General features: G+C 64.6%; 102 protein-coding genes and 1 tRNA gene (1 of these 103 running past the window's edge). 55 read left to right on the forward strand and 48 right to left on the reverse strand.

Annotated features, from left to right (window positions below; genetic code table 11):
- The coding region (locus tag AC1DVS_RS20005; RefSeq protein WP_478025730.1) for a hypothetical protein at window positions 1–229 on the reverse strand (229 nt) is incomplete at its 3' end.
- A 14-nt stretch (window positions 230–243) separates the two neighbouring features.
- On the opposite strand from AC1DVS_RS20005, the gene AC1DVS_RS20010 reads away from it, so the two are divergent.
- From AC1DVS_RS20010 to AC1DVS_RS20050, 9 genes are all read left to right on the forward strand, one after another.
- A complete protein-coding gene (locus AC1DVS_RS20010; RefSeq protein ID WP_478025732.1) occupies window positions 244–843 on the forward strand; it encodes a DUF4142 domain-containing protein in 600 nt (199 codons plus the stop codon).
- Window positions 844–1,221: 378 nt separating this feature from the next.
- Window positions 1,222–2,433, forward strand: a complete 1,212-nt coding sequence (locus AC1DVS_RS20015) for a CoA transferase (RefSeq protein ID WP_478025733.1) — start codon at window positions 1,222–1,224, stop codon at window positions 2,431–2,433.
- A complete protein-coding gene (locus tag AC1DVS_RS20020) occupies window positions 2,430–3,263 on the forward strand; it encodes an HTD2 family dehydratase (protein WP_478025735.1) in 834 nt (277 codons plus the stop codon). Before AC1DVS_RS20015 ends, AC1DVS_RS20020 begins: the two co-directional genes overlap by 4 nt.
- Before the next feature lie 14 nt (window positions 3,264–3,277).
- A complete protein-coding gene (locus AC1DVS_RS20025) occupies window positions 3,278–4,489 on the forward strand; it encodes an acetyl-CoA C-acetyltransferase (protein WP_478025736.1) in 1,212 nt (403 codons plus the stop codon).
- 100 nt (window positions 4,490–4,589) lie between these two features.
- Window positions 4,590–4,979: a c-type cytochrome gene (locus tag AC1DVS_RS20030; RefSeq protein WP_478025738.1), complete on the forward strand. Its 390-nt coding sequence runs from the start codon at window positions 4,590–4,592 to the stop codon at window positions 4,977–4,979.
- A gap of 23 nt (window positions 4,980–5,002) precedes the next feature.
- Complete coding sequence (locus AC1DVS_RS20035; RefSeq protein ID WP_478025739.1) at window positions 5,003–6,247, forward strand: CaiB/BaiF CoA transferase family protein; 1,245 nt, start codon at window positions 5,003–5,005, stop codon at window positions 6,245–6,247.
- The gene (locus AC1DVS_RS20040) at window positions 6,248–7,918 is read left to right on the forward strand and encodes an acyl-CoA dehydrogenase family protein (RefSeq protein ID WP_478025740.1); all 1,671 of its coding nucleotides are present in this window, start codon (window positions 6,248–6,250) and stop codon (window positions 7,916–7,918) included.
- A 184-nt stretch (window positions 7,919–8,102) separates the two neighbouring features.
- Complete coding sequence (locus tag AC1DVS_RS20045) at window positions 8,103–9,602, forward strand: L,D-transpeptidase family protein (RefSeq protein WP_478025742.1); 1,500 nt, start codon at window positions 8,103–8,105, stop codon at window positions 9,600–9,602.
- On the forward strand, window positions 9,599–9,913 hold the full coding sequence (locus tag AC1DVS_RS20050) for a hypothetical protein (protein WP_478025743.1): 315 nt from the start codon (window positions 9,599–9,601) through the stop codon (window positions 9,911–9,913). Before AC1DVS_RS20045 ends, AC1DVS_RS20050 begins: the two co-directional genes overlap by 4 nt.
- 8 nt (window positions 9,914–9,921) lie before the next feature.
- Here the strand turns inward: AC1DVS_RS20050 and AC1DVS_RS20055 are convergent, their stop codons facing one another.
- A complete protein-coding gene (locus AC1DVS_RS20055) occupies window positions 9,922–11,565 on the reverse strand; it encodes a GH35 family beta-galactosidase (RefSeq protein ID WP_478025744.1) in 1,644 nt (547 codons plus the stop codon).
- A 264-nt stretch (window positions 11,566–11,829) separates the two neighbouring features.
- Between AC1DVS_RS20055 and AC1DVS_RS20060 the strand changes: the two genes are divergently transcribed.
- Window positions 11,830–13,698 carry a putative bifunctional diguanylate cyclase/phosphodiesterase gene (locus AC1DVS_RS20060; protein ID WP_478025746.1) on the forward strand — a complete coding sequence of 623 codons (1,869 nt, stop codon included), beginning with the start codon at window positions 11,830–11,832 and terminating at the stop codon, window positions 13,696–13,698.
- A 16-nt stretch (window positions 13,699–13,714) separates the two neighbouring features.
- Here AC1DVS_RS20060 and AC1DVS_RS20065 read toward each other — a convergent pair whose 3' ends face one another.
- Window positions 13,715–14,473: an SDR family NAD(P)-dependent oxidoreductase gene (locus AC1DVS_RS20065; RefSeq protein WP_478025747.1), complete on the reverse strand. Its 759-nt coding sequence runs from the start codon at window positions 14,471–14,473 to the stop codon at window positions 13,715–13,717.
- A 30-nt stretch (window positions 14,474–14,503) separates the two neighbouring features.
- Complete coding sequence (locus tag AC1DVS_RS20070; RefSeq protein WP_478025748.1) at window positions 14,504–15,271, reverse strand: SDR family oxidoreductase; 768 nt, start codon at window positions 15,269–15,271, stop codon at window positions 14,504–14,506.
- 180 nt (window positions 15,272–15,451) lie between these two features.
- Between AC1DVS_RS20070 and yghU the strand changes: the two genes are divergently transcribed.
- From yghU to AC1DVS_RS20100, 6 genes are all read left to right on the forward strand, one after another.
- A complete protein-coding gene (yghU, locus tag AC1DVS_RS20075) occupies window positions 15,452–16,330 on the forward strand; it encodes a glutathione-dependent disulfide-bond oxidoreductase (protein ID WP_478025750.1) in 879 nt (292 codons plus the stop codon).
- A gap of 92 nt (window positions 16,331–16,422) precedes the next feature.
- Window positions 16,423–17,757, forward strand: coding sequence for an AAA family ATPase (locus AC1DVS_RS20080; RefSeq protein WP_478025752.1), 1,335 nt, complete (start codon window positions 16,423–16,425; stop codon window positions 17,755–17,757).
- Between the two features lie 41 nt (window positions 17,758–17,798).
- Window positions 17,799–18,230 (forward strand): hypothetical protein, encoded by a 432-nt coding sequence (locus tag AC1DVS_RS20085; RefSeq protein WP_478025754.1) that lies wholly within the window; start codon window positions 17,799–17,801, stop codon window positions 18,228–18,230.
- Window positions 18,227–20,197 carry a hypothetical protein gene (locus AC1DVS_RS20090; protein ID WP_478025756.1) on the forward strand — a complete coding sequence of 657 codons (1,971 nt, stop codon included), beginning with the start codon at window positions 18,227–18,229 and terminating at the stop codon, window positions 20,195–20,197. Before AC1DVS_RS20085 ends, AC1DVS_RS20090 begins: the two co-directional genes overlap by 4 nt.
- Window positions 20,190–23,159, forward strand: coding sequence for a hypothetical protein (locus AC1DVS_RS20095; protein ID WP_478025758.1), 2,970 nt, complete (start codon window positions 20,190–20,192; stop codon window positions 23,157–23,159). Before AC1DVS_RS20090 ends, AC1DVS_RS20095 begins: the two co-directional genes overlap by 8 nt.
- Before the next feature lie 159 nt (window positions 23,160–23,318).
- Window positions 23,319–24,776: a PQQ-dependent sugar dehydrogenase gene (locus AC1DVS_RS20100; RefSeq protein WP_478025760.1), complete on the forward strand. Its 1,458-nt coding sequence runs from the start codon at window positions 23,319–23,321 to the stop codon at window positions 24,774–24,776.
- A 45-nt stretch (window positions 24,777–24,821) separates the two neighbouring features.
- On the opposite strand, the gene AC1DVS_RS20105 is transcribed toward AC1DVS_RS20100, so the two are convergent.
- Window positions 24,822–26,000, reverse strand: coding sequence for an acyl-CoA dehydrogenase family protein (locus tag AC1DVS_RS20105; protein ID WP_478025761.1), 1,179 nt, complete (start codon window positions 25,998–26,000; stop codon window positions 24,822–24,824).
- Between the two features lie 52 nt (window positions 26,001–26,052).
- Window positions 26,053–27,369, reverse strand: coding sequence for an NAD(P)/FAD-dependent oxidoreductase (locus tag AC1DVS_RS20110; RefSeq protein ID WP_478025763.1), 1,317 nt, complete (start codon window positions 27,367–27,369; stop codon window positions 26,053–26,055).
- A 216-nt stretch (window positions 27,370–27,585) separates the two neighbouring features.
- Between AC1DVS_RS20110 and AC1DVS_RS20115 the strand changes: the two genes are divergently transcribed.
- The 3 genes from AC1DVS_RS20115 to AC1DVS_RS20125 all read left to right on the forward strand — a co-directional run bounded on the left by AC1DVS_RS20115 (window position 27,586) and on the right by AC1DVS_RS20125 (window position 30,013).
- Window positions 27,586–27,963, forward strand: a complete 378-nt coding sequence (locus AC1DVS_RS20115; protein WP_478025765.1) for a hypothetical protein — start codon at window positions 27,586–27,588, stop codon at window positions 27,961–27,963.
- A gap of 221 nt (window positions 27,964–28,184) precedes the next feature.
- Complete coding sequence (gene galE / locus AC1DVS_RS20120) at window positions 28,185–29,180, forward strand: UDP-glucose 4-epimerase GalE (RefSeq protein ID WP_478026124.1); 996 nt, start codon at window positions 28,185–28,187, stop codon at window positions 29,178–29,180.
- A 71-nt stretch (window positions 29,181–29,251) separates the two neighbouring features.
- A complete protein-coding gene (locus tag AC1DVS_RS20125) occupies window positions 29,252–30,013 on the forward strand; it encodes a hypothetical protein (protein ID WP_478025767.1) in 762 nt (253 codons plus the stop codon).
- Between the two features lie 310 nt (window positions 30,014–30,323).
- Here AC1DVS_RS20125 and AC1DVS_RS20130 read toward each other — a convergent pair whose 3' ends face one another.
- Window positions 30,324–30,749 carry a hypothetical protein gene (locus AC1DVS_RS20130; protein WP_478025769.1) on the reverse strand — a complete coding sequence of 142 codons (426 nt, stop codon included), beginning with the start codon at window positions 30,747–30,749 and terminating at the stop codon, window positions 30,324–30,326.
- Between the two features lie 191 nt (window positions 30,750–30,940).
- Between AC1DVS_RS20130 and AC1DVS_RS20135 the strand changes: the two genes are divergently transcribed.
- Genes AC1DVS_RS20135 through AC1DVS_RS20145 form a run of 3 tightly spaced genes read left to right on the forward strand, consistent with a single transcriptional unit; the run spans window position 30,941 to window position 32,449 of the window.
- On the forward strand, window positions 30,941–31,150 hold the full coding sequence (locus tag AC1DVS_RS20135) for a helix-turn-helix transcriptional regulator (protein ID WP_478025770.1): 210 nt from the start codon (window positions 30,941–30,943) through the stop codon (window positions 31,148–31,150).
- Window positions 31,122–31,553 (forward strand): hypothetical protein, encoded by a 432-nt coding sequence (locus AC1DVS_RS20140; protein WP_478025772.1) that lies wholly within the window; start codon window positions 31,122–31,124, stop codon window positions 31,551–31,553. Before AC1DVS_RS20135 ends, AC1DVS_RS20140 begins: the two co-directional genes overlap by 29 nt.
- 29 nt (window positions 31,554–31,582) lie before the next feature.
- Window positions 31,583–32,449: a TraB/GumN family protein gene (locus tag AC1DVS_RS20145; protein WP_478025773.1), complete on the forward strand. Its 867-nt coding sequence runs from the start codon at window positions 31,583–31,585 to the stop codon at window positions 32,447–32,449.
- Between the two features lie 13 nt (window positions 32,450–32,462).
- On the opposite strand, the gene AC1DVS_RS20150 is transcribed toward AC1DVS_RS20145, so the two are convergent.
- Together AC1DVS_RS20150 and AC1DVS_RS20155 are read right to left on the reverse strand one after the other, a co-directional pair.
- Entirely contained in the window at window positions 32,463–33,449 is a 987-nt protein-coding gene (locus tag AC1DVS_RS20150) for a hypothetical protein (RefSeq protein WP_478025775.1), read from the reverse strand.
- Window positions 33,450–33,626: 177 nt separating this feature from the next.
- Window positions 33,627–33,749: a tail fiber protein gene (locus AC1DVS_RS20155; RefSeq protein WP_478025776.1), complete on the reverse strand. Its 123-nt coding sequence runs from the start codon at window positions 33,747–33,749 to the stop codon at window positions 33,627–33,629.
- Between the two features lie 100 nt (window positions 33,750–33,849).
- Between AC1DVS_RS20155 and AC1DVS_RS20160 the strand changes: the two genes are divergently transcribed.
- A complete protein-coding gene (locus AC1DVS_RS20160; protein WP_478025778.1) occupies window positions 33,850–34,692 on the forward strand; it encodes a glycine zipper domain-containing protein in 843 nt (280 codons plus the stop codon).
- A 49-nt stretch (window positions 34,693–34,741) separates the two neighbouring features.
- Here AC1DVS_RS20160 and AC1DVS_RS20165 read toward each other — a convergent pair whose 3' ends face one another.
- The 4 genes from AC1DVS_RS20165 to AC1DVS_RS20180 form a co-directional block, all read right to left on the reverse strand.
- On the reverse strand, window positions 34,742–35,908 hold the full coding sequence (locus AC1DVS_RS20165; protein ID WP_478025779.1) for an aminotransferase class I/II-fold pyridoxal phosphate-dependent enzyme: 1,167 nt from the start codon (window positions 35,906–35,908) through the stop codon (window positions 34,742–34,744).
- A gap of 80 nt (window positions 35,909–35,988) precedes the next feature.
- Window positions 35,989–36,210, reverse strand: a complete 222-nt coding sequence (gene nrtS / locus AC1DVS_RS20170; protein WP_478025781.1) for a nitrate/nitrite transporter NrtS — start codon at window positions 36,208–36,210, stop codon at window positions 35,989–35,991.
- Between the two features lie 106 nt (window positions 36,211–36,316).
- Window positions 36,317–36,745, reverse strand: coding sequence for a hypothetical protein (locus tag AC1DVS_RS20175; protein ID WP_478025783.1), 429 nt, complete (start codon window positions 36,743–36,745; stop codon window positions 36,317–36,319).
- Window positions 36,746–37,007: 262 nt separating this feature from the next.
- Window positions 37,008–38,402, reverse strand: coding sequence for a metal-dependent hydrolase family protein (locus AC1DVS_RS20180; protein WP_478025785.1), 1,395 nt, complete (start codon window positions 38,400–38,402; stop codon window positions 37,008–37,010).
- 47 nt (window positions 38,403–38,449) lie between these two features.
- Between AC1DVS_RS20180 and AC1DVS_RS20185 the strand changes: the two genes are divergently transcribed.
- From AC1DVS_RS20185 to AC1DVS_RS20195, 3 genes are all read left to right on the forward strand, one after another.
- On the forward strand, window positions 38,450–40,633 hold the full coding sequence (locus AC1DVS_RS20185; protein ID WP_478025787.1) for a penicillin acylase family protein: 2,184 nt from the start codon (window positions 38,450–38,452) through the stop codon (window positions 40,631–40,633).
- Window positions 40,634–40,669: 36 nt separating this feature from the next.
- Window positions 40,670–42,343, forward strand: coding sequence for a hypothetical protein (locus AC1DVS_RS20190; RefSeq protein WP_478025789.1), 1,674 nt, complete (start codon window positions 40,670–40,672; stop codon window positions 42,341–42,343).
- Window positions 42,344–42,482: 139 nt separating this feature from the next.
- On the forward strand, window positions 42,483–43,340 hold the full coding sequence (locus tag AC1DVS_RS20195; RefSeq protein ID WP_478025791.1) for a hypothetical protein: 858 nt from the start codon (window positions 42,483–42,485) through the stop codon (window positions 43,338–43,340).
- An 82-nt stretch (window positions 43,341–43,422) separates the two neighbouring features.
- Here the strand turns inward: AC1DVS_RS20195 and AC1DVS_RS20200 are convergent, their stop codons facing one another.
- From AC1DVS_RS20200 to AC1DVS_RS20220, 5 genes are all read right to left on the reverse strand, one after another.
- On the reverse strand, window positions 43,423–44,217 hold the full coding sequence (locus AC1DVS_RS20200) for an HvfC/BufC family peptide modification chaperone (protein ID WP_478025793.1): 795 nt from the start codon (window positions 44,215–44,217) through the stop codon (window positions 43,423–43,425).
- Window positions 44,214–45,140 (reverse strand): MNIO family bufferin maturase, encoded by a 927-nt coding sequence (bufB, locus tag AC1DVS_RS20205; protein WP_478026126.1) that lies wholly within the window; start codon window positions 45,138–45,140, stop codon window positions 44,214–44,216. Before bufB ends, AC1DVS_RS20200 begins: the two co-directional genes overlap by 4 nt.
- Window positions 45,141–45,147: 7 nt before the next feature.
- The gene (locus AC1DVS_RS20210) at window positions 45,148–45,693 is read right to left on the reverse strand and encodes a hypothetical protein (RefSeq protein ID WP_478025795.1); all 546 of its coding nucleotides are present in this window, start codon (window positions 45,691–45,693) and stop codon (window positions 45,148–45,150) included.
- A 165-nt stretch (window positions 45,694–45,858) separates the two neighbouring features.
- Window positions 45,859–47,499, reverse strand: a complete 1,641-nt coding sequence (locus tag AC1DVS_RS20215; RefSeq protein WP_478025797.1) for a ferritin-like domain-containing protein — start codon at window positions 47,497–47,499, stop codon at window positions 45,859–45,861.
- Between the two features lie 176 nt (window positions 47,500–47,675).
- Window positions 47,676–49,073, reverse strand: a complete 1,398-nt coding sequence (locus AC1DVS_RS20220) for an MFS transporter (protein WP_478025799.1) — start codon at window positions 49,071–49,073, stop codon at window positions 47,676–47,678.
- Between the two features lie 296 nt (window positions 49,074–49,369).
- On the opposite strand from AC1DVS_RS20220, the gene AC1DVS_RS20225 reads away from it, so the two are divergent.
- Complete coding sequence (locus AC1DVS_RS20225) at window positions 49,370–49,837, forward strand: hypothetical protein (RefSeq protein WP_478025801.1); 468 nt, start codon at window positions 49,370–49,372, stop codon at window positions 49,835–49,837.
- Between the two features lie 293 nt (window positions 49,838–50,130).
- On the opposite strand, the gene AC1DVS_RS20230 is transcribed toward AC1DVS_RS20225, so the two are convergent.
- The 3 genes from AC1DVS_RS20230 to AC1DVS_RS20240 are packed head-to-tail and all read right to left on the reverse strand — an operon-like array spanning window position 50,131 to window position 51,147.
- On the reverse strand, window positions 50,131–50,382 hold the full coding sequence (locus tag AC1DVS_RS20230) for a hypothetical protein (protein WP_478025803.1): 252 nt from the start codon (window positions 50,380–50,382) through the stop codon (window positions 50,131–50,133).
- Window positions 50,379–50,927: an RNA polymerase sigma factor gene (locus AC1DVS_RS20235; protein WP_478025805.1), complete on the reverse strand. Its 549-nt coding sequence runs from the start codon at window positions 50,925–50,927 to the stop codon at window positions 50,379–50,381. Before AC1DVS_RS20235 ends, AC1DVS_RS20230 begins: the two co-directional genes overlap by 4 nt.
- Window positions 50,928–50,934: 7 nt before the next feature.
- Entirely contained in the window at window positions 50,935–51,147 is a 213-nt protein-coding gene (locus AC1DVS_RS20240; protein WP_478025807.1) for a YgaP family membrane protein, read from the reverse strand.
- Window positions 51,148–51,353: 206 nt separating this feature from the next.
- Here AC1DVS_RS20240 and AC1DVS_RS20245 point away from each other — a divergent pair, with 206 nt between their 5' ends.
- A complete protein-coding gene (locus tag AC1DVS_RS20245) occupies window positions 51,354–51,743 on the forward strand; it encodes a hypothetical protein (RefSeq protein ID WP_478025809.1) in 390 nt (129 codons plus the stop codon).
- A 195-nt stretch (window positions 51,744–51,938) separates the two neighbouring features.
- On the opposite strand, the gene AC1DVS_RS20250 is transcribed toward AC1DVS_RS20245, so the two are convergent.
- The 5 genes from AC1DVS_RS20250 to AC1DVS_RS20270 form a co-directional block, all read right to left on the reverse strand.
- Window positions 51,939–53,330: a pyridoxal phosphate-dependent decarboxylase family protein gene (locus AC1DVS_RS20250; RefSeq protein ID WP_478025811.1), complete on the reverse strand. Its 1,392-nt coding sequence runs from the start codon at window positions 53,328–53,330 to the stop codon at window positions 51,939–51,941.
- Complete coding sequence (locus AC1DVS_RS20255) at window positions 53,327–54,562, reverse strand: NAD(P)/FAD-dependent oxidoreductase (protein ID WP_478025813.1); 1,236 nt, start codon at window positions 54,560–54,562, stop codon at window positions 53,327–53,329. Before AC1DVS_RS20255 ends, AC1DVS_RS20250 begins: the two co-directional genes overlap by 4 nt.
- An 87-nt stretch (window positions 54,563–54,649) precedes the next feature.
- Window positions 54,650–55,930 (reverse strand): sugar MFS transporter, encoded by a 1,281-nt coding sequence (locus AC1DVS_RS20260; protein ID WP_478025815.1) that lies wholly within the window; start codon window positions 55,928–55,930, stop codon window positions 54,650–54,652.
- A 31-nt stretch (window positions 55,931–55,961) separates the two neighbouring features.
- Window positions 55,962–58,502 (reverse strand): glycoside hydrolase family 3 protein, encoded by a 2,541-nt coding sequence (locus AC1DVS_RS20265; RefSeq protein ID WP_478025816.1) that lies wholly within the window; start codon window positions 58,500–58,502, stop codon window positions 55,962–55,964.
- Between the two features lie 88 nt (window positions 58,503–58,590).
- On the reverse strand, window positions 58,591–59,613 hold the full coding sequence (locus tag AC1DVS_RS20270) for a LacI family DNA-binding transcriptional regulator (protein ID WP_478025818.1): 1,023 nt from the start codon (window positions 59,611–59,613) through the stop codon (window positions 58,591–58,593).
- A gap of 230 nt (window positions 59,614–59,843) precedes the next feature.
- Here AC1DVS_RS20270 and AC1DVS_RS20275 point away from each other — a divergent pair, with 230 nt between their 5' ends.
- The gene (locus AC1DVS_RS20275) at window positions 59,844–61,208 is read left to right on the forward strand and encodes a glycoside hydrolase family 47 protein (RefSeq protein ID WP_478025819.1); all 1,365 of its coding nucleotides are present in this window, start codon (window positions 59,844–59,846) and stop codon (window positions 61,206–61,208) included.
- Window positions 61,209–61,340: 132 nt separating this feature from the next.
- Here AC1DVS_RS20275 and AC1DVS_RS20280 read toward each other — a convergent pair whose 3' ends face one another.
- On the reverse strand, window positions 61,341–61,901 hold the full coding sequence (locus AC1DVS_RS20280; protein WP_478025821.1) for a sugar O-acetyltransferase: 561 nt from the start codon (window positions 61,899–61,901) through the stop codon (window positions 61,341–61,343).
- A 104-nt stretch (window positions 61,902–62,005) separates the two neighbouring features.
- Between AC1DVS_RS20280 and AC1DVS_RS20285 the strand changes: the two genes are divergently transcribed.
- Window positions 62,006–62,788, forward strand: coding sequence for an alpha/beta fold hydrolase (locus AC1DVS_RS20285; RefSeq protein ID WP_478025823.1), 783 nt, complete (start codon window positions 62,006–62,008; stop codon window positions 62,786–62,788).
- Window positions 62,789–62,993: 205 nt separating this feature from the next.
- On the opposite strand, the gene AC1DVS_RS20290 is transcribed toward AC1DVS_RS20285, so the two are convergent.
- Window positions 62,994–64,373 (reverse strand): DUF2867 domain-containing protein, encoded by a 1,380-nt coding sequence (locus AC1DVS_RS20290; RefSeq protein ID WP_478025824.1) that lies wholly within the window; start codon window positions 64,371–64,373, stop codon window positions 62,994–62,996.
- A gap of 121 nt (window positions 64,374–64,494) precedes the next feature.
- Window positions 64,495–65,196 (reverse strand): TetR/AcrR family transcriptional regulator, encoded by a 702-nt coding sequence (locus AC1DVS_RS20295; RefSeq protein ID WP_478025826.1) that lies wholly within the window; start codon window positions 65,194–65,196, stop codon window positions 64,495–64,497.
- Window positions 65,197–65,285: 89 nt separating this feature from the next.
- Between AC1DVS_RS20295 and AC1DVS_RS20300 the strand changes: the two genes are divergently transcribed.
- From AC1DVS_RS20300 to mdlC, 4 genes are all read left to right on the forward strand, one after another.
- A complete protein-coding gene (locus AC1DVS_RS20300; RefSeq protein ID WP_478025828.1) occupies window positions 65,286–66,506 on the forward strand; it encodes an MFS transporter in 1,221 nt (406 codons plus the stop codon).
- A gap of 53 nt (window positions 66,507–66,559) precedes the next feature.
- The gene (locus tag AC1DVS_RS20305) at window positions 66,560–68,926 is read left to right on the forward strand and encodes a TonB-dependent receptor (protein ID WP_478025830.1); all 2,367 of its coding nucleotides are present in this window, start codon (window positions 66,560–66,562) and stop codon (window positions 68,924–68,926) included.
- Window positions 68,927–69,002: 76 nt separating this feature from the next.
- The gene (locus AC1DVS_RS20310) at window positions 69,003–70,058 is read left to right on the forward strand and encodes an amidohydrolase family protein (RefSeq protein ID WP_478025832.1); all 1,056 of its coding nucleotides are present in this window, start codon (window positions 69,003–69,005) and stop codon (window positions 70,056–70,058) included.
- 14 nt (window positions 70,059–70,072) lie between these two features.
- Window positions 70,073–71,626 (forward strand): benzoylformate decarboxylase, encoded by a 1,554-nt coding sequence (gene mdlC, locus AC1DVS_RS20315; RefSeq protein WP_478025834.1) that lies wholly within the window; start codon window positions 70,073–70,075, stop codon window positions 71,624–71,626.
- Window positions 71,627–71,670: 44 nt separating this feature from the next.
- Here the strand turns inward: mdlC and AC1DVS_RS20320 are convergent, their stop codons facing one another.
- Window positions 71,671–72,354 carry a hypothetical protein gene (locus tag AC1DVS_RS20320; RefSeq protein WP_478025836.1) on the reverse strand — a complete coding sequence of 228 codons (684 nt, stop codon included), beginning with the start codon at window positions 72,352–72,354 and terminating at the stop codon, window positions 71,671–71,673.
- A 594-nt stretch (window positions 72,355–72,948) separates the two neighbouring features.
- Here AC1DVS_RS20320 and AC1DVS_RS20325 point away from each other — a divergent pair.
- Both AC1DVS_RS20325 and AC1DVS_RS20330 read left to right on the forward strand, forming a co-directional pair.
- Window positions 72,949–75,291, forward strand: coding sequence for a GH92 family glycosyl hydrolase (locus AC1DVS_RS20325; RefSeq protein ID WP_478025838.1), 2,343 nt, complete (start codon window positions 72,949–72,951; stop codon window positions 75,289–75,291).
- A complete protein-coding gene (locus AC1DVS_RS20330) occupies window positions 75,288–76,520 on the forward strand; it encodes a nucleotidyltransferase domain-containing protein (protein WP_478025839.1) in 1,233 nt (410 codons plus the stop codon). Before AC1DVS_RS20325 ends, AC1DVS_RS20330 begins: the two co-directional genes overlap by 4 nt.
- Here AC1DVS_RS20330 and AC1DVS_RS20335 read toward each other — a convergent pair.
- Window positions 76,489–78,210, reverse strand: a complete 1,722-nt coding sequence (locus AC1DVS_RS20335; RefSeq protein ID WP_478025841.1) for an ATP-binding cassette domain-containing protein — start codon at window positions 78,208–78,210, stop codon at window positions 76,489–76,491. The two genes, AC1DVS_RS20330 and AC1DVS_RS20335, sit on opposite strands and share 32 nt — an antisense overlap.
- A 122-nt stretch (window positions 78,211–78,332) precedes the next feature.
- Here AC1DVS_RS20335 and AC1DVS_RS20340 point away from each other — a divergent pair, with 122 nt between their 5' ends.
- Window positions 78,333–79,163, forward strand: a complete 831-nt coding sequence (locus AC1DVS_RS20340; protein WP_478025842.1) for an HpcH/HpaI aldolase/citrate lyase family protein — start codon at window positions 78,333–78,335, stop codon at window positions 79,161–79,163.
- A 23-nt stretch (window positions 79,164–79,186) separates the two neighbouring features.
- Here AC1DVS_RS20340 and AC1DVS_RS20345 read toward each other — a convergent pair whose 3' ends face one another.
- On the reverse strand, window positions 79,187–80,524 hold the full coding sequence (locus AC1DVS_RS20345; protein WP_478025844.1) for an Nramp family divalent metal transporter: 1,338 nt from the start codon (window positions 80,522–80,524) through the stop codon (window positions 79,187–79,189).
- Between the two features lie 43 nt (window positions 80,525–80,567).
- Window positions 80,568–81,440 (reverse strand): S-methyl-5'-thioadenosine phosphorylase, encoded by an 873-nt coding sequence (locus AC1DVS_RS20350; protein ID WP_478025846.1) that lies wholly within the window; start codon window positions 81,438–81,440, stop codon window positions 80,568–80,570.
- 76 nt (window positions 81,441–81,516) lie between these two features.
- On the opposite strand from AC1DVS_RS20350, the gene AC1DVS_RS20355 reads away from it, so the two are divergent.
- Window positions 81,517–81,939 (forward strand): DUF2147 domain-containing protein, encoded by a 423-nt coding sequence (locus tag AC1DVS_RS20355; protein WP_478025848.1) that lies wholly within the window; start codon window positions 81,517–81,519, stop codon window positions 81,937–81,939.
- Between the two features lie 10 nt (window positions 81,940–81,949).
- Here AC1DVS_RS20355 and AC1DVS_RS20360 read toward each other — a convergent pair whose 3' ends face one another.
- Entirely contained in the window at window positions 81,950–82,297 is a 348-nt protein-coding gene (locus AC1DVS_RS20360) for a hypothetical protein (protein WP_478025850.1), read from the reverse strand.
- Between the two features lies 1 nt (window position 82,298).
- Window positions 82,299–82,922, reverse strand: a complete 624-nt coding sequence (locus tag AC1DVS_RS20365; RefSeq protein ID WP_478025852.1) for a DNA-3-methyladenine glycosylase family protein — start codon at window positions 82,920–82,922, stop codon at window positions 82,299–82,301.
- 66 nt (window positions 82,923–82,988) lie between these two features.
- On the opposite strand from AC1DVS_RS20365, the gene AC1DVS_RS20370 reads away from it, so the two are divergent.
- Window positions 82,989–83,306: a 2Fe-2S iron-sulfur cluster-binding protein gene (locus AC1DVS_RS20370; RefSeq protein ID WP_478025853.1), complete on the forward strand. Its 318-nt coding sequence runs from the start codon at window positions 82,989–82,991 to the stop codon at window positions 83,304–83,306.
- Window positions 83,307–83,429: 123 nt separating this feature from the next.
- Here AC1DVS_RS20370 and AC1DVS_RS20375 read toward each other — a convergent pair whose 3' ends face one another.
- The 3 genes from AC1DVS_RS20375 to AC1DVS_RS20385 are packed head-to-tail and all read right to left on the reverse strand — an operon-like array spanning window position 83,430 to window position 86,551.
- The gene (locus AC1DVS_RS20375) at window positions 83,430–84,179 is read right to left on the reverse strand and encodes a hypothetical protein (protein ID WP_478025855.1); all 750 of its coding nucleotides are present in this window, start codon (window positions 84,177–84,179) and stop codon (window positions 83,430–83,432) included.
- 15 nt (window positions 84,180–84,194) lie between these two features.
- A complete protein-coding gene (gene rlmB / locus AC1DVS_RS20380; protein ID WP_478025857.1) occupies window positions 84,195–84,941 on the reverse strand; it encodes a 23S rRNA (guanosine(2251)-2'-O)-methyltransferase RlmB in 747 nt (248 codons plus the stop codon).
- Window positions 84,941–86,551, reverse strand: coding sequence for a M20/M25/M40 family metallo-hydrolase (locus AC1DVS_RS20385; RefSeq protein ID WP_478025858.1), 1,611 nt, complete (start codon window positions 86,549–86,551; stop codon window positions 84,941–84,943). The genes rlmB and AC1DVS_RS20385 overlap by 1 nt, the downstream gene beginning before the upstream one ends.
- Before the next feature lie 136 nt (window positions 86,552–86,687).
- Here AC1DVS_RS20385 and AC1DVS_RS20390 point away from each other — a divergent pair.
- A tRNA-Tyr gene (locus tag AC1DVS_RS20390) sits at window positions 86,688–86,774 on the forward strand.
- Between the two features lie 98 nt (window positions 86,775–86,872).
- Here the strand turns inward: AC1DVS_RS20390 and AC1DVS_RS20395 are convergent.
- Entirely contained in the window at window positions 86,873–89,599 is a 2,727-nt protein-coding gene (locus tag AC1DVS_RS20395; protein ID WP_478025860.1) for a glycoside hydrolase family 2 TIM barrel-domain containing protein, read from the reverse strand.
- A 304-nt stretch (window positions 89,600–89,903) separates the two neighbouring features.
- Here AC1DVS_RS20395 and AC1DVS_RS20400 point away from each other — a divergent pair, with 304 nt between their 5' ends.
- Both AC1DVS_RS20400 and AC1DVS_RS20405 read left to right on the forward strand, forming a co-directional pair.
- A complete protein-coding gene (locus AC1DVS_RS20400; protein WP_478025861.1) occupies window positions 89,904–92,270 on the forward strand; it encodes a TonB-dependent receptor in 2,367 nt (788 codons plus the stop codon).
- 62 nt (window positions 92,271–92,332) lie between these two features.
- A complete protein-coding gene (locus tag AC1DVS_RS20405; RefSeq protein ID WP_478025863.1) occupies window positions 92,333–94,549 on the forward strand; it encodes a glycoside hydrolase family 3 C-terminal domain-containing protein in 2,217 nt (738 codons plus the stop codon).
- Between the two features lie 324 nt (window positions 94,550–94,873).
- Here AC1DVS_RS20405 and AC1DVS_RS20410 read toward each other — a convergent pair whose 3' ends face one another.
- From AC1DVS_RS20410 to AC1DVS_RS20420, 3 genes are read right to left on the reverse strand one after another with little or no spacing between them, the layout of a single operon-like run.
- Complete coding sequence (locus tag AC1DVS_RS20410; RefSeq protein ID WP_478025864.1) at window positions 94,874–96,085, reverse strand: HupE/UreJ family protein; 1,212 nt, start codon at window positions 96,083–96,085, stop codon at window positions 94,874–94,876.
- On the reverse strand, window positions 96,082–96,981 hold the full coding sequence (locus AC1DVS_RS20415; protein ID WP_478025866.1) for a peptidylprolyl isomerase: 900 nt from the start codon (window positions 96,979–96,981) through the stop codon (window positions 96,082–96,084). Before AC1DVS_RS20415 ends, AC1DVS_RS20410 begins: the two co-directional genes overlap by 4 nt.
- Complete coding sequence (locus AC1DVS_RS20420; protein WP_478025868.1) at window positions 96,978–97,751, reverse strand: c-type cytochrome; 774 nt, start codon at window positions 97,749–97,751, stop codon at window positions 96,978–96,980. The genes AC1DVS_RS20415 and AC1DVS_RS20420 overlap by 4 nt, the downstream gene beginning before the upstream one ends.
- A gap of 156 nt (window positions 97,752–97,907) precedes the next feature.
- Between AC1DVS_RS20420 and AC1DVS_RS20425 the strand changes: the two genes are divergently transcribed.
- The 6 genes from AC1DVS_RS20425 to AC1DVS_RS20450 all read left to right on the forward strand — a co-directional run bounded on the left by AC1DVS_RS20425 (window position 97,908) and on the right by AC1DVS_RS20450 (window position 103,815).
- Window positions 97,908–99,152, forward strand: coding sequence for a helix-turn-helix domain-containing protein (locus AC1DVS_RS20425; protein WP_478025869.1), 1,245 nt, complete (start codon window positions 97,908–97,910; stop codon window positions 99,150–99,152).
- A gap of 73 nt (window positions 99,153–99,225) precedes the next feature.
- Window positions 99,226–99,924 (forward strand): HupE/UreJ family protein, encoded by a 699-nt coding sequence (locus AC1DVS_RS20430; protein ID WP_478025871.1) that lies wholly within the window; start codon window positions 99,226–99,228, stop codon window positions 99,922–99,924.
- The gene (locus AC1DVS_RS20435; RefSeq protein ID WP_478025872.1) at window positions 99,921–100,496 is read left to right on the forward strand and encodes a hypothetical protein; all 576 of its coding nucleotides are present in this window, start codon (window positions 99,921–99,923) and stop codon (window positions 100,494–100,496) included. Before AC1DVS_RS20430 ends, AC1DVS_RS20435 begins: the two co-directional genes overlap by 4 nt.
- Window positions 100,493–100,966 (forward strand): hypothetical protein, encoded by a 474-nt coding sequence (locus tag AC1DVS_RS20440; protein WP_478025874.1) that lies wholly within the window; start codon window positions 100,493–100,495, stop codon window positions 100,964–100,966. The genes AC1DVS_RS20435 and AC1DVS_RS20440 overlap by 4 nt, the downstream gene beginning before the upstream one ends.
- A 188-nt stretch (window positions 100,967–101,154) precedes the next feature.
- On the forward strand, window positions 101,155–103,200 hold the full coding sequence (locus AC1DVS_RS20445; RefSeq protein WP_478025875.1) for a TonB-dependent receptor: 2,046 nt from the start codon (window positions 101,155–101,157) through the stop codon (window positions 103,198–103,200).
- Between the two features lie 135 nt (window positions 103,201–103,335).
- Complete coding sequence (locus tag AC1DVS_RS20450; protein ID WP_478025876.1) at window positions 103,336–103,815, forward strand: PilZ domain-containing protein; 480 nt, start codon at window positions 103,336–103,338, stop codon at window positions 103,813–103,815.
- Here the strand turns inward: AC1DVS_RS20450 and AC1DVS_RS20455 are convergent.
- A complete protein-coding gene (locus AC1DVS_RS20455) occupies window positions 103,795–104,412 on the reverse strand; it encodes an aspartyl/asparaginyl beta-hydroxylase domain-containing protein (protein ID WP_478025878.1) in 618 nt (205 codons plus the stop codon). The two genes, AC1DVS_RS20450 and AC1DVS_RS20455, sit on opposite strands and share 21 nt — an antisense overlap.
- 102 nt (window positions 104,413–104,514) lie before the next feature.
- On the opposite strand from AC1DVS_RS20455, the gene AC1DVS_RS20460 reads away from it, so the two are divergent.
- From AC1DVS_RS20460 to AC1DVS_RS20485, 6 genes are all read left to right on the forward strand, one after another.
- A complete protein-coding gene (locus AC1DVS_RS20460; protein ID WP_478025880.1) occupies window positions 104,515–105,726 on the forward strand; it encodes a hypothetical protein in 1,212 nt (403 codons plus the stop codon).
- Complete coding sequence (locus AC1DVS_RS20465; protein WP_478025882.1) at window positions 105,723–107,633, forward strand: asparagine synthase-related protein; 1,911 nt, start codon at window positions 105,723–105,725, stop codon at window positions 107,631–107,633. Before AC1DVS_RS20460 ends, AC1DVS_RS20465 begins: the two co-directional genes overlap by 4 nt.
- Window positions 107,634–108,234: 601 nt before the next feature.
- Complete coding sequence (locus tag AC1DVS_RS20470; RefSeq protein WP_478025883.1) at window positions 108,235–108,744, forward strand: phage tail protein; 510 nt, start codon at window positions 108,235–108,237, stop codon at window positions 108,742–108,744.
- A 36-nt stretch (window positions 108,745–108,780) separates the two neighbouring features.
- A complete protein-coding gene (locus AC1DVS_RS20475) occupies window positions 108,781–109,332 on the forward strand; it encodes a phage tail protein (protein WP_478025885.1) in 552 nt (183 codons plus the stop codon).
- 19 nt (window positions 109,333–109,351) lie between these two features.
- Window positions 109,352–109,891 (forward strand): phage tail protein, encoded by a 540-nt coding sequence (locus AC1DVS_RS20480; RefSeq protein ID WP_478025886.1) that lies wholly within the window; start codon window positions 109,352–109,354, stop codon window positions 109,889–109,891.
- 23 nt (window positions 109,892–109,914) lie between these two features.
- Window positions 109,915–110,451 carry an N-acetyltransferase family protein gene (locus AC1DVS_RS20485; RefSeq protein WP_478025888.1) on the forward strand — a complete coding sequence of 179 codons (537 nt, stop codon included), beginning with the start codon at window positions 109,915–109,917 and terminating at the stop codon, window positions 110,449–110,451.
- On the opposite strand, the gene AC1DVS_RS20490 is transcribed toward AC1DVS_RS20485, so the two are convergent.
- The 5 genes from AC1DVS_RS20490 to AC1DVS_RS20510 form a co-directional block, all read right to left on the reverse strand.
- Window positions 110,444–110,743 carry a DUF6916 family protein gene (locus AC1DVS_RS20490; RefSeq protein ID WP_478025890.1) on the reverse strand — a complete coding sequence of 100 codons (300 nt, stop codon included), beginning with the start codon at window positions 110,741–110,743 and terminating at the stop codon, window positions 110,444–110,446. The genes AC1DVS_RS20485 and AC1DVS_RS20490 overlap by 8 nt on opposite strands.
- 140 nt (window positions 110,744–110,883) lie before the next feature.
- Window positions 110,884–111,360 (reverse strand): lasso peptide biosynthesis B2 protein, encoded by a 477-nt coding sequence (locus AC1DVS_RS20495; protein ID WP_478025892.1) that lies wholly within the window; start codon window positions 111,358–111,360, stop codon window positions 110,884–110,886.
- Window positions 111,332–111,595 (reverse strand): PqqD family protein, encoded by a 264-nt coding sequence (locus AC1DVS_RS20500; protein WP_478025894.1) that lies wholly within the window; start codon window positions 111,593–111,595, stop codon window positions 111,332–111,334. Before AC1DVS_RS20500 ends, AC1DVS_RS20495 begins: the two co-directional genes overlap by 29 nt.
- Window positions 111,592–112,503, reverse strand: coding sequence for a sulfotransferase domain-containing protein (locus tag AC1DVS_RS20505; protein WP_478025896.1), 912 nt, complete (start codon window positions 112,501–112,503; stop codon window positions 111,592–111,594). Before AC1DVS_RS20505 ends, AC1DVS_RS20500 begins: the two co-directional genes overlap by 4 nt.
- Window positions 112,500–113,426: an HPr kinase/phosphorylase gene (locus AC1DVS_RS20510; protein WP_478025898.1), complete on the reverse strand. Its 927-nt coding sequence runs from the start codon at window positions 113,424–113,426 to the stop codon at window positions 112,500–112,502. The genes AC1DVS_RS20505 and AC1DVS_RS20510 overlap by 4 nt, the downstream gene beginning before the upstream one ends.
- A 153-nt stretch (window positions 113,427–113,579) precedes the next feature.
- Between AC1DVS_RS20510 and AC1DVS_RS20515 the strand changes: the two genes are divergently transcribed.
- Window positions 113,580–113,795, forward strand: the 5' portion of a protein-coding gene (locus tag AC1DVS_RS20515; protein WP_478025900.1) for an aminotransferase. 927 nt of this gene lie beyond the right edge of the window; only the first 216 of its 1,143 coding nucleotides appear in the window; the start codon lies at window positions 113,580–113,582; its stop codon lies off the right edge, out of view.

A 113,795-nucleotide genomic window follows, 5' to 3' on the forward strand; every position in this document is an offset into this window, starting at 1 on the left:
GTGCAGCCTGGGCGGCGGCCGGATGGTGGAAGATCTTGTCCATGATGCTGCCGAAAATGCCCATATGCTCGTCTCCCGATGGAGTGTCCGCGTCCGGTCTGGATGCGCCGCCTGTAGAACGGAGGGCGATCCTAAAAGGTCCGCACCGCTTTGGGTATTGCTGCTCGATGCGCGGAACGTTCTTCCGGGGCTGGCGGTTGATGCGCGCAGCGCTGACATGCGCGACCAACAGGAGACGGAAATATGCGGTACGGAACCATCGCGCTGTTGTCGGCGACGGCGCTGGCGCTCGCTGGATGCGGGCACAAGGATGAGACGACCACCACAACCACGAACAGCGTCACGGCGGACACCAGCGGCACCATCGTCGCCGACAATGCCATGCTCGACAACAGCGTCACGGTGGCCCCCGCCGTGAGCGGCGGCCAGGCCTTTGCCAACACCGCTGCCGCCAGCGACGCATTCGAGATCGCGGAGTCGCAACTCGCGGCCGCCAACGGGCAGTCGGCCGCGATCAAGTCATTCGCCAAGAAGATGATCGAAGCCCATACCGGCTCGACCGCCAAGCTGAAGACGATCGCCTCCGGCCTCACCCCGGCGATCACCCCCGATGCGACCCTCACCCCCGATCAGCAATCGAAGCTCGACGCTCTCAAGTCGAAGACCGGCGCTGATTTCGATACGGCCTATGCCGCCGATCAGGTCGTCGCCCATCAGGCCACGCTGGTCGCGTTGCGTACCTATTCGACAAGCGGCGACGTGCCCGAACTCAAGACCTTCGCGACCGGCCTGGTCCCGACCGTGACGGCGCATCTCAACATGGCCAAGGGCCTCAAGCCCTGATCGGTTCCGGCGGGGCGGCGCATCGCCGCCCCGCCGTCCTTCCTGCAAGCGATGCTACGCGGCCGAATCGGTCATATATTGACGGGCGCGAGACCAGAAGCGTACACCATTGCCTGACCCAGCCACCCGGCAACCGACTCGATAAAACGGTGGCGGAGATGGATGATGCATGGCTTTCACGTCTCGCGAGAGAAGTGCGACCGCGGTCTCTTTATCTATATCGCCAGTGGCGTGTCGCTGGTCGTTGTGCTCCTGATCGTCGATCTGCTTCGCCTGACCTATTGACGCTGGTTGGGCCGAGCCTGATTCACCGCCTGCCCTTTTCGGTCTATCCACTGGTGATCGGGCACAGGCTCATGGGCTGGCGGGGGTGACTCAATGTATGATCTGCTCGCCGGGCTCCGCATCGTCGAGGGCTCGGCGTTTATCGCCGGCCCCTCCTGCGGTCTGCACCTCGCCCAGATGGGCGCCGAGGTGATCCGCTTCGACGCGATCGGTGGCGGACCCGACTATCACCGCTGGCCGCTCGCCCCGGGCTCGGGTGCGAGCCTGTACTGGGAGGGGCTGAACAAGGGCAAGAAGTCGATCGCGATCGATCTCGCTTTACCCGAAGGCCGCGAGCTCGCCGTGGCGATTGCGACAGCGCCCGGCGAGAACGCCGGATTGTTCCTCACCAACTACCCGGTCAAAGGCTTTCTCTCGCACGAGGCACTCAAAGCGCGGCGCGATGACATCATCACCGTCCGGGTGATGGGTTGGGCGGATGGCTCGCCCGGCGTCGATTACACGATCAACGCCGCTATCGGCGTGCCGATGATGACCGGACCCGTTGATGATCAGCGCCCGGTCAATCACGTCCTCCCCGCCTGGGATCTGCTCGGCGGCGCCTACGCCGCCTTCGCAATGACCTCCGCGCTGCTGCGGCGACGAGCGAGCGGGGAGGGCGCCGAGATCCGCGTACCGTTGTCCGATCTCGCCGCGACGAGCCTCAGCCATATCGGCCAGGTCGCCGAGGTGCTGACGGGCGGAGACCGGCCGCGCTTGGGCAACGATCTGTTCGGCGCCTTCGGCCGCGATTTCGTCTGTGCCGATGGTGCAAGGCTGATCGTCGTCGCAATCACGCCGCGACAATGGGCGGGTCTGGTCCACGCCCTTGACCTCGCCGCCCCGGTCGCTGCGCTGGAGGCGGAGCTTGGGGTCGCGTTCAAGCATGACGAGGGCGCGCGTTTCACCCATCGCCAGCGCCTCTTTCCTGTGTTCGAGGCGGCCTTCGCTCGCCGCACCGTTGCCGACCTGCAGCCCCTGTTCGAAGCCGGCGGAGTCACCTGGGGGCGCTATCAGGGCCTGCACGAGGCGGTGACGAGCGACGCCCGGCTCTTCACTGAAAACCCGCAATTCCAGACCATCGCTCATCCGAGCGGCCTGACCTATCCCGCCGCCGGCAGCGCCGCGACGCTGGGTGACGAGATGCGTGGCGTGGTAGCCGCGGCGCCGCGGCTCGGCCAGCATACCGACGAGGTGCTGGCGACCATACTTGGCCTTGATAGCGGCGCGATCGCACGGCTGCACGACAAGGGGCTGGTGGCATGACGCTGGACAGCGCCGCGATCACCCACTGGCAAACCTGGATCGGCCGCAGCGAAACGCGGACCGAGATTATCGAGGTTGAAAGCCTGCGCCGCTATGCGGCCGCGCTCGGCGAGAACCTCGATATCGAGACGGCACTTCCCTCGCTCGCGCATTGGGCCTGTTTCCTACCGGTAGTGGCTCGCGATCAGATCGGCCCCGACGGCCATCCGAAGCGCGGCGGCTTCCTCCCACCCGTCACGCTGCCCCGTCGGATGTTCGCAGCGGCCGACATGACCTTCGACGCGCCGTTGTTGCCCGGCCGGGAAGCGACCCGGACGTCGCGCATCGCCGGCCTCACCCACAAGGCCGGACGTAGCGGTGAGCTCGTCCTTGTCGAGGTCGAGCACGAGATCGAGCAGGCTGGGCAGGTACGGGTGCGCGAGCGGCAGACCATCGTCTACCGCGATGCAGGTGCGCCAATCCCGGCGGTCACGCCAATCGAACGAGGCGATGTCCCCGGCGCAATCACCTGGGCACCCGGTACCGTCGACCTATTCCGATTCTCCGCCATCACCTTCAACAGCCATCGCATCCATTATGACGCGGCTTATGCGACCGGCGAAGAAGGGTATCCCGGCCTCGTCGTGCAGGGTCCGTTCACCGCTGCTCGGCTGTTCAGCCTCGGCACTCAGCAAGGAGGCTCGATCCGCCAATTCAGCTTCCGAGCCCTGGCACCTTTGTTCGTCGACCAGTCCGTCACCTTGGTTCAAGGCGAAAGCAGTGTCTCGGCAATCCGCTGCGACGGGGTGACAGCCATGGCCGCAACCTTCACATGTCAGAATCAGACATGAAGACAGGATTCCCCATGCGCAGAGCCGCCATCGTCGCCCCGATCCGTACACCCGTCGGCAAGTTCCTCGGTGCGCTCGCCTCGATCCAGGCAGGCGATCTTGGCGCAATCGTGATCAAGGCGCTGATCGAGCGCACTGGGGTCGATCCCGAGCGGATCGACGATGTCGTCTTCGCGCAAGGCTATGGCAATGGCGAGGCGCCGTGCATCGGCCGCTGGTCGGCGCTCGCCGCCGGCCTGCCGATCTCGGTCCCCGGCACCCAGCTCGACCGGCGCTGCGGCAGCGGTCTTCAGGCGGTGATCGATGCGGCGATGCGTATCCAGACCGGGGCTGCCGATATAGTCATCGCCGGCGGGGTCGAGAGCATGTCGAACGTCGAATATTATTCGATCGACCATCGCATGGGCGCGCGGATGGGATCGACCACGCTGCATGATCGGCTGACGCGCGGCCGGGTGATGTCCCAGCCGATCGCCCGTTTCGGCGAGATCAGCGGCATGATCGAGACCGCGAACAACCTCGCCGCTGACTATAACATCAGCCGCGAGGCGTGCGATGCCTATGCCGCGTCGAGCCACCAGCGCGCGACCAGGGCTTGGGCCGAGGGCAAGTTCGACGACGAGCTCGTGCCGGTCGCGGTCCCACAGAAGCGCGGCGATCCGGTGATCTTCGCCCGCGACGAAGGCATCCGTGCCGACGCCACCGCTGAATCCCTCGGTCAGCTCAAGCCGATCGAAAAGGGCGGGGTGGTCACCGCCGGCAATGCCAGCCAGCAGAACGACGCGGCTGCCGCCTGCCTCGTCGTCGCGGAGGACAAGCTCGAGGAACTGGGGCTCGAGCCGCTCGCCTGGTTCCACAGCTGGGCCGCGGCCGGCTGTGAGCCCTCGCGGATGGGGATCGGGCCGGTTCCAGCGGTCGAGCGTTTGTTCGCGCGGAACGGGCTTGGCTGGAGTGATATCGATTTGGTCGAGCTCAACGAAGCCTTCGCGCCGCAGGTGCTGGCCTGCCTAAAGGGCTGGGGCTGGAGCGATGATGATTCCCGGCGCGACATATTGAACGTCAACGGCTCGGGCATCTCGTTAGGACACCCGATCGGCGCCACCGGCGGCCGTATCCTCGCCAACCTCGTCCGCGAGCTGAAGCGGCGAGACGGCCGCTATGGCCTCGAGACGATGTGCATCGGCGGCGGCCAGGGCCTTGCCGCGATTTTCGAGCGGGCGGCCTGAGATGTCATTCAGGGGCCAGCAAGTCACACTCGCCTTATACGCGCGGACCGGGCAGATTGGCCTTGGAATCGCGGGATCATATATGGTCGAGAGGAAAAAGATGAGTGTTTCGAAACCCATAGTCGCCACATCGCTGGTATTGATCGGCCTTGTCGCCTCGACGGCCGTGGCCGGTGCGCCGGCGGGCGACGCAGTGAAGGGCAAGGCGGTGTTCGCGCGCTGCGCGATTTGCCATGATCTTAACCCCGGCGTTCAGAAGATGGGCCCGAACCTCCACGGCCTGTTCGGCCGCAAGGCGGGGACGGTCGCAGGCTTCAACTATTCGCCGGCCATGAAATCGGCGAAGATCACCTGGTCGGCAGCGACGCTCGACAGCTATGTGACGAGTCCGGCGAAGCTGGTCCCGGGCAACAAGATGGGCTTTGCCGGGCTGGCCGCGCCGGCTGACCGCGCCAATCTGATCGCCTATCTGCAGAGCGCTACCAAATAGCCGCCGAGCAGCCTCTCGGTGAGATGAGCCTCGGTCCGCTCGCCGGCGTGAGGGTGCTCGATCTCTCGCGCGTACTCGCGGGCCCCTGGTCGACTCAGATCCTCGCCGACTTCGGCGCTGACGTGATCAAGATCGAGATACCGGGCAAGGGCGACGACACCCGTGCCTGGGGCCCACCTTATCTGCGCGGCGCGGATGGCGAGGACGAGATCGGCGAAAGCGCTTATTATCTCTCGTGCAACCGCAACAAGCGCTCGGCCGCGATCAACCTGGCCGATCCAGCCGGCGCCGCGCTCATTCGCGAACTGGCGGCCAAGGCCGATATCCTGGTCGAGAATTTCAAGGTCGGCGGGCTCGCGAAATACGGCCTCGACTATCCCGTCCTCGCCGCGATCAACCCGCGTCTGGTCTATTGCTCGATCACTGGCTTCGGCCAGACCGGCCCTTATGCGATGCGCGGCGGCTATGATTTCGTCGCGCAAGGCATGGGCGGTTTCATGAGCATCACCGGCGAAGAGGATGGCGGTCCGCTCCGCGCCGGCGTCGCCATGGCCGATCTCTCGACCGGCATGTACGCGACCGTCAGCATCCTCGCCGCGCTCCGTCATGCCGAACGCACGGGTATCGGCCAGCAAATCGATATCTCGCTGCTCGACACGCAGATCGCGATGCTCGCCAACCAGGCGATGAATTGGCTGGTTGGCGGGGTCGTGCCCGGCCGGCTCGGCAACCGCCATCCGACTGTCGTGCCCTACAAGACCTTCGCCGTCGCCGACGGCACGATCATCATCGCCGTCGGCAATGACGGCCAGTTCCGGCAGCTCTGCAAGGAACTCGGCGTACCCGAGCTCGGCACCGATCCCCGCTTCGTCACCAGCCGCGCGCGGCTGATCAACCGCGACGCAATCGAGGCAATCGTCCAGGATCTCGTCAAGGATCTGGACGGACACGCGCTGATCGACCGCCTCGCCGCCTGCGGCGTGCCCGCCGGGCCGGTGAACACGATCAAGGAGGTGTTCGAGGATCCGTTCGTCGAGGCCCGCAGCACGGTCCATCACTTTATCCGTGAGGACGGGGTGGAAATCCCGACGGTCGCGTTCCCAGGCAAGCTCTCCGCCACCCCCGCCACGTACCGCCACGAGCCGCCACGGGTCGGCGAGCACAGCCGGGAGATAGTGTCCGACTGGCTCGACATCGACGCAGACCGCCTCGCTGAACTGGAGCGCCAGGGCGTCATCGCGCAACGCGTACGGCCGGACGAAGGTTGAATGTCGCACCGGCTGGCCCTCCCGCGCCTGACAGCATTGCTCACCGGGGCGGCTGACAATGCCCAGGCGTTCGTCGCCGCTGTCCGGCCTGCGGTCCGCGCTCGCATCGCCGGTGCCGACGGCAAGCCCGATCGCGCGCTCGCCGATCTCGAACAGCATGTTGTCCATGGTTTTGGCTGGTTCGCCACCTATGCGGTGCTGATGCGTGAGGTTGCCGATTGGGCGGCGAAGCTTGAGGCCAGGGGCGCCCTCAGCGAGGTCGACGCATTGCTCGCCCAATTGCTCCTCGCCGAATATGGTGCGCAGCTGGTGGGCGGCATCCCGATGAACCAAGGGGAAACGATCCGCCCATCGGAACTGACCGACGATGCGGCGGTCCTGACACTGCTGGATGCCCTGCCGCTCCGCCACCTGATCCGCAAAGGCGGCTCCCAGGCGGTGAAGACGGCGATTGCGGGCCATCTCGTCGCCGCCCGTGGCAAGCCGACGCTCGAGAATTGCGGCCTCGATGGCATGTTCGAGATGATCCGCGATCAGTTCTTCGCTTTCTCGCAAGCGCAGGTCGCGCCCTTTGCCCAGGAATGGCACCTTGCCGACCAGCTCATCCCGCTCTCGCTGATCGCCGAACTGGGCGCGCTCGGCGTGTTCGGCATGACCATCCCTGAGCAGCATGGCGGTCTCGGCATGGGCAAGACGGCGATGTGCGTCGTCTCCGAGGAGTTGTCGCGCGGTTGGATCGGTGTCGGCTCGCTTGCGACCCGTTCCGAGATCGCTGCCGAATTGATCCTGACCAGCGGCACCGAGGAGCAAAAGGCGCACTGGCTGCCCAGGCTGGCCAGTGCCGAGATCCTCCCGACCGCTGTTTTCACGGAGCCCGATACTGGTTCCGATCTCGGCGCGCTCCGCACCCGCGCAACGCTCATGGACGGCGAATACCATATCTATGGCAACAAGAGCTGGATCACGCACGCCGCGCGCGCAGACATGATGACCCTGTTGGTTCGTACGGACCCCGCGACGTCTGATCACCAGGGCCTGTCGATGCTGATCGCGCCAAAGCAGCGTGGCACCGTCGCTGATCCCTTCCCGAACCCCGGCATGAGCGGCGGCGAGATCGGCGTGATCGGCTATCGCGGCATGAAGGAATATGAACTCGGCTTCGATGATTTCCGGGTCGCGCCCGAAAATCTGCTCGGCGGCGTCGAGGGCGAGGGTTTCAGGCAGTTGATGGCGACCTTCGAGAGCGCTCGTATCCAGACCGCTGCGCGCGCGGTCGGCGTCGCCCAGGCTGCGCTTGATATCGGCCTCGGCTACGCGCTCGATCGCTATCAGTTCGGCCGGTCGATCTTCGAATTCCCCCGCGTCGCCAACAAGCTGGCGATGATGGCCGCCGAGATCATGGGCGCGCGCCAGCTCACCTATTTCGCCGCGCGCCGCAAGGACGAGGGAGAGCGCTGCGATGTCGAAGCCGGCATGGCCAAGCTGATCGCCTCCCGCGTCGCCTGGGCTGCGGCGGACAATGCGCTGCAGATCCATGGCGGCAACGGCTTTGCCACGGAATATCCGGTCAGCCGTCTCCTCGCTGACGCGCGCATCTTCAACATCTTCGAAGGCGCCGGCGAGATTCAGGCCCAGGTTATCGCGCGGCGATTGCTCGACGACGGGAGCTGAGGGCAGGGCGGAGTGTCGCATCGCGCGAATATTTTCTCTTTTTGTTCCATCGACACATCGTGTATCGAGCGAATCAACTGGGGCCTTTTTCCATCAGCCGAGACTGGCTTTCCTTCACTCGTTCAGTTTAGGGCGAGAATCGACGTGCCAGACGGGCGGCAACGCCGGTGACAACAGGACGGATATGACGCGAGACTTCGAAGACGCTGGAAACCGCAAGCTGAGGGCCTCAGCCTGGCTGGCTGCGCTCGTGCTCGCCCCGGCGCTGGTCGCGGCGCCGCTCAATGCCATGCAGAACGTCGCGCCGCCTCAGGTGTCGCCGACCTTGCCTCCCGCTCCCCCCGTAGCACCGATCCCGATACCAGTCCTGTCTCCCGCCCAGGCGGGGCAGTTGCGGATGATGCTCGATGATAACGCAACGGAACAGGGGCTGCGTTCGGTCTCGCCCCCACCGACCGCGCCGCTCGACAATGCCGCCCTCGTCCGCGCTGCGCTCGATCACGCCCGCGCGGTCCATGCCGGGCGCCTTGCCGCTGCCGATTTCGACCATAATTGGGGTATGAAGCCTCAGGCTTACGATCCGCTTCCCGGCTTCGCAGACGCCGTAAGGCGCGATCGCCTCGCCGCCTGGATCGCGGCGCTGCCGCCGCCCTATGCCGGCTATGACGGCCTGGTGAAGGGCCTCGAAAACTACCGCGCAATCGCGGCCGCAGGCGGCTGGGCAAAGCTCGACCCCGGCCCCGATCTCACCCTCGGCGCGACTGGGCCTCGCGTGCTCGCCTTGCGCCAGCGCCTCGCAGTCGAGGACAAGAGCGTCGTTCCCACCGGCGACACGTTCGATGCGGATCTCCAGGCGGCAGTGCAGCGCGCTCAGCGCCGCTACGGGCTCAATCCGGCCGGCGTGGTTTCCAGCAAGACGCTTGCCGCGCTCAACGTGCCCGCCGCTGATCGGGTGCGCCAGATCATGGCCAATCTCGAGCGCTGGCGCTGGCTCCCTGAGGAGCTCCCGCGCGACCGCATCCAAGTCAACATCGCCGCTGCGGTGCTGACGGTGTTCGATGGCGACACACCCGTCATGTCGATGCGCGGCGTCACCGGTCGCCCGGGCCATGAGACGCCGATGCTGTCCTCGGTCATCCGCAGCATCGTGCTCAATCCGCCCTGGAACGTGCCGCCCTCGATCGCGGCTGCCGAGCTGTTCCCCAAGGAAAAGAAGAGCCCCGGCTATTTCAAGCGCAATGGCTTCAAGCTGATTGACGGTCGCCTGCAGCAGGAGGCCGGCACCCAGAGTGCGCTTGGCCGCTACAAATTCGATTTTGACAATAACTATTCAGTCTATCTCCACGACACGCCGTCGCGCGCCAAGTTCGCCAGCTTCGATCGCCTCGCAAGCCATGGCTGCGTCCGCCTCGAAAAGCCCGCCGATCTGGCTGAGCTGCTGCTCAAGGGCGATCCGGTCTGGACGCCCGAGAAGATCGCGGCGGTGGTGGCGACCAAGAACACGCAGCGCATCAGCCTGTCGCGGCCGGTGTCGGTCTATCTGCTGTACTGGACGGCCTTTGCCAGTGCCAATGGCCAGATGAATTTCCGCGACGATCCCTATGGCTGGGATCGCACTTTGGCCGCCAAGATCGAAGCCCGGTCGGCGCACCCGACCATTACGCTGGGGGATGTCCTGTCATGACGAAGACGATGCTGGTTCGCGGAGCGGTGGTTTTGCTGGCGCTGACGGCGCTTGCCGGGTGCGACAAGTCGACACCCGATCAACCCGTTGCAAGCGAGAATAGCGCAGTGCCCGAAACCAATGTGACGGAAGGGACCAACACCGCCGCGCCGGCTGCCCCGACGCAGTCGGTGACGACCAACGCCACGGAAGCCGTAGCGCGCGAAGCCCCGCTCCCGCCCGACGAACAGACTCAGGACGATGCCGACGCGACCGGCATGACCTCGCGCGTGAATCGCGGCGAGGCACCGGCGAACAGCAGCGCTCCCTAATCCGAAGCTCACCGATACCGGTAAAGCTTCACCCGCTGGATCTGGAAAGCGCCCGGTGCGAGTCGGATGTGCCGGCCCTGATGGGTCTGGTCGCCGTTGAGCAACCGCCCTGGCACCCATTTGCCGGTCGCATCGAAGGTCCCTTCCCAAGCGCTGTCGATCCCCGCGAGCGGTGGCCCATCGCCGACTGGTGCCATGGTGACGGTGATGCCCTGGCCGGCGATCAGATATTCTTCGGGCCCGATCTGGACGATGATGCCGCCATAGCTCGCCATGTCGGGGTTCGGCTTGGGCAGCTGGATATCAGCAAACGCAACGGTGAAGCGGTAATCGCCGATCCTCTCGGTCACCGGCGCATAGAGCACCGTCTCGTCATACAGCGCCCGCGGCTTGAACGCAGACATGCGGCCGGTGCCCTGCGCGGCGAGGATGTAGGGGCTCATCTGCGCCAGCACGCCATAGCCGTCGGCGAGCGCACTCGGCTTCTTGTCGTCGACTGATTCAATCGAGAACGGCCCGAAGCCGATCGCGTCGAGCTTGCCGAAGGCGTAATAGGCGTTGGCCGGAACCTCCGGTTTCTCAGCGCCATTCGCCTCGGGCACGAAGAGCGGATTGTCGGCGCGCTTATAACGCGTGGCGAGATCGACGAAGTTCGGGAAATAAATGTCCGGCGCCAGCAGGTCGAGCGTCGGTGCGCCCGCCTTCCAGACGTCAAGCAGGTGCGGGAGCGGGCCGCCGCTCGGATATTCGCCCGGTGCCCGGCCAGGCCGGTTGAGCGCGACGTTCACATAGAGCGGCAAGGGGTAGCGCGCCTTGCCGGCCGCCGCGAGGCCATCGGCAAACCGCGCATAATGCCATGCGGTGAAGATCTCCGCCGTCGCATCGCCTTCGCCGAACAGATCAGTCCAGCCGCCTGATGTCTTAGCGCCATGATCCTCCCAGCGCTGGCGGAGCTCGGGCTCGAGCGTTGCATGGTGCTCGGTCATGTAGCGGATCAGCGCCTCCGGCACCGGCTCCCGGAATGCCGCGGAGGCGAGCGGGCCATAGTCTCGCGCGACCGGCAGCATGCCGATCTCATTCTCCACCTGAGTCATCAGCACGGTGTTCCGCGCACCATCCACCTCGGCGAGGTGCTGCATCAACGCCGCGAACGCCCGCTGATCTGCCTTAAGCGTCTCGGGCGCGAAGGCGGAGAGGATCTCGACCCCCTGTCCGTTCGGCAGCTGCGCACGCGGGAACCGCTCCTGGTCGCGCTTCACCCAGGCTGGCGCATAGGTCGACATGCTGTTCTTCCACGCGCCGAACCAGAGCAGCACCAGCTTCAGGTCATTGGCACGCGCATCACGCAGCAGCGCATCGACCGAGGACCAGTCATAGCGTCCTTCCTGCGGCTCGATCAGCTCCCAGGACACCGGTGTCAGCACCGTATTGAGGTGCATCGCCTTCAGCTTGGCCCAGTGCGGTGCCATATAGGCGGCGCTCGACGCGGTCGAATTGCCCAGCTCGCCAGCGATCAGCAGCATCGGCTTGCCCTGGACGCTCAGCTGAGTCGCGCTGCCGTGCTTCACCAGCCTGGGGGCCTCCGCTTGTACCGGTGCGCATGCGATCACGGCCGCCGTAGCAAGCCAATAGCGGATTAGGGCCTTCATCATCCTCTCGCTCTCTCCAGATCTTGGGCGCCCCGGCATAGCCCCCACTTTTCGATATGTCAGCGCCGTCGCGTCTCGATGCGGCGGAAAGACTCCGCGTGTTTCCGCCTCGAAACGATATATGTCCGCGCGTCGGCCTCAAGCTTTCTTAAGAGTGTCAATTTAGCGTGGCCGGGTATGAAAACCGCCTTGTTCTTGCCCCACCGGCTCTCGCCGGAGCTAAAGAGAGATCTGGAGGCGGAGCAATTCCAAATTCTGAAGACCCAGGTGCCGCTCCTCTACGGCGTGCTTACGGTCAATACCTTCATTCTCGCCTTTTCGATTCATGGCATGGTTTCGGCTGCGCTTTCGATGATTGCCCCGGGAGGGTTTCTCGCGCTGATTCTCGTGCGCGCGGTCGTATGGCTTCTCCGCCGCCGCCAGCATCCCGGTGAAGCTCAGATCAGCCGCTATCTCGTCAACACCACCATGTTGGCGGGCATGGTCGCCCTCGGGCTCGGCATCTGGAGCATCCTGTTGCTCAGCTCGTCTGCGGGTGACCGGCCGTTCGTGCCGATGTTCATCACCTTCGGTTCGATCGCCTGCACTTTCTGCCTGGCGAGCCTGCCGCGGGCCGCCTTCGCCACGATCCTCTTCTCGGCCACGCCGGTGATCACCTGCCTGCTCCTGGCGCCCGATCGCGAACGTTTCACCACCGGCCTCAACCTGTTACTGATCTTCGGGCTGATCCTGCTGCTGATCGTCCATCACTATCGCTATCTTGTCGACCGCGTAGTCCTGCACTCGAAGGTCCGGGCGCTGGCCTATACCGATCATCTGACCGAGCTGCCCAACCGCGCCCTGTTCGCCGAGCGGCTTGAGACTGCGTTGAGGGAAGCGGCGGCATCGCGGCGCATTGTCGGGCTGATCGTCCTTGATGTCGATCACTTCAAGACAGTCAACGACTGCATGGGCCATGCCGCTGGCGACGCGTTGCTGAAGGAGATCGGGGTCCGGCTGTGCCGCAACACGCCGCCGCCGGCGACGGTCGCACGAATCGGCGGGGACGAGTTTGCGATCATCGTACCAGGCCTGACCGTCGCGGAAGCCAATGAGGCCAAAGTCCGTGCCGCCTTGCACGGCCTTGATCTGCCCGTTCCATTCGCTGGCCGGATGATAGACACGCATGTCAGCGCCGGCGTGGCCGTGTGGCCGCGCGACGGCGACGATGCGGCCGAAGTGCTGAAAAGCGCCGATCTCGCTTTATATGTCGCCAAGGCGGCTGGCGGCGGCAGGATCCGAGGCTTCCGCCCGGTAATGCGTGAAGCGGCCAGGTGTCAGGCCACGATGTTGTCGGAGGCGCGCAGCGCGCTTAGCGAAGACCGTATTCTCCCTTATTATCAACCCAAGATCAGGCTGATGACGGGCGAGGTCGTTGGGTTCGAGGCGCTGCTGCGCTGGTATCATCCGGACGAGGGGTTGCAACATCCGCGGTCGATAAACGCAGCGCTGAACGACAGGGATCTCGCCGCCGATCTGACGGACCGGATGATGGACAGCGTATTTTCCGATATGCGTAACTGGCTGCAGGCGGGCATTCCCTTCGGCAAGATCGCGATCAACGGTGCGCCCCCGGACTTCCGGCACGGGGAACTTGCTGACCGGATGCTGGAACGGCTCGAACGCTTCGGCGTCCCGCCCGAGCGGCTGGAGCTCGAAGTCACCGAATCGGTGTTCATCGGGCAGCGGGCGGAGCGGGTTCAGAAGACGCTCACCACATTGAGCCAGGCGGGCGTAACGATTGCGCTCGACGATTTCGGCACCGGCTATGCCTCGCTGACCCATCTCAAGCAGTTCCCGGTCGATGTCCTGAAGATCGACCGCTCCTTCGTCTCGCGGCTGACCGACGACCGCGATGAGGATGAGGATGCGGTGATCGTCGGCGCTGTCCTCAATCTTGCGCACAGCCTGGGCATGATGACGGTCGCCGAAGGGATCGAAACACCTGCGCAGCGCAATTACCTGCGCCGCAGGGGCTGCGATTTCGGCCAGGGCTATCTGTTCAGCCCCGCGGTGGCCGCGAGCGACGTGCCGGCTTTGACCGGCCGGCGGTTCCTGCGCGATCCCGATCCCGAGGAGTTCCGCGCCCAGGCCTGACTGCAGCTGTGAGGGCTCAGTAATCCGGCCAAACCGCCTGCGAGAATACGCCGCCATCGACAAGAAGCGTCTGGCCCGAGACGAAGCTGGATTCCGGCCCGGCCAGCCAAACGACCGCCGCTGCCACATCCGCGACCGTGCCAACGCGGCGCAGCGGCGTCAGCGGCGACCATTGGCCGGCATAGTCGCTGGTTTCGGCGCGGGTTCGCTCGGTCTCGATCGCGCCCGGCGCGACGCAGTTGACGCGGATGCCGTGCGGCCCGAGCTCCAGTGCTGCGACCTTCGTAAACTGCTCGATGCCGCCCTTGGACGCAGTGTAATCAACCAGCCTGGGGAAAGCGAGGCGGTTGCACCCCGATCCCAGGTTGACGATCGCACCCCCGGTTCCCGCCGCCACCATCCGCCGCGCCGCCGCCTGGGTATTGAGGAAGCACCCCTTCAGATTGGTGCGGATCACCCGGTCCCAATCCTCCTCGGCCAGATCAAGCAGGGGTGACCATGTCTGTACGCCGGCATTGTTGACCAGTACGTCGGGCGAACCGCCCCAATCGCCCACCGCTGTATAGAAGGCGTCGACATCCGCCTTGATGCCGACATCCGATTGCAGCGCGAGCGCGCGCCGGCCGATTGCCTCCACCTCGGCGACCAGGCTCTCGGCCCTGTCCGCGCCAGTGATATAGTTGAACGCCACATCCCAGCCGAGCCGGGCGAGCGCCAACACCATCTCGCGCCCTAGGCCGTCATTGCCTCCGGTGACCACTGCCGATTTTGTCATTCCGTCCCTTTGCCGCTGTCCTGTCGCGTATCAGATCACCGTCGTAACGCCGCCATCGACATACAGCGTCTGGCCGTTGACGAAATCGGAGGCGGCGGACGCGAGGAACACCGCCGCGCCCTGCAGCTCCTCGAGGCGTCCCCACCGGCCCGCTGGGGTCCGCTGTTTCAACCAGGCGTCGAACGCGGGGTCATCCGCCAGCACGCGGTTCAGCTCCGTCTGAAAATATCCCGGGCCGATCGCATTGATCTGGAGACCGAACTTCGCCCAGTCAGCGCACATCCCGCGAGTCAGATTTCTCACCGCGCCCTTCGAAGCGGCATACGGGGCGATAGTCGCACGCGCGAGTTCGGACTGGACACTGCCGATGTTGATGATCTTGCCGCGCCCGCGCGCAATCATGTGCCGGGCCACCGCCTGGCCAACATAGAAGACGCCGTCGAGATTGGTCGCCATCAGCTCGCGCCAGTCGTCATGATCGAAATCCTCGAGCGCGCGCCGCCGCTGGATCCCCGCGTTGTTGACGAGGATATCGATCGCGGTCCCGCCCTCCTCGATTCCGTCGATCGCAGCCCGCGCCGCTGCCCCATCGGTGACGTCGAAGGCGGCGGTTGAGACAGTCGCACCCGTCGCGCGCAATTGATCGGCCGCCGGCTCGAGCTTGGCTTCGCTGCGACCGTTAAGGACGATGGCCGCGCCCGCCGCGGCAAGGCCCGTGGCGATGGACAGCCCGATGCCCTGGCCTGCGCCGGTCACAAGCGCCGTGCGGCCAGTCAGATCGAACAGCGATGACGACATTCCACTCTCCAGACATGTTTGGTGTCGGAGCTTAGCGATGGAAATGCGGGGCAGCTATCGAGGAGTTGGCCCTTTGTAGGCAAGCACAGCCGATCAGTTCGGTATCGCCGCCGACCAGCCCTAGCAAAAGCCAGGGCGAGATCGCATTTAACCGGAACTGCCCATCATCCGGAGCCAGACATGTCCGATACGCCCGAATACACCCCACCGAAAATCTGGACCTGGGACAAGGAGAATGGCGGGCAGTTCGCCAACATCAATCGTCCGATCGCCGGCCCGACCCATGACAAGGAACTCCCGGTCGGCCGCCACCCGCTGCAGCTCTATTCGCTGGCAACACCCAACGGCGTGAAGGTCACGGTGATGCTCGAGGAGCTGCTCGCGCTCGGCCACACAGGTGCCGAATATGATGCCTGGCTGATCCGTATCCAGCAGGGCGACCAGTTCGGCAGCGGCTTTGTCGCAGTGAACCCCAATTCGAAAATCCCCGCCTTGATGGACCGCAGCGGCCCCGAGCCGATCCGCATCTTCGAATCCGGCGCGATCTTGATGCATCTCGCAGAGAAATTCGGCGCTTTCCTCCCGGCTGACGGTCCCGCCCGCGCTGAATGCCTGTCCTGGCTGTTCTGGCAGATGGGCAGCGCACCCTATCTCGGTGGTGGTTTCGGCCATTTCTATGCCTATGCGCCGATCAAGATCGAATATGCCATTGATCGCTTTTCGATGGAGGTGAAGCGCCTGTTCGACGTGCTCGACCGCCGCCTTGCCGAGAGCGAATATCTCGCCGGCCCCGATTACACGATTGCTGATATCGCCGCGTGGCCCTGGTATGGCAGCCTCGCCAAGGGGTTCGCCTATAATGACGCGGCCGAGTTCCTGCAGATGCAGGAATACAGGAACGTCCAGCGCTGGGTCGACCTGATCGCCGAACGCCCGGCGGTAAAGCGCGGCCGCATGGTCAACCGGGTCATCGGCGATCCGGCCAGCCAGCTGCACGAACGCCACGACGCGAGCGATTTCCTGACCAAGACCCAGGACAAGCTTCAACCGGCCGAGTGAGCCGTAATTTCTGTTTTCGCCGCAATGGCATTGCTTGTAATTCGGATGTCGGCGACAGTCGCGCGGCAAATGGGCGGGCGACTGATTTTTTCATGCAAGATCTGACTGAAGACCGAATGGAGACGGCGGAAGCCGTCGCGGCATTGAACGCGCATATCGACAGGCTGAGCGACCAGTTCGTTGCGCGTAGAGCCCTGCTTGAGCTGGTCATGCTTGGGCTGATCGTCCGCGAGCATGTCCTGCTGATCGGGCCGCCGGGCACCGGCAAGTCGGCGGCGGTGCAGGCCGTCGCGGGAGCGATCGACGCGACCACGTTCGAATATCTGCTCGGCCGATTCACTGAGCCGTCCGAACTGTTCGGCGCGCTCGACCTTAACGCGCTCAAGGAGGGGCGGGTCGAACCGGTCACCGCTGGCATGCTGCCCCAGGCCGATGTCGCCTTCCTCGACGAAATCTTCCTCGGTTCGACCGCGATCCTCAATTCGCTGCTGAAAATTCTCAACGAACGCACCTATCGTCGTGGCCGCTACAGCATGACCACGCCGCTGATCTCCTGCGTCGCCGCATCCAACGCGCTGCCCGATGATCCGGCACTCGCCGCCTTCGCCGACCGCTTCCTGCTCACCATGTTTGTCGATCCGGTTGGTGAGAAGGAACTGCCTGATCTGCTTCGGACCGGCTGGCGGATGAACATCAGCGAGGCGGACCCGATCCCGCCGGTCGGCAAGCCGATGATCGCCGGCCTGCACCGCGCCGCACTCGCCATCGACATGGGGCCGATTGGCGAGACCTATGCCCATATCGTGCGCAAGCTCCGCCTGATCGGTGTGACCATGTCGGATCGCAAGATCGTCAAGGCGCAGAAGCTGATCGCCGCCGCCGCCCTGCTGCGCGGCGCGGATACGGCCGGCCCGGAGGATCTGTGGCCGATCACCTATCTGGTGCAGGACAAGGCCCAGCAGGCGGAGGCGAGCGAAGTGCTCCATGCCGAGCTGAAGGACAGCTTCAATCCGGTGCTGACGGACAGCGTCACCCGCGCGACCTATGGCCCCACGGCGCACGCCGCGCATCTGACTGAGCAGGCGACCCGCTTGCTCGAAACCCGTCCTGTGCTCAACACCGATCGCCTTTACGAAATCTGGCTGGTGCGGCTTGAGACCATGCTGACGCGGATCGACGCTGCCTTTGCCGGCGATGCGCTGCCGCAACAGCTCCGTATCCTTCGCGCCAGTATCAAAAGCGTGCTGGATGCGCCGCACGCGGTCGAAACCGCGGCTGCGACGCCCGAGGAACCGACACCGCCCGCCGTCGAGACGCAGCCCGCGGTGCAAGCTGAGCCCCAGCCCGCGCGTATGTCGATCACCGTCAGCGGCGCCCCGTCGAGCCTGCGGCCATGGGGCGGAAAGCCGCCCGGCGGCGCTGACTGATGCACTGGCGCCGCACAGCGCCAGTGCAGGAGGTTGGCGCCTTGATCGCATTCGGACCTGGCGTGATCGATCGTACTCTGGGGAGCCTGGCGCGCAAGTCGGCGCTGTTCCGGGATCTGCGGATCGATCATGGCGAAGGCTGGATCGCGATTTTCGCAGCACCGCTGGCGGACGAGTCAGGCACTTCCGATCGCATCCTGCCGAGCGTGGAAGGCACTGCACTATATGAAGACGCGCCGGGATGGTGGCTGCCGGTTGGCGTGGAACTCGGCGCGCCTGGTCACGTGCAGCCGGCTTTGCGGCAGGCGCTCGCCGATCAGCACCGCATATGTAGCCCGCTGATCGTCGTGCCGCGTATCGAGGAGGCGAAGGATCGGACGGACCAGGCCGATATCTACGCAATCCTCAATCCGCTGCCGTTCGCCGCATATCGGCTTCCCCCGCAATATTCCGACGCACTGACGCCGCCATGACCGAAGGAACGAAAGCCGCAGACGCTGCGGCGGCCGCCCTGCCTGCGGCCTATGCCTTGTTCCTGCCGGTGCTCGAGCAATTGTCGGCGCCGCTCGGGCAGCTGATCCGCGGCCAGCTCGTACAGTTCGAACGACTGCTTGGCGGCTTCGACGAGGCAGATCTCCACGCCCAGGGCGATTTCGAGGGGCTGGGCAGTCTCACAACGCACGGCGACATCGCGCATATCGTCCAGAGCGAGCTGCTGCTCCGCACCGAGGCGCCGCTGGAGTTCCTGCGGCGGCTGGCCGAGTCCGAAACCCTGTATCACGAGAAGGAATATTCGGACCCCGGCGTGAAATCGCTTTACCGGCTGACGATCTCGGTCGGGCCCGGGCTGCTGGGGCATGGCCGCGTCCTGGCGCTGGCGGCGCTGTTCTTCATGGCGCGTCTGGCAGCGGCGCGAGGCGCGGCATTCCACTGGTGCTACCTGCCACGGGCGGACGGTGCGGTGTGGTTCGACGCTTTGTCCGTCAACACGATCAAGCGCTTCCTGCGTGCCGCCAGCTATAGCGAGGCGACCGTCGACGATGTGACCGCAGCTCACGAGTTATGGGAGAAGCTGGCGCCGGTGGCACCGGGGCATGCCGGACCTCGCCATATCGACTGGGTGATCGGCGCGGCCGACCGGCTGCCGGCGTCGCTCTCGATGCGAGCCGTCAGCCATGTCGGCCGTGCCCTTGGCTTCGCATTGTTGCCGCCCGTGGCCGATGCGCCGCGTGCCGCGGAGATTTCGGTGCGCCGCAATGGCCGCGAGGTGCGGCGCGCCATTATCGACTTCCCTTCCGAGACTCTGTGCCTGTCGGCGATCAATTCGCCCTTCGCACCGGCGAGGGCGGCACAAGGAGCGGCCAGCACCGGTGCGGGGCCACGACCGGTCGGCTGGGAGCCCCTCTATCTCGTCGTGCCGCACGAGTCGGTGAAGCTGCTGCGCGTGCGCGACGGCATCCTGATCCTGATCTCAGGCAAGAGGTTGGAAATTGGCGAGACATATTTCGTGCGGCTGGCGCCCGGCGTGCGATTGGCCGGCATCCGTCTCAAATCGATCAGAACCCTGTCGGTGCTGCTGCAATCCGACTGCTCCGGCAAAGAGAGACTGATTCACACCGCAGTCCATCTGTCGGCGGAGATGGCGCCGGTCGGTTCGCGCAACGTGCGCGCCGCGGATGCGATCACCAACCATCTGTTCAAGGGCCAGCATCCTTATGCCATTCCCTTGCTCTTTGATGGCATAGGGGCGACATTTTATTCGACTCACGGGCGCGAATTCGCCTTTGATTTCGCCGATCACGGTCGCGAAGCGGGGTTTCGGGTTGCTCATGATCGGCCACCGATCCTGCATGCCAATGGCGTGCACCGTGTCGTCAGGGTGAAAACCGACGACGCGGTGTTCTACAAGATCCTCAAAACCAGCAACGCCGTCATCAGCCAGTATCGCGAGAATGATGTGCCGATCGATCCCGATTGCCTGTTCGGGATGGCCTATTCGGGATCGCACTCCAGCCTTGCCTATAGCACCAGACCCAATGTCTGGACCGTGGCGGGAAATGAGGTGAGCCCCTGCTTTGACACGGCGCCCTTTGAAACGCCTCTGATGGCCAAGATGCGGGACGATACCATCGTCGCGTCGATCTGGTCCGACGCCCGTCGTGGCGGCGATGGCACCCTGTGCAATGTCGATATCCGCGGTGGGGAGATCACGGCACGGCACACGGTGGCCAGAATGGAGGATATGGCGGCCATCGTCGAGCTTCAGGTCACGCATAACGGCATCTGGGCGGTAGCAGCGGACGACGCTGGTGATCCAGCGCAACTGCTGTGCTTCCATCGCAAGAATCGCAACACACCGCCCCAATGCACCCGCTTCGATCTCGATGCGCTGATTGAGAGAGCGGTCGACATTGATCCCGATGGGGTGATGAATGGCTGATCGCAGCTTCGTCGCCGCGCGTAGCAAGCAGGCGATCGGCCGAGCCTTTCCGGACAGTCCGACGCTGTTGCCGGCACCGATGTGTGACGGCCTGGCATTTGTCGGACAGACCTCCCCCGATCTGTTCCGCCTGCGCGGGCTGCGCGACCACGTCATTGGCCTGTGGCATGGGGCTTTGGGTGATCGGGCCGACCTCGATCTGCTGATTGTTGCCTTTGACCGACCGGTTCCCGTTGATACAGCCGCCTGGCCGGCCGCGCTGCCGCTGGCGGCATCAGCGGCCGGCATGCTGGTCAGCTATGTCGATCTGCCGCGTCCTTCCCTCAGGGGCGTTGCGGCCGCGCCGGGCACTGTGCCCCGGCAGATCGATCTTTGGTGGGGCGGGCAACCGTACCGCATCACCATCGACACGCTCGTCCCAATACCGATCGCGCTATTGTGGGATGCGCCGATGGTGATCGTGCATCGGTCGACAGTGGTGGTCGCGCAGGTCGCAGACAACGGACCGGGCTCTGCGCGCGATGGCACCGCGCGCGTCTCCCGCGCTCGCGTCCCGGCCGTGGCGGAAGGCGCGGAGCCGTTTGGTGAAACCGAGGCCGCGCTCCGCGCGCTCGAGGAGCGGACCAGGCTTGGCGCGATCTTCAAACAGGCATTGGGCAAGCTGTTTGGTGGCCGATCGCTGGGCGAGAGTGAAGGCGGGGGCGGAAAAGCGGGCGCTGGCTCTGGCGAGGCACCGCCGCGCGAACCTGGCGTGCTGGAGAATCTGGCTGGTTGGGTCCGCTGGCACACGCCGCTAGGCAAAGGGCTCATCGAGCGATTTGGCGATCGCATGAAGCTCGTTGAAAAGCTGCTCTCGTCGGGCGATGTCGACAGTGCGCTGAAGCTCGCGCTGAAGCTCGGCAATGCCGATGGCGCGGAAGGGAAGCGAACTTTATTCCCGACGCGTCTTCCGGATATGAGGGCGACGCTGGACTTCAACATCGGCTTTGGTGGCGCGCTGATGCCGATCCTTGGGGATGCCAGCTTTCACTCCCTCAGAACGCGATATGCCGAACTGGCCAAGTCGCTTGAGCGCGGCGGCGATTATCGGCGCGCGGCCTATATCCATGCGCAATTGCTCAGCGATCACCGCGCCGCCGTGCTGACGCTTGAAAAGGGCGAGTTGTACACGGAAGCAGCCCGGCTCGCGTTCGATGCAAAACTCGAGCCGGCGTTGTATATCCGCCTGTTTTACAAGGCGGGTGCCCATGATACCGCATTGGCGCTGGCCCGGCGCAGTGGCTGTTTCGGACAGTTGGCTGAGGAAAGTCGGGTCGCGAATCCGGAATTCCATGCCTATGTGGTGAGGGCCTGGACGGACATGCTGATAGCGACAGGGCAACCGCTCCGCGCGCTGCAGATCACGGATAGCATGGCGGTCCTCGCCGAGCCCGATCCTCAGCTGATCGCGATGCGTGCATCGTGGCTCCGTACTGCTCTGGAGGCGTATGGACGCGATGACGTGCCGATCGAGGCTATTGTACGGTGCCTCCTCACGGCGAGCTGGACGGTGGCCGATATCGCGCCCGACGGGCTCGATGATTTTCCGGTGATGGCCCCGGTCCAGGGATCAGGACCGTTCCCAGCCCAGCTCGAGCGGATCCAGGCGCTGATTCGACACGAGGGTGAGAATCCCCGGCAAGAGATGATCGCGTTTCTCTCCACGATGGTCCGTATGTCCAATCGCGAAGCGCTCGAACAGGCTGCGTTCTGGCGTGGCCCCGCGCAGATCATCATCGAGGTGTTTGCACGGTCGCTCCTGGAAAGCGCCTCCGCCGGGCTGTCGCAGTCCGACCAGCAGGCGCTGACTACATTGCTCAAGGCGGCGGACCTGCATGTTTTCGCCACCGATCTCGGCAAGCTTCGCAAGTTGCATGTCGCGCCGGTGGTACCGCAGGAAAACTGGAAGCTCCCGCCACCAGCGACGCGATCGTCCGCAATCCGGCAGGCCTGCCTGCTACACAACGGCACGATGATGATATGGCGCGAGAACAGCCTGTTGCAGCTGCTCGATCGCCATGGCCGCGCGCTTTGGCAAGGCAGTGTCGGGGACGTCACTGCGCTTGTCGCGATCGGCAGCAGTCCGAACGTAATGATCGTCCAGCAACAGGGCGGCGCGAGCCTGTTGACCCGCTTCGCCAGCCACAGGCGCAGCTTCCAAACAATCGGGCTGGTCGATCTGGCGGCGCACCATGACGTCACGTCGGAGGGGCAATGGCTGGTGCAGATCGGCGGCGAGATCGGCGCGCTGGACCTGGTGAAATTATGCGCCGATGCACCGGAGATCGAGTTCCTCTGGTCCTGCGCGTTGACTGGAAAGGTGCGCGCGCTGGCCTTTCTGCACGACAGCGCTGCGCCGCGCTGGCTGACCTGCAATCTGCAACCGGGCCGGGTCGGTGTGCTGGAGATGTGGACGTTGAGCCAGACCCGCCAACTGGAAACCAGGATCGGGCAGCCGAATTCGCCGGCCAAGGAGGGCGGCGACATGCAGCCGGGGGACTGGTTCTGGACACAGACCTATGTTCACAGGCTGACCGACACGCATGCACCTCACGTCACGATGCCGTTTGTGGCCTGGACCGATAGTGCGGAACGCGAGATCGCGCGCAAAATGGAGCTCAGACAGGGCGCCCCGCGTGCGTTCGACACCGTACAGAGCTGTGATTTCGGGCGCGCCTATGTCTCACTCGGCCTTGCCGGCCCCGACGCGGAGGGTGTGGCGATGAAGACGGCAATCGTGCCCGCCGGGCCAAAGCCGGTCAGCATGATCGTGGAACATGAAGCCGATATGCCGCTGGCCTGCCTGGCGCGGGGCGCGCGCATCGGTGACGGCAGCGACCGCTCGAACATCGTGCTGCTGGCCGATCCCCATGGCCGCCTCTTGCAGGTCGATGTCGCGGCCCGGCACGTCACTCTCTTTTAAGGCCTGAGGGCTGGGGCGAGGGTGGTCAGGCCGGGCTCACGCACCGCCTTTACGCAACACATTCGAAATGGAGCAAGCCTTGGACTAGCCAAGGAATTTTCATGCTCTATGATCCCGGCAGTGGCGACCCTCCAGGCGCCGCATGGGGGATAGACAATCGTGGGAAATATTCTGGGCCTGGCGCGGCCGGTCGTGCGCGCGGGCGCCTTGGCTACGGCTCTGACGATCGGCGCCTGCAGCGGCGGAGGTTCTCCGACACCCACACCAACCCCCACGCCAGTCAACCAGCCGCCGGTCTTCAGCTCCGCAGCCAGCGCCAGTGCCCCGGAGAACACTGCCGCCGCTTTCTACAGCGCGGTGGCGAGCGATCCTGAGGGTCTCGCCATCACCTATTCGATCAGCGGTGGTACAGACGGGGCGGCTTTCGCGCTCTCCGGCAACCAACTGGCGTTCGTGGCCGCGCCGAATTACGATCTGCCCAGCGATGCCGATGGCAACAATGTCTATCTCGTCCAGCTGCGGGCAAGCGACGGCGTGACGAGCAGCACGCTCGATCTTCAGGTTACGGTGACGAACAGCAAGGAAGGCATCGCGGTCAAGCGGGTCGCGACCGGCTTTGTCGATCCGGTCGCGATCGCCGCAATTCCCGGTGACACCCATCTGTTTGTCGCTGAGCGCGGCGGTAAAATCTATGCCCTCGATCCGGCGACAGGCGTGAAGACACTGTTCCAGACACTCTCGGTGCCGACCGACGGAGATCGCGGCCTGCGCGCGTTGGCTGTCTCCCCGGACTATGCGACTACCGGGCGGTATTTCGTCCTGTACAGCGGTGCCGCTGGGCATGTCGTGGTCGACGCGTGCCGCAGATCGGGCACTTTCGGCTCGCCGGAGTGCGGTTCGTCCGTGGGGGGCGAGGCGCATGCGCGCACCGATGATTATGGTGCCTTCATGGGCTATGGTTCGGACGGCAAGCTCTATGTCGCAACCGGCGACGCGGGCGGCAGCCAGGATCCTGACGGAAGCGCCCAGCGGGACAGTTCCATTCTGGGCAAGCTGCTGCGAGTCGATAACAACCCCGATCCCTATGCGGGGGCGAGCCCTCATTTTTTCATCCTGACCACCATCGCGAAGGGATTTCACAACCCGCGCGGCGGTGGTTTTTACAATGGCGGCCTCCTGCTCGGTGACCGCGGCGCGACGGGGAAGGAAGAGATCAACCTGGTGTCGCTGTCGGGAACCGGCAATTATGGCTGGCCGGCCAAGGAGGGCACCACAACGCTCTCCACGCCGGTTCCGACAGGCGCCACTGATCCGGTGATCGAATACCCCCATGTCGGCGGTGGCGGGGTCACCGGAGGCTTTGTCTATCGCGGGCAGGTGGCGTCATTGCAGAATCACTATGTCTTCGCCGATCAGGGCGGCACGATCTACTCGCTGCCGGCCACCGGCATTGTGGCGGGGCAAACCCAGGGGCCGAGCAAGCTCGAACGGCGCACGCTGGACTTCGCGCCCGATGCCGGTGCGATCGACACGCCCGTCGCCTTTGGCGAGGACATTGCCGGGGAACTGTACATCGTCGACTCAGACGGAGAGATATTCCGCGTCACGACAGGCTAAAGCAGGGCGGCCATACCGCTCACCCCGGCCACCGGGTGCTGCCGGTCAGAAGGATTTGGGCAGCCCGAGCACATGCGTTGCGACATGGCTGAGGATCAGGTTCGTCGAGATCGGCGCCACCTGATAGAGGCGGGTCTCGCGGAACTTGCGCTCAATGTCATATTCCTCGGAAAAGCCGAAGCCGCCATGCGTCTGCAGGCACATATCGGCTGCGTACCATGACGCCTCGGAGGCAAGCAGCTTCGCCACATTCGCCTCGGTGCCGCAGGGCAGCCCTGCCTCGAACATCGCCGCGGCCTTGGCGACCATCTCAGCCGCCGCGGTGACCATGATATGGGCACGCGCGATCGGGAACTGAACGCCCTGGTTCTGACCGATCGGGCGCCCGAACACCGATCGTTCGCGCGCATAGGCGGCCGCGCGGTCGATGAAGAAGCGGCCGTCGCCGATGCATTCGCTGGCGATCAGGATCCGCTCCGCGTTCATCCCGTCGATGATATAGCGGAAGCCCTTGCCCTCCTCGCCGATCAGGTTGGCGGCCGGGACGACCAGATCGTCGAAGAACAATTCGGTCGTGGCGTGGTTGAGCATCGTCCGGACCGGCCGGATCGTCAGCCCGTTACCGATCGCCTCGCGCATCTCGACCAGCAAGACGCTCAGGCCGTCGGTCGGCTTGGCGGTATCCTCACGCGGGCTGGTGCGGACGAGCAGCACCATCAGGTCGCTATGTTCGGCACGGCTGATCCAGATCTTCTGGCCGTTGACCACATAATTGTCGCCGTCCCGCCGGGCAGTGGTGCTGATCCGGCTGGTGTCGGTACCGCTGCCCGGCTCGGTCACGCCGAAGGCCTGGAGCCTGAGCTCGCCCTTCGCGATCGCGGGGAGATAGCGCTCCTTCTGCGCGTCGCTGCCGTGGCGGAGCAAGGTCCCCATCGTGTACATCTGCGCATGGCAGGCGCCGCCATTGCCGCCGGAGCGATGCACCTCCTCGAGGATCGCCGCTGCGACCGACAGGCCAAGGCCCGAACCCCCATAGACTTGGGGGATCAGCACCGAGAGATAGCCCTGTTCCGCTAACGCCGAGACGAAGGCCTCGGGATAAGCGCGCTCGCGGTCGAGCTCCTGCCAGTAGCGGCCGGGGAAATCCGCACACAGCCGCCGCACCGAAGCGCGGATCTCGGCGATGTCCGCTGAATCGGGGTCGCCTGATTGGGGGTGTTCCATGCGGTGCCTCCTGGAACACCCGCTGTGCCGCGCCCGCGTGGCAACGGCAAGCTCAGTGCAGCTTGAGACGCGGCCTGATGATCGTGTTCACCCGTCCGATCACGATCAGCCCCATCCCGCGCAGCCAGCCATGGATCGCGATCAGATGCATGCGGTAGAGCGAGACATAGACGAAGCGCGCGATGCGCCCCTCGATCGCCATCCGCCCGCCGATGAGATTGCCCATCAGGCTGCCCACTGTCGAGAAGCGGCTGATCGACACCAGCGAGCCATGATCGTGATATTCGAACGGCACCAGCTCGCGCCCGTCCATCAGCCGCACGAGATTGCGGAACACAGCGCTCGCCATCTGATGCGCCGCCTGTGCGCGCGGCGGGACGGCGCGGCCGGTCTTCGGGTCGGGGCAGGAGCAGCAATCGCCCAGCGCGAAGACGCGGTCGTCAAGCGTGCTCTGCAGGGTCGGCCGGACGAGCAGCTGGCAATTGGGATTGGTCTCGAGCCCGCCGATATGGTCGAGTGTCGCAGCGCCGCGCACGCCGGCCGCCCAGACCCGCAGCTCGCTCTGGATGCGCTCGCCTCCGCCGGTGACGATCGCATCGGCGGTCACCTCGGTGACGCGCGTATCGGTCAGCACGCGAACGCCCAGGGTTTCCAGCTCGGCGTGCGCGGCGCCGGCCAGCTTTTCGGGAAGGGCGGGAAGGATTCGCGGGCCCGCCTCGATCAGCGTCACCTGCAGCCGGCTCTCGTCGAACGTCTCGAGCCCGTAATAGCGTAGGGCACCGGCTGAGTTGAACAGCTCGGCGGTCAATTCCACCCCTGTCGCGCCGCCGCCAACCACGGCGATGCGGACATGCTCGTCAGAGGCCGGGTCAGCGCTCATTGCGCGGGAGACGCGCAGGCAATGGTTAAGCAGCCGATTGCGGAACCGGTCGGCCTCGGCCCGATCGTCGAGCACCATGCAATGGTCTCGCGCACCCGGCGTCCCGAAATCGTTGGTAACCGATCCGACCGCAAGAACCAGATAGTCGTAGCGGATGCGGTGGCGCCCGATCAGCTCGCTGCCATCCTCATCGAGCAGCGGCGCGACGATGATCTCGCGCTCGGCGCGGTCGACGCCTTCGAGTGTTCCAAGGAAGAAGCGATAGCCCCAGCGATGGCAATGGCTGCGATAGCCCACCTCGTCGAGATTCGCGTCCAGAGATCCCGCCGCGACCTCGTGGAGCAGGGGTTTCCAGATATGGGTGCGGTTGCGTTCCACGAGGATGATGTCGTGCCGCTTGCGCCCATATTTCGCGCCGAGCCGCCGTGCGAGCTCAAGCCCGCCCGCGCCGCCACCGACGATCACAATCTGAATTTTGCGCTGTTCCAACCCGGCCTCCCGGTGTTCCAAATGAGCGATCCTTGGCTGTTTGGCGAGTGCAATTACGCAGACAATTGCCGTCCGATCGACTTTTTCCCTCCTTGGGGTGTTCCAGGTGATGCACATTGGAGCGTGGAACACGGTGTTCCGATTTTGGGATCACGTGAGTCGTCACCGGAATGGTTATGTTCTTGCGCAACGCTACGTTACGCGGGGGATGAAAAGATGCTGGCTCACGACTTTGCGATTAAACGGAATCGTGTCGACCTGCTCCGTGACAAGGCGCCGATCGAGAAGGCGCGGCACATCCAGGCGCAGCGCCGCCTGCGCGACGAGATCCTGGGTGCCGAGCTGTTCGGTGATCCAGGCTGGGATCTGATGCTTGATCTCTATGTCGCCCAGGCTGGCGGAAAGCGCGTCTCGGTGACGAGCGCCGCGATCGGATCGGGCAAGCCGATGTCGACCGGGCTGCGCTGGGTCAAGCTGCTGATCGAGCACGGCCTGATCCTGCGCGAGGCCGATCCGCATGATGGCCGCCGCTCCTATCTGCATCTGACCGACAACGCTCTCGACGCGCTCGAGGATTTCCTCGCCCGCTCCTGATGCCGTGTTCGGCGTGACTGATCCTGACGGGCGCGCGAGCAAGCGCGCCCGTATTCAGCATGTGCTGTTCCATGTTCCATTGGGTGTTCCACGCAGTATTCCGGTGTCCCGCGGGGCGAACTGTTTGATTTTTGGCATCATCTCATCCCGAAGGCCGGTTCCGCATCGACTTTTGTCAGCATGAGCGGCTAAGCGCGACTGCGGTCGAGCGAGGAATGACGATGCTGAACGGTGCGGTGCTGGTAACGGGTGGGGCAGGCTATATCGGCAGCCATGCGGTGCTGGCGCTGCTCGATGCCGGCCACAGGGTGGTGGTGATCGACAATCTCACCACTGGCTTCGCCTGGGCGGTCGATCCGCGCGCAACGCTGATCCAAGGCAATATCGAGGACGATGACGTGGTGCGCGCTGCGCTGCGCGATCACAATGTCCGTGCGATCATGCATTTCGCCGGCTCGATCGTAGTGCCGGAATCAGTCACCGATCCGCTCAAATATTATCGCAACAACACAGTCGCCAGCCGCGCCCTGCTCGAAAGCGCAGTGGTGTGCGGCGTACCGCATTTCATCTTCTCCTCCACCGCCGCGACCTATGGCACCCCGGAGAAAGTGCCGGTCTCGGAGAGCGATCCGACCGTGCCGATCAACCCCTATGGCACCTCGAAGCTCATGACCGAGGCAATGCTGCGCGATGTCGCCGCCGCCCATCCCATCAACTATTGCGCGCTGCGCTATTTCAACGTCGCCGGCGCTGATCCGAAGGGCCGCACCGGCCAGTCGACCGCCGGCGCGACCCATCTCATCAAGATCGCGGTCGAGGCGGCGACCGGCAAGCGCGAGTCGGTCGGCGTGTTCGGCACGGATTACGACACGCCCGACGGCACCGGCGTGCGCGACTATATCCATGTCAGCGATCTCGCTGCGGCCCATGTCGCGGCACTCGACCTGCTGGTCGCTGAGCCGACCCGCAACCACATCCTCAACGCCGGCTATGGCCGCGGCTTCTCGGTGCTCGAGGTGCTCGATGCAGTCGACCGCGTCACCAACATGAAGCTGAACCGGGTCGTCCAGGACCGCCGCCTCGGCGATGCAGGCGAGCTGGTCGCCGACAATCGCGCGATCCTGGCGACGCTCGACTGGCGGCCGGCGCGGGACAATCTCGATACGATCGTCACTGATGCGCTGGCATGGGAAAGAGCGCTGCAGCAGCGGGGGTAGAGCGGCTTGCCCTCGAAAATGACAAACATGTTCATTGCGGTGCGCCACCACCCTCTCTAGGCGACCCGCGAATGCGTTCGGCTTCTTTCCAATCCGAGTCGGACCGGCCTCGCGCATCGCTGCGGCGGCGCATCGGCTCCTTTCTGCTGGCATTGGCTGCCGAGCTGCTGATTGTGCTCGGACTGATCACGCTTGCATGGCGCGAGCCTACCCCGCCGAAACCGAAGCCCGAACCGAACACCTTCAGCCTGATGCCGTCAGCCGAGAAGAAGGCCGCGACGAAGAAAGCATCGCAGAGCAACGCGCATTCGAAGAGCGCCGCGCCCAAGACGGCGCCGCCGGCGCCGATCGTCCCGCCGGTCCTCAGTAAACCAGCGCCAAATCCGATGCTTAACGACAAGGAGCTGTTCGACGCCGCGGATATTTCCAAGATGCACGGCGACAGCGGCGATACCGGCGACAGCAAAGCTGCCTATGGTCCGGGCGAGGGGCCGGGCGGCGAGCGGCTGTTCAATGCCGAATGGTACCGTGAGCCGACCGACGGTGAACTCGCCCATTATCTGCCGCCGACGGTAACGTTGGGAAGCTGGGCCGAGATCGCCTGCAAGACGATCCCKGACTATCATGTCGAGAATTGCCGTTCGCTCGGCGAATCCCCGGTCGGCTCCGGGCTCGCCAGGTCGTTGCGGCTGGCCGCCTGGCAGTTCCGCGTCCGTCCGCCGAGGATCGGCGGCAAGACGCTTATTGGTGCCTGGGTGCGCATCCACTTCGACTTCTCGAAGCAGAGGAAGAGGGACGAGCCCAAGCCCGAGGTCGAGTCGGACGCGCAGTGAAGAATGCTGCGCGGTGGTGATCCGACGCGGTTATCAGGGAATTTCTTTTTTTCTTGATGCCGCTGCGAGGTAGATTTCTATAGATTTACAATGACTTGTGTGAATAGTTCGTAACTCAGGCCACGCAGGAACAGGGAATAACAGGGAAATTAACAGGGAATAACAGGGAAATTCGGGCGCCAGCGGCCAGCCGCTACAGGCGAAGTATCAAAGGCCGACGATGGGAAAGAGCGGTCCGGGCTTCTGGCGTCCCGGGGCATCATATTGTGCCATCTGATGATGCTGTTGAATCAGCTTGCGCGATCCGCCGTCAGGCCAGACGGCTCCAGTTCAGCCAGATGCCCACAGCGTGCACCACGGCGAACCCCAGCACGATCACTGAACTCCATACCAGAAACGCCGGGCTGCGATCCGGCATGCGTGTGAGCATCAGCGGCAGGGCAGCGGCGCGCAACGTGAAGACGGTGCAGATGGCGATCAGCGCCGGCTGGAGCAGGGGCAGGCGGGGCAGCATCCCTGCTCCCGAGAAGGCATAGGCCGACCAGAATCCCAGCACCGTGGCGATACCGATCGTGATGAGCGCCGGCCGCAGTGACCCGCGCTCGGCCATCCGCGCCATCCGATCGCCGGCGCCGAGAAACCGATACCAGGCCGGCCCGCCAATGATGCAGGCGAGGTGAAGCAGGGCGGCACCAACGTTCAGCACACCCGCTGCGATCAGCCACCCTCGTTCCATTCTCACCCCCAGAGCCGCGTCAGCGTCGGCCCATCATCGCGCAATCGAGATTGGTTGTCCCGAAGCTATTTAGGAAGCGCCTATGTCAGGTGTTCATTGCGATATGTAAGGTTGTATTGACACACCCCCTGATTCGGCGTAGTCAGGTTATACTGACATAAAGTCAGGATAACCGGACGAACGGAGCGCAGATGAAGAACCGGCTGAAAGTGTTGCGGGCCGAGCGGGACTGGAGCCAGGCTGAGCTTGGTGGCCGGCTCGGCGTCTCGCGCCAGGCGGTGAATGCGATCGAGACAGGCAAGCACGATCCCTCCTTGCCGCTCGCCTTCAGAATTGCGCGGCTGTTCGGTCTGGCGATCGAGGAGATTTTCAATGACGAGCAGGACAGCGGCAATGGGTGACCCCGCGAACAATCCCGGCGAACGGGCAGAGGCTGCCCGTAAACGCCGCTTTCTCGCGCTGATCGCGATCTATGTCGCGGTTGCCGTGGTGATGGTGGTTGGGACGGCGGTGTTCAAACGCCCCGGCCAGCAGGTGGAGCCGAGCTGGGCGATTGCCTTTGCCATTCTCTATGTCGGCGTCTCGCTGATCGGCGGGTGGCGAATGTGCCGCGTGGTCGACGAGGTCGAGATGCGTGACAATCGCGCGGCGGCGGTGTGGGCGGGTTGCTTCTACGGTCTCACCTATCCCGTGTGGTTCTTCCTGTGGAAGGGCGGCCTTGTGCCTGAACCCAGCCATATCCTGATGTACGCAGCGACTGTGTTCGTCGCCATGGCGACCTATCTGGCACGCAAGATCTTCTGAGTTCGCAGCCTGTCAATCGGAGAAAATCGATGAAGACGATCCTGCGCGGCGCGCTCGCCGCGTTGCTGATGATGCTCGCCGCCGGCGCAGCCCAGGCGGAGGATGCCCATCCGGCGCTTTGGAAGGTGCAGCGCGGCGACACCACCATCTATCTGTTCGGCACCAATCATGCGCTGAAGCCGGAGGTGACCTGGTTCGACGGGCCGGTAAAAGCTGCGTTCGAGCAGAGCCAGGAACTGGTGCTCGAAGTGCTCGAACCCGATCCGGCGCGGATGGCCGCAATCGTCGGCGCGGCGACCACCAGCGACGCCAGGCCATTGATCGATCGGCTGCCCGAAAAGGAGCGCGCAGCCTATGCGCAACGTCTCGCCTCCTTCGGCCTCCCACCAGCCGCCTTCGACCGCTTCGACCCCTGGTTCGCAATGGTGAATTTCAGCGGATTGGCGCTCCGCAAGGCGGGGTACGACACCGATCTCAGTTGCGAACATATCCTCGTTGCCGCGGCGCGGAATTCGGGCAAGGCGCTGGTCGGGCTCGAAACCCCCGAGCAGCAATTCGGCTATTTCAAATCGGCGCCGGTGCCCTTGCAGCTTGAGTCGCTGGTCCGGTTCCTCGACCGCGACCGCACCGCTGAGGTCGTGGACAACATTGCCCGGCTATGGCGCGGCGGCGATCCGGAAGGTGTAGCCGCCGCGATGAATGCTGAATTCACGTCACCCGCTTTTGCCAAAACGATTGTCACTGATCGCAACGCGCGCTGGGCGCTATGGATCGAGGCGCGGCTGGCCAGGCCCGGAATTGCGTTCGTGGCGGTGGGCGCTGGACATCTCGGCGGAGAGGAGAGCGTGCAGGCGGTGCTCGCGCGCGACGGAATCAAGGCCGAGCGGGTCTATTGAAGGGGTCTGGACCCTAGCGCCGCGAAAGGTCACCCGCTTCCATCGCGGGCGGCAGCGCGGGGTTGGTGCTGTGCCAGGTCGGTATCCAGGCGCTTGGCTGGTGGCCCCACATGTTGAGCTGGCCAAGCGCATCGAACAGCCCGAGAAACTGGTGATAGGTCGCGCCCTCTAGTTCCTCGGCGATCGGGCAGCCGAGCGTCACGATCTTCAGGCCAGCGGTCTTCTCCGCATCGAGCGTGCGCAGCGCATTGCCGATCGCCAGCGCGCCCTTGCTGTGGCCGATCACGGTCGAAAACGGCGTCGCCCGATCCCGCATCAGCGCATGCAGCACGTCGGACGAGCCACATCCGTGGCGAAAGACCGGCGCGCCGTGCAGTGTCTTCGCGTCAGGCACTGAGGCGGCGAGCCCGCGCCCGATGGTCGCCGCGCTGGGCGCGACATTGGCCAGCGCATTCTGCACCACGCTTTTCGTGCCGAGATAATCGTGCAGTCCGAAACCGAACCAGCCGCCCATCCCCTGCAGCATCATATCAGCGAGGCCATAGCCCGGCACGATCGCCAGCACCGGCTTTTGCAGTGCCACCGAAACGTCCCAGGCGAGAGCCGCGCTGCCGAGTGCCGAGCTCCCGACGCCAGCGATGGTGGCGACCTCGACCGCACGAGTCTCGGGGTGGGGCGAATCCAGGAACAGCCCGAGATCGTGATATTGATGGACATAGGGCGCGGTCGTCGCGTCGATCAGCAGCAGCGAGCCCTCGGGATTGCTCAGCGCACCAAGATCGATGATCCGCGTCGGCAGCTTTTCGCCTGTGGTCGCTACCTCCAGATCACGCCGGCGCAGGTCGGCGACCAGATCGGGCACGTCGTAGAAGACCGAGTCCAGCAGCGTGTTGAACAGCCGGCACGCATCGACCGCTGGCTTCACGAATGCGGCGGGAAGCTCGAACGCCCTGAGCGGCACGATGTCCGGTATCGGCGGCTGGTTCGTGATTGCGTTCATCTCGATCGCCTCCACCATGCCGGATTCCCCGGACCGCGCCGACTCTATGCCGCGCTGCAGCATAGTGACAGCTTTGAGCGCTGAAGGAAATGATGCGCGGGAAGTCGCACCATAATGGCTCTGATTGTGCGGCCGCTTGCTAACCCGCAATCGCTTCGCGTCAGGCGGAGGGCCCGATCAGCATTTTCCGCGCAGATCGGGCGTTGCGAAGTTGAATTCGCCATCTCCGCCATAGCTGGTCTGGATCAGCACGAAGAGCGCCTGATAGGCCTCGATCGCGATCAGCGCACCATCGCACAACGAGGATCCGCAATCGGAGGCAGGATCGTCCGTCTTCCGGTCAGCCGGCGTTCACACGAAACGCCTTATCGTTTCGGCTTGCGTTGAAAGGATGTGCCTGATGTCCCAGTCATTCCGGCGAACCACTTGCGCCATGGTCGCGCTGGTGACAGCCATCTCCCCGCTCTCGACAACGATCGCCGCGGCACAATCCTATCCACCGCCCCAATCCAGTTATCAGGACGCGCCGCAGCAAGACTATCAGGCGGCGTCATCTGATGATCAGGGCTCCGATTATGACGCGCCCCCGCCCCCAGGTTATGACGCGCCGCCTCCCGGCTATGACGGCACGCAGCCGCCGCCGCCTCCGCCCGGTTATCAGCAGGATCAGGCCGAGGCCGCCCAGCGCGAGCAGGACCAGCGCTACGAGGCTTATGCCGAGGACTGGTCGGAGCGGAACTGCGTCAGGGCGCGGAGCAACGCGACCGCGGGCGCGGTGATCGGCGGACTGTTCGGCGCGCTGCTCGGCTCGAGCATTGCCGGCCGCCATGATCGCGGCGCGGGCGCCTTTGTCGGTGGAGTGGCAGGCGCCGCGGGTGGTGCGGCGATCGGCGATTCAAGCCGCAACGACACTAGCCCCGGCTGCCCGCCCGGCTATGTCGTGCGGGGTGGCGCCCCGGCCTTTTATTATGAAGGCTATGGCGATTCCTATTATTATGCCGCGCCTGGCTGGTACCGGCCCTGGTATTTCTATGAGGGCCGCTGGCTGTACCGGCCTTACCCCTATCACGGCTGGTATTATCGCCATTACGGCTATGGCGGCCGGCCCTATGGTTACGGCTATCGCTATGGCGGCGGCTACCGGCATTATGGCGGCGGATATCGCGGCGGGTATCATGGTGGCTATCGTGGCGGGTATGGAGGCGGACATCGGGGCGGCGGCGGGTATCACCACCGTCGTTGATAGCGGCATGGATTGAGCGGGCGCGCCGCGATTGAGATGCGGCACTCGCTCAATCCCGCGACCGTCCGCAGGCCGACGCCGTCTCGCCGCCCTGCGCCGCGAACCAGGGCCCGATTCGGCGCAGCGCCTCCTCGATCCGATCAGTCGAGACGGCGAAACTGAAGCGCATGAAACGGTGCCCGTCGACCGGATCGAAATCGATCCCCGGTGCGGTCGCGACGCCGGTGTCGACCAGCAGTCGCATGCAGAAATCCATGCTGTCGTCGGTCAGGTGCCCGACATCCGCCCAAATGTAGAAAGCGCCGTCGGGCGGTGCGATCCGCTTCAGCCCCAGCGCAGGCAGTGCCGCGAGCAGCAGCTCGCGGTTGCGCGCATAGGTGCGGACATGCCCCTCAAGCTCATCGCTGCAATCGAAGGCGGCAAGCCCGGCATGCTGGGCGAGCGAGGGCGGCGTCAGGAACAGATTGCCCATCCGCGCCCGCGCCGCATCGATCAGCGCCGGCGGCACGATCAGCCAGCCGAGTCGCCAGCCCGCCATGCTGAAATATTTCGAGAAGCTGTTGACCACCAGCGCCCCTGGCTCCTCCTGAAGCACCGATCGCGCCGGGCCGACATAGCTCAGCCCGTGATAGATCTCGTCCGACACGATCCTGATGCCTCGCGCGCGGCAGACCCGGGCGATCGCCGCCAGCTCCTCGGGCGCGATGATCGTCCCGGTCGGGTTGGCCGGGCTGGCGAGGATCAGCCCCTGTGGCGCCGGATCAAGCCGCTCGATCGCGGCCGCCGTGATCTGGAACCGCTCAGCCTCGCCGCAACCGATCTCGACCGGCTCGAGGTGCAGCGCCTTCACTGTGTTGCGATAAGCAACATAGCCCGGCCGCGCGAACGCCACCCGGTCGCCCGGCGCGAACAGGCAGGAAAGCGCCAGCACGAAAGCGGGCGAGGCGCCGCATGTCAGGATCACCTGTTCGGGATCGACCGAGACGCCATAGTTCTCGGCATAATGCCGCGCGATCCGCGCCTTGAGCGGTGCGCTCTCCCAATAGCCCATCCCGTCGGTGTCAAGTACATGATGCGCGACCGCGATGGCGGCGGCCGGCGCCCCGGTCGAGGGCTGGCCGAACTCCATATGGATGATCGACTGCCCCTCGCTCGCCATCCGATGCGCCTTGCGGCTGATGACGATGGCGTGGAACGGATCGATGAGCGCTGACATGCTGCCGGCTTACAGGCTGGCGCGGCCGGTACAATTGCGTTGCGGCGAGATTACGCCGCGATATGCGTTCGATCGCGTCGTCATCCGGAGCGATACGCAGCGTAGCTTCCATAGCTCGCGACCGCGAACGGCACGAAATAGGTCAGCAGCAGCTTCCAGATCACCAGCGGGTGGCCGCTGAGCAGCGTATCGCCCTGGTTGATGCCGTTCAGGGTCGTGCCGATGATGCCCGCCACTGACAATGAACGTCTGACGGAGCGCGCGGTGAATGTTCGCCTCAGAGCTTCGCCGGGTGTTGCCATGCCGGCCCTTTTCCACGGGTCACCTGTATCCGCAATGGCTCACGTCCGAGCTAAACCGCGTTCAATGTTTACCACCGCGCCGCCCTTTATTACCAGCTGGCGGATCTCACACCTTGCGAGGGCGGCCCTTCATACCCTGACACGGTTCGGGGGAGGCGTGCGTCCTTGTCTGCACGATCATGCGGATGTGCTTCCCACCCACATCAGCCGATGGAGCGACGTGCATCTGATCCGCTGAGTTTATTGCAAGAACAAGCGTGTTGGCGTCTCGCCAGCGCATACTCAGCCCATATTCGCAATCGCTGCCGACGTTATAAAAATCGGCTACGCGGATTGGCTCCTGCCCCTGATGATCCGATGGATGAAGCTCGACAAGATACCCGTAAGCCGTAGTCGCTCCGCCATTGGTTTCGGTCAGGATGGCATGTGTCCGCCCATCCGGCGAGGCCGCCCAGGCTCGCTCCTCATGGCCAACGTCACCGGTTATGTCGCAGGAGCTGAGCAGCAATCCGGCAAGGATGATCATTTTACGCATTGCCGCTGAGTGCCTGCTTTGCGCGGTGTCGGCAATCGGGCGGCGGTCAAGCTGCTTTCCGTCCCACACCCACCCCCCGGCTTTTTGGGTGATGCCCTGTGCGGCCCGGACGGGGCGGCGAAACCCGGAGAAAGGCGGCCATTGCCCCCGAACAGCACCCAACTATTCTAATTGTACGTGCAAAGCGGAGGCACCTCGAAGCTGAAGCACGCGCTAGGTGGCGGCTGCATTGCGGTGGTGACGACTCAGGGTGAAAGCACCTTCAGTGTCCCCGGTGCTTCCGCGGCCCGCTTGGGCTCCGGTTGGGGTAACCCGTGATCGTGCGCTTCATCACGACGTTCACGATTCCATCGACTGCGCCGACCTTGTACGCAGCGGCAGCGGTGCGTGCCGCTTCCGAGAGGTCCAGGACCACCACACCGCCCTTGATGATGAGGCTCACCTTCCGAACCACCGAGATATTGTAGGTCGGATCGCCGTCCACCGCGATGAGATCGGCGAGCAGCCCCACCTTCACCGCACCGACCCTGCCGTCGAGATGAAAGGCCTTCGCATTGCCAGAGGTCGCGGCGATCAGCACCTGCGCCGGAGACATTCCGCCCGCCGCCATCAGCTCCATCTCACGCGCATTCTCGCCGTGGGCGAACACGCCGACATCGCCGCCCATGCACATCGGCACGCCGGCCGCGCGCGCCAGCGCGAAGCTGTGCCGGTTCTCCTCGACCGCGGCCGGCGCCGGATCGCTCCCGTTCCAGCCGCGATAGCGCGACACTGCATCCGAGGCGGCGAGGGTCGGGCAGAGGGCAATGCCCTTGTCGTGCATCGCCCTGAAGATCTCCGGCGTGCCGCCATAGCCATGCTCGATCGTGTCGACCCCGGCGGCGATCGCGCGGCGCATGCCCTCGGCGGTCGCAGCATGGACGGCGACGAGGCGCCCCGCGTCATGCGCCGCCTCGGTCCCCGCCTTCAGCTCGGCGGCGGAAAGCGTCGCGCGGCTCGGTTCGCCGGGGCCCCAGCGATAATCGGCGTAGAATTTCACCACATCAGCCCCCGCAGCGATCTGGCTGCGCACCGCGCGGACAATGTCGTCCACTCCGCTCACCTCCTGCGCCCCCTGCGGAACCGCCACGCCCGGCTCGAATCCCTTCGGCCCATAAGCGCCCAATGCCACGATCGCGCGCGTCGCCACCAGCAAGCGCGGCCCCGGCACGATCCCCTGGTCGATCGCTTTCTTCAGCCCGACATCGGCATAGCCGGCTCCCTCGGTGCCGAGGTCGCGTTCGCTGGTGAACCCGGCCATCAGCGTCGCCCGTGCCTGCGCCACCGCCCGCGCGGTGCGCAAGGCGAGCGGCTCGTGCAGCACCTGATCGTCCCAGCTCGTCTCGTTATAGGGATGGAGGAAGAGGTGGCCATGTCCCTCGATCATCCCGGGCATCAGCGTCTGCCCGGGCAGGTCGATGGTCCGAGCCCCCGCCGGTGCGGTGAGGTTCGGCCCGATAGCGGTAATCCTGTCGCCCTCGACCAGCACCTGCCAGCCGATATGCGGCGCCGGATCGACGCCGTCGAATACCTGCATCGGCTTGAGCAGCAGCGCCTGCGGCTCGGCGGCGGCGACAGGGCCGGCGATCAACAGCAGCAGTGCCAGCCAATATCGCATCGTCCCTGCTCCTTGTCGCGGGTGCGCCTACCCGATAGCCTTCGCCCATGGATACCTTCGCCCGCCGCCTTCGCAACCCGCTCCTCGCGCTCGCGCTGATCCTCCCTGTCGCTGCGTCCGCGCAAGCTATGCCGCGCTGGAAGGCCGAGGCGGCGAAGGTCACCATCACGCGGGACAGCTGGGGCATCGCCCATATCGTCGGCAAGACTGATGCCGACGCCGTGTTCGGCGCGATCTACGCCCAGGCCGAGGATGATTTCAGCCGCATCGAGGCGAACTACCTCACCGCGCTCGGCCGCACCGCCGAGGCCGATGGCGAGAAGGCGATCTGGGCCGATCTGCGCCAGCGCCTCTATGTCGATCCGGTCGTCCTGCAGAAGCAATATCGCGAGAGCCCCGCCTGGCTGCGCAAGCTGATGGACGCATGGGCCGACGGGCTGAATTATTATCTCGCCACCCACCCGAATGTTCACCCCAAGGTGCTGACCCGTTTCGAGCCCTGGATGGCGCTCTCCTTCACCGAAGGCAGCATCGGCGGCGATATCGAGCGCATCTCGCTCACCGAACTGCAGAGTCTCTATGGCGGCCGCCCGGTCGCGATGACCGATATCGAAACCGGCCGCGCCCCCCGCGAGCCGGTCGGTTCGAACGGCATCGCCATCGCGCCGAAGAACACAGTCGACGGCCATGCCCTGCTGCTGATCAACCCGCACACCAGCTTCTATTTCCGCTCCGAGCTGCAGATGACGAGCGGGGAGGGGCTTAACGCGTACGGCGCTTCAACCTGGGGCCAGTTCTTCATCTATCAGGGCTTCAACGCGAACGCCGGCTGGATGCACACCTCGTCGGGCGTCGACAATGTCGATGAGTTCGCCGAGACCTTCGTCTTCAACTCCGGCAAGCTCTTCTATCGCTATGGCGAGAAGCTCCGGCCGGTCGAGCGCAGCCGCATCACCATCGCCTTCCGCCAGCCAGACGGCAGTATGGGCAGTCGCAGCTTCACCGTGACCAGCACCCATCACGGCCCCGTTGTCGCAAAGCGCGACGGCAAATGGATCGCCACCTCGCTGATGTGGAAACCGATCCCAGCGCTCGAGCAAAGCTGGCTCCGCACCAAAACGACGGACCTCGCCTCCTATATGCATGTCGCCGAGCTCCAGGCGAACAGTTCGAACGACACGCTGTTCGCCGACAGCAAGGGCGAGATTGCCTATCTCCACCCCCAATTCGTGCCGATCCGCGAAGACCGTTTCGATTACACCAAGGCGGTCGATGGCTCGGACCTCGCGACTGACTGGAAGGGCCTGCACAGCATCGCGTCTTTGCCCAATGTCATCGATCCGCCGGTCGGCTGGGTGAAGAACACCAATGACTGGCCCTGGCAATCGGCCGGGCCGGACAGCCCCAAGGCCAAGGACTTTCCGCGCTATATGGATCAGGCCGGCCACAATGCGCGCGGCACGCACTCCGATCTGCTGCTGACCGGCCGCCACGATTTCACCCCTGAGGGCCTGCGCGCGGCCGCCTATGACAGCTATCTCCCCGCCTTCGCGACGCTGATCCCGCAACTGGTAGCTGCCTATGACGCCATGACGTCAACCGATCCGCGCCGCGTGTCGCTCGCCGGTCCGATCGCGGCACTGCGCGGCTGGGATTATCGCTGGGCCGCTACGTCGGAGCCAACCACGCTCGCTGTCTTCTGGGGCGATACGCTGTGGAAGGACGTCGGCAGCTTCGCCCGCGCCGAGCGGATGAATGTGCCCGACTATATCGCCGCGAAGGTCACGCCGGATGCGAAGCTCGATGCCCTCGTTCAGGCCACGGCTCGCCTGACCCGCGATTTCGGCGGCTGGCGTGTGGCCTGGGGCAAGGTCAACCGCTTCCAGCGGCTCGATGATTCGATCGAGGCGCATTTCGACGACACGAAGCCGAGCATCGCCGTGCCCTTCACCTCGGCGCAATGGGGCTCGCTCGCCTCGTTCGGCGCAAAGCCTTATCCCAATACGAAGAACTATTACGGCACCAGCGGCAACAGCTTCGTCGCGATCGTCGAGTTCGGGCCAAGGCTCAAGGCATGGGCAGTCACCGCCGGCGGCGAGAGCGGCGATCCCGCTTCGCCCCATTTCAACGACCAGGCCCAGCGCTACGCCGACGGCAATCTCCGCCCGGTCTGGTTCTACCCGGACGATCTCAAGGGACATATCGAGCGGACCTATCGGCCGGGCGAATGATGCCGTCCGTCAAATCCATGGCCACCGAATTTAAGGATGACGATGTCCGAACAGAATGAAGTGGCCGCTCCTGCCGCCAGCCTTTCAGGCTTTGCCCCGGCACCGGTTTCGACCGGGCTGATGTCGGGCAGCGTGGCGGTGCGCAGCTACAGCGAGAGCCGGGCCGGCGACGACAGCGACATCTTGCCCGATGCTCTGCTGGAATTCACCGGCATCGACATGACCGCCTGGGCCACCGCGTTTCTCGGTTCCGTGGACAAACTGTTCGCGCCGGATATGGCCGCCGCGATCGCCAAGCTTGATCCGGATCGCGCGGCGTCGCTCGCCAGGTACAAAAGGCGCCTCGCCAAGGTCATCGCCCAGACGCTGATCCCTGTACTCGTCGTTCCCGGCGAGGTGCCGGCGGTCGAGCCGGCCCGCACGCTCTTCCACCAGTCCCTGCTTGAAAGCCTCGGCTCCGCCTATGCGGCAAATGCCGGGGAGGGCGCCCCGTTGCGCCGTTGTCCGCCGCTGCCCGTGATCAGCGATGCCCGCGCAATCACTACGCAGTCGCCAGCCTCGATCGTCGAGGCACTCTTGTGGGACTATACCGTCACAATCGCGATGCCGGAGGCGGTGCAAGACGAACTGCTGTTGTCGGTCGTTCTGAACCCACCGCCGCTGCTGCCGGAGGGAATCGCAGGGCCGCAGCTCCGCTCCGACGCGGAGACCCTGTTCGAGGCCCTCGCCCGAACCGCTTTCGAATATCCCCAGATCGCACCGCATCTCGCGCAAGTGCTCGCGGGCGGCGACGCGGCGGTGGCGCGTGCTGCGCTTGAGCGGGTGGAAGCCCTGATCGGCGGCGTCGCCCGCACCTGGCCCGACTGGTTTGGGCGCACCCTCCCATCCGAAGCGATATCTACGGCGGAACCCGGCAACTGGAGCTACAGGATCGACTTCGCCCGGTGTCCGGAGCTCCACGTAACCCGCCTGCCGGACGAGCACGACACACTGCCGCCATGGCCACTGATCGCCGGCTTCACCACGCCGGCCGAGTCTGGCCAGTCGACAGACAGCTATCAGCCCTCGACCAGCCTTCCCGCCGAAGCGCTGACGTTCACTTGGGCGCGCCTGCCCATAGTCTGGGTGCAACAGGCGAATATTGCAGCGAGCACGAGGCGAAACGCCAATCTGGTGCCGTCCGATGCGCCCGAGGGCACCCTGGTCGATCCGGCATTCATCTACCAAACGTCGACTGTAGCCGGCCCGGAATCCATCAGCCCGTCCGCCGAGCTGTCGTCACAGCCCATCCCGATCGGAACAGTCGCGGCAACTCTGTCGGCGGCGGTCGACGAGCTCCTCGCACCCTTCCTCGCCTCGCCAGCGATGGCCGGGCTCGCGCTATGCGACATCCGGATCGAAATCGAAGCGGCGTACCGAGTCTCGCTGGCCGACGGGATCGACAGCGACATGCCGATCTTCCGGTCAGGGGCTATTCTTGCGCTGTCCTCCACCGCTCCGGCCGAGGCGATTCCGGTCGCCGAATTCCGAAGCGGCGTGATTGAGGCGCTCTTTGGTTGGCACGCCGCGATGCTGCCCGACGACCCCCACGCCGCGATCCGCTTCGCGATCACCCTGTTGTCCGCAGGCGCGGACACGCCATCACCCTTGGCCCAACTCGGCCAGGTTACAGCCGCGGTCCCGGTTGCCAGCGCGGATTGGTGGCGATGATCGGCTGACGGCTTGCGGCCGTTCATGCTGCGCGCTTCCCGCTTCCAAAATTTTTTTCGGAACCGTGTCGAATTCCGGAGAGGTCGTTCGTCGTTCCGATGAGGCGCCGAGAGGGCGGCTCTGACGAGGAGGCAAGACGATGCGCATCACGATATTCGCAAAGGCGACTGACGACAGCAGAAAGGCTGGAACCCTGCGGGCCACAGGCACCCATGCCGGCAAGCTGAGGGCCGGCGCGGCCGCCATTCTCGCCGCCGCCATTCTCGCTGTCACCGGCCCGGCTGTCACCAGCCCCGCGGTAGCGAACTCACCCGCCGCTGACGCACCGGTCGCGACCCCCGCCGCCAAATACCCGCACATGGCCCCGGTCGAAGCCTATCTCATGGACCGCAGCCAGGAAATCGCCCTGGCCAGAAGCGCCGCGCCCGAGTCCATCTCAAGGGAGGCAACCGTCCTTGTCCTGACCCGCACCGGCTACGAAACCGCCATCACCGGCACCAATGGTTTTGTCTGCATGGTGTCACGGGGCTTCAGCGGCGCGCCCGATTGGCCCGAGCGGTGGAACCCGAAAATCCGCGCCGCCGAATGCCAGAACCCGCAGGCCGCGCGCTCGGTCGCAGTGCTCGCCAGACTCCGCACAGACATGACCCTTGCCGGCCGGACCGACGCCGAAATCCTGGACCGCATCAAGGCAGCCCTCCGCACCGGGGAAATCCCGCCGCTGGGAGCCGGCGCGATGAGCTACATGATGTCGAAGGGCTCCTATCTGCAGGATGAGGGCGAGCACAGCATGCCGCACGTCATGGTCTTCGTGCCCTTCAAAAATGGTGACAGCTGGGGCGCCAACGCAGCCGGTTCCCCGGTCATGGGCGGCAATTACTGGTTCTTCACGCCCGCCCACGACGCGGACACCGCCGCCCTGCCGCCGCTGTCGGTCCTCATCGTCGGGGTCACCACCTGGTCGGACGGGACGCCCGCCGGAGCGCATCGGATGTGAACGGCGACGGGGTGGCGGAACCCAAAATTAGGCGCCCCGCCTTCAAATGGCTCGGGTCCTCGGCCGGCCATCGCCGCCAGGGTCAGCCATCGGCCGGGACGAAGAAGCCCCATTCGATCCAGCGATCACGGCTGCCCCGCGCCTCCCGCCAGGAACGGCGCGCCTCTTCGGGGTCGAGCCCGAACCGGGCTGCAACATCGGCCAATGCCGCCGCGACGCCGCTGCCTGCCAGCATCCCGGCCAGAAAGGCATGGTGCGTGTCGCCCAGCGGCACCGTGCGGATGACATAGTCGGTTCGCACCAGCGCGACATGGCCGGGGGCGGGCAGGGGCAGCGGCGGAGTCTCGCCGCGCCGCACTGCGTGATAATAGTCCGCGACCGGAAAGCCATAGCTACCCAGCGCGAAGGCCGGCTGCAGGCGGAGCGCTGCGTCGGGCGTGTCGGATGTTGCGAACGGGCGGCCCTCATTGCCCTCGGCATCGAACATCCCGAACACCGCATATTCGAAATCGGCGAGGTCGATCATGAAGTCGACCCATGGCTCGCGTGCAACGCCGTCCGGCCGGCTCGCGTCCATCCAGCCCGCGAAGCGGCGGCCAAGATCGTAGAGCGTATGCCGCACCGGCGGGCAATCGCGGATATAATCAGCGACGAAATCATCGAACAGCGCGCGGCCGAGCGCGTGACACAGCGCCGGGAACTGCTCGCGCATGCAGGCGGCGATGCGCAGGAAATAGCCACGCTGATAGACCGCCAGCCCGCCGGCCGCTCCGAGCCGCCCGTCGCCGGCGAACAATGCCTGCGCCGAAGCCGGATCGGCACCGGGAAAGACCAGCGCGTCGTGCATCCGGCGTTGCGCCGCCGCCAGCGCTGTCATGCCGCCTCCTCGAACAGGCCGTTCATCACTCGCGGCACGATGAAGCCGACTGGATTGGAAACCCCCTCATCGCCCGTCTCATACGCCTCGGTCGCAAGCGGCGCTGATACGCCCGCCATATACAGCTCGGCCTTGCGCAGCTCGGCGAGACACCCCTCAAAATCGGGGATATGGTCGTCCCATTCGAGCAGGGTCGAGGCGCCGCCGGTCAGCCTCCAGGCGAGCCGGAACAGCTCCCAGACTTCGGCCCGCACCGGCCGGTCATGCGTGTCGATCAGATGACTGCCCATGTCCTGATGCCCGGCGAGATGCATCTGAACGACCCGGTCACAGGGAAAGGCGGCGAGATAGGCGGTGGGATCGGCGCCGGCGTTGAAGCAGGTGACAAAGACATTGTTCACGTCGAGCAGGAGGCCGCAGCCGGTTTCCTCGGCCAGCGCGCGGAGGAAACCGGGTTCGTCGAGCGTCGACTCGGCGAAGCGGACATAGCTGCTCGGGTTCTCGAGGATCAGCGGGCGCTCGAGATAATCCTGCACCTGGCGGACTCGCGCCGCGACATGGGCGAGGCTCTCCTCGGTCAGCGGCATCGGCAGCAGGTCGTGCGAATTGTGCCCGTTCACCCCGGTCCAGCACAGATGGTCGCTGACCCAGGCCGGACGGACCTCGTCAGCCAGCCGCTTGAGCGAAGCGAGATAGTCGAAATCGAGCGGATCGGTGCTGCCGATCGAAAGCGAGACGCCGTGCAGCACGAGCGGATAGCGCTCGGCGACAGCGCGGATCACGGCACGCGGCCGCCCGCCCGAATCCATGAAATTCTCGGAGATCGCCTCGAACCACAGGTCCTGGGGTTCGCCCGACAGGATCGTCTCGAAATGCACGCTGCGCAGGCCAAGCCCCAGGCCGAGCCGGGGCAGGCCTGCCAGCGCGCCTTCAGCTGCAGCCACCGGCCCCGCTCATCCCGCTCGATCCGCACGCAGTCATGTTGCCGCGCTCGCTATTGTCAGTGCTGATCCACAGATAGGTCGGCCCGGTCGCGGCGAACGCGGCGGGTGCGGGCCCCGGCACCGCCGGCAGCGACCGGGTGGAGGCGATCGTGCCCGCCGCCTGCTCCTGCTTGAGCGTCTCAAGCGTCGCGGCCCAGTTCGCCTCGAACACCGCCCGCGCCCGCAACCACACGCTCTGGCCCTGGTTCGGCCCGTTGGTGCTGAAGCGCTCGGCGTTGATCGGCGTCGCGCACGATCCCTGCGATCGGCAGGCATTGGCGCCGGGATTGTTCATCTCCTCTCCGGTACCGTAAAGGCCGCAGCCGCCTTGTCCCTTGCAGTCATTCTGGACATGGCAGGTATGGTCGGTTCCGGTCGAGCAATAGCCCTGCCCCGCGCACGCATTCGGCCCAGTGCCGCCCGGCGGGCCGGCGGTGCCGAACCGGTCTGCTCCAGCGCAGGCGTTCAGCCCCATACAGGCGTGGAGCGGCATGCCCGCGGGTTGTGGTCCAATCACATTCTGGCCCGGAAAGGCCGGCTCCGCGGCATATGGGTAAGGGGTCGGCACAGGGACACCGGGCGGAGGAGCCGGTGTCGGCGCCGGAGTGGAGCAGGATACCATGGGTCGTTCCTCTTGCGGCAATACGGGGTCGGCTGGCTATGAGCTGGGCTGGACGGTGGCCCAATAAGGCCCGACATCGGGCAGGTGCATCGAATGGCCGTCGGCGCTCGTCTTGGTGAGGGCCACGCCGACATAATAGATGATGTTCTGCATCACCTTGACGAGATCGCCGTCCTTCTCGATCTTTGCGGCCTCCGCGGCGAAGTTCAGATGGTCGAGCGCCTCGGCGATCTTGTCGCCTGCCTCATCGGCCGAGAGCTCGCCGATGATCGCCTTGGCAGCCTCGATCGCTGCGTTGCCAAAATTGGTCAGCCCCGCGAAGGAATTCACGCGGAGGCCGAGTGAGACATTCTCGAAGGTCGGCCCCATCATCGTGCCCGCATAGGGGCCGCTGCCGATCGGGATCTGCCGAAGGGTGCGGATATATTTATCGAGCACCCAGATCATCGAGCGGTGCAGCCCTTCGTTGAAGAACAGCTTCTGTTCCGCCGGCGGCACCAGATAGATCGTCTCGGTCATGATCAGCATGTACTGGAAACAGGCGCTGCAGAAATTGGCGATGTCCGAATAGAGCGGCGGATAGCTGGCCGCGACCGGGCTGTCCGGCATGTTCACCAGCACCCCGGCGGCGAGGAGATCGGCCTGGGTGACCGAAGGCTGGATCACGTCGGTCGGCGCGGGCGGCTGGCCGGGCCGCTGTTCGGTGGTGCCGGCATAGTCGGCGAACTGGGCCTGGAGCGTCAGGAACTTCACATAATGCGATGCCTCGTCCTTCGACTGATCGTCGTCGGGGCTTGGCCCCACATCCGGTATCGGCACGCCTTCGCCCTGGTCGCAGATCGTGTCGATCGCGGTGGCTGCGTCCTGGACCGACTGGACGGCGATCAGCTGGGTCGGCCCGGCATGGCTGTCCTCATAATCGGGATAGACCGCCGCCGCGGCCGCGCCCTGCACCGGATCGGCCCAGCCCGGTGTCGGCGCAGGCGGTGCGGGCTTCCACGGGTCGAAGCCGGCACCGGGATAGACCGTGTCGACATTGTTCGGCGAATAATTTTCCGGCTGGATCGCATAGGCTGCGTTGCCTTGCTGGAAGTCCGCATCGGTCAGGAAATTCGTGCTCAGCAGGCAGCGGATATAGGAATAAAACTGGCCGATCGTATCCCAGTTGCTGTCCTGCGGCGGCGCATCCCATTGTTCGGGATATTCGATCTGGAGGAAATGCCAGAGCTGCTCGAAGCCGAGCTTGCCGAGCGGAATCTGCACCGCTGTCTGCCCGTCCGGCCCGATGGGGCCCGTCGGATTGTGATATGGCAGCCCGGTCGGATAGGTGCCCGGCGCCTGTTGGTAGAGCTGCGGCGCGACACCCATCGCGAACAGGACGTTCGACGACAGCGACATGTGGAGCATCTCCTCCACCGCCACGCTCATGATGATCCCGCCGGCCTTGTTGGCATAGAGCTGGGCGTCGCTGATCGTCTCGCCGCTCTCGTTGTTCCGGACCAGCGAATAATAAGTGTAGAGATAGATCGGGATGGTCGCGAGCTCGATCTCGATCGCGGTCTGGAGATCGGTCTTCAGCCGGGTGAGCACCTGTTCGCGGGTCCAGCTGGCGTTGAGCGTGGCAACGAACGCCGACTCTGCTGGCGAGAGCGGCGTGACTGGATCAGGCGTGCCCATGGAAGCCCCTTCAGGTCCGAAATGATGCTGGAACCGGGGACAATCAAGCAAACGCAAACCCCGTTACGCTGCGCAGCATATTAGGCTGCCGGCTGGCGGCAACGGGCGATGCAACCATTTTCGTGGCGATTCCGACGGTCCCGCCGCGGGCGCCGGGTTGGCCGGCACCACCTTCGTCACGGCGCGGCCAATTGCTCGAGCGATCTGCCCCGCGTCGGCGGGCATGCGCCGATCGCGGCTGCGGCTACGCCCATGCTGACGGCGATGAAGGCGAACACGCCGGGGTTGCCGAAATGGGCCGAGAGATAGCCGATCACGAAGCTGGTGAAGATCGTCGACAGCCGGCTGAACGAATAGACGAAGCCGACTGCGCGGGCGCGGATGCCGGTCGGGAAAAGTTCGGCCTGATAGGCGTGATAGCTGAAAGACAGCAGGTTGTTGCTCAGCGTGATCGCGATGCCGAGGGCGATGATCGCCACAGGCGCGCGGGTGAGGGTGAACATCAGGCCGAAGCTCGCCGTGCCGAGCGCGGCGGTCACCGCCTGCCACTTCAGCTCGAAACGGTCGGCGAACAGGGTGAACAGCAACGGCCCGACCGGGAAGGCGAGCGCGATCAGTGCCGAATAAAGCAGGCTGTTGGCGACCGAGACTCCCTGCGCCGCCACCAGCTTGGGCACCCAGTTGCCGAAGCCATAAAAGCCGATCGTCTGGAAGAAGTTGAACAGGGCGAGCAGAATCGTCCGGTTGCGATAGGGCGGATTGAACAGGTCGCCGAGACCTCGCTGGCTGGCTTTGGCTGGAATCGCTGCGGGGTCGGGCGCCTCAAGCGCCGGCAGCGCACGGCCGAATTCCCGCTCCACCCGCGCCTCCATCGCGGCAACCACAAGCTCGGCCTCGTTGAGCCGGCCCTGTCCGGCGAGCCAGCGCGGCGATTCGGGAATCCCACGACGGATCCACCAGACCAGGAGCGCACCCGCGACCGGGAAGAACACCACCCAACGCCAGCCTTCGACGCCCAATGGCCGGTGGGGGATCAGGATCCAGGAGAGAAACGCAACGGTCGGAACCGCGAGGAACATGATCCCCTGCGAGAGGGCGAAGGCCTTTGCCCGCACGCGACGATTGACCAGTTCGACCACATAGGTGTCGATGGTGACCATCTCGACGCCGAGGCCAAGCCCGGCGACAAAACGCCAGAAGAAGATTGCCTCGGCCGAGTTCTGCAAACCCATCACTAAAGTCGCGGTGGCGTACCAGAGCAGCGCCCAGGTGAAGATGGCGCGGCGCCCGAAGCGATCGGCCACCGAGCCGAAGCAGATCGTGCCGAGGAACAGGCCGGCAAAGGTGGACGACGCGAACGCAGCCTGATCGGACAGGTCGAACGCGGCATGCGCCCCTTCGGCGAAGATGCCGGCCTTGATCAGCCCCGGGCTGACATAGGCGGTCATCAGCAGGTCGTAGATTTCGAAATACGCCCCTAGCGACAGCAGCACGACAAGCGTCCACATGCTGCGGGTAGGCGGCAGCCGCTCAAGCCGCGCAAGGATATCGGCGGCATTGGGTGACTGCATCATGGCCTCTGGTCAGGGTGGCCCTTTCCAGCACGCATCGCCGTGCGAGAGCAAGTAACGCAACCAGGGAGCGCGAACGTCGCATGTTGGAACGGGAAGGAGAGCTGCCGGACTGCGCAAGCCCCAGTCGTTACCGTCGGACTCGTTTTTCAAACCCTCTAAGATTCTGCGGGACCCGCCCAAAACATGACGGAACGCAAAGCGGTCCGACGGCAAGCGCCCGACTAGCGGACATCGAGAGCGCCCAAATTGCAGCGCATCAGCTTGGCACGCACGGGCGGCGGTGCTAATTCTGCAATATGAAGTATAAGGTGATATGCATCGTTTTCGCGGCGTGCACCTCAACTGCGGGAAGCAGTTGGCTTCGGGCGACAGCCACGCGCCTCAATGAAAATCCACCCATGAGCAGCGTATGCAAACTGATGGTTAAGAGGGCAAATCAATTCACCTTGAAAGAATTGCCTGGTTTCGATCCGTCGATTTTATCGATTCCACTAACCCCGCCTGGTTCCGCAGAAAACGCCAGCGCGGTAATCTGCCAGCGAACTACAATCGTGCCGCGACCAGATGATTACCGGGTGTTAACGGAGATGCACCTTCCGCTGGCATTGAGGACTGATCGGACAACGCTCTGGCTGATGATCGAATCGGGCCAGCTAAAGGTTCAGTTTAAGGATGGACAGGCGACCCCCGATGAGATGCGGGCTGTGCAAGAAAGACTGAATGAGATGCAGTCCGCGCTGCAATCCATGCATCAAAACAGTTAGCCGGCTCCGCGGCCGGTAACCACCACTTTCGCCTTTCGCGGACGAATGCGAGAGCGACGTCCGAAAAACTGTTGCGGTGACACCGAGCAATAACCCCCTTTTAGATCATGATGTCCTGGGCGATGTCAGGAATATAAGCGGATATGTACAACGTTCTGTACAGGTAGAAAATGTCAGTGACCCCTTATGACATTTCCAACAGGCGTTGATCACCGATGGCCTGACTGGGTTGCAGGTGACACCTGCAATACCCCTCAATACCACCGCAATTTCGCAGTCGGCAGCGCTCTCCGTCATTGCCCGCGGTCGACAGGCGGGTCCGCCGCCATGAACACCTTCGTCGCAAGCGTTTCGAACAGGCCGATCGTCCAGCATATCGGGCAACCTTTCAGCGCCCACACCGCGACCCCCAGGAGCAACAGGGCCGGCCAACCGACGATGTCGTAACCCTTCAAGGACAGCGCGAGCGAGCCGAAGCCGAGAAGGCCTCGCAGCACATGAAAGGTGAGCGAGTGGTTCCCGAAGGCCATGGTGCGCGCGGTCATCGAACGCCCTTCCGGTCCGGCGCTACGTCGGCGAACGCCTCTCGCACCATCGCTCGGGCGCGGTGCAGCCTGCTTTTCGCGGCTTCGGGCGAGATCGACAAGGCGTTGCTGATCTCGTCGGCCGACAGCCCTTGCACGTCCTTGAGCACCAGCACTTCGCGATAGGGCAACGGCAAGGAGGCGATGATACCGGCGAGGACCGTGCGAAGCTCGATGTCGGCCGCCTTATGGTCGCGGTCATGGCCCGCCGGCAGATCGTCCAGGCCGATGTCGCGCCGCCGTTCCATGGCGTATTTCAGGCAGAGTCTGCGGACCACCTGATAGAGCCATCCGGCGAACGCCGCGACGCTACGCAGTCCTCCGAGGCGGCGATAGAGGATCCACAGCGCATCCTGCACCGCCTCTTCCACGTCGTCCGAAGCACAATGCCGTCGGGCGTACCGCTCCAGGTCCGGCCGATGCACCTTCATCAGCCGCACCAGCGCGGTTTGGTCGCCGGTACGCGCCTTCTCCAGCAGGAGGTTGTCGACGATCAGCGCTGCCATGGCGTGATCAAACCTCCGACCTATGCTTCAGCCGCCGCCCGGCCAGCGCGCAGGCCGGGCAAAAGCCGAAGACGGCGGTGAGCGTGTTGAACACCGCGAGCACGGCGAAAAGAATCCCGGCCGGATGGCCCCATGAGCGATAGGCGCAAGCCGCCAGCGCGAGCGAGGCGACCAGCCTGAGGATGCGCTCCCATGCCGGCAGATTTTTGACGTACAGCATTCCATTTCCCCGACTGCCCCGCATCATGATCGAAGCGGTGCCTCGGACTTCAAGAGGGGTCATAGGCGAAGAACGGTTCGCGCACCTTCAAATAAACCTGAAAGCAATCGCCGCGCCTCTTACCCAGGCATGATGTTGGAGACTGAACAGGGCGAGCCCTCACGCCGCGCGCCGCCGGTTCGATTCAACCCTTCCCGATCTTCTTTATGGTGCTGCCGGCCACCGAGCCGACACTCGAGACGCTACGGCCGCTCGCCAACGACGAAGACCACCGCCTCGCCACCCGCCTGAACGCACGCCGCAAGAACAGATGGAGTATAGATCACATGACTCGCAAAATTGTTACGTTGATCTTCCTGAAGCTCGAGTTTTCGTTCAACCTTACGCATGATTGGGCCAGCAAGAAAAATTGGATATCTGCGCCGGAGTGGCTATCATTACTTCGGAATCCGCGCAACGGTTTTAAAATCCTTTATACACGGTGGCTCGCAAAATGCCCAACAACCAACAAGTTTACCCTGGTCTGGCTCGCATGGCGGACCCAGATTAGCCTTGGCGCGCCTGCGGATACCGCAGGAATAAAGCGAGAGTACTGACAGCCTCCAACACGATGACTGCCACGGATTTATGCGATGCACCAAGCCATTCACTTCGCTGCAGAAAAGACCGAAAACCATGGCCTTTGCGCGCGACTTTTACGCCTTTTCGCCGGCTTTCGCCCAAGACTCGCAAAAGTCCGCTGCCTCTTTCCGGTGGATTTTACCCCACCCCGCGCCCCGGAAACGCACCCATCACCCAGCCTCGGCGACGCGCTCCCATGCGCTGATCACCGCGTCCACGGTCGTGTCTGCCTCGGCCATGGTCGTCGCCACCGAGGAGACCGAGAGCCGCATCACCCAATGCCCGCGCCACTGCGCCGCGCCGATGAATGCGACACCGTCCTCCTGCACCTGCTTCACGGTCGCCAGTGTCGCGGCATCGGCGCCACCGAAGCGCACCATGAACTGGTTCAGCTCGACCGGGCAGACCAGCTCCACCCCCGGCACAGCCGCCAGCCGCCCGGCCATATGGCTGGCGATCGCGCAATGCCCCTCCACCATCGCCGCAATCCCCTCGCGGCCGAACTGCCGGATCATCGCCCAGGCCGCAAAGCCCCGCGCCCGCCGCGAGAGCTCGGGCACATAAGCGGAAGGGTCGCGCTCGGCGCCCTCGGGCGACGGCAGATAGCTCGCGGTGATCGCCATCGCGCGCCGGTGCGCCTCGGCGTCGCGGACGATCGCAAAGCCGCTGTCATAAGGCGTCTGCAGCCATTTATGCCCATCGGTCGCCCAGCTGTCAGCCAGCTCTACGCCCGCGGTCAGATGCTTCTGCGCCGGGCTCGCCTGCGCCCAGAGGCCGAATGCGCCATCGACATGAAGCCACGCGCCCATCTCATTGGCGATAGGCGCGATCTCGGCAAAGGGGTCGCAGGCGCCGGTGTTGATCTGCCCGGCCTGGCCGATCACGATGGTCGCGTCGGTGTTTTCGGCGATGGCGCGCTCGAGGTCGCTGGTCAGCATCCGCCCGCTCGAATCGCAGGCGACCACCCGCACCCGCCCCGCGCCGAGCCCGAGATATTTGATCCCGGAATAGACCGTCGCATGCGCATCCGCGCCGATCAGCACCGTGATCGGTGGTGCGCCGAACAGGCCATCGGCCTCGACGTCCCAGCCGACCCGCCGCAGCACCTCGCTCCGCGCGGCGGCGAGGCACACGAAATTGGCCACGGTCGCGCCGGTCACGAAACCGACCGAGGCCTCGGTCGGCAGCCCGAGCAGGTCGAGCAGCCATGTCGCCGCCACCGCCTCGATCGCCGAGGCAGCGGGCGCCGCCTGGAGGTTCGCCGCATTCTGCCCCCAGGCCGCGGTCAGCCAGTCGGCGGCAACACCGGTCGGGTGCGAATTGCCAATCACCCAGCCGAAGAAGCGCGGTCCGGTCGAGGCGCGGATGCCGGGCTCGGCGAGCGTCGCCAACTCCTCGATGATCGCGGCCGGGTCGCCGCCCCGTTCCGGCGTAGGCCCGGCAAAGGCAGCGAGCATCTCCGCATAGCTGGCGACCGGCGTCGTTTCAGCCGCCGCGACGCTGCGGCGATAGGCGATCGCCCGCCGTGCCGCCTCGTCCATGGCGGCATAGCCGTCGCTCACAAAAGGCTCTTCAGCGGCGTCTCGGGGTCAGCGAGCAGGGCAGGGTCCGGCGCGGCGCCGGCCAGCACAAGGCCACGGCCTTGCGCATAATCGCGCGTCATGTTGACGCAGTCGAGCGCAAGCACGCGCCCGGCCTTCAGATAGATCACCGAGAAGCTCCGCGTCGCCGGATCGCCGCGCACGACAGTCTGGTCATAGCCGATCGAGAGCCCCATCGTCTGGAGCCGGATGTCATATTGGTTGGACCAGAACCACGGCACCGCCTCGTAAGGCTCGGCCTCGCCGCACAGCAGCTTCGCTACGGTGTTCGCCTGGTCAGTCGCATTTTGCACAGATTCGAGCCGGATCACCGCGCCATCGGCAAAGCGATTGGCATGCGCCGCGCAGTCGCCGATCGCGAGCACGTCGGGCAGGCTGGTGCGGCACTGCGCATCGACCGCCACGCCATTGCCACCCTCGGCACCCGCGGTGAGCAACGGCTCGACTGCCGGCACGATACCGATGCCCACGATCACCATCTCGCAAGCGAGGATCGTCCCGTCGGCCAGCCGCACGCCGGTCGCAGCGCCGTCGCTCTCCTCGATGCACTCAACCGCCACGCCGGTCCGCAGGTCGACGCCGTGCGCGCGGTGCTCGGCCTCGAAGAAGCGCGACAGCGGCTCGCCCGCCACCCGCGCCAGCACCCGGTCGAGTGCCTCGAGCACGGTCACATGTTTGCCGAGCTTGGTCAGCACCGCCGCCGCCTCGAGCCCGATATAGCCGCCGCCGATCACCACCACCCGGTTCACGTCAGGCAGTTCAGCGATCATCCGGTCGACATCGGCGCGGTTGCGCACGCTGTGCACGCCCCGCACCGAATGGCCGGCGCAGCTCAGCTTGCGCGGGCTGCCCCCGGTCGCCCAGATCAGCGACCCATAGCCGATCGTGCCGCCATCCCCGGTCGTGACCTGGTGCGCCGTCGCATCGACCGCGGTCACTTTCCGGCCCAGCAAGGTCGCGATGTCGCGCTCCTCCCAGAAAGCGGCGGGGCGGATCATGATGCGCTCGAACGGCTTGTCGCCCGCCAGATACTCCTTGGAGAGCGGCGGCCGTTCATAAGGAAGCTCGGGCTCGTCGCCGAGCAGCGCGATCGTCCCTTCGAACTTGCGCTGGCGCAGCGCGATCGCGGCCTGGGCGCCGGCATGGCCGGCTCCCACGATGAGGATGTCATAGCGGTCGGCGGGCATCTGCATGCCGCGCCTCATGTCACATCACCGGCGGGTCTGCCATCTGATACTTATGCTGAGACCCGCCTCATCGCCGACGCGTTTAATGCACCCTCAATGCGCCATCAAAGGCACCGCATCCCCTTCGCCCGACAGGCGCGACCGCGGACCCAGCACCGCATAAAGCACGATGATCACATAGGCGATTGCCGGCAGGATAAACGTCGTGCCGATGATCCCCGTCGCATCGGCGACCTTGCCCGAGCACCACGGGAGCAGCGCGCCGCCGACGATTGCCATGCACATCAGGCCGGACACCGAAGCCGTGGATGCCTTGGACCGCTCCATCGTGATGCTGAAGATCGTCGGGAACATGATCGAGTTGAAGAAGCCGACGCCAAGCGCGGCATAGGCCGCCATCGGCCCATGCAGCAGGAATGCCGTCGCGGTCAGGCACGCCGCGGCCGCGGCCGCTCCGGCGAGCAGGTAGCTGGCGCGCACGAAGGGCAGCAGCGCGCTGCCGATGAAACGGCCGACCATCGCGCCGAACCAGTAAATCCACGCCAGATACAAGCCGGCGGTCAGCAGCGGCAGCCCGAGCACATCGGGGCGGTTGAGGAAGTTGATCATGATGCTGCCGATCGTCACCTCGGCCCCGACATACAGGAAGATGGCGAGCGCGCCGAACTGTGCCCAGCCCGAGCGCAGCGCCTCCAGCGGCGACACGTTCGCGACTTCGCCGTGCGAAGCCGAGGTGTCGATATTGCGACGGAACGCGAAGATCAGCGCCGACAGCGCGAGAATCGCCACCGCGATCAGCACGAAGGCGTGGTCGATCGCACCAAGCGCGGTACCGCGCTCCACATTGGGGAGGATATGCCCGCCCTGGCCGAACACGTCCTGGCGCAGCATCAGCTTCGAGCCGATCTGCACCCCGAGCACCACACCGAGCGAGTTGAACGCCTGGGCGAGGGTCAGCCGGAAGTGACTATATTCGGGCTTGCCGAGCGACGCGGCCAGCGGGTTCGCCGCGACCTGAAGTGCTGTGATCCCGCTCGCCATCACGAACAGCGCGACCAGCACCATCGCATAGGCCTGCATGTGCGAAGCGACGAGCATCAACAGGCAGGCCCCCACCATCACCATCAGCGCGCCGATGATCGTCCGGCTGTGCCCGAGCCGCCCCAGCAGCGCGGCGGCTGGCATCGACATGACGAAATAGGCGACGAAGAACGCGAACTGGGTCAGCATCCCCTCGGCCACGTTGAGCGTGTAGATGCCGCGCATCGCTGCGATCAGCGGGTCGGTGTTTGAGGTGATGAAGCCCCAGGCGAAAAACAGGCAGGTCACCACCACAAAGGCCGCGACCGAGCTGCCAGCTGTCTTGCCGTTCATATGCTCATATCTTTCTGCGCGAGGGACAGGATCATTGCGGGCAGGCGCCGGGCGCGCCCGCGCTGGTGTAATGGATGCCGGAGATCGACAGCGCCAATGCGCCGTCGCTTGCCAGCGTGAAGGGCGCGGTCACCCGCTTCGGATCGAGCCCGCCCTGGACGAAACAGTTGAGCGGCAAGGTCAGCGTCGTCCACTTCCCGACCGGCGCCGCGCGCAGCGTCGCGGTCAGCGGCACGGCGGCGGCACATGTGTCGCCGCATTGCATGCCAAGCCGCACCGCGCCCGCAGGTGCCGTATCGACGCGGTATTCGATGACCAGGCTGTACTGCGCATTGCTCTCGCGCGACATGTCGATCGGCTTGTCGGCGACCACCCGCAAGGTGCCGCCGGCTGCGCCCCAGACGACTGCCCGCGCATCCTCCTGCGCGCTCCGGTCGACGCCGGAAATCCGGACGAGCCCGCCGCCGGTCGTGCCCGAATTGCCCTTCACCGGCACTGCGACGCCGTGCGGTTCGGCCAGGTCGAAGCTCCAGTTCGCCGGCAGCTTGCCGCGCCCGAAGATCATCCCGTCCTCGCGCGTGGCATTGGCGGGATGAGCCTCGGAGAGCTGCGCCAGATCGCCCTTGTCGGCATAGGTCAGGCCGAATCCGAAGGCGAACAGCGGATCATAACCCGCATCCTCACGGTGCATTGCGGCCTGGTCGATCCGCTTCGGCCAGGAATAGGAAAGCTTGCCGCGGAAATCATGCCGCGGCTTGCCGGCTTTATCGGCGAGCAGCACATCGGCGATGCCGCCGCCTTCGCCGCCTGGCAGGAATGCTGCGACGAACGCGTCGGACGCATTGATCTCCGGATTAACCCACAAGGGCCGGCCCGACAGGAACACCGAGATTACCGGAATCCCCTGCGCCTTCAGCTTCTTCAGCAGGTCGAGATCGCGCGTCTCGCCAGGCCGATATTCAAGCGTCGGCCGGTCGCCGGCGAACTCGGCATAAGGGTCCTCGCCGAACACCACGATCGCCGCATCGGGCTTGGCGGTGAAGTTGCCATCGACGCTCAGCGTCGCCGAGCCGCCCGCCGCCTTAGCCGCCTCGGCAATGCCCGCGTAGATCGACTGAGCATGCGGGAAATCGGCATTGGTGGTGCCGGTGCCCTGCCAGCTGATCGTCCAGCCGCCCGCCTGTTTCGGGATATTGTCGGCCCCGTCGCCCGCCACCAGCAGGTTGAGCTTCGGCGACAGCGGCAGCACATGCCCCTGGTTCTTGAGCAGCACCAGCGATTCGCGCACTGCCTGCCGCGCCACCGCGCGGTGCTCGGGCGCGCCGAGCAGCTCGAAACGCCCCGCATAGGGCCGGCTCGAAGGCTTGGGCTTGTCGAACATCCCGGCGCGCAGCTTCACCCGCAATATGCGCCGCACGGCCTCGTCGAGCCGGGCATGCGAAATCTCGCCCGATCGCACCTGCGCCAGCGTGCTCTCGTAAAAGCCCTTCCAGCTGTCCGGCGCCATCACCATGTCCATGCCGGCATTGATCGCCGCGGCGCAGCTGGTGTTGGAGCAGCCCGGCACCTGGCCATGCGCGTTCCAGTCGCCGACCACGAGGCCGTCGAAGCCCATCTGCTCACGCAGCGCCCCGGTCAGAAGATCGCGGTCAGCGCTGAGCTTCTGGCCGCGCACGCTCGAGAAGCTCGCCATCACCGCCTGCGCGCCAGCGGCGATCGCGGGCGGATAGCCGGCACCATGAATGTCGCGGATCTGCTGAGGGCTCGAAGGATTGTCGCCCTGGTCGACGCCATTGGCCGTGCCGCCATCGCCGACGAAATGCTTGCCGGTCGCGATCACCTTGCCGTCGCGCAGGAATTCCTTGGTGCCGGGCTTGCCCTGCAGCCCCTCGATCATCGCGCCGGCATAGCTGGCCACCACGGAAGGCTCTTCGGAAAAGCCCTCATAGCTCCGGCCCCAGCGCGTATCGCGCACCACCGCGAGCGTCGGCGAGAAATCCCAGTCGATCCCGGTGACCGCCATTTCCTTCGCGGTCACCGCGCCGATCTGCCGGATCAGATCGGGGTCGCGCATCGCGCCCAGCCCGACATTCTGCGGGAAGATCGTCGCGCCGATGATGTTGGCATGGCCGTGCACCGCATCGATGCCCCAGATCGGCGGGATGGCGGGCCGGCCATCGTCACGCTTCATGATCGCTTCCCAGGCCGAATCGGCAAAGGCCAGCCATTCAGGCGCCGGCGCCTTGTCGTTCCCGTTCGGGCCGGAATTGCCGCCGTTCAGGATCGAGCCGAAATGATATTGGTGCATCTCGGCAACCGACACGCTGGCAAGGTCGGGCTGGACGATCTGCGCGACCTTGTCCTCGTCCGACATCGCCGCGAGCAATGTGGTGATCCGCGCTTCCATCGCCGGGTTGGGCGCGAGCGGCGATCCGACATGCGGCCAGGGTGCCGCAGGGGCAGGGGCAGGGGCGGGAGCCGCGGTCTGCGCGACGGCAGCGCCGCTGGTGATGGCGATCATCGCCCCCGCTGCAAGCAGCATCGCCCTCAGGCTGCGTCCGGATACAGGCATTGTCTCTCCCCGCGAGTCCGATTGGTTCGGCTCTCGACAGGCATAGATCACAAAATGACCTACGTTATCAATTTTAATCGTACCGCCGCTAAACTTTGGGGGCGGGCCCGGTCGACTGGCGGGTCACCAGCGTGAAGGGGTGCTCGATCACCTGCGCGTGCGGCTTCTTCTCGAGGATCGCGACCAGCATGTCGGTCGCGCCGCGCGCCATGTCGAACACCGGCTGGTGGATGGTGGTGAGGCGCGGCCAGACGATCTTGGCGATCGCGCTGTCGTCGAAGCCGGCGATCGAAAGGTCGCCGGGCACCGTCAGGCCCAGATCATGCGCCGCCATGATAGCGCCCGCCGCCATATCGTCATTCTGCGCGAAGATCGCGGTCGGCCGTTCGCTGCGCGAGAGGATGCGGCGCCCGGCTTCGAAACCGGATTCGAACGTGTACATGCCCTGCTCGATATCATCGAGCCGCATCTTCAGCCCGGCCTTGGCCAGCGCGCTGGAAAAGCCGAGCAGCCGCGCCTCGCTCGACGGATGGCTCGGATCGCCCTTGATCATGCCGATCCGGCGGTGGCCGAGCGAGATCAGATACTCGGTCATCGCCCGCGCCGCGCCGACATCGTCAGTGATGGTGTGTGGGCCCAACTCGGGCGAGCGCGTCGGCGCGACCCGCACGAAAGGGAAATGCGCTGCGCTCAGTCGCTCGATGATGACCGGATGGTCGGATGCCGGCGGCGTCAGCACGATCCCGTCGAGCGCTGCCGACCGCACCAGCGACAGGATATTCTCGGCGATCGCCGAGACCTGCTCCACCGGCAGCACGACCAGCCGATATTTCTCGCCGTGCAGCCGATCGAGCGCGCCTTGCTGAAGCTCGACGACATAATTGGGGCTCGGATTTTCGTAGAACAGACCGAGCAGATAGGAGCGACGCCCGACCAGCCCCTGCGCGACCACATTGGGGTGATAGTGCAGCGCGGTGGCCACCTTCATCACCCGCTCGCGGGTCTTGGCCGTGACATTGGGGGCGTCGTTGAAGACGCGCGAGACTGTCTTGATCGAGACATCGGCCTCGCGTGCCACATCGATAATCGTCGCGCGCCGGCCCAGTTCCATGGCGCTCAGCTAGCATGAGATTTGCGGCTTTGGTAGCCTCTGGCTTCCGGACCGGCGTCGAAACAAGATCGGTTTTGGCGAAACTGACAACGTTGGCCCTTTTTGGCGCCCGTCCGGGTGGTGCTGGTGCAGAGGATTCGGGTCGTCAGGCTCATGGTCGCCGCGCTAGACTGGACGCTGCTCAGCTCATGACGGAGAAGTCGATGCGCCCATTGCCAAGCCGCCGATCAGTGCTCCGCGGAACAGGCGGGCTGCTGCTCGCAAGCGCTGCCCCGCTCGGCGCTTCGAGAAGCCGCGAGGACTGGCACGCGCTCGGCGCCGATGTGAAGGCCGAGATGGCCTGGGCCTGGCGCCATTATCGCGAGCGCGCCTGGGGCCGCGACGAGATCAAGCCGATCAGCGGCGGCCATTCCAGCTTCCCGCTCAAGACCGAGCATCTCGGCCTGAGCCTGATCGAGGCGATGGATACGCTCTGGGTAATGGGCCTCGACGCTGAGTTCGCCGATGCGCTTGCCTGGGTGAAGGCCAATGCGGATTTCGATCGCGACGGCGAGGTGTCGGTGTTCGAAACCTCGATCCGGCTGGTCGGCGGGCTCCTCTCCGCGCATCATGCGTGCGGTGATCCTGCGCTGCTCGCCAAGGCGCATGATCTCGCCGAACGGCTGCTGCCCGCCTTCGCGACGCAGACTGGCCTGCCCTATCGCTATATCAACCTGCGCACCGGAGCGGTGCGGGCATCGGCGACCAATCCGGCCGAGATCGGCACCTATCTGCCCGAATGGGGCATTCTCAGCCGGCTGACCGGCGACGTCCGCTTCGAAGAGACAGCGAAGAAAGCGATGGTCGCCCTGTTCGATCGCCGTTCGAAGCTCGATCTGCTGGCGGACGGCATCGATGCCGTGACGGGCAAATGGCTCACCCGCCGCGCCACCATCGGCCCCCCGGCCGACAGCTATTATGAATATCTGTGGGACGGCTGGCAGCTGCTCGGCGACCGTGACTGCAAGCATATGTATGACGTCTGCACCAAAGCGGTGCTGCGCCGTCAGCTCGACATTTCCGATCGCCTCTGGGTCGTCGATGTCGATTTTGAAACCGGCGTGCGGCTGTCGACCGAGCAGGACGAGCTGGCCTCCTTCTATGGCGGGCTGCTGGCCCAAGGCGGGGCCGCGCGCGAGGGCAGGGCGGTCACCGCTTCCTGGTCCTGGCTGCAGGATCAGTTCGGCGTGCTGCCCGAKGGCTATGATTTCAAATCGGGCGCAGTCACCTACAAGAGCAACAGCCTGCGCCCCGAGCTTGCCGATGCCGTGTTCAACCACTGGCTGCTCGATCATGATCCGCGCTGGCGCGAGATCGGTCGCACCCATTATCTGAACATGAAGGCCGCCAACCGGGCGCCTTTCGGCTATGCCGATCTCGCCGACGTCACCACGAGCCCCAAGCTGCAAAAGGATCATTGTCCGGGCTATTGGTGGTCCGAGCAGATGAAATATTATTATCTGCTGTTCAGCGACACGCCCCGCTTCAACTACCGCCGCAACTATCTCTCGACCGAGGGCAATGTGCTGCTCGGCCTCAGGCGCGCTGGGCGGTGACGCCCGTGGCGCAATCCGGCACACGCGGTGGTGTCGAATAAATACGCCGCGACCCAACACGCTAAAGAGAGCGCCAAAGCCAAGCGCCTTGAGTTTGCTCGAAGCCGCGTCTGTCCGCTTTCCGCTTTTTCGTCAGTCGTCGCCGATCCCACGAATGATCCGTGCAGGATTCCCGCCGACAAGACTGTTGGCCCGAACGTCCCGGGTGATGACCGAACCCGCTGCGACGACCGAATTCTCCCCGATCGTCACCCCGCCAATGATCGTCGCCCCGGCCGCGATCCAGACGTTCCGCTCGATCACGATGGGCTTGGCGATCACGAAAGCGCGCCGCTGCGAAGGCTCGAGCGGATGGCCTGAGGTGATGAGGCTCACATTCGGCCCGATCATCACGTCATCGCCGATATCGATCCCGCCAAGGTCATACATGGTGCAATTCTGGTTGATGAACACGTTTCGCCCAAGCCGGATATTCTCGCCGCCCGTGGTGTAGAAGGGCGGGATCAGCGAAAAGCCCTCATCCACCGCGCGGCCGATCAGCTCGCTGAACACCGCCCGGATCTGGTCTGAGTCATCATAGCCAAGGCGGTTGAGAACCGGGGTGATCGCCATCGCGCGCTTCACGCTCGCCACCATGGCCGCCGATTCAGCCGTCCTCCGGGGAATGATCCTGGTGGTGTCCGCTTTCGACATTCGTGTCGCTCCTCCGGTTGCAGCTGAGCACGGTTGCAAACCCCACTTCCCTCACGCCGTAAGCAGACTGAACCCTCACAACGCCAGCGCGTTCTCAACCAATCATGGCGCAAAGAGGAATAGAAGGTTTCACCGCCCGGGAGGTGGCGACCGATCACGGCTCCGTCTTCTGTCACGAAGGTGGGAGCGGTCCTCCGATTTTACTGCTCCATGGTTTCCCCGAAACAAGCCTCATGTGGCACGGTGTCGCCCCGTTGCTGGCGCACGACTTTACCGCCGTAGCGGCCGATCTGCCTGGTTACGGCCGGAGCAGCTGCCCGCCTGATGGGGAAGGCCATGAGGCAATGTCGAAGCGGGCGCTTGCATCGACGCTTATCGAGGCAATGAACGCGCTCGGCCATGAGCAATTCGCGATCATCGGCCATGATCGCGGCGGTCGTGTCGCCTACCGCGCGGCACTGGATCATCCCGACAGAGTGACGGCCGTGGCCGTGCTGGACGTGGTCCCGACCTATGAGGTTTGGGCTCGCGCCGATGCACGGCTCGCTTTGTCCTTCTGGCCGTTTTCACTGCTTGCCCAGCCGGCTCCCCTCCCCGAGCGACTCCTTCTTGCGGCGCTGGAGGCGGTCATCGACAACGCCCTGTCCGAATGGGGCTCCCCGCCCGATGCCTTCCCGCTCTGGTTGCGGGAAGCCTATGTCGCGGCGCTCAGCGATCCGCTCATGTGCACGCGATTTGCGAAGAATATCGAGCCGCGGCCGGAATCGACCGGGAACTCGATCGTGCCGATCTGGAAGCGGGCCGCCGTATCGAATGTCCATTGCTGGCATTGTGGAGCGACGCCGGCGGATTGGCGGCCTGGTACGACGATGCTGGCGGACCGTTAGGGCTTTGGCAGCGCTGGGCTCGTGATGTTCAAGGGCAGCCAGTCCATGGCGGACACTTCTTCCCCGAGGAGCAGCCGGAGGTGACAGCACTGGCCATAGGCGAGTTCCTGCGCCGTCACGTCACGGCACGCTGAAGGATCGTTCTATCTTGGGCTGGCGATCACGCGGTCGGATAGCTGATTGCCAGCCAAAACCCGCGCGACATTCAGCTGATCTTCGCTACCAGATAATCCGCTGCCCGGCGCAGCATCGTCGGCGAAATATATTTGCGATGAACCAGCGATATCGCCGCCATGTAAAAGCGCCCGAACACATTTTTGCACATCACACAGGTGCCAAGTGTGATCTTGACGCTTCCCGGGCCGGTCTTCGCAACCCCGATGCACGATCTGAAGATCAGGTGCTTGTCCTTGGCGCCAAGCATCACCTGCGCGCCGGAGCCGTCCGCTTCGACCAGTTGATCGAGAACTGGATACTGGCCGGCGAACACATTGGTCCGGTCATCCGACAGCAGGGAGGAGACCGGGCAGCCAAGCGGAGAGGTTCGCAATCCTATCGGTCTGACAAGCAGATTCCGGATCATCATCAGCCGCGAGACCCCGCTCGGCGCGTTGTTCAGAAAGCCTTCGAGCACCAGTTCCAGTATCTGGCTCGCGTTGAGATCCCGGAACTTCGCGTCCTCCAGGGAGATCATGAACGTGTCCTGGTGATGGGCCTCGCGCGGGTCCAGATGCCGCCGCAGGAGCGAGTGTTCGGGTACATCCTCCAGCTCGATCACCGCGTCAGCGACCTCCGCCCTGGAGACATAACCGCCCGGCCCATGCCGGCTGCTCCAGAAGCCGCGGACGATGCCGAGGCTCCCGCGGAAGGTGTCGCACACCTTGCGGTGCATCGTTCCCGCCGGCGCATCCAGCGACAAGGTGGTCGTCGGAATGACTTCCTGCAGGAAATCCTTCGAATGGATCAGCTGTGCGACGTCGTCGGGCAGAACCTCGGTCAGAGTCGGGATGTCGGCCGTATCGGCCTTGATCCTGGCCTTGAGATCGTCCGACAGGTTCCCGCCCAGCTCATCGGTGTGGCACGACAGCGCGAAGAAAACCGGATGCAGCGAATTCTTCGACAGCGGCCAGAACTGGTGCCAGGTCTCGCCGCCAAACCTAACGCAGAACATGCAGTCCGGCGGGATATTGATGAAATGAAGCCCCTCGATGAACTTGCGGGGATCGATTTCCATCTCTGCGCTGTTCGCCATCGAAAAGCGAAGCTGCGCGCCGCCGCTGCCCGAGACGGCGGTGAAGATCCGGTGTCCGGCATGGCGGTGAAAGGGATGCCCCTGCGGCCCGACGATGAAGGAATACAGGGCGGTAGTGTCCCCCAGCTTGAAGTTCGTCCCCCCGATCTTCGCCGACGGCTCCTCGAGCGCATCACGGAATTCGGGATGCGCCTTTTGCCGGGCGGCGATGCTGTGGAACAAGTGGCTCCCCGCACCATGACCCAATTGCGCGATCAGAGACACTTCGACCGGCAGCCCGTCCGCTGCATGCGGGATGACGACTGTCGGAAATGTATCAACGATGCTCGTCAATTGCGGCATTGCGCCCCCACGGATTTCGGTGACCTTCCCGCGGGCACGCTGGTCCGGGCGTAGAGGATTCCGGCAACGACTCCAAGGTTCCCTATATGCCGATGCTGTGGCGACATGCCGATCACGCACCGCCAGGGGGGGATACGCCCGGCGGCAAAGCCCGGTCGATCAATTGCCGGAAATTGCTGATCGTCTCATCCTCGAAGGCTTGCTCCGTGACTGTATAGCCATGCAGGATATTCAACCCGAGCGTACGATAGGCAAGCAAGCCATAAAGCGAGACGAACGCGAAATTGATGTGCTCGGCCTCATCGGCGTCGAGCGGCCGTCCGAGTGTGTCAGAGACCCGGTCCAGAAACCCTTTGACGATCCTGCGCGACATCATGCTGATGCGGTTCCAGCAATCGTCGCCTGCTAGGTGTCGCCGAATGGCCGAACGCAAAAGGCCGGCATGAGCTTGAAAATTTGCCATCGCGCTGCGGGCGAGCAGTTCGGGAAGGGCGTCAAAGGCAATCGTCTGATCGGATAACTGTGCGATTGCCCCACGCTCACGCCGCTCCAGCATGTCGTCGATCAGATAGTTGAAGAAATGCTCCTTGGTGCCGAAGCGATGATAGAAACTGCCGTTCGACGTTCCGGCTTCGCAGACGATATCGCGCACTGAAATCTGGTCGATATCGCGCGTTTCCAGCAAGCGCAGAGCGACATCCACCATCTGCCGGTGGCTGGCCAGACTGCGCTGCTGAACAGGCGGTTTTGGCGATTGGCCAGCGGCTTCCGATCCCATGACCCCCATAAGTCCATCCGCATTCCCGCCCGTCAAGCCGGACTCCAAAATAGCGCTTGCGCTGAAACTAGATCCTGTGATCTAATTTGATTAATCAACAAAGACAAATGTCTGGAGAGATGGAGATGGCGGCCCCCGAGCCAATAGCCGGTGATCATGTGCGCCATCGATCGCTGGGCCTCGCGCTCGTCGTGCTTGCCTTGATGGTCGAAGGCTTCGACCTGCAGACCGCCAATCTCGCCGGACCTTCGATCATGGCGCAGTTCGGGATCAGTAGGGCGCAACTCGGCCCGCTCCTGAGCGCGAGCCTGTTTGGCATCCTGATCGGCGCAACCTTAGTGGCGCCCCTGGGGGACCGTATCGGCCGCAAGCGGGTCGTAGTCATCGCCAGCGCCGCCTATGGCGTCCTTTCGCTTGTCGCTGCTTTTGCCTCGTCCGTCGAGCAGCTGGCCATATTGCGGTTTCTCATCGGCATCGGGCTTGGCGCGGTCATGCCCAACGGGCTGGCGATGGCTGGCGCGCTCTACGACGCGCCCCGGCACGCCAGCGTTACGGCGTTTGCCGGTATCGGCATTACGCTGGGTAGCGCGGTCGCCGGCATGACCGCCTCCTGGGTTCTCCCGGCCTATCATTGGCAGGGCCTGTTTGTCGTAGGCGGCGTGCTGCCGCTGATCATCGCGGCCATCATCGCGCTGGCGTTGCGAGAGCCCAAAATGCCCGCTGCGGCCGATGTCCCGCGTGGTTCGATCGCCGCGATCCTCGCACCATCGATCCGCACGACCACGATCGTGGTGTGGCTCATGTTCATGTGCGTCGCGCTCAACGTGCACCTGCTGGCAAGCTGGATACCGCTGCTCATGAAGGGTGCCGGCCTGTCGACCGGGAACGCAGCGCTGGTCACGGCGGGGTATCATGGCGGCGGTGTGCTGGGTGGCATTGTCGCCAGCCTGCTTTTGCGCCGGGCAGGCTGGCATAGTGTCGCGATCTTCGCCGCGGGGGCCGCGCTGACGATGCTGACCCTGGCGCTCATGCCGGCAAGCACGGCCATGACGATCCTTCTCATCCCCTGCGCCGGCTTTTTCGTGACCGGCATCCAGAACGGCGTGAACGGCGCGGCGAGCGATCTCTACCCGGCGAGCGCCCGATCCACCGGCCTCGGCTGGGCGCTAGGCGTTGCCCGGATCGGCGCGATCATGGGCCCGATGGTCGGCACATTGGCGGCAATCGCCGGTGTCGACCACGACCAGCGTTTCTTCCTGATCCCGGCGGTGCCGCTCGCATTGGTGCTGGTGCTGGCGATCATCGTCTCGCGCAGGGTCGGATGGAGCTCGTCCGGGCAGGCCTGACAGCGCCTCGAAGCGATCAAGAAAAACAGATTTCAAACAAGGGAGTGGACAGCATGAAAAGGGCAACTTCCATTTTGCTGAAAGCGTCGGCTCTGACGGCCATCACCGTTGCGCTTGCGCCCTCGGCCTGGGCACAGGACGCCGCAGCGACCGAGCAGGCGAGCGACGCGCCAAGTGCGGCGCAGGTCGAAGACATCGTCGTCACCGCGCAATTCCGCAGGCAGAATCTCCAGGAAACCCCGATCGCGATCACCGCCGTTTCCGGCGCGATGATGGAAGCGCGCAGCCAGGTCACGATCGCGGATGTCGCCGCTCAGGCGCCATCGGTGACGCTGAAGCCCAATTCGGCAAATCACGGTTCGTCGCTCGCAGCAAACATCCGCGGCGTCGGCCAGTTCGACTTCCACCCGGCGCTCGAGCCCGGCGTGGGCGTCTATGTCGACGATGTCTATTACTCGACCCTGACGGGGTCGATCCTCGATCTGCTCGATCTCGACCGCGTCGAAATCCTGCGCGGTCCCCAGGGAACGCTGGCGGGCAAGAATTCGATCGGCGGCGCGATCAAACTCTATTCGAAGCGGCCCACCGGCGACAATTCGGGCTACGGCTCGATCACATGGGGGAGCCGCGATCGCGTCGACCTGCGGGGCGCGCTGGATCTTGGGCTGGCGCAGAATCTCGCGCTGCGGGTGACAGGCGTCAGCCGCTTGCAAGAGGGGTACATCAGCCGGCTCGATTATGGTTGCGTCCATCCGGGGCAGGGGATTCCGGCCGTGCGCAATGGACCCGACTGCGAGCTATCGAAGCAGGGCGAGGTCGGTTACTGGGCAACCCGCGGCAACCTGAACTACACGCCCTCCAGCAACCTAGAAATCAACATCATCGGCGACTACACCCGCGAAAAGCACGAGATCGCGGGCGGCGTGCTGACCTATGCCAAATATACCGGCGCGGGCGACGTCAATCCGTTCCCGACACCGATCCCCTATGATTCTCGCTTCATCTGCGGCCGCTATTGCAACTATTCGAGCTATGTCTCGCCTGCTGACGGTGCGCTCGGCGAATCCCGCATTCCCGGCAAACTGGCCTACACCGGCTGGGGCGTATCGGGCCAGGTCGAGTGGAAGATCTCGGACGGGCTGCGGCTGGTGGGCATCACCGCGTACCGCAAATACCATGAGATGTTTTCCAACGAGGACGATCTTTCGCCGATGGCGGTCACGCTGGGCGGACCGAACACAGTGGATTTCCACGCCTGGAGCAACGAGCTCCGGCTCACCGGCGATGCTTTCGACAAGCTGCACTACACGATCGGCGGGTACATGATCGACCAGCGCAGCTTCTATGTCTCGCGCCAGGATATCCGTTATGCGAACCCGGCGCTTGTCTTCGTGTCTGGTGACCCCGTCCCGGCGCACAGCCGCGCGCTCTTCGCCCATGCCGCCTATGACCTCACGGACTCGCTGATCGTGACCGGCGGCATCCGCTATACCAAGGAAGACAAGAACTACACGTTCCGGCGCCGCGATCGCAACGGCAACCTGCTGGGTGGTCAATATACCGCGCTCGACGGGAAGACGGGCAATTACAGCGGCGACAACATCGATTACCGCGCCAATATCGCTTACAAGATCACCGGGAATATCAATGCCTATGCGCAATATTCGACCGGCTTCAAAGGCGGCGGCGTAAACCCCAGGCCCTATTCCGCATCGCAGGTCCTGCCCTTCAATCCGGAAAAGCTGGCGACCTGGGAAATCGGCCTCAAAAGCGACCTGTTCGATCGTCGCGTCCGCTTGAACCTCGCCGCCTACACATCGCGCTACAAGGACATTCAGCTGACACTCAACAGCTGCCCGCAATATAATCCGGTAGGCGTGGTCACCTTCCCCTGCGCAATGCCGGCCAATGTCGGCACCGCGCGGATCAGGGGTTTCGAGGCAGAAACCTCGGTCCGTCTCGTCGAAGGCATGATGTTCGATGCGGCGCTCAGCCACACCGACTTCCGCTATACCTATATTGCGCCGCAAGCCGGTGGCACGACCAACCCGAACGGCGTGCAATACGGCATGATGCCGCCCTACACGCCGCGCTGGAAGTGGAGCGCAGGCCTGCAATATGAGGTTGATGCAGGCAAGATCGGCTCGTTCACGCCGCGCTTCGACGTAGCTTACCAGTCGACGGCCTGGGGTGCCGCGGTCAACTCGGCGCGGACCGAAATCGCCGGTTACACGCTGGCCAATGCCCGCCTGACCTGGCGCAACCATCGCCGTGACTTCGAAGTCTCGTTCGAAGTCACCAACCTGTTCGACAAATATTATTACCTCACCACGTCGGAAATCTCGGTCACGACCGGCGTTGCCAATGCCCAGCCTGGCCGACCGCGCGAATGGGCCGTGACGCTCAAGAAAAGCTTCTGACGCTGGACCGCAGGCGCCGTCATCCGCGACGGCGTGCTGCTTCTCCTTTGCTTATCACTGAAGGAACGATCTTGCGATGACTCACCCACTCAATACCGGCGGCGACCGCGGCTATCTGCGCATCGCGACCGAGGAAACCTTCGCCACGCGGGAACAGGTCGATGTGTATCTGCGCATGGTGCGCGACGGCACCGCCGACAAGGGCATGGCCTCTTTATGGGGCTTCTATGCCCAATCTCCCTCCGAGCGGACTGTTCAGGTAATGGAGCGCCTGCTCGATATGGGCGAACGGCGCCTGGCCGACATGGACGCCCATGGCATCGACAAGGCGGTGTTGGCGCTGACCTCGCCGGGCGCGCAGCCGATGCTCGATGTGGCGGAAGCCAAGGGCATCGCCACGCGCGCCAATGATTATCTGGCCGAGCGCTGCGCCGCGCATCCCGACCGCTTCATCGGCATGACCGCKGTGGCGCCGCAGGATCCGGAATGGTCCGCCGCCGAAATCCGGCGCGGCGCGGTGGAGCTGGGCTTCAAGGGCGTGATGATCAACAGCCACACCCAAGGCGAATATCTCGACGATCCGAAGTTCGACCCGATCTTCCGCGCGCTCGCCGATACCGGCCACCCGCTCTACATCCACCCCGCCACGCCGCCCGACGCGATGATCGATCCGATGCTCGAAGCCGGGCTCGATGGCGCGATCTTCGGCTTCGGCGTCGACACCGGCATGCATCTGCTGCGGCTCATCACCATCGGCATCTTCGACCGCTATCCGGACCTGCAGATCATGGTGGGCCATATGGGCGAGGCGCTGCCCTATTGGCTCTATCGCCTCGACTATATGCATCAGGCCGGCGTCCGCTCGAAGCGCTGGGAGCGGATGAAGCCGCTCAACAAGACGATCACCGAATATATGCGCTCGAACGTGCTCGTGACCAATTCGGGCGTGGCATGGGAGCCGGCGGTCCGGTTCGCGCAGCAGGTCGTGGGCGAGGACCGCGTGATGTACGCGATGGACTATCCCTATCAGGTCGAGGCGGAGGAGGTCCGCGCCATGGACGGCATGGATATCTCGCTAGAGCTCAAGAAGAAGTTCTTCCAGACCAACGCCGAACGCTGGTTCGGGCTGTAAGCGAGCGGCTGTCCATGCCCAACGTCCGCGACGCCGCTTATGCGGTTTTCCAGCATTTCCGCGTCGATGCGCTGTTCGGCAATCCCGGTTCGACCGAGCTCCCAATGCTGCAGGCGATGCCATCCGACATCGCCTATGTCCTTGGCCTCAACGAAGCCGTGGTAGTGGCCATGGCGGATGGCTACGCCCAGGCGACGGGCCGCGCGGCGCTGGTCAACCTGCATTCGGCGGCGGGCACGGGCAATGGATTGGGAAGTCTGTTCACCGCCTATCGCGGCGGCGCGCCGCTGGTGATCACGGCGGGCCAGCAGGCACGATCCTTGTTGCCCCACGATCCGTTTCTTGGGGCGGAGCGCGCCACGGAATTTCCGCGCCCCTATGTGAAATGGGCTGCCGAACCCTTGCGTGCAGAGGATGTGCCCGCGGCGTTGATACGCGCCTTCCATATCGCGCTGACGCCACCGACCGGACCGGTGTTCGTATCGATCCCGGTTGACGACTGGGACCGCGAATGCCCGCTGCCGACGCTTCCTGCCCTGTCGCTGACCTGCTTTCCGGACCCGGCGGGGATCGCGACCATCGCCGGAATGCTGGACAGTGCGATGCGGCCGGCGCTGGTCCTTGGTGCGGGCATCGCGCGCTGCGGCGCGTGGGATCAGGCCGTCGCACTGGCGGAAAAGACCGGTGCTGACGTGTGGGTAGCGCCGTTGACGGGGAGGGAGGTCTTTCCGGAAAATCACGCCCGGTTCGCCGGTTTTCTTCCCGGCTATGAAGAGCGGCTGGTGGCGCTGCTCAACGGGTATGACATGGTCCTGGTCGCCGGCGCGCCGGCCTTTACCTGGCATGCCGAAGGTGGGCCCAGTGTCTGGCCTGAGGGCACGGCGATGGCCCTGCTCAGCGACGACCCGCAACACCTCGCCATCCTTCCTCGCGGAACTGGCGTGCTTGGCGATGTCCGTGGCGGACTTCTCGCCCTGGTGGAGCAAGTGCGTCGGCGGGAGGGGCCTTTCCCGGCCGCGCGCCAACCGATCCCGCTGCCCGCGCCGGCGCTCACCCCTGCCCATGTGATGGCGCGCATCGCGGCGCTGCGGTCGGACGGGGCGATCATCGTCGAAGAAGCGCCCACCGCGCGCGATGCGATGCACGATCATCTGCCGGTGACGCGCGCCGGCGGCTTTTATACGACTCCCGCAGGCGGTCTTGGCTATGGCCTGCCCGCTGCTATCGGCATCGCGCGTGCGCGCCCGGAGAACAAGGTCATCTGCCTGCTGGGCGACGGCTCCTCACTGTACACGAGCCAAGGCCTTTGGAGCGCCGCCGATCAGCGGGCCGATGTCAGCTTCATCATCCTGAACAACGGCGGATATGCCGCCCTCAACAACTTCGCCCGGCGTTTCGGGTTGGACGAACTGCCCGGAACCACCATCGCGGGCATCGACTTCGTCGCTTTGGCGGAAAGCCATGGCGTACCGGCCCGACGCGTCGCGGCAGTGGAAGACCTGGATCCGGCTATCGCATGGTCGCTCCACACCAGCGGCCCCACGCTCCTCGAGGTGCGGCTCGTCTGAGGGAGGCGGGTCTGTGGTCGTTTTGATTGACCATGAGACGGGCATTATGTGCCCGAATTTTCCCGCGGCCTTGCACGGTTCTCGATCCACCAGTCATTCTGCCAGTCTTCATATCCCAGCAGCGATCCTTGCAGCCTTTCCTCAACGTCGGTCCAGGCCGCACCCGATTTGCAGGTGTCCATCAGCAGGCGATAGGCATCGATCCGCCACTCCTCGCCGGGTAGTGCGAAATAGACGTTCCGGACTCCGTCCAGATCCGGACGCCACTTCTTGATGTGCGGCATCGGCTCATCGACGATCCGGCGCAGAATTCTGCCGGCGACGACGAATTGCTCGAACGGTGCGAGATAGTCATCGAACCAATCCGACGGGTAGCCGTCTCCGAACACCGCGAGGGGCTTTCGGCCGTCCAGCATCAACGGGAGTTCGAAGTTGGTGTGCACCATATAGGGCACGTCTTCGAACATGCGGCGGTGGCGCTCGATCGCCGTATACTGGTCATCCGGCACCACCGGAGGTTGGCAGATCCGGCCGATCCGTCGCATGTCGCGTTTCGGGATATCGTAATAGGTGCCTCTGAGCTCGGGATCCTCCGCGCAATCGGCACCGAGGATATCCTTCAGTCGCTCGATATCGGCGATCCGGACGCGCCACTCGACGCATATGGTTTGCGTAACCGGATCAAGCCCCAGAAGGACGAACTCGCCAGGGGCGGAAGCTTCGATCATGATGAGGCAATATCCGTCCGGGTCACGTCCAATCTATAGCGGCTCGTCAGCTACCACCAAAAGCAGGCATTCGCGATGTAAGCGCGCGCAATCTGGATCAGCCAGAGCGCTGCCCCGAAAGGGTCGACGCTTCGATGCCCGATTCAAATTCCCGCCGGACAGGTTATCATGCCGCATCCGCAGTGCGCACCGGGAATCCGGGGGGGTGGACGATATAGTAATATAGTTTGAATTAATACTTGGTCATAAAGAAATAGCGAAGCGCAAGATATGTAATTGACATAATTATTAAAGATTGCATGAAATACTAATCGTCGATATTTTCTCAAAACTGTTCTTGGCCTTCAAACGCCTATAAAGCGCAATACATGCACTCCGTGCACAGGCGCCGTTAACGTGAAATTCGCCCCCTCGTTGAAGGAGTGACAAAAATCCGCGATATTTGAGCAATCCCCGCAGATTCCAACCTTTATACTTGGAAGCCGCTTTACGCCTCCAATCTCCCCGGCCGCGTGGGTCTGCCCGGGCGTGCCCTGGCCGCCGCAATGGCCATCTTCGCTTCACCGCCGCTGCCACCTGTGGTTTAAGGCCCGCATGAGCCGCCTCCCGATCGCCGCGAAAGCATTGCTGCTCTGCTTCGCCTTTGCCGCCATGCCGGTCGCAGGCGACGTCCCGTCGCCGTCGCCGAGCGATCTGGTCGATCCCTTTATCGGCACCGGCGGGGAGGGGCACACCTTTCCCGGCGCCACCGCGCCGTTCGGGATGATCCAACTCAGCCCCGATACCGACATCAAGCCGTTCAAGCAGAGCTATAAATGGGCGGCCGGCTATCGCTATGAGGATCCGACCATCCTCGGCTTCTCGCACACCCATTTCTCGGGCGCGGGGCATAGCGATCTCGGCGATATCCTCGTCACGCCCGCGGTTGGCGACGATGTGCCGCTTGAGCCCGGCGATCCCGCCAAGCCCGGCTCAGGCTATCGCTCCCGCTTCAGCCACGCGACCGAAGTTGCGACGCCCGGCTATTATGCTGTCACGCTGAGCGACCCCGGCGTCCGCGCCGAGATGACGGCTGGCACCCGCATCGGCGTTCATCGCTACGGCTTCCCCACAGGCAAGCCTGCGCACCTGATCGTCGATCTGCGGTCGAGCATCTATAATTATCCCGGCAAGATCCTCTGGTCGACTGTCCGACTGTGGCCCGACGGCACCATTACCGGCCTGCGCGAGACGCGGGGCTGGGCACCGGCGCGCAAGCTATATTTCGCAATGCGCTTCTCCGCGCCCCTCACCGGCCACGCCTTCATCAACCGCGAGGAGGATATCCCGTACAAGGGCTTCCAAGGCCCGGGGCGCGGCGATGACGCGGTCCAGATGCTGGCCGGTCGAGCCCTCGTAGCGCGGCTCGATTTCGGCGCGCTCTCGAAGCCGCTCGAAGTCCATGTCGCGATCTCGGGCGTGGATGAAGCCGGCGCGATCGGCAATCTCGCCAGCGAGCCCGGCGACTTCAATACGATCCGCGCCGCAACGCACGCGGCGTGGGACAAAGCGCTCGGCGCCGTCCGGATCGATGCCGCGCCGGCGATGCGCAAGACGCTCTACACCGCGCTCTACCACAGCCTCCTCGCGCCGAGCGTCTATGGCGACGCCGATGGTCGCTATCGCGGGCCCGATGATGCGGTCCACAAGGCGGAAGGCTTCACCTTCCACTCGACCTTCTCGCTCTGGGATACGTTCCGCGCCGAGCATCCGCTGCTGACCCTGATCCAGCCCGAGCAGCGCAATGCCGACTTCGTCAATTCGCTGATCGCCAGCCAGCGGCACAGCCCGTTCGGCATCCTGCCCGTCTGGCAGTTCAACGGCCGCGAGACCTGGTGCATGATCGGCTATCACGCAGTGCCGATCATCGCCGATGCCTATCTGAAAGGGATCAGGGGTTTCGATGCCAACACAGCGCTCGATGCGATGGTCGCGAGTGCCGATTACGAGCCCTATGGCGGGCTCGGCGATTACAAGAAGCTCGGTTTCGTGCCGATCGACCGCGAGCCCGAGGCTGCCTCCAAGACAGTCGAATATGCCTATGACGACTGGACGATCGCGCGGATGGCGCGGGCAATGGGCCGCCTCGATATCGCCACCCGCTTCGAGAAGCGCGCGCTCAACTGGCGCAACAGCTTCGACCAAGCATCGGGCTTCGTCCGCGCCCGCAAGGCGGATGGCAGCTTCCGCACTCCGTTCGATCCGACCGCAATCAATTACGGCAGCGACTATACCGAGGGGAATGCGTGGCAATATTCATGGTTCATGCCGCAGGATGAGGGCGGACTGATCCGCTCGCTCGGCGGCGACGCGGCGACTGTGAAGAAACTCGACGCGATGTTCGATTTCGACAATTCGAAGCTCGATTACGGCCATGCCGAGGATATCGCCGGGCTGATCGGCCAATATATCCATGGCAATGAGCCGAGCCACCACGTCGCCTATCTCTACAACTATGCAGGCGCGCCGTGGCGGACCCAGGAGCGGCTGAAGCAGATCGTCGACAGCCAGTATAAGCCGACGCCTGAGGGCCTGTCGGGCAATGACGATCTCGGCCAGATGTCGGCGTGGCTCGTCTTTACCTCGCTCGGCTTCTATCCGGTTGCGCCGGGATCGGGCGAATATGTGATCGGCCGGCCCTTCGTCGATCGCGCGGTGCTGAGCCTGCCCAACGGCAAGAGCTTCACGATCAGCGCCGATCGGCTGTCGGACAGAAACCGCTACGTCGGCCAGGTCTTCCTCAACGGCAAAGCCCTGACCCGCGGCTTCATCCGCCATGCAGAGATCGAGGCGGGCGGCGAGCTCCGCTTCGTCATGCAGGCGATCCCCAACAAAAGCTGGGCGACGGCGGAAACGGCGCGGCCTTTCTCGATGACCGGCTATTCGGCCGCCCGATGAGCAAGCGTGCGCTCGTCCCAGAGATAAGGCTCGTCACCGCCTGTTGCCGCTGGCCACCATCGCCTGCGCGCGACGAGGCAGTGCGCGAGGCGGCCGGGGCGATCACCGACTGGCCGCGCTTCCTGCGCGTCGTTCGCCGCCACCGCGTCACCGGCTTTGTGCGTGCATCGCTCTCGGCGGCCGGGGTTCGCCTTGCTGTCCCGGTCGCGTTCCAGCTCGGCCGCCGTGCTGAGCATCTTGTACGGAAGAATGCAGCGCTCGCGACCGAAAGCGTCGCGATCCAGCAGCTGTTCGACGCCGCCGGCATGCCCGCGATGGTCCTGAAGGGTGCTGCACTGGCGCGGCTAGCTTATGGCGATGCGGCGATCAAGGAAGCGCAGGACATCGACCTGCTGGTCCTGCCGGACCATGTCGAGGCCGCGATCGCGATGCTCGAGGCGCGGGGATATCGACTGATCTCGCCGGTGCCCGAAGTAGCGATGGGTCCCGCCCAGCGCCGCGCCCTGGTCCAATATCGCAACGAAGCGTCGATGTACCACGCCGTCACTGGTATTCCGATCGACCTTCACTGGGCGCTGACTGACGGCCCGACCTTCCTGCCGGGGGTCGATGCCGCATCGCCCGGCCAACTCGTCGATATTGGTGTCGTCGATGCGCCGGTCCGCACGCTCGGCCGCGACGATCTGTTCGTCTATCTGGCCGTCCACGGCGCACTGCACAGCTGGGGCCGGATCAAATGGCTCGCCGATTTCCAGGCCTTGGTCTCGCGCGAACCGTCCGAGGAGATCGATCGCCTCTATCGCCATGCGCAGCAGGCCGGCGCCGGACGCTGCGCCGGTCAGGCCTTGTTGCTGAGCAAGCGGCTGCTGGGTCTCGAACTGCCCCCCAGCCTCGCCGCCGAGCTCGAGAGCAGCGCACTGATGAACCGCCTCGCCGACGGCGCGCTCGAATTGATGGTCGGCCCGGATCCGGAAGCCGAAATCCCCGATCGCCGCTTCGGCACCACGCTCTACACGCTCGCCCAGCTCAGGCTCTCGCCCGACTGGCGCTATCGCGGCGCCTTGCTCGCCAACTCGATGTTCCTGATCGACGATGTGCTCCGCGTGCCGTTGCCGCCCTCGCTCAGCTTCCTCTATCCGCTGTTGCGACTGCCGCTCTGGGCGGGGCGCCGGGTCCGTCAGCTCGGCCGGAGCCCGGTCAGCCCGAAAGCTGCCCCGACTCGATCGTGATGACCCGGTCGCACCGAACCAGGCTCTCGGCGCGGTGCGAGATCATGACGATGGTGGGCCGCGGGTCGAGCGCGGCGAGCCGTTCGAGCAGCGCCTTCTCACCGGCCGCGTCGATCGCATTCGCTGCCTCGTCGAGCACCAGCAGGCGCGGGTTGCGCAGCAGCGCCCGCGCGATCGCCAGCCGCTGACGCTCGCCGCCGGAAAGGGCAATGCCGCGCTCGCCGACCATAGAATCGAGCCCGTCCGACAGCCGCCTCACAATCTCCTCGGCACCCGCCAGCCGAAGCGCGTCCCAGATCGCCGCCTCCCCGATTCCGGCCGTGCCCCAGGTCAGGTTCCGCCGCACGCTGTCGTTGAACAGGAAACCCTCTTGCGGAACATAGGCAAGGCTCTCGCGCCAGCCCGCCTGCCGCGCTGCGTCGAGCGGCTCGCCGCCGATCAGCAACTGCCCCGTCTGCGGTGCCTGCAGAGTCGTCAGCAACTCGACCAGGGTGGTCTTGCCCGCGCCCGAAGGACCGGTGATGCCGATGAACGCGCCCGGCTCGATCGTCAGGCTCGCCGGACGCAGCCCTCCGCCGCCGGGGTGAAGGAAGGAGACATCCTGAAGCACGATCGCCCCCGGTGGCGGCAGGATCGGCGTCGGTGGCGGCTCGGCCGAGCCTTCGAGCTCCGTCTCGAGCCTGCGGATCGCCTCGAAGGCCGGCAGGTTGAAGAAGAAATTCTGCACCGACATCTGGATCGTAAGCGCCGGCGCGCTCATGCGTGCGAAGATCAGCACGATCATGATCAGGATCGCGGGGGAAACCGTCGCGCTGAAGCCGACCATCACCACGATCGCGCCCATCAGCGCCGATCCGATCGCGAACAATCGCCGGCCCTTTGCCTGTCGCTCCATGAACTCGAGCTGGCGCTCGCGAACGCGCCGCTGGATGGTCGCGAACTCGTCCACGAAGCCGGACTGGGCATTCTGCGCGGTGGCTGCCTTGAGCCCGCCGAGAAAGCCGGTCGCGCTGCCCATCATCTTGTGGTTGGCATCGACCATGCCGCTGCCGATGTCGCGGATCTTGCCCTGGGCGAGCATGATCGCACCGCCACCGATAATGAGGATCGCGACGATCGTCAGCGCGAGTGCCGGCGCCAGCGCGATGGCGAGCCCGCCCTGAACTACCAGCATCATCAGCGCCACGCTGCCCTGGACCATGAACTGCGCCCCCGCGCCGATGCGGTTGACCTCGACGCTGATCAGGCTGGTGACGCGGGCATGGCTGAGCCTGGCGATCCGCACCCATGGCGCATTGGCAAGCGTGCGCATGATCTTGTTGCGCTCATATTCGGCGAAATCGCCCTGCAACAGCGCGAGATACATGTCGCGCGCGTAGAGCATGAAGGCGCGCAGCAGCGACACGCAGACAAAGGCCGCCAGCAACACCGCGAGCCGCGCCAGCGGGGTATGGACGCCGATCCCGTTCAGCATCGCCTGGATCTCGAAATGCCCGCCATTCGGGCTGACCACCGCATCGAGGATCGGGATCAGCAATATGATGCCGGCGCCGTCGAGCACCGCCGCAAAGGCGACCAGGCCGATCGCCTTCCAGGTCCGCATGCCGGCGAAGTGCGCAAAATTGCCGAGAAAGGCAGCGGCCTGCGCCCAAAGCCTGGCGATCGCGGTGAAACGGGATTGAGCTTTCATCACGGCCCCTTTCCCACGCGTGCGCTCCGCCGTCGAGCGGATCGTTTCGCATGCCGAGGATTGGACTTGCGCCCGCACGCCCAAGCTCCTGTAAGCGGCGGCATCACCTGCAGGAGCTCCTCATGACGATCCGCCCGCGCCGTAGCGCGCTGTTCATGCCGGCCTCGAATGCCCGCGCGGTCGAAAAGGCGCGGAGCCTCGATTGCGATGTGGTGATCCTCGATCTCGAGGATTCGGTCGCACCCGATCTCAAGGCGAGCGCGCGCGAGCAGGCAATTGCGGCTGCTGCGGCGGGCGGATTTGGCGCGCGCGAGCTGCTCGTCCGGGTCAACGCTCTCGATACACCCTGGGGTGCGGATGATTGCCGCGCGGTCGCTGACGCAGGGTTCGCTGCGGTGGTGCTGCCGAAGGTCTCGCACCCCGCCGATCTCGAAGCCGCGCGTGCCTTGCTCGGCACAGTTCCGTTATGGGCGATGATCGAGACCTGCGCCGGCATGCTCGATCTGTCGGCCATCGTCGCGTCGGCCGGGGTCAATCGTCTGGAATGCCTGCTCGCGGGCACCAATGATCTCGCCAAGGAAATGCGCTGCACGCCCGGGCCGGAGCGCACACCTCTGCTCGGCCACCTCGCGATGATCGTCACCGCAGCGCGCTCGGCCGGCCTGATCGCGCTCGACGGCGTGTGTAACGTGATCGAAGACGGCGAGGTGCTCGCCGCCGAATGCGCGCAGGGAGCTGCCTTCGGTTTCGACGGCAAATCGCTGATCCACCCCGCCCAGATCGCCGCCGCCAACCGCGCCTACGCTCCGACAGAGGATGCGGTGGCCTGGGCCGAACGCATCATTGCCGCCTTCGCGCTGCCCGAGAACGCTGAGAAGGGCGTCATCCGCGTTGACGGCGAAATGGTCGAGCTGCTCCATCTGGAGCAGGCGAAGCGGATAGTGGCCTCATAGTTCCTCCCCGGAACGGGGAGGAACTAAAAGAAGCTCACGAGCAGCATCAGATTCAACCCGATCACCGTCGCGGCTATCACCCAGGCTGCAAGCTTCAGCCACAATGGATTGACCAGCGCCCCCATCTGGTTGCGGTCGCTGGTGAAGCTGACGAGCGGTACCACGGCGAAAGGAAGCTGGAGACTGAGCACCACCTGGCTGAGCACGAGCAATCGTGTCGCGCCCGAATCGCCCATCAGCGCAACGACGATGACCGCCGGGACGATCGCAGCCAGCCGGGTCACCATCCGCCGCAGGTAGATCGGCAGTTTCAGGTTGAGGAATCCCTCCGCGACAATCTGCCCTGCGAGCGTCCCGGTCACGGTCGAGTTCTGCCCTGAGGCGAGCAAGGCAACCGCGAACAACACGCTCGCAGCGCCCGCGCCAAGCATCGGCGACAGCAGCCGATACGCCTCGCCGATCTCTGCGACATCGGTCCGCCCTGCGGTGTGGAAAGTGGCCGCCGCGAGGATCAGGATCGAGGCGTTGATGAACAGCGCCAGGGTCAGCGCCACGGTGCTGTCGATCGTCGCATGGCGCACGGCGTCGCGCTTGCCCGCCTCGTCCTGGCCGAAGCGGCGGGTCTGCACGATCGAGCTGTGCAGATAGAGATTATGCGGCATCACCGTCGCCCCGAGAATGCCGATCGCGATATAGAGCATCGCCGGATTGGTGACGATCTGGGTCGAGGGGATCGCGCCGCCCATGATCGCCGCGATGCTGGGCTGTGCGATCGCCAGCTCATAGGCGAAGCACCCCGCGATCACGATCAGCAGTGTGACGATGAATGCCTCGAGCTTGCGGAACCCGTATCGCTGGAGCGCGAGGATCAGCAGCACGTCGAATGCGGTCAGGCACACGCCGGCGACGAGCGGCAGCCCGAACAGCAATTGCAGCGCGATCGCGGTGCCGAGCACTTCAGCCAGATCGCAGGCGATGATCGCGAGCTCACACAAGACCCAGAGGCTGAAATTGACGACCGGCCCATAATTGGCGCGGCACGCCTGGGCGAGATCGCGCCCGGTGGCGATGCCAAGCCGCGCCGAGAGCGACTGCAGCACCATCGCCATGATGTTCGACAACAGGATGACCGAGAGCAGTGTATAGCCGAACGCCGATCCGCCGGCGAGATCGGTCGCCCAGTTGCCCGGATCCATATAACCGACCGCAACCATATAGCCCGGCCCGGCAAAGGCGCCGAATTTGCGCCAGAAGCGGCCATTGCCGAGCGGCACCGCGACAGTCCGATAGCTCTCGGCAAGCGAAGCGCGCGCGGGCGGCTCGAATTCAGAAGCGGGGCCGGGGGAAAGCGGGGGCGGCATGGATTTTTCCTCTCGCATGCGCGTCACCGCGTCAATCGCCAGCTTACTTGCGGAGGACGCGGCCGGCCACGGCGTCGAGCTTTGCCAGCAACGCCGGATCTCGCGCCTCGGGCGCGGTGATCAACGCGTGGTCCAGCACCGTGTCGAGCGGGGAAGGGGTGCGTTCGGCGGGGAGAGCTGCGACGAACGCCGCCACTGCCTTGCGCGCGATCGCGCCGTTCGCTCCCATTTGTGCGATCACTTCGCTGACCTCGACGAATGAGGCTTCCTCGCGCCAGCAGTCATAATCAGTGACCATGCCGATCAGCGCATAGGGAAGCTCAGCCTCGCGGGCGAGCTTGGCTTCGGGCATTGCGGTCATGCCGATCACGTCAGCGCCCCATTGCCGGTAAAGCAGGCTTTCGGCACGGCTCGAGAATTGCGGCCCCTCCATCGCCAGATAAGTCGCACCCTTGGCCACGGCACCGCCGGCAGCCGTGACCGCCTCGGCCGCAAAGGCGGAGATCCGCGGACAAACGGGTTCAGCCATCGAAACGTGCGCGACCATGCCGGTCCCGAAGAAACTCGATGTGCGTGCGACGGTGCGATCGATGAACTGGTCGACCACCACGAACCGGCCAGGCGCCAGTTCCTCACGCAAGGAGCCGATCGAGGAGATAGCGAGGATGTCGGTGCAGCCGCTCCGTTTCAGCGCATCGATATTGGCGCGGAAGTTGAGTTCGGAGGGCGGGATGCGGTGTCCGCGGCCGTGGCGCGGCAGGAAGACGAGGTCGACATCGCCGATAGATCCGAACAGCAGATCGTCGGAGGGGTCGCCCCAGGGCGTCGAAACATTGCCCCATTCCGGGTTCTCGAGCGAATCGATCGCATAAAGGCCGGAGCCGCCGATAATACCGATCTTCCACTTGCCGCTCATTTGAGTGCTCCTATTCGCGGCAAATACCGGCTACCGCTGCTCCGTACGCCTACCTTCCGCTCACCGGAGCCGCCATATGCGATTTGTTTTTGCCGCTATTTTGTCGATTGCACTGTCTAGCGCCGCGCAGGCCGCCGAGCCGATTACCGGCAATTGGGTGTCTCAGGACGGGAAGGGCATCGTCACCATCGCGCCGTGCGGGAATGCGCTGTGCGGCCATATCACCCGCTTCACCGAAAAGGGCAGGATCGAGGGTCCGGCGACGGACAGCCACAATCCGAACCCGGCGCTGCGCTCGCGTTCGCTGATCGGAGTCCAGGTACTGACGGGCTTCACCGCAGAAGGCACCGAGTGGCGCGGGTCGCTCTACTATCCGTTCGGGGGCAAGACGTACCGCGCTTTTATCAGTCGAAATCCCGACAACAGCCTGAAAGTGCGGGGCTGCTGGTACTTCCTCTGCCGCACGGTGAAATGGCCTGCGGCCGAGGGCGTGCGATAACCTGAGACGGTCAGGCGTCGGCCCCTTCCAGCCGGCTCAGCCAGGCCTGCGCCTGCTTTGCTTCGCCAACCGCCTGCGGCGATTTTGGCTTGCCGCGCGACGCGAGAAACTCCTGATGCAGCGCGAAGGGTTCGATACCCAGTTGCGTTCGCATCTCGTCGATCTCCTCGCCGAGCGCCACGATCGGGTCACCCAGCGCCGCCATCCGGAGGCGGGAGGCTTTGTCCTGGTTATGATCGAACAACCCCCATTTTCCCGATGCCGTGATCCGCAGGGCGGCAATCAGCGCCGCGCGATACTCCGCTTCGAGTTCAGCGCGGTGCTCGTCGAGACGTTCAAGGCGGGCGCCTCGGGCCATATCAGATCACTTTCATGTCAGCGGCATAATGATGCCAGGCGAAGATCGCTGCCGCGCCGCGATGCGGCCGCCACGCTTCCGCCAGCTCGCGGGTCAGCTGCTCGCTCGGCCGCGCCTCATGGCCGAGGATACGGCCAATCTCGATCTGCACGGCAAGATCGCCAGCGGGCCAGATGTCCGGCCGCCCTTCGGCAAACAACAGATATACCTCGGCCGACCAGCGCCCGATGCCCTTCACCCGCACCAACGCTGCGACTGCTTCGTCGTCGTCGGTGGGGAGATTGTCGAGGTCGAGCCGGCCGCTCGTCACCTCTTCGGCAAGGCTCCGCGCATAGCTCGCCTTCTGCCGTGACAGCCCGGCTTCGCGCAGCTGCTCGTCGCTCGCGCGGGCAATATTGCCGGGGTCGTCGAGGCTCCCGACGATTCCCTCGAGCTTGCGCCACACCGACTCCGCCGCCTTGGTGCTGACCTGCTGGCCCACGATCGTGCGGAGCAGGGTCGCATAGCCGCGCGCGCGGATGCGGGGCTCGGGATAGCCCGCACGCGTTATCGCCGCGGCGATGGCCGGCTCGCGCTGGCTCAGCGCATCTAGCGCGGTGCGCAGCTGGTCGGCGCTCAGGCCCATATCATGTTCCCTTGATTAGCAACGCATGTGGCTGCATGGCGACGCCGAACCCGTGAGGAGGATTTGATGCCCAAGCTTATCGTCGTGACCCGCGAAGGGGAAGAACGCGAGATCATCGGCGAAGCTGGCCTTTCGGTCATGGAAGTGATCCGCGACGCCGGGATCGATGAAGTCCTGGCGCTGTGCGGCGGTTGCTGCAGCTGCGCCACCTGCCATGTCCATGTCGACCCGGAATTTGCGTCCAAACTGCCGAAAATGAGCGAAGACGAGAATGACCTGCTCGATTCGTCCGCCGATCGCGACGAGCGCTCGCGGCTGTCATGCCAGATCGAGTTCTCGGACGCGCTTGACGGCCTGCGGGTGACCGTCGCCGCGGAGGATTGAGCCTCTCAAGCCCCTCCCCTTCAGGGGAGGGGTTGGGGTGGGGGACTCTGCCACCGTCACGGCGTTGCTTGAGGCACTGCCCCACCCCCGACCCCTCCCCTGAAGGGGAGGGGCTTAAGTTGTTTATTTGGCCGCCATCCGCAGCACCGCCGATGGCGCGTCCTTGGTCAGCGAGGTCACCTTCCAGGTGATCGTCTTGCGCCCGGCCGCAGTCGCCGGGCCCTCCTCGTTGTTCTGGCTGACGATCTCCGCATCGGTGTCGAGCGTGAACAGGCCGTCGAGCTGGCTCGGTCCCTTGTCCATGCCCGGCATGCTCATACCCTTGGAATCATTATCGTTGGCGAAGCCCGGCGCCTTCATGCGCACGGTGTTGTTGGCCCGCACCTCGATCGCGATGAACGGGAATACCGCCTCGGCGTCCAGATTATACGGGAAGACGAAGCTGTGATCGAGCGTGCCTGAGATGCTGTAATCGATGCTGAACTTGCCGTTGCCGAGATAAGCCACCTTGCGATAGCCGGCCTCTTTCGACAGCGCCGCTGCGATCGCCCGGTTCTTGGCATCGGCGGCGGCCTTCTTCGCGGCGGGGGTTTCGGCGGGTGAGTCCTTCTGAAGCGCGATCTGCTGGAGCGTGGGCGTGCCATCCTCGTCGCTGCTCGCCGGATCGGTCGGGGTCGGCGCTGTCAGGTCGCCAAGGCCCTTGGTCATATCGTCTTCCTGCAGAGCGATCACTTCGCCCACATAGGTGAAGGTGAAATGCCGATCGGCGTCGATCTTCAGGCTGGAGACGAATTTGCCGGGGGTCAGCACGCAGCTTGCGAGCAGGCACGGCAGCAGCAGGACAAGCGCAAGGCGCGAGAGGCGTACGGTCATGATGAACCCCCGGGTTCAGGCCCGTGTCGTCACCGCGTAAAGCGCGATTGCCGCCGCGTTGGACACGTTCAGGCTCTCCACCTTAGGCGAGATCGGCAGCCGCGCAAGCTCGTCGCAATGTGCGGCGGTGTTCTGGCGCATGCCTTCGCCCTCGGCACCGAGCACCAGCGCGACCCGCTGCTGCCCGATCGCCTGTGCGAGCGTCTGAGTCGCCTCGCCGGTCAGGCCGACCCGCCAGAAGCCGGCTTCCGCAATCTCCTCGAGCGCCCGGGCAAGGTTCACCACCCGCACCCAGGGCACGATCTCGAGCGCGCCCGAAGCCGATCGCGCGATCGTCCCCGATTCAGGCGGCGCATGGCGATCGGGCGTGACGATGCCAAGCGCATCGAACGCAGCCGCCGAGCGCAGGATCGCGCCGACATTATGCGGGTCGGTCACCTGATCGAGCACCACCAGCGGGCGCCGGTCGTCACGGCCCTGCTCGAGCAGGTCGCCGAGCCAGATATCCTCCAGCGGATCGACCTCGGCCACCAGCCCCTGATGCGGCGCATCGCCCGGCACCAGTCGCGCGAGATCGGTGACCTCGGCAAAGGTGATCGGGATGACGGGCGGAATGTCGAGGGAGGCGAGCGCCTCACGCGTCGCCCAGAGCTTGCGCACCGTCCGCTCGGGGTTGGCGAGTGCGGCTGTCACCGCATGGCGCCCCCAGAAGCGCGGGCGGCCGGCGGGAGCCTGGGAAGGGCGGTGTCCTTTGCGTGCCATCAGTCTTCATCATCCGAATAAGCGAAGGGATCAGTCACCACCGGTTTGGTCGGCAATGGTGGCCGCGGTAGCGCATGGTCCGCGTTCGCGGCGTTGAGCAGGAAGGAGGCGAGAATGATCGACGCCTGGCGCATATCGGCCCCCTTCAGGTGGTCGAAGGTGTCGATATTGGTGTGGTGGATGCGGCTGTCATAGTCGAGCGGGTCCTGGATGAACTGGAAGCCGGGCACGCCGACTGCCTGCATGAAGACATGGTCGGTGCCGCCGGTCTTGCGGATCACGACATTGGTCGCTCCCATCGATGCGAACGGCGCCAGCCACTCGCGGAAGATCGGCGCGACCGCCTGATTGTTCTCGACATAGATGCCGCGCACTTTGCCCGAGCCATTGTCGAGGTTGAAATAGGCGGCGAGATCACCCCAGCCGGGCTTGGGCGTGATCGGCCAGCGGTTCGACCAGCCATAATAGCGGGCAAGGCCAGTCTGGGGCGGGTCGTTGGGGCTGCCACGCGTGGCGAGGTGATTCTCGACATAAGCCAGGCTGCCGAGCAGACCCTGCTCCTCGCCCGCCCAGAGCGCGAAGCGGATCGTGCGCTTTGGCCGCACGCCGGTCGCAGCCAGGATGCGCGCCGCCTCCATCACCATCGCCGATCCCGCACCATTGTCGCCGGCACCGTCACCCGCGACCCAGCTGTCGAGATGCCCGCCCGCCATGACATAGCCGGCCTTGGGGTCGGTGCCGGGGATCTCGGCAATGATGTCATAGGCGTTGCGGTCGCTGTCATCGAAACGAACGTCGCTGTTGATCGCAATCGTCGGCGCCGGGCCGACCTTGGCCAGACGGGCAAGACGGCGATAATCCTCGGCCGCGATCTCGACGCCCGGCACCGCAGGCGTATCGCCCACGCCGAACAAATAGCCCTCACCATGGATCAGCTTGCCGTCGCTGCGCGATTCGGTGGCATAGGCGAGCGCGCCTTCGCTCTTCAGGAACGCGTCGAGCTTCTTGGCGAAATCGAGCCGCTTGAGCCGGCGGTCGGTGGCGGCGGGATCATAGGTCGGCTGCTGATACTGGTCGAGCTTGCTCAGCTCGTCACCGGTATAGCGCTTGAACGCAGCCTCGCCCGGCTCGGAGCCGCTGTCGGGCAGGGTGATCATCACGATCTTGCCCTTCAGCTGCCCGCGCCATTTCTCGAAATCGCGCTCGCGCTTGATCGGCGCGACGATCACCGGCGCCGAGATCGTGCCATTGGTCGAGGGCGTCCAGGCGATGGGGATCGCGACGAGCTGGACGGCACGCGGCGTGATCATCTTCACGCTCGAGCTTTCGATCCACCAGCCGCGGCCGAAATCAAAGCCTTCCTTGTGGACGTTCTTCAGGCCCCATTCGCTGAACTTTGCCTGGGTCCAGCTTTCAGCCTGGCGCATCTGCGGGGAATTGGTGAGGCGCGGTCCGATCACATCGGCAAGATGCGCCGCGATCGGCATCACCTGACTTCGCGTGATGCCCTCATCGATGATTCGATTCACCTGTCCGCGATCGACCGATTGCGAGAAGGCAGGCGCGGCAAAGGCAATCACAGCAGTGGCAAGCAGCAGCGAACGGCGCATCAGGCATCCTCGGGACATGTCGAGCAACAATATTGCGGGCCTATTCGTCACAAGGGCCCTGCGCAAGGTCCGCCAGCCGTTGACAGCGGCTCCCGCGCTCGGCATGGGACCGCCTCGCTTTTCGGGCGGCCCGGATGGACAGGTGGCCGAGTGGTTAAAGGCAGCAGACTGTAAATCTGCCGGGGTTTCCCCTACGCTGGTTCGAACCCAGCCCTGTCCACCAAGCCTTCAGGTGAAGGCTTCTTACCAGCCCAGGCGGCATCGGCATGACCCTGCGCCTGACAATCGGCAACATGGCGACCGGTGCATGTAGACCCGCGATCAGCGCGTACCATTCATCACCTCGGAAATCTCGATGGCGGAGACGATCGCCTCCCCCTTTACTGGCTCGAACGACAGATGGAGCGCGCCACCCTTCACCGCCACATCGGCTGTCCGGCGTAACGCGACCGCCTTGCCACCGGCCGCCCGCGCGACGTCGAGCGCCTTGAGGATCGGACGGCCATTCGCCGTCACGCCGAACACCCGCTCTCCTGCCCCGAGCAAAGGCTCAACGAAGGTCAGCGTCACCCGGTAGCGTCCGTCGGTTAGCGGTACGTCATAGCTGAAGCGGCCCTCGCGATAGGTGGCTGCGACGGCTGGGTCCTTCGCCCCCGCGATTGCGGCGGCGACCGCCGGCTTGCCATAGTCGGCGGGCTTGTTGAGAGTGCCCGTCGTTCCGCCGGTGAAGAAGGCGTCCGAGCCGAACCGGACCGTGGCGGGCGCCGCGACGACCGCGCCGGCGTCGATACGCACGTTCGCCGCCGCGTCGTCCGACAGCGTCCAGGTGACGCTGTCCTCGACTGCGCCGCTCGCGAATCGCCCGCGCGCGACGACGACGTTTGCCCCGGGGGCGAGCGCGACTCTTTCCCAGATGCAGATGCGGTCCGGGCAGTCGCTCCGGATGCCAAGTGTCTGGCTATTGAGTATGAGGTCTGTTGTGGGCGCGTTGCTGTACACCCGCACATCGGTCACMCGGTACGCGCGATCGGTATAGCGTCGGCCGTTGACATGGACGGTGGGCGTCGTCGTCCAGTTCGCCTTGTAGAAGAAATACGCGTCCTTGCGGATGCGCCGGTCATAGGTGACGAGTCCCTTTGTGTTGATATCCTGCGCGTCGCCCTCGGTGCGAATGGTGGTGGCGAAGTCGAACGCGTTCCAAAGCCACGTCGCCCACAGATAGGGGCGCACCTTCAGCGCCTTCCACGCTTCCTCATGGATGTAGCTTTCATATTCCTCAGGCTGGTTGATCCCGCGCGAATCGATCGGGCCGCCATACACGTCGTCGGTATGGATGGTGGTCGCGCCCCCCGCGCCATATTCCGTGACGGCCAAAGGCTGGTGCGGCCGCTTGGCGTGAAGCGCGTCGAGCTGTGGGCCGAGATCGCCCGGCGCCCCGAAATACCACCCGAAATAGCGGTTCGCGCCGCCAAGGTCAGCGGCGACGGCGGTTGTGGGAATCTCGGTACCCTTGTCGAACAGCCGCCCCTCGCAGCAGGTGGCGAGCGCGGTCGGGCGACCTGGGTCCTCACGGTGCGCGAGGTCCTGCAGCATGCGCAGCACTGGCATCGGATCGGGCGTCTTGCCGTCAGGATAGCCGGTCAGGAAGGCGGGGAAGGAGTTGCCGAAATCGACCTCGTTGGCGATCCCCCAGGTCACGACCGAGGGATGATTGCCGTTCTGCCGGATGAGTTCGCGCAGTTGCTGGCGCGCATTGTCGAGCAATGCCTGGCGCGGCTCCAGTTCGCCCCGGCGCGTCCATGCGCTGACGAGCGGGATCTCGTCCCACAGCAGCAGGCCGTAGCGGTCAGCGAGATCGTGGATGGTCTGGCCATGCTGATAATGGGTGAGGCGGATCGTGTTCACCCCCATTTCACGGAGGATCGCCATATCGCCGGCGACCTCCATGGGATCGATCGCCCAACCCTTGCCCTCGCGATCCTGATGATAGCCGACGCCGTGGAGCTGGACGTGCCGTCCGTTGAGGAACAGCCCCCTGGCGGGATCGATCGCGATGGTGCGGATGCCAAAGGGTTGGCGCACCCTGTCGAGCAACCGCCCTCGCCCGTCGGTGACGTCGACCGTCAGCGTGTAGAGATATGGGTCATCGACTCCCTGCCACAGATGCGGGGTCGGGACCGCGAGTGCGAGCGGCGCCTCCAGCGTCGCGCCTGGAGCCGGCGATATGGCTTGCCGGGTCGTGGCGGCCGTCCGCCCGTCGGCGTCGATCAGGCTGGCCGTGATCACAACCGGTGCATGTCGCGTCCCGTCATTGGTAATCCGCGCGCGCATGTCGACCCGCGCTGCCTCGGTCGATGCCGATATGGTCGTGGCATAGACGCCCGGGCCGCCGAGATCGGCGAGATCGACATGGACTGGATCGACGGTGACGAGACGAACCGGTCGGTAAAGACCGCCATGGACGAAGAAGTCGCCGGTAAGCGGCAATATGTCGGCAGTTGCCGACCTTTCGCTCGAAGGCGCGGTATTGTCGGCTCGCACGACCAGAATGTTCTTTGCGCCAGCTTTCAGCGCGGTCGTCGCGTCGAACCGGAAGCGCGAGAAGCCGCCGGCGTGATCGCCGAGTTTCTTGCCGTTGAGCCATACGTTCGCGATCCTGCTGGCGGCGTCGAACTCCAGCCAGGTGCGTTTGCCGCCTGCATCGGCCGGCGGCGTGAAACTCAGCCGATACCAACCCGCGCCCAGCACCTTGTTGACGGTATCGGCGCGGTTGAGGTGGCTCGCTGGGTCGGGGCGGTAATAGCCGACCCGGTTCCAGCTGTGCGGAACGGTAACCTCCTCCCAGGACGCGTCATCGAATATCGGCGCGGTCGCTGCGCCCGGCGCATCGCCCGGATGGAAACGCCAGCCAGTTGACAGTTCCATGACGTGGCGCGCGTCATCCGCTTTTGCCGTGGCGGCCGTGCCGGCCTGTGCATATGCGGTCTGCGACGTCAGTCCAGCCAACAGCGCGAGCGCGGCACCGCCGCTTCCCACCCAGATGTTCATCAGGCCTCTCCCTGTTGCAATCGAAGCATAACAGGCGGCTTTTGGTCTTACCAGTGTCGATTAACGGGCAGGCCAGTCAGGCGGGCAGAGGTCTGATGGAAACACACCATGGGTGAGGGTGGCGTGATAGCGCGCCTGTCGTCACGCACGCAACCCGTCTAGGATTTCGCTACTTGCATAACCGTTCAGGCGGCTTGGACATAGCCGCCCTATCAAAATTGATGGGTGTCGACGCGCTTCGGTATCGGTAATTGGTCTGACCAGATCGCTCAAGAGGGCGGCCACTTCAGGGGAGGCTTTTCCCATGCGTTTCACATCCGTCCTGCTTGCCGGTTCCGCCTTGCTCGCTCTGTCTCCTGCCGCGTTCGCGCAGGATGGCGGCATTTCCCCCTCGCAGACCGCGCCTGGAAACGGGGCCGCCAACCCGCTCGCCACAGCCGGCGAGCAGCAGGGATCGAACACCTCCGACGCGCAGGATGGTTCGCTCGAGGACATCGTGGTCACCGCGCAGAAGCGCGAGCAGAACCTCCAGGACGTCCCCGTCGCCGTCACCGCCATCACGGCCGACACGTTGGTCAACCGCAACGTCGCCACCGTGTCCGATCTCACTCGTCTCGCGCCCAGCCTGACGGTGACTCAAGGCAACGTCCCCACCAACAGCTCGATCAACCTGCGTGGCATTGGCACCGTCGCCTTCTCGACCGCGATCGAGCCGTCGGTCGCGGTGATCGTCGACGATGTCGCGCTGCTCCAGCAGGCCCAGGCGTTCTCGGGGCTGAGCGATATCGCGCGGATCGAGGTGCTGCGCGGGCCGCAGGGCACGCTGTTCGGCAAGAATGCCTCGGCCGGCGCGCTCAACATCGTGTCGCAAGGGCCGAGCGAGAAATTGAGCGGCGCCATCACGGGCGCGGCGACAACCGATGACGAATATCGCGTCGACGCTGTGCTGTCGGGTCCGCTCGGCGATAAGGTCGGCTTCCGGGTCAACGGCTTTTACGGCAACCGCGACGGGTTCATCCGCAACCGGTATGACGGACGCCGCTTCAATAACGATATCAGCTATGGCGTTCGCGGACGGCTCACCGTCAAGCCGTTGTCCGGACTCACGATCGACCTGATCGGCGCCCATTCGGTATCCGAGAGCGAAGGCACCGCGCGCACGTACCGCAGCGTGCCGGCGGGCGCGGCAGTCTTCGGCGCACCGCTGGCGGCGACGCTGGTCGGGATCACGCCGGGCGAGGATAATTTCAACACGGCGATTGACGGCCCGCTGTTCAACAAAAGCCGGCAGACGAGCGGCAGCGCACGCGTAACAGTCGATCTCGGCGGCGCCAGCCTCATCTCGATCACCAGCTATCAGGACTGGCGCTTCCGCTTCATCGAGGATTTCGATTATATCGTCGGTCCGGTGCTGGGCCTGCCGAACGGCATCACCGCGCAGAGCGGCTTCCATGCTCGCCAGTTCGCGCAGGAACTGCGCCTCGCGTCCAAGGGAAGCAGTCCCTTGAGCTATGTTCTCGGCCTCTATTATTCGGACGGCAAGACCGATCGCACGTTCGATCGCGGCCCCTCCGGTCCGGTCGTCGCCCGCTGGAATTCCTCGAACGGGACCAAGTCCTACGCTGCCTTTGGCCAGCTGTCCTATGATCTCGCCCAGCGCACGCATGTCGATATCGGCCTGCGCGCCAATCGCGAAGACATCTCGGTCGGGTTCCTGAACGGCGTGACGCCGGCCAACCCGCCCGCCAACAACGCGACCTGCCTGTCGCTGTGCAGCGGCACGGCATCGGATTCCGTCGTCACGGGGAAAATCGCCTTGCGGCAGGATCTCGCGGACCATGTCATGGGCTATGCCTCGTTTTCGACGGGCTATAAGGGGCAGGGCTACGACATCTCTTCCGGCTTCACGCCCGCCCGCGTCGCGAGACCGGTGCGGCCCGAAAAGTCCAATGCCTATGAGATCGGGCTCAAAAGCCGCTTCCTCGACAACCGGGTCCAGCTCAACATCGCGGCGTTCTGGACGATCTACCGCGACTTCCAGGCGCAGTCGGGCATCCTGCTACCCGACAACACGATCCAGCTCACACTGAACAATGTCGGCAAGGTGCGTACCCGCGGCGTGGAGGTGGAGCTTCAGGCACGTCCGTTCGAGGCGCTGCGGATCGATGGTGGGCTCAGCTACACGGATGCCGGGATCCTCGAGTTCCACAATGCGCAATGCTACACCGGCCAGACGGCGGCGCAGGGCTGTGTGGATCTCGACGGCACCGGCCCCTCGACGACGACCGGTCAGGATCTGTCGGGCAAGCATTTGAGCAACGCGCCGCGCTGGAAGTTCAATCTGGGGGGCAATTACGATGTGCTCATGCCCAACCAGCCGTTCGACGGGTTCGTGCAGGCCGACTTGAGCTATCAGAGCCAGGTGAATTTCGATCTGCTTGGCAATCCGGCGCTCGTTCAGAAAGGCTATGCGATCGTCAATGCCAGCTTTGGCGTCGACCAGAATGATCGCGGTGGGCTGCGTGTGGCGTTCTTCGTCAACAACATCTTCGACAAGCATTATGTCAATGCGCTCGGCATTGCCGCTGGCGGCGGGGCGGGGCTGGTCGCACAGACTTTCTCGCGGAGCGCCCGCCGCTATGCCGGCGTCCGCGCGCGCTATCGTTTCTGATCGGCCGGCGACCGCCCGGAAAGGACCGCTCGACGCTGGCATCAACGCGAACGGATCAATGGATGAACGCGACGATACGGACAGTCCTTCGCGCTGGTGTCGCGATGATTCTGATGACGGCGGTCGTGCCGATAGCGGCGCAGCAGTCGCGGGACGCAATTCCGCAAGGTGAAGCGGACGCGGATCGGTGGGCCGCGGCGACTGAGGCGAAAATGACCGACGATGAGCGCTTCGGGCTCATCCACGGTTTCATGGCGCTCAGATTTCCTGGCTTTGGCGATATGAACGCCAAGTGGCCCGACGATGTCGTGCCGGGTGCCGGCTATGTCGCCGGTGTCCTCCGCCTCGGCGTGCCGTCGCTACGCGAAACCGATGCGAGCCTGGGCGTCACCAACCCGTTCGGCGCCCGCGCGGGCGACACCGCCACCGCGCTCCCCGCCGGCCTGGCGCTCGGCGCGACCTTCAATCCCGATCTCGCCTATCGCGCCGGCCGGCTGGTGGGCGAGGAGGCGCGCGCGCGGGGTTTCAACATACTGCTCGGCGGCGGTATCAACCTGGCCCGCGATCCCCGCAACGGCCGCAACTTTGAGTATATATCCGAGGATCCTTTGGTGTCGGGGGTGATGGGCGGTGCGGCGATCCGCGGCACGCAGGATGCGGGTGTGATCTCCACCGTCAAGCATTTCGCGCTGAATTCGAACGAGACCAACCGCCACAGCTGGAACGCAACGATCGACGAAGGGGCGTTCCGCGAATCCGACCTGCTTGCCTTCCAGATCGCGATCGAACGCGGCCGACCCGGATCGGTGATGTGCGCATACAACCTCGTCAACGGCGACAAGGCGTGCGGCAACGACCATCTGCTGAACACCGTCCTGAAACGCGACTGGGGCTTCAAGGGCTGGGTAATGTCCGATTGGGGCGCGGTCTCGGGCGCCGACTTCGCGGTCAAGGGCCTCGACCAGCAATCGGGTGAGCAGCTCGACAAGCAGGTCTGGTTCGACGCGCCGCTCAAGGCGAAGCTGGCGGACGGCAGCTTCGACCGGGCACGCCTGTCGGATATGGTCCGCCGCATCCTGCGCTCGATGAAGGCGGCGGGCGTGACGGACTGGGACAAGCAGGCGCCGGTCGACATGGCGGCGCATGCTGCCGATGCGCTCGAGGTCGCGCGCCAGGGCGTCGTGCTTCTCAAGAACGACGGGGCCCTGCCGATCGCCGCCGGCGCGAGATCGATCGCGGTCATCGGCGACAAGGCGCATATCGGCGTCCTGTCGGGCGGCGGATCATCGCAGGGGCTGCCGCCGAGGGGCTGGGCCGCGAGCAACCCTGTCGGCGGCCCCGGCCAGATGGGAAGCTGGCGCATCGAACGCTGGTTCGCGGGTGCGCCGGTCGACGCCATCCGCAAGGAAGTGCCGCACGCCAGCGTCGAGTTCGACCCCGGTATTTACCCGCAAGCGGCGGCGGCCCTCGCCGCGCGAGCCGATGTGGCGATCATATTCGTCAACAAATACGAGCTCGAGGGTTATGATTCGCCCGACCTGTCGCTTCCGGGCGCGCAGGACGCGATGGTTTCGGCGGTCGCGGCGGCCAATCCCAATACGATCGTGGTACTGGAAACGGGCAACCCGATCGCAATGCCGTGGCGCGACAAGGTGAAGGCGATCGTCGCCGCCTGGTATCCGGGCCAGGAAGGCGCGCAGGCAATCGCCGAGATACTGACCGGCAAGGTGAATCCCTCGGGCCGTCTGCCGATCACCTTCCCGAATGCGACCGAGCAACTGCCTCGTCCCACCATTCCGAGCTTCGGCACGCCCGAGAACACCGCGGTCACGGTCGCGATGACCGAGGGGGCGGACGTCGGATATCGCTGGTTTGCGCGGAGGCAACTCACCCCGATGTACGCCTTTGGGCACGGCCTCAGCTACACCAGCTTCGCCTATTCCGGCCTGGCCCTGAAGGGCGGAAAGACGCCGGGCGCCCGCTTCACGGTGCGCAATACCGGCAGCCGCGAGGGCGCCGACGTGCCGCAACTTTACCTGCGATCGATCGACAACACCGCCGACGTGCGCCTGCTCGGTTTTGAGCGCGTGTCGCTGAAGCCGGGAGAAAGCCGGACGGTGACACTCAATGTCGATCCGCGCTTGCTGGCAAATTATGACGCAAAGGCTCACCGGTGGCGGATCAAGGCGGCCAGCTACGAAATCGCGCTGTCCAGCTCCGCATCGGCTCCCATCGCAAGCCGGCGGATCACGCTGGGATCGAAACTATTTGCCGATTGAACGATGCACGCTCCAGGGGCGCTGCCATGATTCAATCGCATCCCACGATCGGCCATAAGATGCGCACGGGACGTCTCAGAAGCCCGAGCTGCTCTTTCCCATCGTCTGGCTCTTCGAATGCTGCGCGCAGCGCCACGGACGGCGCTTGCGCTGCAAATTCCCTGTTAATTTCCCTGTTATTCCCTGTTCCGGCGCGAGCAGGCGAGCCTGCATGTCTAGCAAACTCTTGTAATATGAATATAATTACGGAACTCGACCTGAAAATGACGCCGAAAAAAAGAAAAAATTCCCTGTTCCGCGCAAATAACAGGGAATTTCGTCGCCTCAGACGAAGCTGCGGCTGACGAACCAATAGGTGCCGATCAGCACGAGCCCCGAGGCGCACAGTTCGACCACGATCGGTCTGGGCAGCGTGAGTTTGAAGCGCCTGAGAGCCAGCACCACGCCGACGAGCGCGGTCACGACCGTAAGCTGGCCGACTTCCACGCCGAGGTTGAAGCCGACGAGCAGCTCGGCAAGCTTGGCCGGCGGGATTGCTTCATTGAGCAGGTCGGCGGCGAAACCGAAGCCGTGGATCAGGCCGAAGACCAGGGTGATGACGAGGCGCAGTCGCCCGGCGTTGCGGACATGGCCGGCGACCAGCAGATAGTTGGAGGCGAACAGCCCGGCGCCCAGCAACAGGGTGAAGGGCAGCAGGCCGATGCCGAGCAGTCTGAGGCCCGCCATCGCGAACAGCGCGCCGGCCGTCCACAGGGCGAACAGCCCGGGTCGATTGGTCTGCACGGCCAGGTTCTCAACGCCGATCAGCGCGATCGTGAGCGCCACCAGCGCGTCGATGAACTCGGCATGCGGCCGGATGATACCGGTGACGGCAAGCGCCAGGGTGAGGCTGTGCCCAAGCGTGAAGCCGGTGATGACGAAGATCAGGTCCTTGAACCGGCGCGAAATCAGCACCAGCCCGAGCAGGAAGCTCATATGATCCACGCCGGTGAAGATGTGCATAATGCCCATCTTCATGAAGGTGAGCAGGCCGGCGCCTTCGATCTCGCCGCCCTGCGCTTCGCTCATGTCGATGCTCTGGGAATCGGCGGTGAGCACCTCCTCCGCGAAATCCCCCTTGGCGGTCTGGATCTGCGCCAGGTTCACATGAGTCGAGACCAGCTCGAAAAAGGCGCCGTCGTGCAGCGCGATCCCTTCCGATGAGGGACAGTTGTAGAGGAACTCGACGCGACGATAGCCGGTGGCGGCGGCGACCGGGCGCGGTTTGCCGGCGAGCGGACAGGGTTTGTTCTCCGCGGTGGCGCCGACTCTGGGCGTCAGATAGGCGATCAGCTGCGGAGCATTGGGCGGGCGGCTATCGGGCGTCAGCCGGCGCGCCTCGAGGTCGGAGACCGAAAAGGTCAGGTGCACCAGGCTGCCGTCGACGAGCCAGGTCGAATGGGATTCGGATCTGGTGTGCGCGCTCGCCGGTGCGACCAGCCACAGATATGCCGTCGCCAACGCCAGAAGTAGCCGCCCGATCAAGCGCGCGCTCATTGCAGGTCCGAGGCGATCTTGATGTCGGCGCGCTTCCTCAGGAAGCGCTTATTGCCTTCCTGCAGCCGTGCGACCTTGTCGGCCAGGAAGTCGCGCAGCACCTGATCTCGCGCCTCGGCATAGGGCGTGGGGACCGGCCGCTTGTTCTGGATCATCTGGACGATGTGAACGCCGTCCGGTGCGGGAATGGGCTCGGAGACTGCGCCATCGCCAAGCGCGCGCGCGATGGCGAAGATGGCCTTGCCGAGATGTTCCTCAGCCGCGAAGTAGAATTCCTCACCGTCATCCACCCGGCCCGTCGTCTTGAGGCCCAGCGAGGCGGCCGACGCGCCGTTGCGCAGGGCCACCACGATCCGCGCCGCATCCGCACCGGGGGGCAAAAGCCATTCGTGCAAGGTCATCATGCCCTGGCTCGCATATTGCTGCCGATGGGCGGCATACCAGCGGCCGAGCTCGTCCTCGGAAGGTTTGGACGTCATCGCATCCTGCGCGACCTGTGCCTCGGTCGCTTGCGACAGCGCTTGCCGGACATCGATATCGTCGTTGGTCAGGCCCATCTCGACGCCGCGCTGGACGTACAGCTCCTCGCGGATCATGTCCTCGAGCACCTTCTGTTTCTGTGCCCGCGTCGCCCGAGCGAGGGGCACGTCATAGAGCGCGCTGATCTGGGCGATCAGGTCAGCGCGGAGGATAGGCACAGTGTTGACCAGCGCCGCATCCTCCGCCGGGACCGTGGCGGTGCGCGTGCCTTGCGCCGTGAAGAGGCCGTATCCAGCGAGCGCGAGGCCGATGATTGCTCCCGCGGCGGCTAGCAGCATCGAGCGGCGGCCGACAGGCTTGTGCATATCCCAGATCGTATCCGCGGACGCAGCCGGAGAAGAGGTTTGCCCGGTCATTTTTTGTCCTGTCGGGTTTGTGCCAGCGAGGCGACATAGACGGCGACATTGCGCAATTGGGCTGGGGTGAGGGTCCTGGCGAAGGCGGGGCTCATCCCCGCCCGACCGCGGCTGAGCGACCGGCGGATGTCATCGGGCCGGCCGCCATAGAGCCAGATGTTATCTGTCAGCATCGGGGCGCCAACGCCGGGATCACCCCCGAGGTCACGGCCATGGCAATCCCAGCAGCCCGCCTTGTCATAGGCGCCGTGCCCGCGTTTCGCGGCGGCATCGTCGGTGGCGCGCCCGGTAAAGCTGAGGAGGAACTGAGTGAGGTCGTCGATCTGCGCGGGGGTCTGGGGCGGCAGGGGCTCGGCCGCGTCCGGTACCCTGCTCGCATAGGCCGGCATCACCGCGAGGTTCCAGCCATGCTTGTTGCCGGCGCGGATGCCGTAGCGCGCAATATCCTCGATCTGCGCCACCGTCCCGTTGCCGTATAGATGGTCGGCGTCGGTAAGATCGGGCGAGCCCAGCGTCTCGTCCCCCTTGCCGGTCGCGCCGTGGCAAGATGCGCAATGGCTTTCATAGACCGTCTTCCCCCGGGCCAGCGCGACACGGCGAAGCTCGGGGCTGGCGAGAATGGCTTCTGGGTCGGCGCGCAGCACGTTGGATTGCCCCCGCGCCCGCCACAGGCCGAGGCTCAGCAAAGCGGCCGCGAGCACCAGTAGCGGCAGCACCCACAATAGCGGACGCGACGTGATGGCGGTGGCAAGCTTCCGAAAACCAGTCATTGGTAAAGGCGCGTGGCCAATCGCGATTGGCGCGTCCAGCACGGTACGGTAACGTACATGTTCCGGCTCGCGTTACCGCGTATCGAGACCAACGGGTGGGGGAAGGATGCCATGTTTAACGCTTGCCCGACCCATCAGGACTGATAGCAACGATACATGACAGCCCAGGACGCCGACTATCGGGAGCGATTGGCTGCTGAAGCCGCGCGGGTGCGCGAGAGCGGCAGCCTCGGCCGGTCCGAGCCCCTGATCCGGCTGTTCGATTTCCTGCTCGAGCGCTCGCTCGCCGGGCGTGCGCCGAAGGAGATCGAAGTCGCGCAGGAGGTTTTCGACAAGACCTCCGATTTCGATGTGATGCTGGATGCCTCGGTCCGCGTCTATATCCATCGCCTCCGCCGCAAACTGGGCGAGCATTACGCCCGCGCTCCGGGCAATGGCGATAGGATATCGCTTCCCCTCGGCGAATACCGGCTGGTTCTCGCGACGCCGGAGACGGCGGAGATCCCGGAGCCTCCGGAGATTGCCGGCGCAGTGGCGTCGCGGCGTATCAATCCTGTCTGGCTGGTCGTTCTGGCTCTTGTGCTGATCAACGCGGTTGGCTGGATCTACTATACCAGCCGCCAATCGGCGGACGCCGGTCCGACGCAGACCAACCTGTGGAAGCCGATCGCCGAAAGCAAACGGCCGACTATGGTCGTCCTGGGCGATTATTATATCTTCGGCGAGGCGCCCGACGGCATCGTTGTGTCGCGCCTCGTCCGCGAATTCTCGATCAATTCGCGGGCCGATCTCGACGCCTATCTCATGCTCAACCCGGACAAGGTCGGCCGCTATGTCGATGTGGACCTCGATTATCTGCCGGTCAGCAGCGGGCCTGCGCTGCGCAGCATATTGCCGGTTGTCACTGCTGCTACCAAGCCCAACGGGGTAAAGCCGCAGGTCGTGAACATGTCCGATGTGCGGCCAGAAGCCTTCAAAGGAACGAACATCGTCTATGTCGGCTTTCTGAGTGGGCTGGGCTTGCTGCAGGAGCCCCTGTTCCGGGCCTCGGGCTTCAAGATCGGCGACAATTTCGACGAGCTTGTCGACAAGGCCAGCGGCCGGCGGTTCACATCGGACTGGGGCGTGGTGGCGGACGGCAAGGTGCCGCACCGCGACTATGGCTATATCGCCAGCCTGCCCGGGCCCTCCGGCAATCGCATCCTGATCATTGCGGGCACGCGGGATCCCGCCGTGGCGCAGATGGCCGAAGTCGCCGCTGACCAGCAACAGCTGGACGCGATCGATGCCAAGAGCGGCGGCAACGCATTCGAGGCGCTTTTCGAGGTGCGGACGCTCGGCAATCTCAATCTCCGCAGCTCGCTCCTGCTCGTGCGCCCCCTACACGCCGAAAATAACTGACAAACCTCCAAGATGTAACGTTACAGAACCGTCGATTACTTGCAGCGCCAGCGTCGCGGGGCGAGGCGGGGGGATGGCGAGGGCAAGGATAGGGCTGGCCGCGATCGCGGCACTGGCGATGTGCACCGCCAGCGCGGCGTTCGCGCATGATGTTGCGCAGGGCGACCGAGGCTATATCGCGGCGACAGGTGGCGTGCGGATCGGCGCCTTCTTCTACCTCGGCGCCAAGCATATGGTGACCGGCTATGATCACCTGCTCTTCCTGATCGGGATCATCTTCTTCCTGTACGGGCTCCGCCAGGTCGCGGCCTATGTGACCCTGTTCGCGATCGGCCACAGCACGACCCTGCTGCTCGGCGTCCTGCTCGGAACCAGCATCAGCCCCTATCTGGTCGACGCGATCATCGGCCTGTCGGTGGTCTATAAGGCAATGGATAATCTCGATGCCTTCCAGCGCTGGTTCGGCTTCCGGCCTGACACGCGGGTGGCCGTGCTCGTCTTCGGCTTCTTCCATGGGCTCGGGCTGGCGACCAAGCTCCAGGATCTGGGGATGTCGTCGGACGGGCTCCTCCCCAATCTCATCGCGTTCAACCTGGGCGTCGAGGCCGGGCAACTGCTGGCGCTCGCCGCGATCCTGATCGCCATGGGGTATTGGCGCCGCACCACCGGTTTCGCGCGCTACGCCTTCGCCGCCAATGTGGCGCTGATGAGCGCGGGCTTCATCCTCTTCGGCCAGCAGATGACCGGCTATTTTGTGGGAACCTCCGCATGACCCTCCAGACCGACCCCCCGCCCGCGAGTACGCAGCCGAGCCTGCGCCAGCTCAACCGCGCGACACTCCTCGCCGTCGGTGTCGCGGCACTTGTCCTCGTGATCGCGGTACTGCCCGCCGAATATGGCGTGGACCCCACGGGCGCCGGGCGCCTGCTGGGGCTCACCCCGATGGGCGAGATGAAGAAGCAACAGGCCCAGGGCGAAGCATCGACATTGGGCGCTGCCGGCGACAGCATCACCAGCACGCCCAGCGGTGGCACGCAGGTCCGTATCGTCCTGCGTCCCTATGGCGGACGTGAGGTCAAGGCATGGATGAAGGCTGGCGCGCAGATGCGCTACACATGGTCGACTGATGGCGAAGCGGTAGAATATGAGTTCCACGGCGACCATGACGACGGCCGCAGCGACAATGTTTCGAGCTATGAGAAGGGCACCAAGGCCAGCGCCAAAGGCACGTTGAAGGCGGGCTTCAATGGGCGGCATGGCTGGTACTGGCACAATCTGAAGCCGGTCCCGATCACGGTCACCGCAACCGTCGAGGGCTCGGTCGACAGGTTCGCGCCGCTATGAGCAAGCAGAGCATTGGCCTCGCCGCCTTCGGGGCGTTCCTTCTCGTCACGGCCTGCTCGAAGACCCAGGACAAGCCCGTCGATAGCACTCCCTATGACACCAGCCTGCCGATGAAGCGCTATATGGCTGACGTGATGCAGCACGCCGCCCAGGACGTTTACCGGCGCCAGGGCTATATCTCCGATGCGACGGGCTCGCATTCGCTGTTCCCGAAAAACGATGCGGAATGGAATGACGCGCGCAACGCCGGGCTCGTCGTAGCGGAGATGACCAACGAGTTGCTGATCCCGGGCCGGCGCGTCGACGAGCCGGAGTGGTACAAGGGCGTCGCCGTGGTGCGCGCGGCGGCACAGCAGGTCGCCGCCGCCGCGACGAAGAAGGACGAGGACGCCTTTTTCGATGCAGCGGGCAAGCTGGATGAGGCCTGCGAGGTCTGCCACGCGCGGTACGCGCCGGCGCGAAAGGAATAGGGCAGGGCCCGAACAGTCGTACTGAAACTGGGGTTACAGAACGTCAGTTCGAACCGTTACGCACAAGCGTTCCGGTTCGCAGATGGGCCAGTTGGGCCGGTGCAGCATGGCCCTCGAAATCCTCAGCCGCGTGAACGTCGCGGGCCATGCACTTCCGTCAGTCCTTTTCAGCGAGATAAGCCTTGAAAATGTCTATCCGTCGCGGCTCAGCAACGATCGCCACATGCCTGCTGCTGCAGATGACGGCCGTGCCCGCGCAAGCGCAGAACCGGTCGCCTGCTGTGTCGGACGAGACGTCCACTGGAAATTCGTCCGAGCAGCAGGACATCGTCGTTTTTGGACGTGGCGAAGCGAAAATCGGGACCGCTCAAGCGGCGAGCGAAGGAACCATCAGCGGTTCGGATCTGCTCGTGCGACCGCTGCTGCGGACCGCCGAGCTGCTCGAGGCCGTCCCCGGCATGGTCGCGGCGCAGCATTCGGGCAGCGGCAAGGCCAATCAGTATTTCCTTCGCGGCTTCAACCTCGACCATGGTTCGGACTTCACCACCTATATCGACGGCGTGCAGATGAACTTCCGCACCCACGGGCATGGTCAGGGCTATCTCGACCTGAACGGGCTCATCCCTGAGATCATCACTCGGGAGGATTTTCGCAAAGGGCCTTATCGGGCCGATGGTGGTGACTTCGCGATGGCCGGCGCCGCCTATATGTCGACGATCGAACGGTTCGATCGGCCCTGGGCCTCGGCCGAGATCGGCTCCTACGGCCATCGGCGCATCGCGGCGGGCGGCACCGTCAAGAATGTCGCAGGCGGCGACTTGACCGCCGTCGGCGAGTACCGGGTCTATGACGGTCCCTGGCAGCAGCCCGAGCGCCTCCGCCACTACGCCGGCTTCCTCAAATATGCGAAGCAGACCGGGTTTGGCGAACTCGAACTCACGATGCACGGCTATCGCGGCAGGTGGAAGCCGACCGAGCAGATCCCCGAGCGCATCATCGGCTCATCGATCTGCCCCGATGAATTCTGCTCGCCCGATCCTACCGCGACCGGCGAGACCACGCGTTTCATCGCCAATGCCAAGCTCTCGAGCAATGGCTGGCGCGTCAACGCCTATGCCCAATTTTACGACTGGGATATGTATTCGAACCCGGAATATTTCGACGCGACGGGCACGAGCGCGCAGATCCATCAGATCGATCGACGCATGGTCTACGGCCTGACGGGCGAGAAAGACTGGAAGATTTCGGATAGCCTCTACCTCACGCTTGGGACCGAGAACCGATACGACACGATCAACCGGGTCGGCGTGCAGCATACGATCGCGCGCCAGCTGGTGAATTCACTGGGCCTCTTCACAGTCAACGAAGCATCGGCGGCGCTCTATGCCTCGGCGACCTGGCGTCCGTTCGACGGGCTCCGCCTGATCGGCGGCCTGCGCGGCGATTATTATCATTACTCGGTTCGCGCGCTCGATGTCGAAGCGGCGGCGCTGGGGCAGGGGTCGGGCTCGGACGCAATCCTGTCGCCCAAGGTGCAGGCCGCCTATCGGATTGGCGAGCATGTCGAGCTCTATGCGAGCTGGGGCAAGGGCTTCCATTCGAACGACGTGCGGGGCGCGGAGACGAGCACGCCGGTGCCGGTGCTCGTCTCCGGCACCGGCAAGGAGCTGGGCGCGCGCTTCCAGTTCGGCAAGTTCAGCCTGACCACGACCTATTGGTGGCTCGATCTGGGCAGCGAACTCAAGTTCGTCGGCGATTCCAACGCGGTCGAGCCGACCAGTGCCAGCACCCGCCACGGCTATGAGCTTGTCGCCTTTTGGCGCCCTTTTCCCTGGCTTGCGATCGACGGCAATTATACCGCGAGCCATGCGCGCTACGACAATGGCGACTATATCCCCAACGCCTTCGAGAACGCTGCCTCGGCGGGCTTCTCCTTCATTCAGGGGCCATGGGAGGCCAGCATCCGCCTGCGCCATCTGGGCCCCTATCCGCTGATTGAGGACAACTCCCAGCGCGATAAAGGCAGCAATGTCATCAATATGCGCGGCGCGCGGAAGTTCGGGGCCTTCCAGGTCTATGCCGAGATGCTGAACATCTTCAACAGTCACGACAAGGACATCGCCTATTGGTACCAATCCTATATTCCCAGCTTTGATGCGGCGCCCGCCGAGGGCCGGCTCAGTCGCGTCGTCGAGCCGCGCACATTGCGCGCTGGTGTGAAAGTCCTTTTCTGACGGGAGCGTCCTGAACGACGGGATGAAACAGGCCAATTTCGACCCCCGCCAGAGGAAGAAGCCGGCAGGCACCATAAGCTTTTCGTAACGTTATGGCGCGACAGCCAACTGCCTGCACCGGCGTCGGAAGTGATGATGGCCCTTATCGCACGCGTATATCGTTCAGACCCCGAGGAGCGGCGTAGCGCCACGCGCTACCCGTTGGAGGTCGGCGCGACATTGCGCGTGTCCGAGGGCGACCCGATCGACGTGTTGATCTACGATCTGTCGTTGACAGGATTCCGCATGGAGACGACCGCGGCGCTTGATCTGGAAGAGCCGGTCTGGATCGGCATCGCCGGCACGCGAGTCAACGTAGCTGTGGTCGCCCGGCGCGGACCCACTGGCTATGGCTGTGAGTTCGTCACGCCGATCACCGTCCCACAGCTCAAGGCGGCTTTGGCGCCGAGGCAGGTCGTCCAGGAACTCGACTGGCGCGAGGAGGTGCCCGACTGGTCTGACGACCTCGGTCCGGATGTCGATTCAACCGCCGGGAAATACTGGCTGGCGATATGGCTCTCGATCATTATCGCAGGCGCATTTACGCTCGGCGTCTTATCGCAATGGCTGTTCTGAATCGTTAGCGGCGGCGGCGCGAAGCTGCCCGATCAGCCAGTCGTTCGCGGTGCAATCGATCACAAGATGAACCCGATGGCTCGTTCCCCGATTGGCCACGCTGTGCGGATCCGAAAGGCGCAGATACCAGGCGCTGCCCGGCTCCATCACGATCTGGCGGCGGTTGAGCAGGAACTCGACCTGAGGGTTGGTGGTGATCGGGATATGAATTCGTGCCGCGCCCCATTCGGCGGCGAGGTCATGGTCGAAATGCTCCTTGATCACCGATCCCGGGCTTAGCCGCATCAGCCTGACTGACTGAACCGGGCATTCGAACCGCGCGATCACCGCCCGAAAACAGGGCGTCCGATCGAGCAGCGGCCCGTCCTCGAAACTGGTTGCGGTCGGATCGGCGTAGATCTGCATCACGGGGTGGGTCGCGCCGGCCGTGAAGCGTAAGGGCAGCACGTCCCAGTCGCCCTCGTAATTCTGCCGGACGAGGTGATCGACCCACTCGCCGCCGAGCACGCGATCGAGGTCGGCACGCAGCTGATCCGCATCGAACGAGAAGGGCAGGCGGACCCGGTCGGCGAAGGTGAATGGCGATTGTTGCGGCATGTCGAGCATGTTAGGCAATCATCCACCGCTGGGCGCACCGCCCGATTCCAGATCAGCCTATCGGCCGCGGGGGCGGTTGGAAAGACGTCGTTCGCGACCCTCATGACAGACCCGGACCTTCTTGACACAGCGCTGCCGATCGACCGTTTCCGGGCGCATGTGCTGGCCGACCCCGCACTGCAGATGCGGTTGAGCGCGCTTTACGATCTCGCCGCGTTCATCCCGGCAGTGATCGATGCCGCCGGCGCTGCCGGGATCCCGCTCACGGCGGACATGGTGAAGGCGGCGACTCGGCTGGACCCGCTTGACCTCGCACGGTTCGGTGACCCGCCGGTCACCGGCGTCAACATACCCGGCAAGGATTGGCTACCGATCGGGATATTGCCCTCAGGAGGTGAGTTCGTGGTCGACTGGGCCCATTTCGCCGGCAGCCCGCTCACCACGCCCTTTTTCGAGGAGGCGCTGCATCAGGCGCGCGCGTTGCCGCTCAATCGCCTGATCCGGTACCGCACGCCACTCCTGACGCTCGCCGCGACGGTCGGTGAGGATACTCCCGTTCCGGATGGCTTCATATTCCACCTGTCGCGCTGCGGGTCGACGCTGGTTTCGCAGATGCTCGCATCGGATTCGCGGCACGTCGTCGTATCCGAGGCGTCGCCGATCGATACCGTCGTCCAGCTGGTTAAATCATACGGGGACGTGCCGCTGGCCGAGCGCATCGCCCTGTTGCGCGCGATCGTCGGCGCGTTTGGCGGTGCCCGCACCGGGGAGGCCGGTCATTTTATCGTCAAGCTGGACAGCTGGCACACGCTCGCGCTGCCGATCTTCCGGCTCGCCTTCCCAGACACGCCCTGGGTGTTCCTGTACCGTGAGCCCGTCGAGATCCTGGTTTCGCATACGCGCATGGCCGGAATCCAGACCGTGCCCGGCGCGCTGCCGTACGATCCCTATGGCATTGCGAATGCGATGGAGATGCCGATTGATGAATTTGGCGCCCGCGCGCTGGGGCGGATTGGCGAGGCGGTGCTCGACCATATCAGCCTGGGCGGTGGGTTGCTGATCAACTATGCGGACCTTCCGGGGGCGGTGGAGGAATCGATCCTGCCGCATTTCGGCATCGAGCCGGACGCCCGGGTACGCACCGCCATGCTTGAGGCGGCGGGGCGCGATGCCAAGGCGCCGGCCCGTTCCTTCGTCCGCGACGACGAAGCAAAGCAGCAGGCGGCGGACGCTAATATTCGCGCCCTTGCCGCGGCCCATCTCGACGGAAACCATCGCCGCCTCGAGGCCTTGCGCCTGGCTGCGGACGGATGAGCGCGATCTTCGGGATCGTGCGGTTCGACCGCACGCCTGTCCCGCCGCGCGAGATCGAGCGCATGGGCAATATTCTGGCACATCGTGGTCCGGACGGGCGGCGGACCGTGGTCGAGGGCAACATGGCGATGGGCCATTGCCTGCTCCGGGTGAACACCGAGGATTTTCTCGAAGCGCAGCCGATACAGGATGGCGACCTGACTCTCGTCGCGGACCTGCGGCTCGACAATCGCGAAGCGCTGGCGGCGGCGATCGGTATCACTGAATCCGCCCTTTGCGACCTGCCCGACAGCGCGGTGCTGCTGGCCGCGTACCGGCATTGGGGCGCGGCCTGCGCGGACCATTTGCTCGGCGATTTCGCCTTTGCAATCTGGGACGCGCGGGCGCGCAGCTTGCTGCTCGGACGCGATCCCATGGGCCAGCGCGGTGTTTATTATCACCACAATGGCTCTTTTTTTGCCTTTGCGAGCGAGATCAAGGCGCTCTGGGCCGTCGAAGGCGTACCGCGCCAACTCTCCGAAGTTGGAATCGGTAGGCGCCTGCTCTTCCCGATCGATCCTCCGCTGGGGACAACGCTCTACGAATCGATCGCCCTGCTTCCGGGCGGTACGCTCTTGCAGTTGGACGACGCGGGCGCGCTGAGCCTGCAATCCTATTGGACGCCGGGCGCTGGTGCCGAGCATGCCGGGCATGACGAATCCTATTATCTCGACGCCTATCGCCGGGTGATCGAAGAGGCGGTCGCGTGCCGGGTGCGGCGGTTGATTCGGGCGCCGGCCTTGCTCTTCAGCGGCGGATTCGACAGCGGCAGCATCGCCGCGCTAGCTGGCCCGATCGTGGCGGCGCAGGGCCGCCGGATCGTCGCCGTCTCCTCGGTTCTGGCGGAGGGCGAGCAGCGCGCGGTCAAGGATGCCCGCGCCGCCGCCGAGGCATTTCGCCATTATCCTTTCATCGACCTGCATTATTATGTGCGCGGCGAAGAGGGTATTTTCAGCGACATTGAGGCGTCGTTCGCTGCGACTGACGATAGCGCCGGCACTGCCTATGTCCGGCGCGGCCTGTACAGGATCGCGGCGGAATCCCGCGCCCGCCTGGTGCTGGACGGGCATGGCGGTGATTACACCGTCAACGTCAACGCGCGCGCGATGCTGGGGCGGATCCTGCGTCGCGGCCATTTCCGGCGGTTCGTGCGCGAATTCCGGGCGAGGATGCGGACGACGGGGCGTACTGCCTTGCAGTTGTTGCGATATGAAGTCGTCCCGGCGGTCGCACCGCTTCGGGCGCTCGCCGCGGTCGAGTCCCTGCGGCGTGGAAGAAAGCCGATCTGGCAGACCCGACCGGTGAACGACGCGTTCGCCCGGTCTTTGTTCGATCGTGGTGTGATCGACGCATCGCGGCTGCGCCAGCCCATGCCGGTCCATAATCGCTGGCGCGAGCGCTGGCTGCATTTGTTGTGCAAAATCGTGGCGCAGCCGCCCGACCAGGCGACGCTCGCGGCCGCACACGGCCTGGACCTATCGCGCCCGTTTCATGATAAAAGGGTTGTCGAGCTTGGCCTCGCCATTCCCGAATCGCTGCAGTTCAAGGAGGGGCTGGAACGGTACCTCGCCCGTCATGTCTTGGCGGATATTCTGCCAGCGCGTCTTTTAGCGCGCGGGCCGGGCAACGATGCCGAGGAGCCGGATCTCTTCCGGATGGCGAATGGGAGCGCATCCGCCGCGCTTGCCGAAGCGCGCGCGCTCGACCGCGACGGCCGGCTGTCCCGCTATATGGACTTCGACAGGCTGGGAAAGATGGTCGCGGGCGCGGATGAATCACGCATGGCGGATCATCGGCGGCTTTACGTCGCCACCAGGGTAATCGCGCTGGCGCGCTTCATCGCCTGGTTTGAGCGCAACAATCTCTAATATCGCCCAAGCGCCGAATCGCCCGGGATTCCGGGCGCCCCTTTAAACCGACGGCGATCTCAGGACCCGTAGGGTCCGTAAGTCGGCGTAACACCGTCGGTGGCGGCGTTGACGTGCGCCTCAGTCGACCGTGATTCGGAAACGATCACCCGCGGCGTCGACCATGGTTTGCGCGCGCCAGCGATCACCGAAATATCTAGTGCGGACCCGGCAACCGTATCGCTCGACTTGTTCAAAGGCATGATTAACTCTTCCCAACGTGGCACGGTGCGCCCAGCTAATAGCGAAGTGGTTTATGCCAGAGGGCCGCCGATCGTGCAACATGCGTGTCTGTGGCAATCGGGGAAACCTATTCAGGGGAGCGGCACAGGGCCCGCTCAATGACCTAAGAAGAACCGGATCGGTTGCAAATATTCGCCGCGTCGTTGCTGCCTCCGATGGCTGTAGGCTCTTGATTCACCGAGGTGCGGTACTGACTATGCCGGCGAGTTTTCCAAAACTTTGCTATTGTGTCTGTCTGGCGGATGCGTACATTTGCAGAGAAGACGCGGGGGGGCGGATGTTCGCGACGGCCCCCCCCATGATAGTGTGAGGGGCTGCCATGACAGATTTTTACCTAGGCGAAATCAAGGCATTCGGGTTTAATTTCGCGCCGCGTGGTTGGGCAACCTGCTCGGGGCAGATATTGCCCATCGCCCAGAATACCGCTCTGTTCTCGCTGCTTGGTACGCAATATGGCGGCAACGGCCAGACGACCTTCGCGCTTCCCGATCTGCGAGGGCGCGCCCCGGTCCACCGGGACAGCAACAATCCCGTCGGCACCGTGGCCGGCTCGGAGACGGTGACGCTTCTAACCACCGAAATGCCTGCGCACGCCCATGTGCTCTATGGGACGTCCGCCGCGGCAAACAAGCGGCCGGCCACCGGCAACACCTTGGCGACGGATAATTCGCCAAATGCGGATTTCTACGCGCGAGGCCATGTCCTGGTGCCGCTTGCGCCGAACGCGATCGGCGTCGCAGGCGGAAGCCAGCCGCATAACAACATGCAGCCCTACCTGGCCATAAATTATTCTATTGCGCTCACAGGCATCTACCCGTCGCGCAACTGACAATGACAACCTCGGCCGCATGCCAGGGAGAATGACATGACTGAACCTTATCTCGGTGAAATCAAGATGTTCGGTGGCAATTTCGCGCCCCGAGGCTACGCCATGTGCAATGGGCAGATCATGTCGATCGCCCAGAACACCGCGCTGTTCTCGCTGCTGGGCACCACCTATGGCGGCGACGGAGTACAGACCTTTGCGCTGCCCAATATGCAGGGCCGGCTGCCGATGAATCAGGGGAATGGCCCGGGTCTCACCCCGCGCGTCATCGGCGAAATGAGCGGCAGCGAATCGGTCACGCTGCTGAGCACCCAGATGCCGATACATAACCACATACTCAACGCGACATCGGACACGGGGAATCTGCCGGGCCCTTCGAACAAGGCGTTGCCTGCCGCGCCAGTGAATCCGTCCCCGCCCCCACCCGCGACCTTCTATGTCGTGCCGGGAACGAGCACGATGAACGTCGTTCCGATGGCGGCGACCAGCGTCGGTCTGGACGGCGGCAACCAGCCGCATGAAAACCGAATGCCCTTTTTGTGCGTCACGTTCATCATTGCCGTCGAAGGCATATTCCCCAGCCGCAACTAGTCTCCGGAGATTTTCGATCATGACCCAACCTTTCATTGGCGAGATCAAGACCGTCGGATTCAATTTCGCGCCGACCAATTATGCGGCGTGCGACGGGCAGATTATGTCTATCAGCCAGAATACCGCTTTGTTCTCGATCCTCGGAACCACATATGGCGGCAACGGCCAGACGACCTTCGCGCTGCCCAACATGCAGGCCAATGCGCCGATGCATTTTGGGTCCGGAGTTGGGCTCAGCACCTATGACTTGGGCGAAGTCGGCGGCGCGGCGAGCGTCACGCTGACTGACGCGCAGTTGCCATCTCACAATCACGCGCTCAACAGCGCCACCCTGACTCCGGCGAACGCGGCGCAGAACGTCGGGGTGCCGGCGAGCAACGCGTTGCTGGGCCTTTCGGCGCCAGGCATGGCCTATGCCGATGCCGCGACTCCGGCGGTTGCGATGGAGGCGAACGCGATCCTCCCGAGCGGCGGCTCGCAGCCGCATGCCAACCAGCAGCCTTATCTCGTCATCATGTTCGTGATCGCGTTGTTCGGCATCTTCCCGTCGCGCAACTGACAGGCGCGATCGGCGAGATTTCCGTGACCATATCCGAGACGCCGCCGGTATTCGAATTGCCGGCGGCGTTGCTTTCCCAAGGCTATCGGCTTCGCCCTGAGGCTGACGAAGACACGCCGTTCCTGATGGCGCTGTACGCGTCGACGCGCGAGGCCGAACTCGCGCCGATCACCAACTGGAGCGCCGAGCAGAAACAGGCCTTTCTCGCGCAGCAATTCGGTGCGCAGCGCCATCATTACCGTACGGTTCTGAACGGTTGCGTCTTCGACGTGATCGAGCATGATGGGGCCCCGATCGGGCGGCTATATCTGGAAGAGCGCGTCACCCAGGTCCATATCGTCGATATCGCGCTGATGCCCGAATGGTGCGGCAAGGGCGTGGGAAGCCTTATTCTGAAGGCGTTGATCGAGGGTGCGTCGGCCAGGGGCAAAGGGGTCGGCATCTTCGTCGAACGCTATAATCCCGCGCTGCGGCTCTACCGCCGTTTGGGCTTCACCGAAATTTGCGATACGGAGGTCTATCTCGAAATGGAGCGCGTCGCCGAATCGTCGGTCAGTTGAAGGTCGCTTCGTATTGAATGCCGGTCGGATTTTGCGCGACCGGGACCAGGAATATTTCGTTCGCACCCATCTCCGGATGCTCCAGACCAAATATCTGCTGCTGCAGCACGCGTTCGTCGGTCGACTGGAACAGCAGGGAAAAGGGCGTACGGAGGCCATCGGTTACCCCGGTGGACTTGAGCTGCTTCGCTTCGATGAGCTTCAGGACGATTGCTGGATCGGAGCCGATGATGGTGAAATCGGTTCCGACATGAGGATCGAATTCCTGGCAGGCGGTCATTGCGTCGATCATATATGTCCCCGGTTGGTGCCGGCGGCCTCGCCGCCCCTTTGACGCTGGAAATGCCTGATCAATAGGCGACAATCAAGATCGCCGAAGTACGATCGGTGCCTTTCGAACTGCGGACGTGACAGCCGCCGCTCATCGCGGATTCAGACGAAGCACCCCAGTTCGGAAAGGTTCGGCGCAACCGGATAGCCGGTTACCTTGACCCCGGCTGCGTCGAGCCAGGCATGGGCGTCGATCGGCTTGTCATTGCCCTTGCCCGCGCCGAAATGCATTACACTGCCAACACCACGCCGCTTCAGCATGGCGTGGGCGGCCATTGCCTGTTGCAGGCACACTGACCTGAACGGCATCCAGGGTGCAGCCGTACGCACCGCCCAGCCAATTTCCCGGGCCGTGCGTGCGTGTCCCTCGGCCGCATTCGCCGCGCTGGCGAGTACCCGCGGATCGTTTGGCGGAACGAACGCGCCGAAACGCTTTGCAAGCTTGCGGAACGGATAGATCGCCAACGAAATCCGCGCGATCGCCATGCTCGCGCTCGCCTCGATGACGAGCAACTGCCGCCGTGGCCCCATCACGAGTGCGGTGCGGACCTTATGCGCGACGGACTGAGACTGCGCCATGCTTCTCCATTTCCGCCAGGAAGCTGTTGACCTCGGCTTCGCAATCCTCGGGCGACACATCGAATTCGCGCTGCAACTCGGCATAGACGGTCGCGGCCTCCCTGGGTGTCTCGATCAGCTCCCAGATCCGCGCCCCGACTTCGTTGACGCCGATATATTTGCCGTGCTCCGGGCTCATCATCATGATCTCGTCGCCCACCCGCGCGCTGAGCCAATCTCCCTTCCGCTCGATCAACTTGCGATCCTTTCGTCGTGCCTATCGGAGAGCGGATAGCCCAAACGCGCCATCATGTCAGCGTGATCCGCCTCGATTTTGGCCGCCTGCTCAGTAGTGAGCTCATCATGCCACGCGCCCGAAACGCCGCGCCGGAAGAAGCCGCCGGCCACGGCAGCCTGCGGCGCCTCGCGAAATCCGCGTTCAGTCTCCTGCTTCTTGAGCTCGCCGAAATCGGCAAAGCGCACCGCCTGCTCGGCTTCGTCAGCGCTGATCTCGATCCCGGCAAAGGCAATGGCGCGCCGGAAAACGCCAGCCGCGTCGGTTTGCATATCCTCGTAGCGGACGAGATGAATCGGAATATCGGCCTGGTCGAGCCAGCTGGCGTTGTAGCCGTTCCACCGCGGCAATTGCTGGCGAAGCTGATTCGGCTGCCGATCGCGGTGGCCGCAAAATGCCGCCTTTGCATCGGCCATGAACGCGATCGACTGGTCGATCGACTGGTTGTTGTGATTGGCCAGGCTCGGCGCCACATCCCGCGGATCGCGAACGATGAGGATCGCGCCGTCGGCCCCCTTGAGCCCTCCAAGCAGCGGCTCGCCATTGCTCGTATAGGTCCACGCATCATGCGTCTTGACGAACCGGACATCGCCGATCCGGGCTTCGGGCCCGTCGAGATCGCCCTGCCCAATGTCGCGCGCGATCTCCTCATAGACGCGAGGACGCAGGCGATCGCTCTCTTCGTGCGTCAGGAGCCCGGACGGAAACAGCATGATATTGTCGAACCAACTCCGCGCGCTGGCGATGCCGCTATGCTCCGGCAAGTTGTTGATATCGACCGGCTTGTCCTGCCGCAGATTCGCTACCAGCATCCGGAACCAGGTGTTGCCCGATTTCGGATAGGAGGCGAGCCAGAAGGTCCGCCTCAAGCCGCCCGCTCCAGCAGGCCGAGCTCGCGCCAATGCGCCTCGAGCCAGCCGATTACCGTGGGCAATCGGGCGAAATTGATTTCGCGAGTCAGTGTGAAAATGCCGGCGCGCTGCGCGATCGTGGCAGCGGCCTGGAAATACAGGTCCATCTGCGCCATCCGCCGCACCATTGCCGGGCGATAGGCGTTGTTCCGGACCATCAGCCCGGCATCGACGATATTGGGCCGCGCGATGCCCGGCGCGAACGGCGGCCGCACCTCGCGCAGCACATAGATCGCCGCGAGCGGCAAAGCCGAGGCGGTGGCGGCGCGTGGCTCGACATAATATTTCTGGATCGTCGATCGCACCGGCGCGGCGCGACGTTCTGCGAGCGCCAGCCGGTCGATGGAATTCTGCCACAGCTTCAACTGGCGCCCGTCGGGTTCGACCCAGGGGCTGCCATCGGCGTGAATGGAAAGGCCGCAGAAATCGTCGGTGACGAGATCATAGCCGGCGTCGACCAACGCGGCCGCCAAGGTCGACTTGCCCGCGCCCGAGGGGCCGCAGAACAGGACGGCGCTGTCTTTGACCCGCACGGCGCTCGCATGGAGCACGATCCGCCCGCGCTGATGGAGGAGGATGCCGAAGCCGGTGCCGCTGACGAAAACCGCTGCCTCTTCCCTCGAGACACCGCTTTCGGTTTCGAACAGTATCTCGCGGCCTCCGGTCAGCAGCATCCGGAGGATGCCCGGAATAGTGAGAAGGAAATGCTCACCCCCGAGTTGCCAGGTCGGCCCGCTCGCCGTGGCGCCTTCGAGGGCCAGCGGCACGTCGCCGCTGCGGATCGTGATATCGGGGTCCGAGCTGTCCGATTCGTCGGGAATCAGTCCTGGAAGCGCGATCTCGCTGGAAACGCCAAGTCCCGAAACAATATAGGAAAACAAGCGCTCACCCCCGAGATACAGCCGCTGAGCGATGGCGTTGCTGCAGCGCCGCCTGCCTTCTGGCCAATCTGGTGTTCCGAAGCAACCACCTGGCGGTGTGCCAACGCTTCGCAAATGCTGGCGAAGCGCGGCGGGCTGCGGCATGGTCGGGCCATGAACCCGGTCTATACATCGCTCGGCACCACCATCTTCGAAGCCATGTCGGCTCGTGCACGGGCGACCGGCGCGATCAATCTGGGGCAGGGCTTTCCTGATGGAAGGGGGCCAGAGGATGTGCTGGCCGAGGCTGCCCGCGCGTTGATGGAGGATTCAAACCAATATCCGCCGATGCCTGGCACCGCGGCGCTGCGTCAGGCGGTCGCCGACCAT

It is taken from the genome of Sphingomonas sp. P3_C5, assembly GCF_056402635.1.

What these genes read in the sequence shown, in the direction of transcription:
- AC1DVS_RS20010 (WP_478025732.1), top strand. Translation starts at nt 244, where the DNA reads ATGCGGTACGGAACCATCGCGCTGTTGTCGGCGACGGCGCTGGCGCTC.
- AC1DVS_RS20015 (WP_478025733.1), top strand. Translation starts at nt 1,222, where the DNA reads ATGTATGATCTGCTCGCCGGGCTCCGCATCGTCGAGGGCTCGGCGTTT.
- AC1DVS_RS20020 (WP_478025735.1), top strand. Translation starts at nt 2,430, where the DNA reads ATGACGCTGGACAGCGCCGCGATCACCCACTGGCAAACCTGGATCGGC.
- AC1DVS_RS20025 (WP_478025736.1), top strand. Translation starts at nt 3,278, where the DNA reads ATGCGCAGAGCCGCCATCGTCGCCCCGATCCGTACACCCGTCGGCAAG.
- AC1DVS_RS20030 (WP_478025738.1), top strand. Translation starts at nt 4,590, where the DNA reads ATGAGTGTTTCGAAACCCATAGTCGCCACATCGCTGGTATTGATCGGC.
- AC1DVS_RS20035 (WP_478025739.1), top strand. Translation starts at nt 5,003, where the DNA reads ATGAGCCTCGGTCCGCTCGCCGGCGTGAGGGTGCTCGATCTCTCGCGC.
- AC1DVS_RS20040 (WP_478025740.1), top strand. Translation starts at nt 6,248, where the DNA reads ATGTCGCACCGGCTGGCCCTCCCGCGCCTGACAGCATTGCTCACCGGG.
- AC1DVS_RS20045 (WP_478025742.1), top strand. Translation starts at nt 8,103, where the DNA reads ATGACGCGAGACTTCGAAGACGCTGGAAACCGCAAGCTGAGGGCCTCA.
- AC1DVS_RS20050 (WP_478025743.1), top strand. Translation starts at nt 9,599, where the DNA reads ATGACGAAGACGATGCTGGTTCGCGGAGCGGTGGTTTTGCTGGCGCTG.
- AC1DVS_RS20055 (WP_478025744.1), bottom strand. Translation starts at nt 11,565, where the DNA reads ATGATGAAGGCCCTAATCCGCTATTGGCTTGCTACGGCGGCCGTGATC.
- AC1DVS_RS20065 (WP_478025747.1), bottom strand. Translation starts at nt 14,473, where the DNA reads ATGACAAAATCGGCAGTGGTCACCGGAGGCAATGACGGCCTAGGGCGC.
- AC1DVS_RS20070 (WP_478025748.1), bottom strand. Translation starts at nt 15,271, where the DNA reads ATGTCGTCATCGCTGTTCGATCTGACTGGCCGCACGGCGCTTGTGACC.
- yghU (WP_478025750.1), top strand. Translation starts at nt 15,452, where the DNA reads ATGTCCGATACGCCCGAATACACCCCACCGAAAATCTGGACCTGGGAC.
- AC1DVS_RS20080 (WP_478025752.1), top strand. Translation starts at nt 16,423, where the DNA reads ATGCAAGATCTGACTGAAGACCGAATGGAGACGGCGGAAGCCGTCGCG.
- AC1DVS_RS20090 (WP_478025756.1), top strand. Translation starts at nt 18,227, where the DNA reads ATGACCGAAGGAACGAAAGCCGCAGACGCTGCGGCGGCCGCCCTGCCT.
- AC1DVS_RS20095 (WP_478025758.1), top strand. Translation starts at nt 20,190, where the DNA reads ATGGCTGATCGCAGCTTCGTCGCCGCGCGTAGCAAGCAGGCGATCGGC.
- AC1DVS_RS20105 (WP_478025761.1), bottom strand. Translation starts at nt 26,000, where the DNA reads ATGGAACACCCCCAATCAGGCGACCCCGATTCAGCGGACATCGCCGAG.
- AC1DVS_RS20115 (WP_478025765.1), top strand. Translation starts at nt 27,586, where the DNA reads ATGCTGGCTCACGACTTTGCGATTAAACGGAATCGTGTCGACCTGCTC.
- galE (WP_478026124.1), top strand. Translation starts at nt 28,185, where the DNA reads ATGCTGAACGGTGCGGTGCTGGTAACGGGTGGGGCAGGCTATATCGGC.
- AC1DVS_RS20130 (WP_478025769.1), bottom strand. Translation starts at nt 30,749, where the DNA reads ATGGAACGAGGGTGGCTGATCGCAGCGGGTGTGCTGAACGTTGGTGCC.
- AC1DVS_RS20135 (WP_478025770.1), top strand. Translation starts at nt 30,941, where the DNA reads ATGAAGAACCGGCTGAAAGTGTTGCGGGCCGAGCGGGACTGGAGCCAG.
- AC1DVS_RS20140 (WP_478025772.1), top strand. Translation starts at nt 31,122, where the DNA reads ATGACGAGCAGGACAGCGGCAATGGGTGACCCCGCGAACAATCCCGGC.
- AC1DVS_RS20145 (WP_478025773.1), top strand. Translation starts at nt 31,583, where the DNA reads ATGAAGACGATCCTGCGCGGCGCGCTCGCCGCGTTGCTGATGATGCTC.
- AC1DVS_RS20150 (WP_478025775.1), bottom strand. Translation starts at nt 33,449, where the DNA reads ATGAACGCAATCACGAACCAGCCGCCGATACCGGACATCGTGCCGCTC.
- AC1DVS_RS20160 (WP_478025778.1), top strand. Translation starts at nt 33,850, where the DNA reads ATGTCCCAGTCATTCCGGCGAACCACTTGCGCCATGGTCGCGCTGGTG.
- AC1DVS_RS20165 (WP_478025779.1), bottom strand. Translation starts at nt 35,908, where the DNA reads ATGTCAGCGCTCATCGATCCGTTCCACGCCATCGTCATCAGCCGCAAG.
- nrtS (WP_478025781.1), bottom strand. Translation starts at nt 36,210, where the DNA reads ATGGCAACACCCGGCGAAGCTCTGAGGCGAACATTCACCGCGCGCTCC.
- AC1DVS_RS20175 (WP_478025783.1), bottom strand. Translation starts at nt 36,745, where the DNA reads ATGCGTAAAATGATCATCCTTGCCGGATTGCTGCTCAGCTCCTGCGAC.
- AC1DVS_RS20180 (WP_478025785.1), bottom strand. Translation starts at nt 38,402, where the DNA reads ATGCGATATTGGCTGGCACTGCTGCTGTTGATCGCCGGCCCTGTCGCC.
- AC1DVS_RS20185 (WP_478025787.1), top strand. Translation starts at nt 38,450, where the DNA reads ATGGATACCTTCGCCCGCCGCCTTCGCAACCCGCTCCTCGCGCTCGCG.
- AC1DVS_RS20190 (WP_478025789.1), top strand. Translation starts at nt 40,670, where the DNA reads ATGACGATGTCCGAACAGAATGAAGTGGCCGCTCCTGCCGCCAGCCTT.
- AC1DVS_RS20195 (WP_478025791.1), top strand. Translation starts at nt 42,483, where the DNA reads ATGCGCATCACGATATTCGCAAAGGCGACTGACGACAGCAGAAAGGCT.
- AC1DVS_RS20200 (WP_478025793.1), bottom strand. Translation starts at nt 44,217, where the DNA reads ATGACAGCGCTGGCGGCGGCGCAACGCCGGATGCACGACGCGCTGGTC.
- AC1DVS_RS20210 (WP_478025795.1), bottom strand. Translation starts at nt 45,693, where the DNA reads ATGCCGCTCCACGCCTGTATGGGGCTGAACGCCTGCGCTGGAGCAGAC.
- AC1DVS_RS20215 (WP_478025797.1), bottom strand. Translation starts at nt 47,499, where the DNA reads ATGGGCACGCCTGATCCAGTCACGCCGCTCTCGCCAGCAGAGTCGGCG.
- AC1DVS_RS20220 (WP_478025799.1), bottom strand. Translation starts at nt 49,073, where the DNA reads ATGATGCAGTCACCCAATGCCGCCGATATCCTTGCGCGGCTTGAGCGG.
- AC1DVS_RS20225 (WP_478025801.1), top strand. Translation starts at nt 49,370, where the DNA reads ATGAAGTATAAGGTGATATGCATCGTTTTCGCGGCGTGCACCTCAACT.
- AC1DVS_RS20230 (WP_478025803.1), bottom strand. Translation starts at nt 50,382, where the DNA reads ATGACCGCGCGCACCATGGCCTTCGGGAACCACTCGCTCACCTTTCAT.
- AC1DVS_RS20235 (WP_478025805.1), bottom strand. Translation starts at nt 50,927, where the DNA reads ATGGCAGCGCTGATCGTCGACAACCTCCTGCTGGAGAAGGCGCGTACC.
- AC1DVS_RS20240 (WP_478025807.1), bottom strand. Translation starts at nt 51,147, where the DNA reads ATGCTGTACGTCAAAAATCTGCCGGCATGGGAGCGCATCCTCAGGCTG.
- AC1DVS_RS20245 (WP_478025809.1), top strand. Translation starts at nt 51,354, where the DNA reads ATGGTGCTGCCGGCCACCGAGCCGACACTCGAGACGCTACGGCCGCTC.
- AC1DVS_RS20255 (WP_478025813.1), bottom strand. Translation starts at nt 54,562, where the DNA reads ATGCAGATGCCCGCCGACCGCTATGACATCCTCATCGTGGGAGCCGGC.
- AC1DVS_RS20260 (WP_478025815.1), bottom strand. Translation starts at nt 55,930, where the DNA reads ATGAACGGCAAGACAGCTGGCAGCTCGGTCGCGGCCTTTGTGGTGGTG.
- AC1DVS_RS20265 (WP_478025816.1), bottom strand. Translation starts at nt 58,502, where the DNA reads ATGCCTGTATCCGGACGCAGCCTGAGGGCGATGCTGCTTGCAGCGGGG.
- AC1DVS_RS20270 (WP_478025818.1), bottom strand. Translation starts at nt 59,613, where the DNA reads ATGGAACTGGGCCGGCGCGCGACGATTATCGATGTGGCACGCGAGGCC.
- AC1DVS_RS20280 (WP_478025821.1), bottom strand. Translation starts at nt 61,901, where the DNA reads ATGTCGAAAGCGGACACCACCAGGATCATTCCCCGGAGGACGGCTGAA.
- AC1DVS_RS20285 (WP_478025823.1), top strand. Translation starts at nt 62,006, where the DNA reads ATGGCGCAAAGAGGAATAGAAGGTTTCACCGCCCGGGAGGTGGCGACC.
- AC1DVS_RS20300 (WP_478025828.1), top strand. Translation starts at nt 65,286, where the DNA reads ATGGCGGCCCCCGAGCCAATAGCCGGTGATCATGTGCGCCATCGATCG.
- AC1DVS_RS20305 (WP_478025830.1), top strand. Translation starts at nt 66,560, where the DNA reads ATGAAAAGGGCAACTTCCATTTTGCTGAAAGCGTCGGCTCTGACGGCC.
- mdlC (WP_478025834.1), top strand. Translation starts at nt 70,073, where the DNA reads ATGCCCAACGTCCGCGACGCCGCTTATGCGGTTTTCCAGCATTTCCGC.
- AC1DVS_RS20320 (WP_478025836.1), bottom strand. Translation starts at nt 72,354, where the DNA reads ATGATCGAAGCTTCCGCCCCTGGCGAGTTCGTCCTTCTGGGGCTTGAT.
- AC1DVS_RS20325 (WP_478025838.1), top strand. Translation starts at nt 72,949, where the DNA reads ATGAGCCGCCTCCCGATCGCCGCGAAAGCATTGCTGCTCTGCTTCGCC.
- AC1DVS_RS20330 (WP_478025839.1), top strand. Translation starts at nt 75,288, where the DNA reads ATGAGCAAGCGTGCGCTCGTCCCAGAGATAAGGCTCGTCACCGCCTGT.
- AC1DVS_RS20335 (WP_478025841.1), bottom strand. Translation starts at nt 78,210, where the DNA reads ATGAAAGCTCAATCCCGTTTCACCGCGATCGCCAGGCTTTGGGCGCAG.
- AC1DVS_RS20340 (WP_478025842.1), top strand. Translation starts at nt 78,333, where the DNA reads ATGACGATCCGCCCGCGCCGTAGCGCGCTGTTCATGCCGGCCTCGAAT.
- AC1DVS_RS20345 (WP_478025844.1), bottom strand. Translation starts at nt 80,524, where the DNA reads ATGCCGCCCCCGCTTTCCCCCGGCCCCGCTTCTGAATTCGAGCCGCCC.
- AC1DVS_RS20350 (WP_478025846.1), bottom strand. Translation starts at nt 81,440, where the DNA reads ATGAGCGGCAAGTGGAAGATCGGTATTATCGGCGGCTCCGGCCTTTAT.
- AC1DVS_RS20355 (WP_478025848.1), top strand. Translation starts at nt 81,517, where the DNA reads ATGCGATTTGTTTTTGCCGCTATTTTGTCGATTGCACTGTCTAGCGCC.
- AC1DVS_RS20360 (WP_478025850.1), bottom strand. Translation starts at nt 82,297, where the DNA reads ATGGCCCGAGGCGCCCGCCTTGAACGTCTCGACGAGCACCGCGCTGAA.
- AC1DVS_RS20365 (WP_478025852.1), bottom strand. Translation starts at nt 82,922, where the DNA reads ATGGGCCTGAGCGCCGACCAGCTGCGCACCGCGCTAGATGCGCTGAGC.
- AC1DVS_RS20370 (WP_478025853.1), top strand. Translation starts at nt 82,989, where the DNA reads ATGCCCAAGCTTATCGTCGTGACCCGCGAAGGGGAAGAACGCGAGATC.
- AC1DVS_RS20375 (WP_478025855.1), bottom strand. Translation starts at nt 84,179, where the DNA reads ATGACCGTACGCCTCTCGCGCCTTGCGCTTGTCCTGCTGCTGCCGTGC.
- rlmB (WP_478025857.1), bottom strand. Translation starts at nt 84,941, where the DNA reads ATGGCACGCAAAGGACACCGCCCTTCCCAGGCTCCCGCCGGCCGCCCG.
- AC1DVS_RS20385 (WP_478025858.1), bottom strand. Translation starts at nt 86,551, where the DNA reads ATGCGCCGTTCGCTGCTGCTTGCCACTGCTGTGATTGCCTTTGCCGCG.
- AC1DVS_RS20400 (WP_478025861.1), top strand. Translation starts at nt 89,904, where the DNA reads ATGCGTTTCACATCCGTCCTGCTTGCCGGTTCCGCCTTGCTCGCTCTG.
- AC1DVS_RS20405 (WP_478025863.1), top strand. Translation starts at nt 92,333, where the DNA reads ATGAACGCGACGATACGGACAGTCCTTCGCGCTGGTGTCGCGATGATT.
- AC1DVS_RS20410 (WP_478025864.1), bottom strand. Translation starts at nt 96,085, where the DNA reads ATGAGCGCGCGCTTGATCGGGCGGCTACTTCTGGCGTTGGCGACGGCA.
- AC1DVS_RS20415 (WP_478025866.1), bottom strand. Translation starts at nt 96,981, where the DNA reads ATGACCGGGCAAACCTCTTCTCCGGCTGCGTCCGCGGATACGATCTGG.
- AC1DVS_RS20420 (WP_478025868.1), bottom strand. Translation starts at nt 97,751, where the DNA reads ATGACTGGTTTTCGGAAGCTTGCCACCGCCATCACGTCGCGTCCGCTA.
- AC1DVS_RS20425 (WP_478025869.1), top strand. Translation starts at nt 97,908, where the DNA reads ATGACAGCCCAGGACGCCGACTATCGGGAGCGATTGGCTGCTGAAGCC.
- AC1DVS_RS20430 (WP_478025871.1), top strand. Translation starts at nt 99,226, where the DNA reads ATGGCGAGGGCAAGGATAGGGCTGGCCGCGATCGCGGCACTGGCGATG.
- AC1DVS_RS20435 (WP_478025872.1), top strand. Translation starts at nt 99,921, where the DNA reads ATGACCCTCCAGACCGACCCCCCGCCCGCGAGTACGCAGCCGAGCCTG.
- AC1DVS_RS20440 (WP_478025874.1), top strand. Translation starts at nt 100,493, where the DNA reads ATGAGCAAGCAGAGCATTGGCCTCGCCGCCTTCGGGGCGTTCCTTCTC.
- AC1DVS_RS20445 (WP_478025875.1), top strand. Translation starts at nt 101,155, where the DNA reads ATGTCTATCCGTCGCGGCTCAGCAACGATCGCCACATGCCTGCTGCTG.
- AC1DVS_RS20450 (WP_478025876.1), top strand. Translation starts at nt 103,336, where the DNA reads ATGGCCCTTATCGCACGCGTATATCGTTCAGACCCCGAGGAGCGGCGT.
- AC1DVS_RS20455 (WP_478025878.1), bottom strand. Translation starts at nt 104,412, where the DNA reads ATGCCGCAACAATCGCCATTCACCTTCGCCGACCGGGTCCGCCTGCCC.
- AC1DVS_RS20460 (WP_478025880.1), top strand. Translation starts at nt 104,515, where the DNA reads ATGACAGACCCGGACCTTCTTGACACAGCGCTGCCGATCGACCGTTTC.
- AC1DVS_RS20465 (WP_478025882.1), top strand. Translation starts at nt 105,723, where the DNA reads ATGAGCGCGATCTTCGGGATCGTGCGGTTCGACCGCACGCCTGTCCCG.
- AC1DVS_RS20470 (WP_478025883.1), top strand. Translation starts at nt 108,235, where the DNA reads ATGACAGATTTTTACCTAGGCGAAATCAAGGCATTCGGGTTTAATTTC.
- AC1DVS_RS20475 (WP_478025885.1), top strand. Translation starts at nt 108,781, where the DNA reads ATGACTGAACCTTATCTCGGTGAAATCAAGATGTTCGGTGGCAATTTC.
- AC1DVS_RS20480 (WP_478025886.1), top strand. Translation starts at nt 109,352, where the DNA reads ATGACCCAACCTTTCATTGGCGAGATCAAGACCGTCGGATTCAATTTC.
- AC1DVS_RS20490 (WP_478025890.1), bottom strand. Translation starts at nt 110,743, where the DNA reads ATGATCGACGCAATGACCGCCTGCCAGGAATTCGATCCTCATGTCGGA.
- AC1DVS_RS20495 (WP_478025892.1), bottom strand. Translation starts at nt 111,360, where the DNA reads ATGGCGCAGTCTCAGTCCGTCGCGCATAAGGTCCGCACCGCACTCGTG.